This window comes from Dyella kyungheensis (assembly GCF_016905005.1).
In the GTDB taxonomy this organism is placed as follows: domain Bacteria; phylum Pseudomonadota; class Gammaproteobacteria; order Xanthomonadales; family Rhodanobacteraceae; genus Dyella; species Dyella kyungheensis.
The window spans coordinates 516,060-629,006 of sequence record NZ_JADIKC010000007.1 but is presented as its reverse complement, the minus strand read 5'-3'; the positions used below and the strand labels follow the sequence as shown (position 1 = coordinate 629,006).

Genomic DNA, 112,947 nt, shown 5'->3' with positions numbered 1-112,947 from the left:
CGGCAATTCCAGCGGCTTGAGCAACATCTTCACCGTCATCTCCGCGGGAATATTCCTCCGCAGCAGATCCTGCGCCCGCCCGGTGATGCGCTTGAACTCTGCCTGGTTGTCCTTGTGCTGCGGATAGCACTGGTCGAACACGTGGCGCAGTGCGATGTCGCTGTCTTCGCTGCGGATCTCGTTGACCCGGCGCAGGATCGCGCGGAACACCTTGTAGCGGCCGAAGCCTTCGCGTTCGCGATAGATCCTGTAGTGCTGGTAGAAGTGCTTGTAGTGGCGCACTTCGTCGCTCTTGATGTGGCCGGTGAGTTGCTTGAGCACGGGTTCATCGGTGATGTCGTTGAGTGCGCGGTAGAGGCTGGCGGTGCCTGTTTCCACCACGCAGCGCGCGGCCAGTTCCAGGCCGCGGCTGGTTTCCAGTTGTTCGGATGTGCACACCGCGCCGTACTCGGCCCAGAACGCTGCGAAGCCTTTGTCCCAGTCGAATTCCGGCCATACCGCTTTCACGTAGGCGGCGAGGGCGCGGCCATGCTGCAGTTCCTCGTGTTCCCAGTGCTGGCTCAACCAGGTCTGCAGGGCTTCGTCGCCGGCGAAGTGCTCGACCAGATTGTGCGTATACAGATCCGAGCCGCTCTCCACGAACGACGAACTGCATAGCAGAAAGAACAGGTCTTCGTTTTGGCGCACACGCGGAATGTCGATCCGACTGAAATCCAGGCTTTCCAGGGTCCAGGGCAACGATTGGGTATAGCTCACGCGGTCATTCCTGTACGGGGCAACGGGCTGGCTCGACGCGGGGCGGCGCCAGCCTGGCATGACGTTCGTGTGACAGCATACGACGAGACGACGACGTGGGATTAACGAGCGCCGACTCGCGAGCCGCTTGGCCGGCTCAACGCACCACGGTCACGGGCACATGGGCCCGTTCCAGCACGTCGCTGGAGACCGAGCCCAGCAGCCAACGCGCCAGCGCGCCGCGTTCGGTGTGGCCGATCACGACGTGATCGATGCCATGGCTGCGCACCTGTTCCAGCAGCACGTCGCCCGGGCTGCCGCGCACCACTTCGGCGTCGATCAACGAAGCCGAGCCCGGCACAAGTTCTTTCACTTCTTCGAGCAACTGGGAGCAACGCTTGCCGCCCTGGTCGGTCATCATCAAGGGGCAGGTGTCGGCACTGCCTTCGGTGACCTGCAGGACGGACACCACCCGCACCCGGCCGCCGGATGCCTGCGCGAGTTGCACGGCAAAACGAACGGCGCGCTGCGAGGTGGCGGAGCCGTCATAGCCGACCAGCGAATACTTGAGCATGCGCTTACCTCTTGCCGCGGCAGGTATGGGATGTCCGAGCCGTCTTTTCCGAGTCTCGCTGCCAGCCTAATCCTCGGCGCATGCGGGCGCTACGGGTGGCGCTCCACACACAAGCGGTGCCCGATGCACGGTTGTTGTTCGCCGCGCAAGCTGCGGGTGCGACAAGCTTTTTGCTGCCTTTCGAGCGCGTCCTGGATCAAGCCGTTAACGAAGCGTGCAGCGATTTGCACATTGCGTTCACGGGAACTGCCGACGATGGAGGGGCTACGGCGGACATGTGCAAGCACTTCGCTCACCCCGGTGGCAGGCGTTGTCCAACGTTCTCATTCACAGCAAGGAGATGAAGATGATCAAGCGTTCGATGGGTATGGCAGCTCTGGTTCTGGCTTGTGCTGGCGCGATGTCGGCGGCACCGGTTTCCACGGCCCGCGCGGCAGATGCCGAAGTGAAGTGCGATCTATCCTTCAGCCTTTCCGGTTGGTCGGCGATCTACAAGCACGCATCCGGCAGCGGCACCGTGGTGTGCAGCAACGGCGAGCGTGCCAAGGTGAAGATCTCGTTGAATGGCGGTGGCTTGACGGCAGGCAAATACCACATCGACAACGGCAAGGGTGACATCACCCACGTGCATGGCATCAAGGACGTGTTCGGCGACTACGCGCAGGCCGGTGCCGAGGCGGGCGTGGTGAAGACGGGCGAGGCCCAGGTGCTGACCAAGGGCACGGTGTCGCTGGCGCTGCACGGCAGCGGCGAGGGCATCAACCTCGGTGTCTCCGTGGGTCAGTTCACCATCACCAAGGCGGAGTAACCGCCTGCTGGTTCGAGTCTGCAGAGGGCGCCGCATGGCGCCCTTTGTTTTAGGGACCTGTTCCAACCGGGCGCGGTTTAAGCGGAGAGCTTGAACAGGTTCTTGCGCGTACACTCTGCTTTTCGATCCGGAGTGACCCATGCGCCGCCTCTCGCTGCTGTTGATGTTGAGTCTTCTGTTGGGGCTGCTGGCTCCCGCCTATGCCGACGAACCCGCATCCGCGCTGCCGCAGGTGGGGCAGGCGGCGCCCGCGTTCCGCCTGCAGGACCAGAACGGCAAGTGGCACACGCCCGCCGATCACCAGGGTCGCTGGGTGGTGCTGTATTTCTATCCCAAGGACTTCACCCCCGGTTGCACCGCGCAGGTCTGCGCGTTCCGCGACGACGTCGCCAAGCTGCGCCAGCAAGGTGCCGACGTGCTCGGCGTGAGCCTGGACGATGTGAAGTCGCATGCCGACTTTGCCGCCAAGTACCACGTGCCGTTCCCGCTGCTTTCCGATGCCGACAGCAGCACGGCGCAGACGTACGGCGTGCTCGCTTCCAAGGTGGGCTTCAAGTACGCCCGTCGCACCACCTTCCTGATCGATCCGCAGGGCAAGATCGCGAAGGTGTACCAGGACGTGGATCCGGAGAAGAACTCCGCCCAGGTGCTGGCGGATCTGGCCACGCTGAAGGCGTCGCACTGATGCCGCTGATGGCGCGTGTGGAAAGCGGCCGCCGCGACGGTTTTACCTTGTGGCGCATCGTGGTGTGGCTGATTCTGCTGCTGGCGGCGTATGGCTGTCTGCAATATCTGCTGCACGCTCAGCAGGTGTGGCGCACGCTGCACCCGCTGCCGGCGTCCAATGCTGAGGACATCACCCAGCTGCAAAAGATGCTCGCCTGGGACGTGGTGTATTTCGTCGCCTCGTTCGCCCTGGTGGTGATCTGCGCGGGCGCCATTCTTCGCCAGGCCTGGGCGCGTGTGTCGCTGCAGGCGGCCAGCGTGCTGCTGGCGGTGGGTTGGGGACTGGTGGGCGGCGTGCTGCTGTTTGCGCACTGGCGCGAATTCAGCCAGGCGGTGGCGCTGACCAACGCGCAGGATGCGTTGGACCCGGCATCGCAGATGGCGCTCGCGCATATGCGCCGCTCCTTCCTGATGGCCCTGGGCATCAAGATCGCCTGCATCCCGGTGTTGCTGTGGCTGGCCTGGTGGCTGGGACAGCCGCAGACGCGCGCGCAGTTCCGCAAGCTGCGCTGAGTTCGATTCAGGTGCGGTTGCCGCAGCGCGGGTTATCGCTGCGGCATCGTTTCCTCCGGTTCATTCCCATGCTCCTGCGCCGCCTGTCGATATCCGTTTCCCTCGCGCTGGCCTGCGCGGCCGCGCAAGCCCAGGATCTGGCGACCACCTGCCATGCCACCAGCAGCTACGACCTGACCATCGCGCCCAATCGCCTCCAGTTCGACCGGCCGCAACCGCTGCCGCGCCAGGTCGAGCTGCGTGACGGCAACCTGCGCACCGACGGCACCAGCGTGACCCTGCGCGCAGACGAGCAGGACCGCCTGGCGCTGTTCGAACGCGAATTGCGTGCCCTGGCGCCACGGGCGAAGGCGGTCGCATCCAACGGCGTGGATATGCTGGCAGCGGCCATGCACGACGAAGGCGGCCGCCTGTCGCTCGATCCCGCCACCCGGACGGAGCTGGACCGCCGCGTCGCGGCCCGTGCCACGGAACTCAAGCAGCGCCTCGCCGCCAGCAACAGTACCCGCGACTGGCAGGGCAATCTGGCCGACCAGTACGCCAATCAGCTGGCCTCGGACCTGATGCCCCTGCTGGCGAACGACCTCGGCCAGCAGGCCGTGAATGCCGCCATGACCGGCGATCTGCAGGCCGCGGCCAGCCTGCGGGACACCGCCTCGGACCTCACCACCCAGCTGCGGCCCCGCCTGGAGCAGCGCATGCAGGCCCTGGCGCCACAGATCCAGGCCTTGTGTCCCGCCGTCCAGCGGTTGGCCGAATTGCAGCAGGGCATTCGCGGGGCGGGCGGCCAACCGCTGAATTTGCTCGAGGTGGGCCAGTAAAACCGGGGCTGAGCAGGATTTCCCTGAGTACCCGCGATTAACCTCCCGCTAAGTGGCAAGGGCAGAGGATGGCACCCGCAGTCGTATTTGGCCGTCAGGAGGCGACTTCGTGTCGCGTACACCGCAATACAACGCTCTCATTCGACAGGGCATCGATGACCGGGACATGTACCGTCGGGCGCTGGCCCAGGTGCGTGAGCCCGGGCTGCAGGCGCTATTGGCAGAGAACCTGCACACCCTCGACACCCTGATCGGCGATCTGCAGGCCCAGGTGCATGCCACCGGCTCCACCCCGGCGCGCCATGGCACGCTGGCCGGCGCGGTGCGCAGCGCGCTGGCCGAAATGGTCACGGGCATGGCGTCCAACCGCGATTCGGCCTGGATCCACTATCTCGCACGCAACGAGTGCGCGCTGCTGAACAGCTTCGAGCAACAGATGGCGCAGGCCTCGGACGACTCGGCGCGTGTGCTGAGAGTCCAGTTGTCGCGGCTGCATGGCATCCATAAGGATATGCACTGCCTGGCCGGCACCACCCACGGTTGACCGGCGACCCATCGATGAGGATCGCGTGTGCCGTCGACTCCTGCGGACGTGCTGGATTTCTGGTTCGACAGCGACTCCGAAGCGCTCTGGTACGAGCGTAACGACGCCTTCGATGCCGCCATCGGCAAGCGCTTCGGCGACACGCTGGAAGCTGCCCTGCGCGGCGATCTCGATGGCTGGGCCGAAACCCCCGAAGGCTGGCTGGCGCTGCTGATCGTGCGCGACCAGTTCAGCCGCAATCTCTACCGCCACGATGCCCGTGCATGGGCCGGCGATCCCGACACCCAGGTGCTGGCGCTCGATGGCATCGCGCAGGGATACGACCAGCGCCTGGCGCCGATGCAGCGGGTGTTTGCCTATATGCCGCTCGAACACGCCGAGAGCCCGGTGCTGCAGCAGCACTGCGTGCGCCTGTTCGAACGGCTGCTGGCGTGTCAGCCGGAAGCGCAGCGTCCGCGTTTCCAGAACTACCTCGATTACGCCCGTCGACACCACGATGTGATCGCGCGGTTCGGCAGGTTTCCCCACCGCAACGCCGTCCTTGGCCGTACCGATACACCTGCGGAGCAGGCCTATCTCGCGACCCCGGGCGCGGGTTTCTAAGCGTCACCGACGACACGGAGTTCATCATGCGCCGCTATCTCCTGCTTGCCTTGCTCCTGCTGAGCGCTTCCGCCTATGCCTCCAACACCTATCGTGTCGGCAGCGAGGTACTGACCGTGGGCGACAGCGCCGTGCGTGCCATGCAGTTGATGGGCAAGCCGGACTTCAAGGAACCGGTGGAGAGCGATTTCGGCGGCTACCAGGGCGAGCGGTGGCAATACCTGCGCGACGACGGGCGGGTGGTCATCATCACCATCGTCAACGGCAGGGTGTCGGACATCGCCGATCGCTCGCGCTGATCGCTGCATCCGGATTCAAATGTCGCGACTCCCTTGTGGGAGCGCACTTGTGCGCGACTGGGGCCATACCCGTCGCGCACAAGTGCGCTCTCACATGGACTGAGGATGCTTGACGAACTTGCGCGAGTGCTGCCGACATGTCGGCGCGGCTGCGAACGCATCGCGGCTTGGACCATCGCATCACTAACCTGCTCCCACGCGTCAAACGGGTGGGGAAGAGGTGCTGGCGATGCGCAGTCTCGTTGTTCTGTTGCTTGGTCTGTCGATGACCTGCCTCGCCCACGCCGGCAGTGGAACGCTGCGCGTGGGCAGCCAGGTGCTGGTGGTGGGCGACAGCGCCGCGCGAGTCGTGGAGTTGCTGGGCAAGCCGGCGTACCGCTCGCACGCCAAGCCGGCCTCAGGCAGTCACGGCAGGAGGCGCAAGGGTGGCCACCGGTCGTCGTCAGCGGGTGGCGAGCAATGGCAGTACCGGCAGGGGCGCCGCATCGTGACCATCGTGGTGGCCGACGGCAAAGTGGCCTCCATCCGCGACGACGGCAGCTGATCGCCGTGGCGGCAGGGCTGCCCCCTGTGCGATAAGGAGCGCGACGCCACGGAGATCGCGCCATGCCCGAGACCACGGTCAGCGCAGCAAGCCACTCGAACAACCTGCTGCGTCCGCGCCAGCCCGGGATGCACGGCAAGGTCACCAATATCGAGCTGTTCTTCGACCTGGTGTTCGTCTACGCGGTGACGCAGCTCTCGCACACGTTGCTGGGCGATTTGAGCGTGCTGGGCGCGCTGCATGTGCTGCTGTTGTTCCTGGCCGTGTGGTGGGTGTGGATCTTCACCGGCTGGATCACCAACTGGCTCGATCCCGACCGCTTTGCCGTACGCCTGCTGGTGCTGGCGCTGATGTTTGGCGGCCTGCTGTTGTCGGTGGCGTTGCCGGAAGCGTTCGACGGCCATGCCCTGTTGTTCGCCGTCGCGTATGCGTCGATGCAGGTGGGACGCTCGCTGTTCATGGTATGGGCACTGCGTGATTCGCCACCGGCCGCGCGCCTCAACTTCTATCGCATCACGCTGTGGTTTGCGGTGGCGGGTGTGCTGTGGGTGGTGGGAGGCTTGGCGACGAGCGAAGCGCGCCTGGCCTGGTGGGCGCTGGCCCTTGGCATCGAATACCTCGGGCCGGCGGCGTTTTTCTATGTGCCGGGACTGGGGGGTTCCAACACGCGCGAATGGGATGTCGAAGGCGGGCATCTGGCGGAGCGCTGCAGCCTGTTCGTGATCATCGCGCTGGGCGAATCGGTGGTGGTGATGGGCAGTACCTTTGCCGAAAGCGCGCGCACGGCGGACGTGTGGCTGGCCTTTGTCTCGGCCTTCATCGGCTGCGTGGCGATGTGGTGGATCTATTTCGACATCGGGGTGGAACGGGGCAGTCGCTCGATCCGCGAATCGGATGATCCGGGCCGCACGGCGCGATTGGGCTACACCTATCTGCATCTGCTGATCGTCGCCGGCATCGTGGCTTGTGCCGTGGGCGACGAGCTGAGCCTGGGGCATCCGCACGCCATCGCGGAAACCGCGCAGATCGCCGTGTTGCTCGGCGGTCCGGCGCTCTATCTGCTGGGCAATGCGCTGTTCAAGCAGACGGTCAACCATACCAACCTGCCGCTCTCGCATCTGGCGGGGCTGGGCGCGCTGGTCGTGTTGATCTGGCCGGCACTGTCGATATCGGTGGCGACGCTGACCGCAGTCACCACCCTGATCCTGGTGGTGGTGGCGGCGTGGGAAACGGTGTCCTTACGTAAACTGCGGCGCGAGCTTTACAGCACCGCCGACGAGTGATCGGCGTCTCACGCGTGCGTTCCTATACGGCGCCTGGATGCAGTTGATCGAGCATTTCCCGGGCACTCCATGCGCGCCGCGTCTGTTCGGCCTCATGGATCAATTGCACGAGACGTTCGTTCACCGGTGCGGGTACGCGATGTTGCGCCGCCAGCCGTACGACCTCGCCGTTGATCGCATCGACCTCGGTGGGGCGGCCTCGTTCCAGGTCCTCCCACATCGAAGAACGCGCCACCGGATCGATCGCCAGCAGCCGCGACGCGAGCCGCTTGAACCACGCATCCGGCATATCCAGCACGCGCGGCAGCCACTGCGGCGGCAGCGGGGTGAGCTTGGCCGGATGAATGTCCGCTGCCGCGAATACGGCCAGCGCCTCGCGTTGCGCCAACGCCAGGCAGCGGCGCCAGTCGCGCTGCGAGAGTTCGTCCTTCAAGGGCAGGTCGGACAGCGCGTTCAGTGCGTTGTTGAGGTTGAGCAGCAGCTTGGCTGCCAGCACGGCCGGCATGTCGCTGCGCGCCGTCAGCGGCAGGCCCGAGGCTTCGAACACGGGCAGGAATGCCGCCAACGATTCGTGCGCCTCGACCATCAACTCGCCCGCGGAACCCTGGTGGAAGTCGCCGGGAATGCGTTGCAGCACGTTGAACGGCACCATCCCGGCGAGCACCGGATGACCGGGCAGCGCTTCGCGCAACGTCGCCGCGTTGTGCAGGCCGTTCTGGAAACTCACCACGGGTACGCCAGGCGCGATGACTTCCGCCAACTCGCGCGCCACCGTTTCGGTGGCCGACGACTTCACCGTCACCAGCACCAGATGCGCCTTGGCGGCCGCGAAGGGATCGACCTGCAGCTCCACGTCGCGCGTGGCCACGTGTTCATGGCCGCCTTGCAGGTCGCTCCAGTCCAGTCCGCCATGGATGCGCCACGCGTCGATCACGCGGCGTCGGCCTATGCAGGTGATGCGTGCGTTGTCGTGCAGCCGGGCGCCGAGATAGCCGCCCACGCTGCCGGCGCCATAGATGGCGATGCGAGGCAGGGCATGCACGCTCATGCGATCGCCTTGGCCGCAGCACGACCCGCGATACGACCGGAAAACAGGCAACCACCGAGGAAACTGCCTTCCAGTGCGCGATAGCCATGCAGGCCGCCGCCGCCGAAACCGGCCGCCTCGCCCACGGCATAGAGGCCGGGCATCGGTTGGCTATCGTGGCCGAGCACGCGTGCATCGAGATCGGTTTCCAGGCCGCCCAGCGTCTTGCGCGTGAGGATGTTCAGGCGCACCGCGATCAACGGGCCGTTCGCCGGATCGAGCAGGCGGTGCGGCTTGGCCACGCGCACCAGCTTGTCGCCGCGATAGCGACGCGCGTTGTGGATGGCCATCACCTGGCCGTCCTTCGTGTACGGGTTGTCGAACTGACGGTCGCGTGCTTCGATTTCCCGGCGAATATGCGCGACATCGAGCAGCGTGTTGCCGGCCAGCGCATTCATGCCGGCGACGAGTTCCTCCAGCGTATCGCGCACGATGAAGTCGCGGCCGTGTTGCTTGAACGCTTCCACGGGCGCGGGCGCGCCCTTGCCGATTGCGCGCTTGGCGACCTGGCGCCAGCTCTTGCCGGTGAGATCGGGATTCTGTTCCGAGCCCGACAAGGCGAATTCGCGGCGGATGATCTGCTGGTCGAGGATGAACCAGCTGTAGTCGTGACCGGTGCCGCGCAGATGCTCCAACGTGCCGAGCGTGTCGAAACCGGGCCACAGCGGACCGGGCAGCCGCTTGCCTGTCGCGTCGAACCAGAACGACGACGGACCCGGAAGAATGCGGATCGCATGCTTGGGCCAGATCGGATTCCAGTTCTCGATGCCTTCCACGTAATGCCACATGCGGTCGCGATTGATCAGCCGCGCGCCGGCGTTTTCGCTGATGCCCAGCATGCGGCCGTCCACATGCGCGGGCACGCCGCACAACATGTGCGTGGGCGCCGGACCCAGCCGCTCCGGCCAGTTCCTGCGCACCAGCGCGTGGTTGCCGCCGATGCCGCCCGAGGCCACGATCACCGCTTGCGCGCGTTGCTCGAAGCCGTGCAGCACATCGCGCGAACTCGGCTTGCCGCGTTCCATGCCGTCGGCGGCCAGCACGCTGCCGCGCACGCCGACCACGGCGCCGCCTTCCACGATCAGTTCATCCACGCGATGACGGAAGCCGAACTGCAGCAGGCCTTTCGCCTGCGCCTCGCGGGCGCGCCGCACGAACGGCTCGATCACGCCCGGACCGGTGCCCCAGGTCACGTGAAAGCGCGGCACCGAATTGCCGTGGCCGATGGAACCGTGGCCACCGCGTTCGGCCCAGCCCACCACCGGAAACCAGCGCATGCCCATCGCATGCAGCCAGGCGCGTTTCTCGCCCGCGGCGAAATCCACGTACGCCTCGGCCCAACGGCGCGGCCAATGATCTTCCGCGCGGTCGAACGCGGCGGTGCCCATCCAGTCCGCCAGCGCCAGTGCATGCGAATCGCGCACGCCCATGCGCCGTTGTTCCGGCGAGTCGACGAAGAACAATCCGCCGAACGACCAGAACGCTTGCCCCCCCAGGCTTTGTTCCGGTTCCTGTTCCAGCACCAGCACGCGCTTGCCGGCATCGGCCAGCTCCGTGGCGGCCACCAGCCCGGCGAGGCCGGCTCCCACCACGACCACATCGCACCCATCCCGCATTCCCCGCCTCCCCGTGGCGATTTGCGTTCCCGAACTTAGCGTGATGGCGAGAGCATTCCTATGCGCGCTGCGTCATAGCCCAGAAGTCTCGGGTGACTGGTGGCACGGCATGACCACAGGCCCATGCCGGAAAACCATGCTGTGCCGCATCGTGGCTTTCGAGGGCCACGGAGGTGGCGCACGGAGGGGCGGGGCATGCGTATCACCATGATGGCTTGCGCGATGGCGGCGGGACTGACGCTGGGCGGTTCGCTGCATGCGCACGATTTCCAGGTGCATGACGGGCATTGCGGCTATTCCACCGCCTACGACGTGCAGGTCATGCCCAGCGGCATCGGTTTCCATCGCGACGCGGGTCAGCCGGTCGACGTGTTCATGCATGACGGTCACCTGCGCGTGAATGACCGCGAGGTCGCGGTGAACAGCGAGGACGCGACCCGCCTGCGCGACTACGAGCAGCAGGTCCGCCAGCTGTTGCCGGAAGTGGCCGGCATTGCGCGCGAAGGCGTGAACATCGGTTTCGCCGCGATGCGCACCGTGCTGATGACCTTCGCCGAGAACGACGACGAGCGCCGCCGCATGGTGGGACGTCTCGATGAAAACCATCAGCAGGCGCTGGCACGCCTCGACGCAGGCCTGGGCCAGGGCGTGTGGAAATCGGACGACATGGAGGCGGTGGTGGAGAAGAGCGTCGAGGATTCCGTGTCCGACCTGGTTTCCAAGGTGGCGGGGCAGGCGGTATCCGCGGCGCTCTCGGGCGACCAGAGCAAGGTGGCCGCGCTGGAGGCCCGCGCCGATTCGCTCGACAAGAGCATCGACCGCGAAGTGAACAAGCGGGCGAACGAACTGGACAAGCGCGCGGAAGCCTTGTGCCCGCGGCTCAGCTCGCTCGACGCCCTGCAACGGCAGTTCCAATTTCGCCTGCAGGACGGCTCGCGCCTGCAACTGCTGGCGTACGACAACAAAACCAACAACAAGAAGCTGACACCAGCCACGGACAGTGCGCGCGCCGGCGGAGGCGAATCCGCGCACTGATCTTACGTCGGAGCTCCCCTGCTCGACCTTCGGCCGCGTCGGCTCCCCCGGCGCGGTCGCTTTATGCGTGCACGCAACGGAACCTTGATCCATGGGTTGCTAGGCTCGCGGGGTTTTTTCCTTGCGAGAACCGCCCTCCATGCACGATCTCCTGGCCCGTCTGCCGCTTTCCGAAGCCACCATCGCCACGCTGATCAATATCGGCCTGGCCCTCCTGATGCTGTTGATCGGCCTGTGGCTGGCGGCGCGCGTGGCCAATATCGCGCAGCGCGCCATGCAGCGGGCGAATGTCGACATGACGCTGAGCGGCTTCCTGCGCAATCTCATCTACGGCGTGCTGATCGCGATGCTGATCGTGATGGCGCTGCAGCAGGCCGGCGTGCCGTCGGCGCCGCTGGTGGCGGCGCTGGGCGCCGGCGGACTGGCCATCGGCCTGGCCTTGCAGGGTTCGCTGAGCAACCTGGCCTGGGGCGTGCTGTTGATCGTCTTTCGCCCGTTCCGCGTGGGCGACTACATCCAGGCGGGCGGCGTGGAAGGCACGGTGGAAGCGGTGAGCCTGATGCACACGATGCTGACCATGCCCGACAACCGCGAGGCGGTGGTGCCCAATGCCAAGATCGGTTCGGACGCGATCATCAATTTCAATCGCCGCGGCACGCGCCGCTTCGAGCTGAAGCTGCGCATCGGCTACAAGGACGACATTGGCAAGACGATGGACTTGATCCGCAGCCAGTTCGCCGCCGATCCGCGCATCCTGAAAGATCCTGCGCCCGGCGTATGGACGGAAGGCCTCAGCGACGCCGGCGTGATGCTGGTGCTGCGCGCCTATACCAACAGCGGCGACGGCTGGGGCGCGCAGACCGACCTGCTGCGTGCGCTGAAGGAGCGTTTCGAGGCCGAGGGCATCAGCCTCTCGCCGCCGCCCCCCTCCATGGTGCTGCAGCAGGGCCGGCTGCCGGAGCAGACCACCTGACGAAGTGGAATGCATCGGCGGGCGAGCCCGTTGCGATGGGTCGGAAGGCGGCTAGACCAAAGTAGTGCATACGTATGCGAATGGTGCCTTCAAACGATCCAAAAGCGTCCGGAACGGGGTCTCGTTCGCTATCATTGAATACCTTAAGCGGCCGTCATCCCCGCCGGCTCGCCATCGCCATCCGTAGGAGAAACCATGGCCGACCTTAAAGAAGCACGCGTTCCCGATATCGGCAGCGAAAACGTGCCGGTAATCGAAGTGCTGGTGAAGCCCGGCGACAAGGTGGCCAAGGAGCAAGGACTGGTCACGCTGGAGTCGGACAAGGCGACCATGGAAGTGCCGGCCCCGTTCGCGGGCACGGTCAAGGAAATCAAGCTGAAGGTGGGCGACGAGGTGTCCGAAGGCACGCTCATCGCCATCATCGAAGCCGAAGGCGAGGCCGCCGCACCCGCCGCCAAGCCCGCTGCCGCGCCAGCCAAGGCCGAAGCGCCCGCCAAGGCCGCGCCCGCTGCGCCGGCTCCCGCACCTGCTCCGGCCGCCGCGCCTGCTGCCGCTGGCGGCGGTGGCGTGCAGGAAGTGAAGGTGCCCGATATCGGCAGCGAAGACGTGCCGGTGATCGAGATCCTGGTGAAGGTGGGCGACACCGTCACCAAGGACCAGGGCCTGATCACGCTGGAATCGGACAAGGCCACCATGGAAGTGCCGGCCCCGTTCGCGGGCGTGGTGAAGGAAATCAAGGTCAAGATCGGCGATGAGCTGTCCGAAGGCAGCCTGATCGCCCTGGTGGAAGCCGCTGGCGGCGCACCTGCCGCCGCGCCGGCTCCCGCTGCCGCGCCGGCGGCTGCCAAGGTCGAAGCGCCGAAGGTCGAGGAGAAGCCGGAACCCGTCGGCGGTCGCAGCGTGCTGCCGGGCAATGCGCCCGAAGGCGACGTGGCACCCACCGCGCGTCCGCCGTTCGATGCCGGCATCGTGATGCCGGGCGATGCGCCGTACGCCAGCCCTGCCATCCGCGCTTTTGCGCGCGAGCTGGGCGTGGACGTGCGCCAGGTGAAGGGCACGGGCCGCAGCGGCCGCATCCAGCGCGAAGACGTCACCGGTTACGTGAAGCACGCGCTGGCCTCCGGCGCGCGTCCCAGCGGTGCGCCGGTCGCCGCGGGCGGCGGCCTCAACCTGCTGCCGTGGCCGAAGGTCGACTTCAGCAAGTTCGGCGAGATCGAAGAGAAGCCGCTGTCGCGCATCCAGAAGATTTCGGGTGCCAACCTGGCGCGCAACTGGGCGATGATCCCGCACGTCACCCAGCACGAAGACGCCGACATCACCGAACTGGAAGCGTTCCGCAAGAAGCTCGGCGAAGAGAACAAGGATCTGAAGGTCACCCCGCTGGTGTTCCAGATCAAGGCCGTGGTCGCCGCGCTGAAGAAATTCCCGCAGTTCAACTCCTCGCTGGATGTGACCGGCGAGAAGCTGACCCTGAAGAAGTACTTCCACATCGGCATCGCGGTGGACACGCCCGATGGCCTGGTGGTGCCGGTGATCCGCGACTGCGACAAGAAGGGCCTGCTGGACCTGGCCGCCGAACTGGGCGAGATCTCCAAGAAGGCGCGCGACAAGAAGCTCGGTCCGAACGACATGTCGGGCGGCTGCTTCTCCATTTCCTCGCTGGGCGGTATCGGCGGCACCTCGTTCACGCCGATCGTCAACGCACCGGAAGTGGCCATCCTCGGCGTGTCCAAGGCGGCCATGAAGCCGGTGTGGAACGGCAAGGAATTCGCGCCACGCCTGATCCTGCCGCTGTCGCTCAGCTACGACCACCGCGTGATCGACGGCGCGCTCGCCGCACGCTTCGCTTCCTTCCTCGCACAGCAGCTGGGCGACATCCGCCGACTGCTGCTCTGACGCCTGAGCGTTGCTCCCTCTCCCTCCGGGGAGAGGGCCGGGGTGAGGGGCCCATCTTGCGCCAGTCCTCACTGCGTAGCGAAAAGAACTAAGGATTCCCCATGGCAAGCACCATCGAAATCAAAGTCCCCGACATCGGCGGTCACGACAACGTGCCGGTGATCGAGGTGCTGGTGAAAGTCGGCGACACGGTCGCCAAGGAACAGAGCCTGGTCACGCTCGAATCGGACAAGGCCACGATGGAAATTCCGTCGAGCGCCGCCGGCGTGATCAAGGAACTGAAGGTCAAGGTGGGCGATGAAGTGTCCGAAGGCGCGGTGATCGCCGTGCTGGAAGCCGCCGATGGCGCGGCCAAGGCGGAAGCGCCGAAGGCCGAGGCACCCAAGGTTGCTGCACCGGCACCGGCCGCTGCTCCTGCGCCCGCGCCCGCCGCTGCGCCGGCGCCGAAGGCCGCTGGCGCCTCGGGCCGCACGCCCGACATCGAATGCAAGCTCGTCGTGCTCGGCTCCGGCCCTGGCGGCTACACCGCCGCCTTCCGCGCCGCTGACCTCGACGTCGATACGGTGCTGGTCGAACGCTATGCCTCGCTCGGCGGCGTCTGCCTCAACGTGGGCTGCATCCCGTCCAAGGCGCTGTTGCATGCGGCCGCGGTGATCGATGAAGCCGAGGCCATGGCCGCGCACGGCGTCACCTTCGGTGCGCCCAAGCTCGACCTCGACAAGCTGCGCGACTTCAAGACCAAGGTGGTCGGCAAGCTTACCGGCGGCCTGGCCGGCATGGCCAAGCAGCGCAAGGTGCGCACCGTGCAGGGCGTGGGCACCTTCGTTTCGCCGAACGAAATGGAAGTCCAGACGGCCGAAGGCACCAAGCTGATCCGCTTCGAGAACGCCATCATCGCGGCCGGCTCGCAGGCCGTGCGCCTGCCGGCGTTCCCGTGGGACGACGAGCGCATCATCGACTCCACCGGCGCGCTGGAACTGAAGGACGTACCGAAGAAACTGCTGGTGGTCGGCGGCGGCATCATCGGCCTGGAAATGGCCACGGTGTATTCCGCGCTGGGCAGCGAAGTGACCGTGGTCGAGTTCATGGACCAGCTCATTCCCGGCGCCGATGCCGATCTGATCAAGCCGCTGGCGCAGCGTCTGGCCAAGAAGCTCAAGGGCGTGCACCTGAAGACCAAGGTGGTGGAAGCGAAAGCCACCAAGAAGGGCATCGAGGTCAGCTACGAAGGCGAGAGCATTCCCGAGACCGCGCTGTTCGACCGCGTGCTGGTCGCCGTGGGCCGCTCGCCCAACGGCAACAAGATCGGCGCCGACAAGGCCGGCGTGGCCGTGACCGATCGCGGCTTCATCAACGTCGATACGCAGATGCGCACCAATGTGCCGCACATCTACGCCATCGGCGACCTGGTGGGCCAGCCGATGCTGGCGCACAAGGCCACCCACGAAGCGCGTGTGGCGGCGGAAGTCGTGTCCGGCATGAAGAGCCATTTCGACGCACGGGTGATTCCGTCGGTCGCTTTTACCGATCCGGAAATTGCCTGGGTCGGCGTGACCGAGCGCGAAGCGAAGGAAAAGGGCCTGAAGATCGGCGTGGGCAAGTTCCCCTGGGCAGCCAGCGGCCGCGCGATCGGCATCGATCGCACCGAGGGCTTCACCAAGCTGATCTTCGACGAGGAAACCCATCGCATCGTGGGTGCCGGCATCGTCGGTCCGCACGCGGGCGACCTGATCAGCGAGCTGTGCCTGGCGATCGAGATGGGTGCCGAGGCGGCCGATATCGGCCTCACCATCCATCCGCATCCCACGTTGGGTGAGTCGGTGGGCATGGCGGCCGAAGTCTACGAAGGCACCATCACTGATCTGTACCTGCCGAAGAAGAAAAAGTAATCGCGGCAGATGCGTTGTGCAGAAAGAGCCCGGGAACTCCCGGGCTCTTTTTTTATGCCGCGATCAGTTCGACTCAGTGAACTGGATGTACGGCGTGGAACCGCCCGCCTTGGTGCAGCTGCCGAGGTTGAGGTTGTTGCTCTCGCCGGTGGAACCGGAGTTGGCAACGCACGACGGCACGGCCGTCGAGCCGTCGGTCACCGCCAGCTTGACGGTGATGGACGAGCCGCTGTTGAACTTCGCTTCCGAACCGCCGGCATTGCCGACCACGTTGAACTCGCCGACCTTCCACACCTGGGCGAGCAGCAGCACGCTGTCCTTGCCGCTGGAGGTATAGGCCTTGGTGCCATTGGTGAATACCACCGTGTCGTTGCCGCCGGCGGTGACCGAGCCGGTGAGCTTCACGTTCGCCAGCTGCGTGGCCGGCACATCGGGTGCGGTGGCCGCTGCGCTGTTCTTGTAGCAGTCGCCTTCGCCGTCACTGCCGAAACCGCTCGGGCAGGTGGTGCCGCCGTAACCGATCAGCCAGTACTGCATGAACACCGCCGCCTGGCCCTGCACCTCGTAGTCGGGCGCATAGACGAACTGCTGCCACACCGTGCAACCGGAGTGGCTCTTGCACGCGGAGGTGGTGTCGTCGAAGCTTGAATTGATCTGCAGCGAGTATTCGTTCGCGCCCAGGATGCCGCCGCCGCCATACGCAGCCACGCCCACGCCGCTCTCCGAGGTCACGCCGGTGACGGACGGGAAGCTGCCCACGGCCTGCGTGATCAGGCTCGTGGTCTGGATCGTGTAGTCGTTGCCGTTGCCGGCGGTCTGCGCGGCGCCATTGTTGAACAGGCGGAAGCGCGGCACCGGTGCCACGCGCGGAGTGACTTCATGGCACGCGGCCTGGTGCCAGATGACGCTGGGGTAGGTGGCCTCGAAACAACCTTCCGACGGCGTGGCGATGTGCGCCATGCTTTCGCGCCAGCTCGCCTGCGCCTGTTCTTCCAGCGCGCCGAGGTGGTTGGATGCCGTCTGGGCGGAAACGACGGCGGGAATACAGGCGGCGGCGATCAAGCCGGCGAGTACAGCGATCTTGGTTTGTGCACGCATTGTTATTCTCCCTGGTACGCGAATAGCTATCGATTTCGGCTCCGGGGAATTCCGGTAGCCGATGACGGACAAAAACAAACCCTCACGCCGCAACGGAGCGTTGCAGCGAATCTCTTGCGCTTGCGTTGATCCTTCCAAGCGGAAGGAGTTGGAGCGATCACGTTTCGATCACGAACACCCGAAAATCCGCCAGGCGGCGAGTGCTCTACCCGGTTTGGTAACGCATAAAAATCGCGGTTGCAAATCGAAAAATAGTGCGTCGGCTGTTGTAAGCAATTCGACAGCGAGCGTTGCATTGCTTGAAACGATGCGAGCTGTTGAGGCACAACAGTTTCTTCTTTGCAGAAAGTGCGCGAACGTGTTGCGCGATTTCGAGGTCGACGTAAATTGTCACGAGCGTGAATTTCGTCATCACGACGATTTGAAGAAGCGGCTCATGTCATGTATCGCACATGCAGCAAAAATGCTTAAAACAAGCCATTTTTGTGCTGCACGAGATGTCTGTGACGTGCTGCGCATTTCGCGTGTGGCGTCGCGCCGAGTTGTGATTGATGCGTGAAGTCTTTCGATGACACGCGCAGTCTTGCGCGACGCTGTATCGGAGCTTGTCTGCTTCCCGTTGCAAACAGGCTGCGACAGGATGAAAAAAACCGCCATGCCGCACGGTGCGGCATGGCGTTTTTCCAAGTGGGGTTTACTGTCCCTGTTTCGCCAATGCAGCCTTGATCGGCAGCGAGGTCTGCTCGAGATAGCCGACGGTCTCGTTCGAGGTGTTGATCATCTGCTGCAGCACCGTGAGGAACTCGATCGGATCGACATCCTTGCCCAGGCCAATGCGTGTATGCAGGTCGACCATGCGCGGCGCATCGAGCGCCAGGGTCATGTTGTGCGCGGTCCAGCTGGCGGCGTCCCGCTGCGCGGCGTAGGCCGCCGCAAAGCGATGCAGGCGCTCGACGTCGATCCAGGAGGCGGACTGGTTGGCCACCGCCACATCCCATGCCTCCGTGCTGAAGGCGGGCCAGTTGATGCCGAGCTTGACCTGGTCGTTCAGTTGCCGGATGTGCTGGTTGATGTCGGCGTCGGACTTGCCGCTGCGGACGTCGTCGATGATCGCCTTGTCGACGGCGATCAGCGGCTTGAGATGCTCCTGATCGACGTCGATGGCTTTCTGGATGTCGCGCAGCGTGTCGCCCAGTTCGGCTTCGATCCGCGCACTGGCGTACTCGGCCGCGTGCCGGTGGTGCACGCTCTCGATCCACTGCTCCAGCCCCAGCGCGGTAAGGATGCTGAGCACGATCATCAGGTAATGCTGCGCGAATTCGCGAAGCGAATGCAGCTTCACTTTGGGGACTTCGAAATGCATGTTGAATTCTTCCATCACGGACCATCAAACGCGCGACGCGCCAGCGCCGCAGTAAAAGTCAGGCGTCGTAACCCAGGCGCTCCATCATGGGCTGCAGGATGGGCAGCACGGGTTCGAACATGTCGCGGTAAGCATGCCAGCGATTCACCGCCTTGCGGTGGATGCCCTCGGTGACCTGAGCGTAGCTGGGCGTACTGATGTATCCCTTGGCCCGCGCATGCTCGGCGAAGCGGGCCATGGGCGATGCATCGGCCAGCTCGAGGAACTGGCCGACGCGGCTCACCTGCTCGTCGAAGCGTTCGACCACCGATTCGTAGCGCCATTCCAGCACCCGTGGCGCCAACACCTCCACGTTGCCGAACCAGTGCTCGAAGGCCTGGACGTAGCCCTCGGCGAGGCGCTGCAGCGATGAGCACATCACCATGAAAGCGGGCGAGCGGAAGGGCTGCATGAAGCAGCTCAGCAGCACGTCGCACGGATGCCGCAGGCAGAGAATGATGCGAGCCTCGGGAAACAGGCGCGCGATCATCGGCAGGCACAGCATGTTCAGCGGATTCTTGTCGACCAGGCGATGGGCGCCGAGCCCGGGCACGACCTTGGCCGCCAGTTGACGATAGATCGCGCGCAACTGGTCGGCTTCGCCCTGGCTCAGGTTCGCCAGTCCCGCTGGATACGGTTGGCCGGCGAGATTCATCCGCTCGGTCAGCTCGTAGACGAAGGCGCGTTCGTCCATCGAGCGGAAGTCGGGGTGTGCGTCGAGCATCTGTTCCAGCAGCGTGGTGCCCGAACGCGGAAAGCCCACGACGAACACCGGACTGTCCTGCTTTCGCGGCCCATCGAGCGTGCGCCATCCATCATGTTCACGATGGCTGACGCCGTGGGCCGTCATCGCCAACGGCCGGCTTCCTTCGGCGAGCAGTTCGGGAACGATGTCGCGTGCAGTGGCGAGCTGGACCTCGTGCGCCATTTCCGCAGCCCGCCAGGCCTGCTGGTGCTGCCCCTGTTTGGCCAGCGCGGCAGCGAGGGCGAACGCGGCATTGGCGCGCACGTCGTGCTCCTGCGCGGTATCGAGGATGCGCTGGCTGAGCGTGGCCGCGCCGGTGCTGTCGCCGAGTCGAGCCGCTACAGCCGCGTGAGCGCTCAGTCCCTCGCTGCGCAGGGCTTGGTTGACGGCGGGGAGCGTCTCCAGCATTTCCAGCGGCAGTGCGGCCAGTTCCGCCTGGGCTTGTTCGATGCGGTTGTTGCGCTCGTGCAGGGCGGCGCGCCGGGCGGCGAGCCGCCAGCGAGCGACCTGGGCTTGCTCGCCCTCGGGCAGCACGGCTTTGTCGAGCGCCGCGAACGCGTCCGGCAGGCAGCCCTGGGTGGCGAGCATGGTGGCAAGGATCAGCGCCTGCTCCACCGGCTGAGGCGGCCACGCTTCGGCACCGTCCAGCATCGCCTGTTCGCCGCTGTTGTCGCCGCACACATGGCAGGCATAGGCGGCCTGCAGCCGTGCATCGATGAAGGCGGGCACCAACTGCACCGCTTCCAGCAGTGCCTCCCGTGCCTGCAACCATCGTTGCTGCTGCGCGTAGAGCAGGCCGAGGTTGTAGTGGATCTGGGCCTCCTGCGGCGCCAGCGAAAGCGCCTGCCGCAGCGCGTGTTCCGCCGTGGGCAGGTCGTCCAGCTGGCGCGCGACGACGGCCAGGTTGTTCCAGTATTCGGCGACGTCGGGACGGCGATCGACGAGGCGGCGGAAGCTGGCCAGCGCATCGTCGAGTTTGAATTGAGACTGCTGCGCCGCGCCCAGCAGGAGCAGCACGGTGTCGCCGGCATCGCCGGCCTGCGCCACGGATTCGCCCAGCGCCAGCACCGTCGCCATATCGCCGCCGTGATAGGCAGCGAGCATGCGCGTGGCAACCTCGGCGGTGGAAGGGGGCTTGGACATCGCCGCATGCTAACAGCGAAAAGGCCGCGGCTGGATCGCCGCGGCCTTTGGTTTTGCTGCTTCGAACGACCTCGCTTAGAACTTCACCGTCGCACGAGCCCAGTAGTAGCGGCCGATGGTGTCGTAAGTGGCGGTGTCGACGTTGTAGTTGACGCCGTTCTGGTAGATCAGCGGCGGCACGCGGCCGGTCAGGTTGTCGATGCCCAGGTCGAAACGCGTCTTGATGACCGGGACTTCGTAGCCTGCCGAGATCGAGTGATAGGTGATGCCACCCATCTGCGCGCTGGCTCCGGTCAGGAAGTCGGCGTTGAGGTTGGTGACGTGGTTGATGTAGCGGCTCTGCCACTGGGCGCTCCAGTTGCCCAGCGCCCAGTTGAGGGTGAACGTGCCGCGCAGACGCGAGATATTGCCGAACTGCTGCGAATAGGTGCCCGCGTAGTCGACGGTGCTTGCACCAGGCTGATTCGGCGTAGCGTCTACTTTGTAGGTGGAGGTATAGGTGGCGTTGAGTCCGGCCTTGAACCTACCCGGGTCTACGCTGCCCACGTCGAAATGCGGGATGGCATAGTTCAAGGTGAAGTCGACGCCGCTCGTGCTCAGGTTGCCCAGGTTCACCACCGGCGTATTGATGTAATTGACCGCACCCGCCAGCTTGCTGGTGTTGTCGTAGCGGTTGATGTACGAGCAATACGGACTGTTGTTGTTGGCGTAGCACGAGTTCAGCACGGTCTGCGCGGCAATCGGGGTGAGCGTGTCCGTCAGGTAGATGTGCCAGAAATCCAGCGAGCTCGATACGCCTTCCAGCCAGCTGGGCGAATAGACGAAGCCGATATCGATCGACTTGCCCTGCTCAGGCTTGAGCGAGGTGCCCACGGCGGCCGCGCCGGAGTAGTAGCCGGTGACCTGACCGAGCGGGTTGCCCGTCCAGTTGACGGGAACGTTCTGGCAGGCAGCGGTGTGCTGGTTGAGTTCGGCCTGGCTCAGACCCACGCATGGGTCCGAAACCGTGGGGCCGGCGACCGTGCGACCGTCGTACAACTCATCGAGGTTGGGCGCGCGGAAGACCTGCGAGACCGTGCCGCGCATGAGCAGGTCGGCGATCGGCCGATACTCGATCGCGAACTTGCCGTTGGTGGTGTTGCCCGAGGTGTTGTAGTCGGAATAGCGCACACCCAGGTCGACATTCAACGAGTACGCCCACGGCTGTTCCGAAAGCAGCGGAATCAGCGTTTCGGCATAGACTTCCTTGACGTCGATGCTGCCGCCGCCGGGCGAGCCGCAAGCTTCGGACAGCACCACACAGGTGTTGGTGGCCGGGTCGAGCAGGGCGTCGCTGGTGACGTTGTAGTCGAGCGTGGACTTGCGATACAGCGCGCCGACCGAGAGCTGCATGGAGCCGGCCGGGAGATCCCAGAGGCTGCCGGAAGCATTCGCCTGCGCCTGCTTCATGCTGCTGGTGAGCGTGTACTGCGGTGCATCCACGCCATTCTTCAGCAGCGCAGTGACGGCCGGATCGGCCTGGTTGAAGATGTTGGCGCCGCCGTCGATGGCCGCCTGGAAGGCCGGCACGTTCACTTCGTTGTAGTTGGTCTGCACACGGCGGGTGTGGCCGTAGTCGAAGCTGGCATCCCAGATCCACGTGCTCTGACCGAACGCACCGCGCAGGCCGGCATTGAGCTGATAGTTGTCGGTGGTGAAGGTATGCAGGCGCGTGCCCAGGCCGGTGAGGCGCGTGCTGAGCTGGTAGCCGCTCGTGTTCGGATCGCCGATGGTGCCCTGGCTGAAGGTCACGCCGAACGGATTGATCGGGTTGCTGGCCAGCACATTCCAGCCGTCGCCGACGCTGGTCGGCGCCGGTGCATCCTGACCACTGGAGCTGGTGTGGTTGTAGAACGCATCGCCGAAGAACGTCACGCTGTCGGCGATCTTGTAGTTGCCGGACACGAAGAAGTTGCTACGTTCCTGCTGGGTCTGGATGTAGTTGTAGGCGTTGTAATTGAAGGTATCGCCGGCGCCGCCGTAGCAGCGGTAGTTGCCCAGGCTGCTGCCGTTGCCGTTGCCCAGCGTGACGTACGTGTTGCCCTGCGAATTGAGTGCGCAGCCGGCCGCGGCGGGCGAGCTGCCCGGAATAAGAATGCGGCCAGAGGGAATGGTGCCCGAGCCCGCAGCGTTCACCACGCCGCTGGAAAGATACAGCTGGTGGGACGAGAAGCCGCGACGGGTGGCGAGCACCGGGCTGTACTTGTTGTAGTCGACGCCGGCGACGATGTTGCCTTCCTCGCCACTGGCGCCCACGGTGAACTGGCCGCCGTGGCGCTGCGCGTCGCCATGGCTGGAAATGCCATCGTTCACGCTGAGCTCGGCGCCCTTGAAGTCCTTGCGCAAGATGAAGTTAACCACGCCGCCGATGGCGTCGGAGCCGTACACCGTCGAGGCGCCTTCAGCCAGCACGTCCACGCGCTCGATCATGTTCTGCGGGATCATGTTGACGTCTTGGTTGGCCAAACGTTGGCCGTCGACCAGTACCAGCGTGCGGGTCACGCCCAGGCCGCGCAGCGATACGCGTGCCGCGCCATCGCCACCTTCCAGCGTGGGGCTCGCGCCGCCGCCGCCGTTGCTGTTGTTCTGCGTATTGGTGGCATTGCCCGAAATGCTGGGCAGGGCCTGCAACACGTTGCCCAGGGTCGGGCTGCCGTTGTTGGTGATGGCTGCGCGATCCAGCGTGACGACCGGGCTGGCCGTCTCCGCGTCCACGCGGCGAATCAGCGAGCCGGTGACCGAGACGGCAGTAAGCGTCTTGGCGCTGGCCTTGTTCGCGGGTTGTTGATCGTTGGTGCCCTGACTCTGTGCGTTCGATGCGTCCTTGTTCGTTGCGTCCTGTGCCTGGGCCATGGCGGCCGTGGAAGCGATACCAACAGAAAGGGCCAAACGCACCGCTATCGATAGACGATTGTAATTGGACTGCATGGTTGTCTCCCCGAATTCGTAGGCAAAAGAGTCCCCGCTATAGGCGCCTAGACGTCTATAGGTGTTGCACCGCTTGATGGGTTCCCCGAGGCCACTCTTTCAGGAAATGGGTGTCTAGACAAGGCCTCTTTAACAATTCTTTCGACCTAGGTTTACTTCCTACGTGGTTTCAACTGAAACCAATGTTGGCGAAGAGATCGCTTTGCGCCGCAAAACTGTCGACCTCGACGAAACCCGCCAGCCCAACACCGACCAGGCGATAGCGTGTTTCCGCCGGTTTTTCCACGCGGTCGCGCAGCGCGCAGGCGATCTCGGCGACGTCGCTGGCGGAGTCGGGGCGTGAAGAAGGAGTGAAGCTGCGGGTCAGCGTCTGGAAGTCCGACGTCTTGAGCTTGAGCACGACTGTCCGCGCTACCCGCGCGTGCTCTCCGGAAGCCTCACGCTCGTGCGCGGCCCAGGCCTTCTCTGCGAGTCGGCGGATATGAGGTGCGATTTCGTCCAGCGGCAGGTCGTGCTCGAACGTGTCTTCGGCCGATACCTGCAGGGTAGGACGATCCGGTTGCACGGCGTGGTCGTCGATGCCCAGCGAGAGTTCATGCAGGCGCCGTCCCCAGCGGCCGAAGCGCTGCTCCAGCTCCATCGCGCCGCGTTGCCGGAGATCGCCTACGGTGGCGATGCCCAGCTCCGTCAGCTTGGCCTCCATCACCTTGCCTACGCCGGGCAACCGTCCAACGGGCAGGGGCGCGAGGAATGCCTCCACCTGATGAGGGCGGATCACGAAAATCCCATCAGGCTTGCGCCAGTCTGACGCGATCTTGGCGAGAAACTTGTTGGGCGCCACGCCGGCCGAGGCGGTGAGCTGGGTCTCTTCGCGGATGGCGGCCCGGATCGCCTCCGCCGTTGCTGTTGCCGAGGGCAGCTGGGTGTGGGTGCTGGTGACGTCGAGGTAGGCCTCGTCGAGCGACAGCGGCTCGATCAGCTCGGTGTGCCGCGCGAAGATCTCGCGCACCTGCCGCGACACCGCCTTGTAGCGGCCGAAATCGGGCGGCACGAAGATCGCCTGGGGACACAGCCGTTCCGCACGCACGGCAGGCATCGCCGAGCGCACGCCGAACTTGCGCGCTTCATAGCTCGCGGCACAGACCACCGAGCGCGCACCGCGCCACGCCACCACCACCGGCTTGCCGCGCAACGAGGGATCGTCGCGCTGCTCCACCGACGCGTAGAACGCGTCCATGTCCACATGGATGATCTTGCGGGGTGGCGGCACAGCGACGAGAGCGGTGAGGGGAGGGCATAGTCAAGCACGAAACGGCGTCGCTGCGTGTGGCTTGTCGCGCACAGGGTGCGCTCCCGCAAAGGAGGATCGCATCATCTGTGGGAGCGCACCCTGTGCGCGACTGGTATACCTCACTGCCACAACGCCTGCAGGCTCTCCTCGATGCGCTCCTCCTCAAACTCGACGAAGCGATTGAGCTCGAAGGTGTCGAGACGGAAGCGCTGCGCCGCGGTGAAGAAGGCCATCAGCGAGAGGATGCGCTGCGGGTTGCGCGCCCACGGCGGCACATAGACGGCACGCGCGATCAGCCCGTCGTGCAGATACGGGCTCAGCGTGATGACGTCGGAAGTGGTGACGCGCCCGGCGAACAACATCGGCAGCATTTCCGCATGCCCCGCCTGCAGCACCTTGCGGATGAACACGTAGACGATCATCACGCCTTCCAGGTAAGCGCCGTCCTTGGTGAAGCAGATGCGGCCCTTCGGATCGCCGCCGCGGAAGATGCGTGCGGCGCTCTGGTAGCTCTCGGTGGGCGATTGTCCGGCGTCCAGGAAACCGCGGAACACCTCGATGAAGTCCGCGCCGTCCAGGGCGTTCTTCACCGCCACCACGCGCAAGGCGATGCGGCGCAGCCGGTTCAGGTCGATCGCGCCGGTGATGATCTCCGAGAACGTGGCCAGTCCTTCCTGCGTGCGCGTGGTGCGCGGCGAACCCAGGCCCAGCGATTTGAAGTACGGCTGATGCTTGCCGTTGAGTAGCGTGGCGGTATGCACGAACGCCTCGTGTTCGGTGAGCTGCTCCAGGTCGAGCGCGGAGAACAGCGCGGTCGAGCGCAGGTTGATGCTCTTGCTGCCCGCCGTTGCCTTCGACGGCAGCTCCGGGTCGAGCAGCACTTCGACCTTGTCCTTGTCGAAGAACGGGCCGAGCCGCTCGCGCAGGCGCTGGGCGAATTCCTCGGCGGGAATATCGGCGGCGACGCGCGGGATCTCCTCGCGGTTGATCAGGTCGTCGCTGATGGCGAGCAGGTCCCTGGCGGCATCGACGGCATTGGAGGTCTGGCTGCGATACGTCGTGTCGGGCCGGCCATACAACGCCGTGGAGCACTGCGTGAAGCGCTCGGTGCCGATGTTCATCAGCATCTGCGCGGCCGTGCGATAGCTCCACGCGGTCTTGAACAGCCAGTCGCCGATGGGGTGGCCGCGATCGACCTTGTCCATCAGGGTCTTCAGCGCAGCCGCTTCGCCGCTCAGGTCCGGATGGCGCAGCGGCGGCTGCGGCAACACCGGATTGCCCTTGGCCCAGGAGGCCATGAAGGTCGCCTCCATCGAGGCCGGCCAGTCGATGGCCTTCAGTACGCGGATCTTCTTGCCGATCGCGAGCAGCTGGCGATCGCATTCGAGCAAGGGGCCGAGGGTCTTGTCGTCCTCGGGGCGAAGGGCGCTTGCGACGGTGCTCATGACGCCTCCTCAGGGCTGGCCGGGGCGCATGGCCAGCGTTGCAGCGACGGGAACCGGCACTTTGCCCGCACCGCCGTGATGTAACGGCGAAGGTTCGCCCGCGCGCACGAAAAAAAGGGTCTCGCTCCAGCAGGTTGCAGCGGGATGTCGAAGAGTGGGGCGCAGTCCGCTATCGTCCGTGATTCGTATCCGTCGCGTAGGAAGCCGTGCCGCCCCATGACCGCTGAGACTTCTTCCGCGTATCTGCGCCGCCTGGGCACCTGGGACGCGGCGGCCATCGTCATCGGCGGCGTGATTGGCGCCGGCATTTTCCGCAGTGCGTCCACCGTGGCCGAGCGCACCTCCTCGGGCACGCAATTGCTCACGCTGTGGGCCATCGGTGGCCTGCTCACGCTGGCCGGCGTGCTCTGCTACGCGGAGCTGGGTGCGCGCAGGCCGCAGGCCGGTGGCGTCTACATCTATCTGCGCGAGGCCTATGGCCAGCTGCCGGCCTTCCTGTTCGGCTGGACCATGGCGCTGATCAATTACCCCGGCAGCGTGGCGGCGGTGGCCACCACCTTTGCCGATTACTTGTGCACCGCGATCGGGCTGTCGCCGCACCTGTGGGTGAAGCCGGTGGCGGCCGGTGCCATCGCGTTCATCGTGGGCGTCAATTTCTTCGGCATTCGCGCGGGCTCGCGCATGTTGAACGTGTTCACGCTGTTGAAGCTGTCGGCCATCGCCCTGGTGGTGATCGCGGGCGTGATCCTGGCGCATGGCCAGTTCGGCAACGTGCTCGCCACCGACACCAGCAAATCGCTGCCGCCCGGCGCCCTGCTCGGTGCCTTGCTGCCGGTGCTGTTCACCTATGGCGGCTTCCACTATCTCAACGATCTGGCGGGCGAGGTGCGCGAGCCGCAACGCACCTTGCCGCGCGCGCTGGGCCTCGGGCTGGGCGGCGTGGTGGTGTGCTACGTGCTGGTCAACTTCGCTTATCTCGCCGGGCTGGGCCATGCAGGCCTCGCCGCGAGCCAGGCGCCCGCGGCGGACCTGATGCGCCGTCTGTTCGGCGAAAGCGGCGCGACCCTCATCGCGGTGGGCATCGCCTGCTCCACCTTCGGTTACTGCAGCATTGCCATCGCGGGCGGTGCGCGCGTGCTGCAGACGATGGGTGCCGATGGCATGTTGTTTGGTCCGGTGGGCCGCATCCATGAGCGCTCGCATGCACCACGCGTGGCGTTGGCGGTGCTGGGCGGCTGGGCCATCGTGCTGGTGATCTCGGGCAGCTTCGGCCAACTGGTCGACTACACCACGGTGGGCGAGTGGTTGTCGCACGCGTTCGGCATCTCGACGCTGTTCTGGTATCGCCGTCGTTTTCGCAACGAGCCGTCGCCGTATCGGGTGCCGTTGTATCCGTTGCTGCCGCTGCTGTTCGTCTGCACGGTGTTGGGCGTGATCGTGGCGACGGCCATTCATTCGCCCGGAGATGCCGGCATGAGCCTGGTGCTGATCCTCGTCGGCGTGCCTGTCTACTACGCATGGCGCGCATGGCAGAGAAGGTCGGCATGATGACCTCAGTGCAAGAAAGTGCGCCGATCCAGCAAGGCGGCCTTCAGACGGCGCAGGCATACTGCCGCCATTTCCCTGCGCCGAGCCGCCGATGAACCGGATCGCTCCCCTTGCCGTCGCCTGCCTGCTGGCGCTTGCCGGTTGCCACAAGGCCAGCGACACCGACCGGGCCGATCTCAGCCATGCCGCCGCGAGTCAGGCTCCCGCTGCCAGCACGCCGGCCGCGCCTGCGCCGCAGAAGCCGGAAACCACGCTCGATCATGTGGTGCTCGATGGCAAGCCGGTGACCGTCGAAGGCATGTCGTTGCAGCGCTACGTGTTCCAGCCGTCGCCGCAGCCGCAGGTCACGGTGGTGCTGGACAAGGGCGACTGGTCGAAGGAAGGCGCGCTGCGCGTCGACATGCAGAACGCCATGCAGTGGGCGGTCACGCTGACCGTCGACATCGATGGCATGAAGCAGGGCGATCATCTGCACGCCACGGTCGGCATTCCGGCCGGGCCGCCGCAGACCCTGGTGATTCCGCTGCACGCCACCTCGCCGCGGGCGATGGGCATGCAGGCGGGGCCGCCGATGCCGTACATGTCCGGCGGCAAGCGCGTGTTCGTGGCGACCACGGTGGAAGGCACGCTGGATCTGGCGCATGTGAAAGCCGTGCGCCTGGGCATGCCGGCGCCCACGGCGGCGCAGACGCTGCTGTTCGGCAAGCTCGATACTTCGCGCGGCGATCATGATTTGCGCGATGCCTATACCGGCATCGTCGATGCGTGGGGCCAGTACACGCGCGGCCAGTGGCCCGGCAAGGTGGACACCGACGAGGTGTTGCGCGGCGGCCGTCCGAAGACCAAGCCGGGCGCAACGGCGGAGGCGCCGACCCAGCACAAGGGTTTCGATCGCTACGGCGGCCGCACCGACATGCCGGCATTCAAGGCTACTGGGTGGTTCCGCACCGAGCAGCGCAATGGTCGCTGGCAGTTGGTGACGCCGGAAGGGCACGCGTTCTTCTCGCTGGGCGTGAACGTGGTCGATGACGACGGCGGCCGCACCTACATCGAAGGCCGCGAGTTCATGTTCAAGGATCTGCCGCGCGACAGCGGTCGCTGGACGCCGTTCTACGGCAGCACCGGAAAATCGACGGGTGACCAGACCGCTTCGGCTGGCATCGCCTATCACCAGGGCAAGTGGTTCGATTACTACTCGGCCAACCTGTTCCTCGCCGATGGGCGTCACTGGCGGCAGGCCTGGCGCACGCGCACGATCGAGCGCCTGGACGACTGGGGCTTCAACACGCTGGGCAACTGGAGCGACGACGCGCTCAGCCAGATGCATCGCATGGCTTATACGCGCTCGGTGAATATCGCGGGCGTGTTCGGCAATGTCTCCAGCGGTTACGACTACTGGGGCCGCATGCCCGATCCGTTCGATCCGCGCTTTGCCCAGGCCGCGGATGTCGCGGCGGCGCAGGCGGCGAAGGAAGTGCGCGACGATCCGTGGATGCTCGGCTACTTCGCCGACAATGAACTGGCGTGGGCCGGCCAGGGTCCGCAAGGACGCTGGGGGCTCGCGCAAGGCACGTTGCGCGGCGAAGCGCGCAGTCCGGCCAAGCAGGCCTTCATCGCCGAGTTGAAGAAAAAGTACGGCACGCCCGCGAAGCTGGCGGCCGCCTGGGGCATTTCGCTGGATGCATGGGAAGCGCTGGACGCCACCAACTTCGCCGCACCGAATCCCGACGAGACGCATCCCGCCATCGCCGACGACTACAGCGCCTGGCTGCGCACGTACGCTGACCAGTATTTCCGCACGGTTGCGCAGGCCATCCACAAGCACGACCCGCATCACCTGTTCCTGGGCGGCCGCTTCGCGGTGCATACGCCGGAAGCCGTGGCGTCATGCGCGCAGTTCTGCGACGTGGTGAGCTTCAACGGGTATGCCGACGTGCCCGAGCATGCGTTCGATGCAGCCGCGTTCGCCAAGCTCGATAAGCCGGCCTTGATCACCGAGTTCCATTTCGGCTCGGACGATCGCGGCCCGTTTGGCAAGGGCGTGGTGCCAGTGTGGAACGAGCAGCAGCGCGGCGAAGCCTATGCGCACTACGTGGCCGATGCCGTGGCCAATCCGGCCATCGTGGGCGTGCACTGGTTCCAGTATGTGGATCAGCCGGTGACGGGTCGTCTGCTCGATGGCGAGAACGCGCACATCGGCCTGGTGGCGATCACCGACCGGCCGTTCACGCATTTCGTCGAAGCGGTGCGCGCTGCCAATCGCAAGACCGGTTACTGAAGCGCCAGGGTAATCCTGTGGAAGCGCACCCTGTGCGCGACTGCGGCGTTCCTCGCGATCGGGTGTCGCGCACAGGGTGCGCTCCTACAGAAAGCGGTTTAGGCGAGGCTGGTGGCCGCGCCGTACGCCACCGCCATCAGCACTGCTACCGCCATGCACGCGCTGGTGGGGCGGATGCGGTGCGCGTCGACGCGCGGGATAAGCCGCCACAGCACGAACACGCCCACGATCATGTCCACCACCAGCGCACCGCGCAGCAACGGCGAGGCGAGCAGCGGCGCATACGGCGGCTTCGTGTGGCCTTCGTGGATGGCGATGACGGCCACGATCAGCAGGCCGATCAGGTTCCACACCAGGCATGCCAGGTACGTGCGGTTGAACACCACCGCGCACCGCTCCACCCATCGCAGCACCGACCACGCGACAATCGCGAAGAACAACGCGCCGATGCTGCTGTAGAGCACCCACCAGAGCAGGGTGCTGATAACGGTGAGCAGGGTGGTCATGCGGCTTTCCTGTTTTCTCTATTTGTATTCGGCATGGATGGGAGATTGCGCGCTCTTCTTGCTCGTCATTCCGGCGCAGGCCGGAATCCAGTAGCGTCAGTGCAGGGTTTTCGCGATCAGAGCCATGCTTTGGCGTTGACGCAATAACCGACCACTACAGTCGCTGGATTCCGGCCTGCGCCGGAATGACGGATAGGTGGGTGATCTACACACCAAAGCGCCGCAACAACTTGTCCATCAACCACGCCGGCCCCACCAGCAAATACGCCAGATCGGTAAAGAAGCTCGGCCGGCGCCCTTCGATGGCATGGCCGATGAACTGCCCGATCCACGCCACCACGAACACGCCAATGCCGGTGAGCAGCAGGTTGTGGGCACCCAGCGTGCGATAGGCGAATTCGGTGAGCAGGCACAGCAGCACCAGCACCACCAGCAAGGCCGCCGCGAGGCGATGCGATTTCTTCCAGTACCAGGTAAACGCCAGCACCAGGGCGAGCACGGCCCAGAAACCGGGACGTCCGATCATCGGCGGCACCGGAATCGTCCACATCATGGCGATCGCGCACCACAGGATCAGCGGCACGCAGATCCAGTGCAGCAGGCGGTTGGTCGGATGCTGGTGATCGTTGCTATAGCTGTCGAGCCACGCCTGCATGCCTTGCGTCGAATCGGCCATCGATGCGCTCCGCTCAATCGACGGTGATGTCGGCCAGACGCTGCAGCGCTTCGGCGTACTTGGCCGCGGTGGCGGCGATCACGTCGGCGGGCACGTTCGGACCCGGCGCCTTCTTGTTCCAGTCCAGCGTTTCCAGGTAGTCGCGCACGAACTGCTTGTCGTAGCTGGGCGGGCTGATGCCGACCTGGTACGAATCGGCCGGCCAGAAACGCGAGGAGTCGGGCGTGAGCATCTCGTCCATCACGTAGAGCTTGCCGTTCTCGTCGGTGCCGAACTCGAACTTGGTGTCGGCGATGATGATGCCGCGCTCGGCCGCATATGCAGCAGCCCATTGGTAGATCGAGAGCGTCGCTTCGCGTACCTGCTCGGCAAGCGCCGGGCCCACTGCCGCGACCACCGCGTCGAAGCTCACGTTCTCGTCGTGGTCGCCCACGGCTGCCTTGGTCGACGGAGTGAAGATCGGTTCCGGCAACTGCTGCGCCTGCTTCAGCCCGGCCGGCAGCTTGATGCCGCACAGCGAGCCGCTGGCCTGGTAGTCCTTCCAGCCCGAGCCGATGATGTAGCCGCGCGCGATCGCTTCCACCGGCACCGGCTTCAGGCGGCGGGTGACCACGGCACGCTTCTCGTACAGCTTCAGGTCGGTGCCGGCGGGCAGCACCTCGGCCAGCGGCACGTCGAGCAGGTGGTTGGGCACCAGGTGCGCGGTCTTGGCGAACCAGAAGTTGGAGATCTGCGTAAGCATCTCGCCCTTGCCCGGAATCGGATCGGGCAGCACCACGTCGAACGCCGACAGGCGGTCGCTGGCCACGATCAGCAAGCGGTTTTCCGGCAGGGCATAAACGTCGCGCACCTTGCCGCGATGGATCAGCTCGAGGCCCGGAAGATTCGATTGCAGCAGGGTGGTGGGCACGGTCTTACGCTCCTGGAAGGCCCGGCCTGGCGGGGCAGGACGGAAAATCGGCGGTACGGCCCGGACGGGCCGCGATACAAGCCGTCCATTGTACCGGCTGGCGCCGGCGCGCGAGGCAGGGCGACCTCAAGCCGCGGCCGGCGACTATTGCGCTGGCTGCTAGACTTGGCGCTTTTTGAGCCCCGGTCTTTGCGATGGCCCAGCCGCCCCGCCGTCTAGCTTCGTTGTTCCGCTGCCTTGCCGGCGTTGCGCTGGCCTATGGCGCCGTGGCGTCGGCGCAGGCTGCCGGGCCCAAGCCCGCGCGCCTGGGCCTGTGCGCCGCCTGCCATGGCGAAACCGGCATGGCGCAGATTCCGGGCGCGCCCAACCTCGCCGGGCAGAAGCTCGACTATCTGCGCGAAGCACTCAAGCAGTACCGCGATGGACGTCGCAACGTGCCCTTGATGCGCGCGGCGATCGGGCCCATGAGCGACGCCGACCTCGATGAACTGGTGCGCTGGTACAGCGCGCAGACGCCGTCCGTGCCCACCCAAGGCAACCCATGAACTTCACCTGGACCCTCTGGCTTGCCCTCTTTGGTCTGATCTTCGGTCACGGGCTTCCCGGTGCCGTGGTGGGGGGCATCACCGGTTTCATCATCGATAGCCTGCGCCAGGGCCAGCGCCGTCGCGCTACGCCCCAGGCGGGCGGCTACATCAGCCCGCTGTTCGCCTTGTTGGGCGCGGTGGCCAAAGCCGATGGCCGCGTGTCCGAAGCCGAGATCGCCGTCGCCGAGCGCGTCATGCAGCGCATGGGCCTGGAGCACGAGCCGCGCAAGCAGGCCATCACGGCGTTCAACGCCGGCAAGCAGCCGGAGTTCGACGTCACCCCGGCCATCGAGCAATTGCGCCGCTGGGTCGGCCTGCGCCGCGACCATGCCTTTCCGGTGCTGGATGTGGTGATCGAAACGGTGATCGCCGAAGGCAACCCGCCGCCGGAGAAGATGGCCATCCTGCGCCAGCTCGCCTTTGCGCTGCGCGTGAGCGACATGGAACTGATGGCGCTGATGGCCATGAAGGGCTATGCCTGGAATGCCACCGGTGGTTCGCGCGGCTACAATCAACGCGGCAATGGCGGCTACGTGCCGCCGCAGCGCAATACCAACGGCCCTGATCCGTACACCGTGCTCGGCATCGCGCGCGATGTGGACGACCGCGCCGTGAAGCGCGCCTACCGCAAGCTGATTTCCGAACACCATCCGGATCGCCTGGGCGACCTGCCCGAGGCGATGCGCAAGCAGGCCGAATCGCGCGCCAGCGAAATCAATGCCGCGTATGAGCGGATCAAGGCCGAGCGCGGGTTCAAATAAACTTTGCCGTGACCTGTGGGAGCGCACCCTGTGCGCGACTGCAGGCACTGAATCACCTCAGGTCGCGCACATAGGTGCGCTCCTACAGGAAACCGGATCATGAGCAAGCAAGCCAACGTCATCGCCCCGTCCATTCTTTCCGCCGACTTCGCCCGGCTGGGCGAGGACACGGCCAAGGCGCTCGCCGCCGGCGCGGACTGGGTGCACTTCGACGTGATGGACAACCATTACGTGCCCAACCTCACCATGGGCCCGATGGTGCTCAAGGCTTTGCGCGACTACGGCATTACCGCGCCGATCGACGTGCATCTGATGGTCAAGCCGGTGGACCGCATCGTGCCGGACTTCGCCAAGGCGGGCGCCAGCGTGATCAGCTTCCATCCGGAAGCGAGCGAGCATGTGGATCGCACCCTCGGCCTGATCAAGGATTCCGGTTGCCAGGCCGGCCTGGTGTTCAACCCGGCGACCTCGCTGGACTGGCTCGACTACGTGATGGACAAGCTCGACCTGATCCTGCTGATGTCGGTGAACCCGGGCTTCGGCGGGCAGAAGTTCATCCCTTCGGCGCTGGACAAGCTGCGCGAAGTGCGTCGCCGCATCGATGAGAGCGGGCGGCCGATCCGCCTGGAGATCGATGGTGGCGTCACCGCTGCCAATATCGGCGAGATTTCGGCCGCGGGCGCGGACACCTTCGTGGCGGGATCGGCCATCTTCAACGCGCCGGACTACAAGGCGGTGATCGAGGCGATGCACCAGCAGCTGGCCGCTGTACGCGGTTGACGAGCCCGGAAAGAAAAATCCCGGCGCGTGAGCGCCGGGAGAAGTTTCGTCGGAACGACGTGTGAGGAGACCACACAACGGCCACCGATCCACGGCAAGAATCCGCGACCGTCAGAACTTGTGACCGGGTTTTTGCGCTTTGGTTCCCGTTTACGCGTCATCATCTTTCGATAGCGCTTTGTTAACGCACAAAAAAATCCCCGCCCGAGGGCGGGGAAGGAACGTGCCTAGGATGGGAACGGTCAGAAACAGTAGACAGGCTGCCAGTCCGGATCGGGCTCATCGGCCCCGGCGGCCGGCGCGCTTCCATGCGCACCAGCCGCGTCCATGGCTTCCACGGGTAAAGCGAAGAACGGGTCGGTCGGGTCGATATCGCCATTCATGGGTGGTCTCCTCAGTGCAGGCTCATGACCAGGCCCAGTAATAGCCCCCCGAGTGCCAAGACCACGCGAAGCGGCTCGAAGCCGCGCAGTTCGGCATTGGGATCGACGTTGGGCTGGCCGGTGGGACGCATGAATCGGGACTCCTGCAAGGACAAGCCCATTGGGCGACCGGTGCGGGCATGGGTCGGGCCCCGGATCTGGCAAAACGCGGGCAAGATCTGCCCGCCATCGGGCGCCACCTCCGAAGCGTGACCGGGTTCCACCCGACTATGGCGCGACGCCGGCCCAGCATGGCGAAACGCGGGCAGTGCGCGGGCATGGCTTGCGCGGCCTGAGCCTAGGCTTCACGCTTCCGGCGAGCATCCTAAGGAGTGAATCATGGGCCGCAGTATCGCCATCGTCGAAGACGAGCCGCTGATCCGCGCGAACTACGTCGAAGCGCTCAACCGCTTCGGCTACGAAACGCGCGGCTACGGCTCGCGGCAGGAAGCCTCCAGCGCGTTCGCGATGCGCCTGCCCGAGCTGGTCATCATCGACATCGGGTTGGGCGACGAGCCCGAGGGCGGCTTCGACCTCTGCCGCGAGCTGCGCGCCAAGTCGGCCACGCTGCCGATCATCTTCCTCACCGCGCGCGATTCGGATTTCGACGTGATCTCCGGCCTGCGCCTGGGCGCGGACGACTACCTCAGCAAGGACACCAGCCTGCACCAGCTGGCAGCGCGCATCGCGGCGCTGTTCCGCCGCATCGAATCGCTGAAGGTGCCGGCCAGCAGCGAGACGGTGATCGAGCACGGCCCGCTCAAGCTCGAATCCGAGCGCATGCGGATCACCTGGAACCACGAGGAAATCCCGCTCACCGTCACCGAGTTCTGGATGGTGCACACGCTGGTGCGCTTCCCGGGCCACGTGAAAAATCGCGACCAGCTGATGCGCGAAGCGGAACTGGTGGTGGACGACGCCACCATCACCTCGCACATCAAGCGCATCCGCAAGAAATTCATCGCCGTGGCGCCGGAGTTCGACGCCATCGAAACGGTGCATGGCGTGGGTTATCGATGGAAGCCGTGATGAGGCGTTGGTGGGTGTTGCTTGTGCTTGCGTTCGTATCGGTGGCCGGCCATGCAGGCGGCATGGAAAAAGACGCGGGCGTGCTGGTCTTTGGCAAGGCGGACGGCGAGGTTCCCGGATGGTCGATCCTGACCGATCGTCCCGATGGCTGGACCCAGGACTGCTGCATGTACGCCAAGGCCATCGGCGTGAACCTGGTCATGTATCAAGGGGATTGGACCGGCGATCCGGAGCGCGTGATGGTGCTCAATGTTTGGCCGTCCAAACTGTCCTCGCTCGAAGCCGAGCTGCAGGACGACAGGCACCATTACCTCGCGCGCGATCCCGCCGCGAAGGTCGATGCGCTGGCCATCGACAACAAGCTCATGGCATGCCGCGGCGTGCATTTCGAAGGCACCGACCACAAGGACGACCTGGTGGTGTTCTGCGATCCCGGCCTGGCCACCGGCATCCGCCTCAGCTGGTCGATGACCTTGGCGCATGACGACCCGAAGAAAGCGGAGCTCATGGCCGCGTTCCAGCGCGTGGTCGAGCACTCGAAGTACCTCAGGTACAAGGACGAAGCGGGCGCGAAGAACGGGAAGGCCAAGGCGACCCGCTGAATCGGCGCCACGACTTTTGCGCTCCCGCCCACTATCGTTCGCGCCATGAACCTTCGTCGCAAACTCCTGCTCGTCGCGCTCTGCACGCTGGCCCTGCCGGTGGCAGGCTGGCTGTACGTGCGGCAGATGGAAACCCTGTTGCGCGAAGGCCAGGCGCAGGCGCTCACCGCTTCGGCGCGCGCGATGGCGCGCAGTCTGGTGGTCACCGATGCGCCGCTGCCGCCGGCCGGCCCGGTGTGGTACGTGCAGGACGCGGCCAATCCCATCACCGTCGACGGTTACGGCGACGACTGGGCGCCGCTTACGCCATGGAGCCAGCCGCTGGACAAGCGCGGCAAGCTGCTGCTCGCCGAGGACGCCGACTGGCTGTATCTCTATGCCGAAGTGCGTGGCGCACAGCGCACGCGCGCCGACGCGGACGATCCGAACGCGTTGCGCGCCGACCATCTGGTGTTGAGCCTCGGCAAGGGCGAGCAGTCGCGGCGTTTCCTGCTGGCCAGTTCGGCGCCGGGAGTGGTCACGGCGCGCCCGCTCGATCCGCCGGTGGACGGCTTGCCCGCTCGCATCACCGCGCAATGGCAGGAAGACGGCAGTGGCTATCGGGTGGAATTGCGCGTGCCGCGCAGCTCCGGCCTGGATGCCTTGGGATTGGCGGTCTTCGATCCCGCCACGGGCGGAGACCCCGAAGCCGTGCAAAGCCGGCCATTGATCACCTACTCCAAGACGCTGTCGAAGGAATTGGGTTTGCTCGCGCTCGATGGCGTGCAGGCGCGCGTGCTGGCGCCGCAGGGCTGGCTGCTGGCGCAGACCGGCCGCCTCGCCACGCCGGGCACCGGGCCGGGCGATCAGCCCGGCTGGTTCGCCTCGCTGGTCTATCGCTCGCTGCTGGCCAACCGGGTCGACGAGGCGGAGCTGTGGACGGACGACGTGCCGCGCCTGGACGTGGGCGAAGTACGCGAAGCCAGCGCCGGCAAGCCCGCCACCTTGTGGCGGCAGGGCGAGGCCCGCGGCAGCGTGGTGCTGGCGGCCGCCGTGCCGATCGAACGCGATGGCCAGGTGCGCGGCGTGCTGCTGTTGGAGCAGGCCAGCCGCGCGGTGCCGCTGCTGGCCAATCGCGCGCTGCTCGGCCTGTTGCTGACCAGCTTTGGCGTGCTGCTGGTGGCGGGAGCGATTCTGTTGATCTTCGCCACCCGCTTGAGCATTCGCCTCGGCCGCCTGCGCGATGCGGCCGAACGCGCGCAGTTGAACGATGGACGTCTGGACGGCCCGTTCCCGATGACCTCGTCGGAGGACGAGATCGGCGACCTGGCGCGCAGCTTCGAGCGCCTGTTCGAAGTGGTGGGCGGCTATACGGATTACCTGCGCACGCTGGCGTCCAAGCTGTCGCACGAATTGAACACGCCGCTGGCGATCGTGAAATCCTCGCTCGACAACCTCGAGCATGCGCTGGAAGCCGAACACGCGATGCCGCCCGACGCGGCGCCGTACCTGCAGCGAGCCCGCGATGGCGTGGCGCGGCTGGGCATGCTGGTGCGCGCGATGAGCGAAGCCAGCCGGATGGAGCGCGCCATCGCCGCGGCCGAACCGGAAGACGTCGACCTGGTCGCGGTCGTGCGCGGCTGCAGCGAGGCATATCGCCCGCTGGCGGGCACCCGCCGCATGGAAACCGTGTTGCCGCACGCGCCGATGACCATGCATTGCGCACCCGAACTGATCGCGCAGGCGCTGGACAAGCTGTTCGACAACGCACTGTCGTTCACGCCCGAAGGCGGCTGGCTGCGGCTGACCTTGCGCGCCACCCATGAAGGCGCGGAGATCGAGCTGGCCAATCAGGGGCCGCCGCTGCCGGCGGCGATGCAAGGCCGCCTGTTCGACTCGCTGGTGAGCCTGCGCGACAAGGCCACACCCGGCGATGCGCCGCATCTGGGGCTGGGTCTCTACGTGGTGCGCCTGGTCGCCGAACGCCACGGCGGCGTGGCAATGGCGCGCAACCTGGAAGACGGCAGCGGCGTGGCGTTCACGCTGCAGCTGCACGGCATGCCGCGTCAGCGGCTCTGATTTCCTGCAAATACCCTTGTGGGAGCGCACCCTGTGCGCGACTGGCACACAACAGAGCAGTCGCGCACAGGGTGCGCTCCCACAGGGATGAAAACGATGTCGCTCTACTTCACCTCACCCAACGTCCAACCACCACCGCCCGGCAGCACCGCAAACTGACGCACCGTCGTTGCCGCGCAACTCGCCGGCTTGTCGCTGCATTGGGCCAGCGTCACGCGCAGGTGCTGGTCGTCCACCAGGTCGAAATCGGTCAGCTTGGCATCGGCCATGTGGGTGGCCGTATCCAGCACCGTGCCGATGAACACGCCGTTGTGGAACACATAGAGCTGCAGCGCAGCCGGCTGGCATTGCTCGTCGATCGAGACGGCCGCCTCGGCTACGTAGGTGTCGCCTTTGCGTTGGGCGCGACCGGTCAGCAGGCGCTCGCCGGTGAGCAGGAAGCGGTCTTCGTCGTTCTTCGGCGTGGCGGTCTTGGCCACGCACTGCGCATTGGCGACAGTCGGCGGCGCGCTTTGCGACAACGGCTTGAGCGGGCGTGGCACATACGGCTGCGCCACCGGCACGGCCACAGGTTTTTGCATCCACAGCACCAGTGCCGTCGCGCTGAGCACCACGGCAATCACCGCCACCGCCCGTCCACGCAGCAGCGGACGCGGGTACAGATAGACCAGCGCTGCGATCGCCACCAGCAACGCGACCGGCGAAAGCGGGTGCCACAGCAAGGCCAGCACGGCGAACAAGGCCGCGAACACCGCCGCGGTGGAATAGCGCCGCTTGGCCGGTGCCGCGGGAGCGGCGACGGGAAGCGGTGGTGGCTCGTGCGATGCGGGCACGCTGGCTTCCTGCAGGAAAGGCTCGGCAGGAGGGAAACCGGCATGTTCGGCAGCCAGCTCGTCCACGGGCAGTACGGGCGGCTCGGTGCCAACCGCCGCCGATTCCCAGGCGAACCAGCTTTGTCCGCCGTCGTGGCACCACTGGTCGCCGGCTTCGGCGTAACGATTCAGGGCGGCCTCGGGCAGCGGGCCGCGCACCTGGTTGTCGCGGCGCAGCCAGATCAGGCGATCGCCGTCGGGCCATACGTCGGCCTCCACGCCCATCCCGCGCAATTGCGCTGCCTGGGCTTCGGCGGCATCGGCCTCGAGGCCGCGGCGGATGATCAAGGGAGCCCGCGAGAAAACACGTTCGCGGAAACCTGCCATCTCCATGCCGAAGGCGGCGGCCAGGCGCTCGTGCACGGCGGCCGCATCCTGCCCATCAAGCAGGCGGCCGGAAAGTACCAGGCAACGGTGGTCCATACCCATCGATTTCCCCTGCGGATGCAGCGACCTGCACCGATAGCCCAAGGGTAGGCGTGCCAGCGCGGGCCGACAAGCCATGCGTGTGCCGTCCGGCCCTTCGGTTCGCCAGCCCGCTAGCCCTACAATGCTCGTTCAAGCTTGGCCATCCGGATCCCCCACGTGATTTCCCGAGACGATTTCGACGCGCTGGCAGCGCAGGGTCATACCCGCATCCCGCTGGTGCGCGAGGTGTTTTCCGACCTCGACACGCCTTTGTCGGTGTACCTGAAGCTGGCCGACGGCCCGTATACCTTCCTGTTCGAATCGGTCGAAGGCGGCGCCACCTGGGGTCGTTATTCCATCATCGGCCTGCCTGCCAAGCGCGTGTTTCGCTTTCGCGGCCACGAGCTGGAAGTGGAAGATGCCGGCGAAGTGACCGAGCGCCGCCACGTGGCCGATCCGCTGGGCGAAATCGAAGTACTGCGCCAGCAGTACGACGTGCCGCGTCTGCCGCAGCTGCCGGCCTTCAGCGGCGGCCTGGTGGGTTACTTCGGCTTCGAGACCATCGGCTATATCGAGCCGCGCCTGGCCCAGTGGGATCGCGCCGACGAGCTGGGCACGCCGGACGTGCTGCTGATGCTGGCCGAGGAAGTCGCTGTGTTCGACAACCTCAAGGGCCGCCTGTACCTGATCGTGCATGCCGATCCCTCGCAGCCGCACGCCTATACGGCGGCGCAGCGCCGGCTCGATGCGCTGGTCTATCGACTGCGCCAGAGCGGCGTGTCGTACCCGCAGATCAACCAGAGCACGGCGCTGGACGAAAGCGACTTCAAGTCCTCCTTCACCAAGGAGGAGTTCGAGGCGATGGTGGAGCGCGCCAAGGAATACATCCGCGCGGGCGACATCTTCCAGGTGGTGCCGTCGCAGCGCCTCAGTGTGGGTTTCAACGCGCGTCCGGTGGACGTGTACCGCGCGCTGCGCGCGCTCAATCCGTCGCCGTACATGTATTTCGTGGACCTGGGCACGACCCAGATCGTGGGCTCCTCGCCGGAAATCCTCGCCCGCCTGAAGGACGGCAAGGTCGTCGTGCGTCCGCTCGCCGGCACGCGCAAGCGCGGCGCGACCGAGGAAGAAGACCAGGCGCTGGAAGCCGAGCTGCTGGCCGATCCGAAGGAGCGCGCCGAGCACGTGATGCTGATCGACCTGGGCCGCAACGACATCGGCCGCATCAGCGACACCGGCAGCGTGGAAGTGAGCGAGTCGTTCGTGGTCGAGCGCTACTCGCACGTGATGCACATCGTCTCGCAGGTGCAGGGCAACGTTCGTCCCGAGGTGGGCTACATGGACGTGCTCAAGGCCACCTTCCCGGCAGGCACGCTCAGCGGTGCGCCGAAGATCCGCGCGCTGGAAATCATCCAGGAGCTGGAGCCGTACAAGCGCAACATCTACGCCGGAGCGATCGGCTGGATCGGCTGGTGGGGCGATGCGGACACCGCCATCGCCATCCGCACGGCGGTGATCCAGGATGGACGTCTGCACGTCCAGGCCGGCGCGGGCATCGTGTACGACTCCGATCCGGCGTCGGAGTGGGAAGAAACCATGAGCAAGGGCCGCGCGCTGTTCCGTGCGGTGGCCCAGGCCGCCAAGGGGTTGTGAGCATGCGCAGCGTCCGACGCGGAACGGCCTGGTCCTGTGTGCTCGGTTTGGGCAGCAGCCTGCTGTTTTCGTCGTTGCATGCGCGCGAGCCGGAACCATCGCCGGTCTGGCACGACGACGCCACCTCGCGGCTCGAAGCGCTGGCGCTGCTGCAGAGCCTGAATGCCGAGTTGCTCAGCCATCCGAGCGCCACGCTGACGCTGGAGCGTTGGTGCGGTGAGCATCACTTGGCACCCGAAGCAAAAATCATCGCCGAGCGCGTGCAGGGCGAAGACAAACCGTTGCCGCCGGAAGCGCGCAACCAGCTGCAGATCGGCGCGGACGAACCCGTGCGCTATCGCCGCGTGCAACTCGCCTGCGGCCAGCACGTATTGTCGGAAGCCGACAACTGGTACGTGCCCTCGCGCCTTACCGAGGCGATGAATCACCAGCTCGATACCAGCGACACCCCGTTCGGCAAAGTCGTGCAGCCGCTGCACTTCCGTCGGCAGACGCTATCGGCGGAACTGCTGTGGTCACCGTTGCCGCAAGGCTGGGAAAACGCAGCAGCGTTGAGCGGTTCCACCGACGCGACGCTGGCCATGCCGCAGCACGTGCTCGAGCATCGCGCCGTATTGTTCGACCAGTCGAACCGCCCCTTCAGCCTGGTGGTCGAAAGCTACACATCGCAAGTTCTTGCCTTCACTCCGGCGATGACTCGGCCATAAGTTAGATGCCGCGCCCCTCGTCTTCCGGGGGCGTCTTCGATGAAAATGCGACACCGCAGTCACTGGGGGGCTGACTGTCCTGCGTTCGTGCACGACGCATGCGATGCGCACTACCGCCGCCTGTTTCCGCTCCTGCAGTACGGACGTCCAGGGGGGATCATCCGGTGAACGCGCAGGACCACGTCAGGGGAATGACATGAAGCATTTATGGAAGAAGGGCGTCGTCGTCGCGTGCGCTCTGAGCGTTTCTGCGTGTGCGTCGATCGTGGGTGGTCGCTATCAGAAGGTGGAAGTGGATGCGCGCGCCTCGGGCGAGAGCGTTCGCGCCGATTGCACGCTGAGCAACGGTACCGGTGAAGTGCGTGTGCTCACGCCGGGCACGGCGGTGGTTCACCGTTCGTCGCACGATCTGTCGGTGGTCTGCCAGAAGGACGGCAAGCAGATCGCCCAGCAGTCGTACGACTCCAGCATTCGCGGGATGGTATGGGGCAACCTGATCATCGGTGGCCTGATCGGCATCGCGATCGATTTCTCCGACGGCGCCTCGCATCACTATCCCAACAAACTCACCGTGGTGCTGCCGTCGGCCTACGCGGCGATCGCCACCTATCCGGGCACGGGCGCCACGCCGGCCGGTGGCTATGCCACGCCGACGGTCGATGGACTGGCCAGTCTCGATGGCCGGGTCAGCAAGAGCATGTTCAATGCCGCGCAGAACGTGGCCGCCGCTCGCCAATGCGACCGCGCGATCCATGTGGTGATGGTCGACGGCACGCGGGCCATGTTCCGCTCGCAGTGTCCGGCGTCCAGCGACGTGCAGATCGAATGCGCGGGCGATGCCTGCGTGCCCTTGCAGGCGGCGGGCGTGGCCAGCAACTAAGCCGTCGGTTGTTTGTGTGGGAAGAGAGGGGCTGGCCTTTGCCAGCCTCTTTTCTTTTCAGACACGTCCCATATTGCGGACGGACGGCACGGATTAACGTGTGGATATTCCGAATCCATCGCTGGCACGAAGGCCGGCACGGAGTTTCCGCATGGTTGCTTCCCTCGTCGAATACGTCGTCGCCCGTCAATGCGAGGGCTGGAACGTGTTGCGCGACGGCGCGCCCATCGGCCGACGTGGCGTGCTCGTTCGTGCTGTGGATTTCGCCACGCACCTCGCCGAACGTGAAGCCATCCTGGGAGGCCGTGCCACTCGCGTGCTGATGGCGCGCGAGGACACGGATCGCTTGCCCGGCTGTCAGCCGTTGCGGCGCGCGGCCTGATTCAGGGCTGCAGGAAGCGCTGCCCAATGGCGAGCGCCGTGCGATAGGGCTCCGGATCGTTGCGGTTGCTGAGCAATACCACGGTCAGGCGCTGCCTGGGCCAGCGGATGATCACGTTGCGAAAACCCATGCTTTCGCCCGAGTGCCACAGCACGTCGCCGTGGATGCGCCAGCCAAAACCGTAGGCATCGACATCGGGCTCGTCATGCACCTGGTTCTGGGCGCTGAAGGCGAGTTTGCGCGAGTCGTCGGAGAGCAGGCGATGGTCGTACAGCGCAGCGTCCCATTTCGCCATGTCGTCGATGGACGAATAGATGCCGCCGTCACCCCGGGTTGCGCTGGTGGGGCTTTGGTCGGTACGCATCCAGCGACCGTTCTCTTCGCTGTAGCCGTAGGCGCGGTGGGTGACTTCGGGGCCGCCCAGCACATAGAGCAGGGTATGCGTCATGCCCAGTGGTTTGAAAATGTTCTTGGCCAGGAAATCGGGCAGCGACTGCTTCGAGGCCCGTTCCACGATCAGGCCAAGCAGCACGTAGCCGCCGTTGCTGTAGCGGTAGGAAGTACCCGGCGCGAAATAGCTGCGCGGTTCGGCGGCGAGCATGCGCAGCACATCGGCGTCGCTGATCTGCTCGGTGACATGGGCGGGCATCAGGTCTTCGTAGTCGATCAGGCCGCCGCCATGGCTGAGCAGCTGGCGGATGGTGATCGCTTCATGCGTGGCCGGCAGTTCCGGAATCCAGTGGCGAACGTGATCGTCGAGGCTCAGGCTGCCGCGCTCGGCCAGCAACAGGATGGCCGCCGCGGTGAACTGCTTGGTGACGGAGGCGAGCCGATAGTTGGTCGCCGGCGTGGCGGCTTCGTGCGTTTCCAGATTGGCCAGGCCATAGCCGCGCCGCAGCAGCGGCTTGCCGTCCTTGATCACCAGCAGTGAAGCACCGGGCACGTCGCCGTGGTAGCGGGACATCAGCCCGTCGACATCGGCGATGGCATCGCCTGCCTGTACCCGGCCAGCCAGAACCAGCAGTACGAGGAACAGCGGAACGAACTTGCGCATCGCGTCGAGCCTCATTCGAAGTGTGGCTTATTGCACGGGGACGTCGTAGATGGTGTCGGGCGTCGGCTCGGGATTGAGCGTGTAGTGCCACCATTCCATGGCGTAGTTGCGGAACCCCTCGCGTTCCATCGCCCGCTTCAGTACCTCGCGATGGGCGTGTTGCGCGGCGCTCGCTTCGGGCGAATCGGTGTTGGCGAGCGTGCCGAAGTAGTCGAAATCGGTGCCCATGGCCAACGGCGTGCAATGCGTATCGGCGGCATCGCATTGCATCAGGGTGAGATCCACCGTGGCGCCGCGGCTGTGCCCGGACACCGGTGCGATGTAGTCGCCGAGCAGGGCGCTCTTGTCCAGCTTCGGATAATGCTCGGGCTTCGTGCGCTGGTCCGAGAGATCGCCCGCCCAACGCACGAAATGCGCCACGGCTCGCGCGGGCCGGTAGCAGTCGAACAGCTTGAGGCGCTGATGCTGCGCGCGCAGGTCGCGCTCCACGCGTGCCAGCGCTTCGGCGGCAGGTTTGAGCAGCAGGCACTTGGGCGCGAGGTAGCCATCCACCGGCTTGCCGACGAAGTTGTCGCTGCCGGCGTACTTGATGTCCTCGGCGATATCGGGCGCGAGTTGCCGGATATCGACCAGGCCGGCCTGCTGCGCGGTCGTGGCCGGCGACAGCGCCGGGGTTCCGTCGGCATGGGCGAACGCAGTCAGCGCGCATAGCGTCACGCCCAGGACAAGGCGCCTAGCCACAGCCATGCTCCCGATGGAAGCTGAGGTCTTCGAAGTCCGAGCTGAAGTCGGCCTGGGGATCGATCTTGCTCATATGCAGCACACCCTTGGCATCGGTGGGGAAGCTCAGCCACGCATCGGTGTCGCCGTGATCCCAGTGCACCAGATAGCGTTGGCCGGCGCGCATCACGGTACCGGCCAGGCGCGGCGATTTGGCGGCCACGAAGCGCACGGCATCGCCTTGAGGACACAGGCTGATGGTGCCGAACCACGGGTCGCGCCAGCGCCCCAACTGGCTGCGCAGGTCGTCGACCTTCGCCGCTTGCGAGACGGGCGGCTTGGCTGCCTCGCGGGCGGTGGACGAGGCGCGATCGAGTTGATCCGCGAACCAGTTGGCGTCGTGCGCATCATTGGGCGAGGTGAATTGCTTGGTGAGCGCTTCGATCAGCACGGTGCGCGCATCCTCCGCCTCGCTGTTCATCAGGATGACGAAACCGGCCTTGCGCTCGGGCAACAGCATCATCGCCGAGTACATGCCCGACAGCGTGCCGGTATGCGAGACCGTGAACACGCCATCCATGTCGGCGATGCGCCAGCCGTAACCGTAGGCGTAGAAGCGGGTGCCGTTCCAGGCGCGTTTCTGCGCCGAGATCGGCATCGGCGTGTACGGCGTCCACACGATCTGCCGCTGCTCGGGCGTCAGCCACTGCAACTGTTGCGGGGTGGGTGCCAGCCAGTTGCGTGCCCAGCTGAGCATATCAGTGAGGCTGCAGCGCACGCCGCCCGCCGGAGCGGAGGTGATGTTGGGAATTTCGGCATCGTCGGCATTGATCACGACATTGCGATCGTGCTCGCGCTCATGCGGCTCGGCCACGTTGCCTACCGCGTCGCGATTCCAGGCCCCAATCTGGCAACGCGCGAGCCCGAGCGGCTCGAACACCTCGCGGCGCAACAGTGTCTCGTAGTGGTCATGTCCCGCTGCCGCGGCTACTTCGCCGGCCACTACGTAGAGCAGGTTGTCGTACGCATAGCCGGCGCGAAAACTGTAGGCAGGCTTGAGGTAGGCCAGCCCGTGCACGATGTCCTGCCGGGTGAAATCGTTTGGTTCGGGCCACAGCATCAGATCGCCTGCGCCTTCGCGCAGGCCGCTGCGATGGGTGAGCAGGTCGCCCACTTGCATATGCTCGGTGACCCAGGGATCGGCCATGCGGAAGTCGGGAAGGTAACGCCGCACGGGGTCGTCCCAACGCAGCTTTCCTTCCTGCACCAGACGGGCGAGCAGCGTCGAAGTCATCGCCTTGCTGTTGGAGGCGATCTTGAACAGCGTGTCGTTGGTGATCGCTTGTCCGGACCCGGCCACGCGCTCGCCCAGTGTGCGCGTGTAGACCACCTCGCCGTGGTCGATCACGCCCACCGCGAGACCGGCCAGGTGATAACGGGCCATCACCGCATCGACGACGGAGTCGAGTTGCGCTGAGGTGGGCGGGTCGGCCGCTGCTGCAACGCTGCTGGCGAGGGCAAGCCCGATCGCCAGCAGCGCCCGCTTAGCCGCCATGCACCGTGGCACGCTTGGTCACCTCGTCCCACACGCGCAGCAGGTTGCCGCCCCAGATCTTGGCGATGTCGACGTCGTTGAAGCCCGCCTTGCGCAGCGCCGCCGTGAGACTGCGTGTCTGGGTGGCATCGGACCAGCCGCCAAGGCCGCCGCCGCCGTCGAAGTCGGAGGCGATGCCGACGTGGTCGATACCCGCCACTTGCACCATATGCTTGATATGCGCCACGTACTCGTCCACCGAGGCCGGCGGGAACGCGGCATCGATGCGCTTCATGCCCTCGATATAAGCGGGCAGGTACTCGTGCTTCTCGCTGTCGAAGCTCTTGTCGCCGGCCTGCTTCGCCACCTGCGCCTGCAGCGCCTTGACCGCCAGGTCGCGCGCGGGATCGAGCTTGATGAATTCGCCCACGGCCACTCCCTGGATCACGCCACCCTTGGCGGCGATGGCGCGCAGCAGATCGTCCGAGAGGTTGCGCGGATGCGGATCGATGGCGCGCGATGACGAATGCGAGGCGATCACCGGCGAGGTGGACAAGGCCAGCACGTCGCGCACGCAAGCGTCCGACGAATGCGACACGTCGACCATGATTCCAAGTTCATTGTCGCGCTTGACCACGGCGCGGCCGAAATCGGTGAGGCCATATTCCGGCAGCGGCGTGTCGCCGAGGTCCGCCTCCGGCGTCGAACTGGTGCACAGGTCGTTGTTGCCCATATGCGCCAGGCCGACGTAGCGCGCGCCGCGCTTGTAGGCGATATCAAGGTTCTTGATGTCGTGGCCCAGCGAGTAGCCGTTCTCCACGCCGATCATCGCCGAGAGCTTGCCCGCTGCCTTGTTGGCGCGCACCTGCTCGGGCGTGGTGGCCAGGCGGATGTCGTTGGGATAGGTCTTCAGCATCAGGTCGATGGCGTCGTACTTGCGCTTGGCCTGCGACACGGCGTGCGCGTAGCCGGCGGGCGTCAGCGGTCCCTGGTCCACATAGACGATGAAGAACACGGCATCGAGACCGCCGCGGCGCATCTTGTCCAGGTCCACCTGCATCGGCGTCTGCTTGCCGAAATCGAAGCGCGCTTCGTGCATGTAGGCAAAGGGAATGTCCACATGCGTGTCGAGCGTGATCGGCGGATCCTTCTGCGCCGCCGCGGGCGTGCTGGCGAGTGCAAGTGCTAGCGCGATGGCGCCGCCGAGTAAGCCGAAAGTCTTCATGCCGTCTCCCAGTGATTGGCCGGCTGTTCGCCGGCGACCATGTCTTCGAAGGACTGCCGTTGCCGCACTACGGCATAGCGGCCCGCATCCACCAGCACTTCGGCGGCGAGCGGTCGCGAGTTATAGGTGGAGGCCATCGAGGCGCCGTAAGCACCTACGCTGCGGATCATCAGCAGCTCGCCTGGCGCGCACGCGGGCAGGGCGCGTGCCTTGGCGAAGGTATCGCCGGTTTCGCACACCGGCCCCACGATGTCGTAAGAAATCATCGAGCGTGCATCCCCGGCTACCGGCGCGATGTCGTGCCAGGCATCGTACAGGCTCGGCCGGGCCAAGTCGTTCATGGCGGCGTCGATCACCAGGAACGTGCGCTCGTTTCCCTGCTTGAGCCGGATCACGCGGGTCAGCAACACGCCCGCTTCGCCGACCAGATAGCGGCCGGGCTCGAACAGCAGGCGGCCTTCGAAACCGGCGAGCGCTTCGCGCACCAGGGCGACGTAGGCTGCCGCATCGATCGGTCGATCATGACCCTCGCGATAGCACACGCCCAGGCCGCCGCCCACGTCGATGCTGGCGATGGGGTGGCCTTGCCCAACCAGTTCGCGCCAGAGCGCGGCTACTCGCTGCAAGGCCTGCCGGAACGGCTCCAGGCTGAGGATCTGCGAACCGATGTGCACGTGCAGGCCGTCCAACTGGACATGGCTGAGCGCATCGCGCTGCGCAAACCAACGGCGCGCCTCCTCGATGCTCACGCCGAACTTGTTCTCGGCCTTGCCGGTGGAAATCTTGGCGTGGGTGAGGGCGTCCACGTCCGGATTGATGCGCACGGCTGCCCGCGCCACTACGCTCTGCGCTTGGGCGATGTGTTGCAACAGCAGCAGCTCGTCATGCGATTCCACGTTGAAGCGCAGCACGCCCTGGCGCAACGCCTCGGCGATCTCCGCTTCGCTCTTGCCCACGCCGGAAAACACGATGTGCTCCGCCGGGATGCCGGCCTGCCGCGCGCGCCAGAGTTCGCCCGCGGAGACGATATCGGCGCCCACGCCCTGGCTGTGCATGAAAGCCAGCACCCCCCGATTGGGATTCGCCTTCACCGCAAAGCAGATCAGGTGATCGGTGCCACGCAGCGCCGTCTGCAGCGACGAAACGCGATCCCGGATCGCGCTGGCCGAATACACATACAGCGGCGTGCCAAGGCGGTCGGCCAGGGTATGCAGATCGACACCGTCCCAGGTGTCATGGGTTGAGGCCGCGGTGTCGATCATGGATAAGCCTTTAAAAAAAGACGGCAGCCTGCATTCTGCAGGCTGCCGGTGGGGACGGACAAATCAGAAGTCCACGGAAACGGTCAACTGGGCAAAGCGAGGTGACTGGAAACGCAACGGTTGCTCGAAGGTGGAACTGGTGCTGTTGGAAATGGTGGTCTGCAGGTCCTGGTCCACCTGGATGGTGCGCTGCTCGTTGAGCAGGTTGTACACCGCGAACTTCACCCGCAGCTGGCCGATGTCGGCCAACTGGCGCAGGTAGGTGATGCTGGCGCCCAATGTGTACGTCCAGGGCATGCGGCCGTATTTGCCGCGCGGTGAGGATTCGTACACGCGATCTTCCGAACGCGGCGCGTCGCAGTTGGCCACGCAAATGTAGTAGCTGTGATAGACCGTGGCGTCATACGGATTACCCACGCCGAAACCGGTGATGGGACCGCCCGAAGCGATGTTGGCATCGCCGGCCACCTGCCAGTTCGGCGTGATGGCGTAGGTGCCGCGCAACTTCAACTGATGACGGCGGTCGTTGGGCAGATAGCCGTCGCCACCGAAATTCACCCATGGGTCGTCGAAGTTCTCCGTGCGGCCGGTATCGTCGAAGTTGGTATCGGAGTTCACCGGACCTTCCGCATTGCCGCGATTCCACGACAGCACATAGGACGCGTTGAACGACCACTTGTTGTCCCAGGCGCGATCCAGCTGAAATTCCAGCGCGGTGTAGGTGCGCTTGGGATTCACCCAGCCGCGCTGGCCCAGGTAGTTGCCATCCGCGTCGTACATCGCCCAGCCTTCCTTGGACGTGTCGACGGTGACCCAACCATCGGCCGTGCCGTCGCAGTTGGTGTCGCCCCACACGGTGTTCTTCTTGCCGGGGTTGCCCATCACCCAGCCGATGTAGCCGTCCGGACCGCATTTGCCGGTGGCGCTGATCTCCATGTCGTCGATGGCGTTGTGCAGCTTGCGGTAGGTGGCGTTGACGCCCCACGACCACTTGTCGTTGAGCATCTGCTGGAAACCGAGGATCAGCTCATCCTGGTAGACCTGCTGCATGTCCTTGTTCACTTCCGAACGCAGGTCGTGCACGGTGCCGTCGCCCTGCGACGTATCCACGCCGCCCAGCTGCGGGCCGAGGACCGGGATGGCGTACTGGTTGCCGTTGGCGTCGGTAAGCGTCTGCCAGCCGCCGAACGCGTAGAACGTGCGCTGATCGAGCAGGCCGCCCGCCTGCTTGATGTTGATCACGTTGGCCACCGGCAGGTAGTAGCGGCCGAGGTTGCCGTAGAGCTTGGTGGTGCCGTCGCCCTTCACGTCCCAGGAGAAGCCGAAGCGCGGCGCCCACATGTTGTCCATCTTGATATAGCTGCGGCCGGCAGCGTCCATGTTGTCGAAGCCGTCGCGGCGGATGCCGGCATTGAGCAACAGGTTGGGCGTCACCTGCCAGTTGTCTTCCAGGTAGAACGCGTCGTTGGTGGTGTCGAAGTTGCCCGCGATCTCGTAACGGCGGGCGCGCACATAGCCGTTGTAGCCCGGCGGAATCACGCCGCCGCCATTGGGATTGGGAATGGTCGAACCGGGCGTGGCGGCGTACACGTTGTAGTAGATCGCGCCGGGGCCGGGATAATGGCGGCTGTAGATCGAATCGTCGTCTTCGTGGTCGTAGCCGAAGCGAAGCAGATGATCCTCCAGCTTCCATTCGAAGTCGGCACGGCCTTCCTTGCGCTTGTCGTTGCGCTTCTCCACCGCGGTATTGGTGGTGCAGCCCAACGGCACGCCCGGCTTCGGCACCGCGTTTTCGGCGGCGACCGGGTTGCAGTCCAGGTCGGTCAGCGCCCGGTTGAACGACCCGCGCTTGTTCTCGCCGTACAACACCTTCATCGACAGGTTGTCGGTGAGGTAGTTGGTGTAGGTGAGCGACCAGTTCTTGCCGCCGGTGTCGGTGTAGATGGTGTTGGTCTTGGCACCGATGGTGTGCGTGTCGTAGTCGTAGTTGTAGACCGTGCCGACGTTCTTGCTCTTGTCCGAGAACGCCATCAGCGACAGCAGGTTGCTGTCGTTGATGTGCCAGTCGATGGTGGTGCCCCAGAAATCGGGGCTGGAACTGTTGCTGGTGAGCGTGGTGCCTTCGTCGTTGGTGTTGCGCGGGTTGTCGCCGCGCTGTTCGACCATGGCGAAGATGAACAGCTTGTCCTTCACGATCGGGCCGGACGCATAGATGTTGGTCTTCATCAGCGAGTCGCGGTCTTCGCTGGCGGTGAGGTAGCGGTTGCCGTTGGCGTCGTAACGATCCTCGGCCTGCGCATGCCACGCGCCCGGCTCCATGGTCATCTCCACGCCGGCGTGGAACTCGTTGGAACCCGAGCGCGCCACCGCGTTGATGACGCCGCCGGTGGTACGGCCGAACTCCACCGAATAGCCGCCCGTCTTCACCTGGAATTCCTGGTAGAAGTTGAACGGTGCTTCGGAATAGCCGTTGCGGTTGTAGAAGTCGGTGACGTTGAGGCCGTTGACGTAGATGGCGTTCTCCGCCACCGACGAACCGCCGAAACTCAATCCGCCGAACGCCGATGCGCCTTTCACCACGCCCGGGGCGAGCGAGGCCACCGCGGCGATGTTCTGGTCCACCGGCAGGCGGCGCAGTTCCTCCCGCGAGATATTGGTCGAGGATTCGGTCGAGGTGACGTCCACCGCCGTAATGATCGCCGTGCCGCTGACGTTGACCGCCGAAAGATTGGTGGCGTTGGAAGCACCCAGGTTCACCGTGGTCGCATTGCCCAGCGTCACGGTCACGGCGGTGGGTTCGGTCAGCGTCTTGCCGTCCTTGGCGACGGAAAGCGTGTATTGGCCCACGGCCAGATACGGGATGCGGTAGTTGCCTTTGTCATCGGCCGTCACCGAACGGGTGAAGCCCGTCGCCGCATTGCTGATCGTGATGACCGCGCCGGCCTCGGTGTGGCCGACCACGGTACCGTCGTTGTTGCCTGCGTGCGCAGACGGAGCGGCCATGGACGCCATGCCCATGCCCAACGCCATGCACAGCATGGTCCTGCGAAAAGTACGACTGACCATATCCCCGTCTCCCCCGGTTCTGTCGTCGTTGATGTAAAGACCGCTTATCTGTCCGTGCGCTCAGAGGCCGGCAGGAGCTGCCATGTGAAGTCGTAATCCCACTTATCGAAGTACACGTTGCCGCCGCGCCACTCGAGTTCGCCGCGCTGCGAATCCACCGTCTCCGAACGGAAGAATTGCTTGGCTGGCACGAGGGGTTGGCTGAAATCGCTGTTGAAGGCGATGCGGTAGGCATCGAGCCCACCGAGGTAGAACCATTGCAGGGCAGGGTCGTCGCCCTGCGCCGGATGCAGCTGCCCGAAGGTCACGTCCATCGGCACCCAGCCGTAGGGCGCCAGGTACAGCTGGCCCCAGTCGTGGATGTTGTTGTACTTGCCGTCGGAGAAAATGAAACCGGATTGCCAGCGCGCGGGAATGCCGTTCAGGCGCAGCAGCGTGATCAGCAGCATGGTCTGTTCGCCGCAATCGCCGTGGCCGGCATGCAGCGTGTAATCGCTGAGATTGCTGATGGTGGAGTATTCGCGCGCACCGGCCCAGGGAATCTGGTCGACCGCGGCAAACAGCTTCTGCGCGATGCGGTACGGATTGCTTTCGGTGCCCACCACCTTGCGCGAAAACGCGCGCAGGTCATCGGTGAACACGATGTGCGGCGCGCGTTCGGCCACGAACGGCGCGAGTTCGGGCGTGATCTTGGTGCGCGTGACTTTCGACGCGTCGAGATCGTGGTACTGCGCGTAGATGGTCAACTCATAGGTGACGGCAAAGGTCGTGGTCTTGCCGGCCTCGGCCTTCTTCTCCAGATAGGCCGTGCGTTGCATGGTCTCTGCGGGCGCGACCTTCGCACCGGAGGGCTGGCTGTCGACCAGGTGCACGCCCTCCTGCTGTCCCGGCAGTTCGCGCGGGAACGGCAGCCACGCACGTATCGTCTCGCCCGCGGGCACGGCATCGGCATTGACGGTGACGGTTTCGGTGACCCGCACGTGGTTGGGCGTGACGCTGCTGCGCTGTGTGGCGAGCGCTTCGCGGCGCGCGGCGCGGTGGTGATCGTTGAGCGTCTCCATCGGATCGTCGTTGGCCGGTGCCGGATGCGCGCGGCGTGCGGCGGCTTCCTTGCTGAGCAGGAACAGGTTGTTCGGCGCGCGCTTGAAGTAGAGCGTGCGGCCGTCGATGACCTGGCGCTCGATCAGCCCCTGGCTGTCCCAGCGGGCGAATTCGGCGTCGGTGAGGTCCGGGATCTGCTTGCGTACTTTCGCCTTGGCGGCGTCGGTGTCGAGCGTGAAATCGATCAGGATGCGGCGCATGCGCTCGCGCTGGAACAGCAGCGCGTCGCGGGCTTCCGCTGACAGCCCCGGCTGGGCGAGTGCCTTGGTGATATCCGCTTCGGCCGAGCTGAATTGCCCCGCGTCGATCAGCGCAGTGGCATGCTGCGCAGGGGAGGTGGCCGCTGCTGATGCGATACCGGCGACCAGCAGACAGGCAAGCGCTGTCGCCAGCGAAAGTCGCCGACGTCGCAAGGATGAGATGGGTCCGACCGTCTGCACCTGCCACTTCCCCGTAAGAAAAAGCGAAGTCGCTGTGTAGCACGCTTGCAATCGACGGTCAATAATTTATGCTTCAATCGAATTTCGCCCGAATCAGATATTCCTGGGCGGCTGCGATTGGGGAATCTGAGGGGACGCATGATCCATACGGCCTGGCCTTATCTCGCTGTGATGTTGCTTGCAGCGGGCCTGTTTCCCGCGCTGGAACGGCGCTTCCGCTGGCGTTTCTTCGAGGTCCTGCCGCCGATCGTGCTCACCTACCTGCTGGTGACGGCGCTGGCGGTCACCGGCTTGTGGCAGGTCAACGAAGAGATCCGCGCCACCCAGAGCATGCTGATCGAGCACCTGGTGCCCGCGCTGCTGTTCCTGCTGATGATCAATTGCGACCTGCGCGCGATCTACCGCCTGGGGCCGCGGGTCCTTGCGGTGTTCTTCGTCACCGTGGTCTGCCTGTTCATTGCTTTCGTAGGCACCTTCCTGATCTTCCGCGGCTGGCTGAAGGGAGATGCCTGGCAGCCACTGGCAGCGCTTTCCGGCAGCTGGATCGGCGGAACCGCCAACATGGTGGCGGTGAAGCAGGCCATCGGCATGCCCGATCGCCTGCTGGCGTTTTCGTTGCTCACTGACGCGCTGTGCTACTCGATGTGGGTGGTGGTGCTGTTCGGACTCGGCCGTGTCGCCACCCAATTCAATCGCTGGACGCGTGCCACCTCCAGTGCGGACATGGTGGTGGAGGAAACCCGCAGCCACGGCCCGACCACTTCGGACAACGTGCTGCTCTGGCTGGGCATGGCCCTGCTGGTGGGAGCGCTGTCGGCGTGGCTTGCCGGAAGGCTGCCGGTTTCGGACATGGTGTCGCCGACCACCTGGACGATCATGCTAGCCACGGCCTTCGGCCTGGTTGCCGCGCACACGCCGCTGGCGCGTTTCGCCGGAGCCAGCACGATCTCCAGCGCCATGCTGATCAGCGTGGTGGCGATCCTGGCCTCGCAAAGCAACTTCGAAGGCATCGGTTCGGCGCCGATCTACCTGGTCTGCGGCGTCTGCATCATCGCCATCCATGCGGCGCTGCTGGCGCTGGCGGCGCGCGTGTTCCATTTCGATCTGTATCTGTGCGGCATTTCCTCGCTGGCCTGCATCGGCGGCGTGGCCGCTACGCCCATACTCGCGGCCAGCTATTCGCGTTCGCTGGTGCCCGTGGGCATCCTGCTGGCCTTGCTCGGCTATATCCTCGGTACCGCGTTTGGTTTGCTGGTGGCGTCCGTCATGTCGTCACTGGCCATTGCATAGGAATCAGCATGCGACTCCTGCCTCGCCTGACCTTGTGTCTGCTCGCCGCGCTCACCACGGCCCCCGTGCTGGCCGACCAGGGACCCGACAGCGTTCCCGTGCCACCGTCGGGCGTGCTCGGCATCAGCAACAACGCGATGCTCGGGCCGGATTTCTGGATCAAGCTATCGGCTCAGCCCGATCGCGTCCTGATCGAAAGTAACGATATCGCCGCGCACAACGCCAACCTGCTCAAGGTCGATCCGTCCATGCACGATCTGCATGCGATCCCGGCCAATGTCGATCGCGCCACGGTGACCGGCTGGATCAACGAGCTCTCGCAATATCCCAAGCGCCCGCTGTTCGACGACAAGGGCCAGCCGGTACCCGACGGCCTGCGCGCGCAACTGACCGACGCGCTCGCGCTCGATGCCGTTCCCGCAAAGCAGACCAGCCGCTACGGCATGATCGTGCGGCGCGCTGCACTGCGTACCTATCCGACCGATACGCGCGTGTTCACCTCCAAGGACGACACCGACATCGATCGCTTCCAGGAAACCGCTGAATTTCCCGGCACACCCGTACTGATCGCGCACACCAGCCGCGATGGCCGCTGGCTGTTCGTGGTGAGCCCGCGCTATGCCGCCTGGACGCATCGCGAGAACGTCGCCGAGGGTTCGGCAGTCGAGGTGCTCGCCTATGACACGCGCCTGCCGCAACGCGTGGTCACCGGCGGCACCCTCCGCACCGTGTTCACGCCGGAGCAGCCGGCCGTATCGCAATTGCAGCTGGACATGGGCGTGGCCGTGCCGGTGTTGTCCGATCATCCCGCCGACCAGCCGGTGAACGGACAATCGCCGTATGCGTCGTACGTGGTCGATCTGCCGATCCGCCAGGCCGATGGCAAGCTCGCCTTTTCGCCGGCGCTGATCCAGCGCATTGCCGATACCCAGGACACCTATCTGCCGCTGACCGAGGCCAACATCATCCGCCAGGCCTTCAAGTTCCTGGGCGAGCGTTACGGCTGGGGTCACGACTACGACGGCCGCGACTGCAGCGGTTTCGTTTCCGACGTCTATCGCAGCATGGGCGTGCAGATGCCGCGCAACACCAGCAAGCAGGCGATCAGCCCTGGCTTCACCCATCAGGCCTTCGGCGACAAGGACAGCCACGACGCGCGTCTGAAAGCCGCGATGGCGCTGCAGGTGGGCGACCTGGTCTACATCCCCGGCCACGTGATGATGGTGATCGGCAAGCTCGACGGCAAGCCGTATGTGATCCACGACACCGGCGGCATGTCGTATCTCGACGGCAAGGGCGGCATGCGCCGCGTCAAGCTCAATGAAGTGTCGGTAACGCCGCTGCTGCCGATGATGTACGACGACAAGCACACCTATGTCGATCGCATGACCAGCATCGTGCACGTGCGTCCTTGATTGCCCCGCATCCCCTTTTTCCATCGAACACAGGAAGCCTGCCAGTCCCATGAAGATCACCGACATCCAGTTCGGCATGCTGCGGGTTCCCTTGAAGACGCCGTTCAAGACGGCGCTGCGCACCGTCAACCAGGTGGAAGACATCGTGGTGATGGTGCACACCGATAGCGGCCACATCGGTTATGGCGAAGCGCCGGCCACCGCGGTGATCACGGGCGATACGCACGGCTCGATCGTCGATGCGATCCGCCACTACATCGCGCCGCGCCTGGTCGGCCAGGAGATCGCCGACCTCAATCGCCTGACCCAGCTGATCCAGAGCTCGATGGAGAAGAACACCAGCGCCAAGGCGGCGGTGGAAATCGCCATCTACGACCTGTGGGGCCAGTTGTACAACGCGCCGCTGTACAAGCTGCTCGGTGGCGGCGATCCGGTGATCACCACCGACATCACCATCAGCGTCGACTACATCGACAAGATGGTGGCCGACTCCGTCAGCGCGGTGGATCGCGGCTTCGAGTCGCTCAAGATCAAGGTGGGCAAGGACATCGGGGTCGACATCGAGCGCGTCAAGGCCATCTACGCCGCGGTGGAAAATCGCGCCTTGCTGCGCCTCGACGCCAACCAGGGCTGGACGGCGAAACAGGCCGTCTACGCGCTGCAGACGCTGGAAGATGCCGGCGTACGCCTGGAACTGGTCGAGCAGCCGGTGAAGGCGCGTGACCTGGAAGGCATGCGGTACGTCACCGAACGCGTGCACACGCCGATCATGGCTGACGAAAGCGTATTCGGCCCGATGGAAGTGATCGACCTGATCCGCATGCGCGCCGCCGACATCATCAACATCAAGCTGATGAAGACGGGCGGCATTTCCAATGCCATCCGCATCGCGGACATCGCCGGCATGTACGGCGTGGAATGCATGATCGGCTGCATGCTGGAAACCAGCATCAGCGTGGCGGCGGCCGTGCATGTGGCGGTGGCGAAATCCGCCGTGATCACCAAGGTGGATCTGGACGGGCCTTCGCTGTGCCAGTACAACCCGGTGGACGGGGGCGTGGTCTTCAACGAATCGGAGATCTCGGTTTCCGATGCACCCGGATTGGGAATCCGGGAGATCCGTGGACTGGAAAAGCTGGAAGCCTGATATGTCCCCCTTGGTGAAAATCCGCTCGGAACGCGACCAGATGTCGGCGGTCGAGCGGCGCATCGCCGATTTCATCCTCGAGAACGCCCAGCTGCTGCGCGACTACTCTTCGCAGCAGTTGGCGAACGCCCTGGGCATCAGCCAGTCCAGCGTGGTGAAGTTCACCCAGAAGCTGGGCTTCAAGGGTTATCCGGATCTGAAGTACTCCGTGGGCGAAGCCATCGCACGCGCGGACAACGGCGATGCGACCCAGGTCGCCACGCAGGCCACGGCGGCGTTCGCCGAATCCGCATCGGCCAGTCTGTGGCACTGCAAATCCGAATCGGAAGAAGAAACCCGCCACATCAATACGACCGAGACCCTGCAGGCGGTGGCCGACGCGCTCGCCACGGCGGGCGCGAACGGCAAGGTGTTCATGATCGGCCTGGGTGATGACGACATCTATGCGCGCAGTTTCGCGCTGCGGCTGTCGCTGCTCGGCATTCCCTCCGTGCACAACTTCGATGCGCCGCGCATGGCTGCCAGCGTCTCCGCGGCGGGTGCGGGCGATGTGCTGCTGGTGTTTTCCGAGCACGGCAATCATCCGGCGCTGTGCAAGATCGGGCGTTTCTTCCGTGAGCGCCGCGGCCGCCTGATCACGGTGACGCGGCACACCTCCAATCCGTTGCGCGCGCTGGCCGATCTCGCCTTGCTGGTGTCGGCCCACGACGATCGTCCGTATATCCAGCCCGTGCTCTATCAATCGGCGCTGCAGCATCTGCTCGATGGCGTGTTCGTGCAGTTGTGCGAAGGCGACGAGCAGCGGCATGTGCAGTTGCTCGCCAACCTCGAACGCGTCCAGCACATGCTGGAGCCTTAGCCCTCCCAAGCCCGGTGCCGCATGACTTCCTCCGTCCGTCGTTTCGTGAGTCGTCGTTTCCTTGCTGCCGCGTTGGCCGTGGTAGCGGCTGCGCCGCTGGCCAGCGCCATGGCCGCCAGTGAAACCCTCGCCTGGCAGTCGTCGCGCCAGATGGTGCTGGTGATCACGCCCGACTGGAACGCCGACCACGGCGTGCTGCGCGCGTATGAACGCAGCGGCGACGGCTGGAAGCCGGCCATCAAGGCGCAGGCAGTCACGGTAGGCCGCTCGGGTTCGGCGTGGGGTATCGGTCTGAACGAGCCGCAGAGCGCGGGCCCCCAGAAGCGCGAAGGCGACGGCCGCGCCGCCGCCGGCGTCTATCGCGTGGGCGACGTATTCGGTTATGCCGACAAGATCGACACGCGCATGCCCTATGAAGCGATGCAGGACACCGACTGGTGCGTCGACGTGGATGGCTCGCCGTACTACAACCAGATCGTCGACTCGAAAAAGGTCGGCGAAAAAGCGGTGCAGGGTTCGAGCGAGCCGATGCGGCGCGATCTGCACGTGGACGGCGACCAGCGTTACAAGATCGGCTTCGTCATCGAGCAGAACGCCAAGGGCCAGCGGGGCAGCGGCAGCTGCATCTTCGCGCATCTGTGGGAATCGCCCACCGATGCTACCGCCGGCTGCACCGCCATGCCGGAGCCGGTGATGCAGCATCTGCTGGCCTGGATGAAGCCCGAGGATCAGCCGGTATTCGTACTGTTGCCGCAAAGCGAATATGCGCGACTGCAGGCAAGCTGGCATCTGCCCAAATTGGGTGCGCAGCCTTGAGCCCTACCTCGCGGGTACTCATCGGTCTGGTCCTGGGCGCCGCGGGCGGTCTGGCGCTGGCGGCGTGGTCGCCCACCAACGCCGTGCACGTGGCCGATGCCGTGCAGCCGTTTGGACGGCTGTGGCTCAACGCCCTGCAGATGACCGTGGTGCCGCTGGTGTTCGCACTGGTGGTGGTGGGCGTGAATACGGCGAGCGACGCGGCAGCCTCCGGACGCATCGCGCGGCGGGCGATCGTCGCCTTCATCCTGATCCTCACCGGCGGCGCCTTGTTTGCGGCGGCCGTGGCGCCGCGGCTGTTCGCGCTGTTCCCGCACAATCCGTCGCTCACCACGGCGCTCGAAAGCGCGGTGGCCACGCATGCAACGCCCGTCACGGGTGCCGTGGGCTGGGCGGAATGGTTCAACGGCATCATTCCGGCCAACGCCATCATGGCGGCGGCGCAGAGTGCGATGCTGCCGCTGGTGGTGTTCGCGCTGTTCTTCGGTTTCGGCCTGACTCGCATCGAGGCCGAACGCCGCGTGCTGGTCGTGTCGTTCTTCCAGGCCATCGCCGACACCATGATCGTGGTGGTGCGCTGGGTGTTGTGGGTGGCGCCGCTGGGCGTGTTCGCGCTGATCCTCGCCGTATGCGCCCGCGCCGGCCTGCACATGCTGAGTGCGCTGGGCATCTATGTGCTGGTGGAGTGCCTGATCTACCTCGCGGCGACGTTGCTGATGCTGCCCGTGGCGGTCCTCTGGGGCGGCGAAACGCTGCGCCGCTTCGTGCCGGCGCTGGTGCCGGCGCAGATCGTGGCGGCGAGCACGCAATCGTCGCTGGCCTCCCTGCCGGCGATGCTGGAAAGCGCGGAACGCCGCTTGGGCTATCCGCCGCAGGTGAATGCACTGGTGCTGCCGATGGCGGTGAGCCTGTTCCGCCTTACCAGTCCCATTCAATACGTGGTTTCTGCCTGCTTCATCGCCTGGGCCTACGGCATCGATGTCGGCCTTGCGCCGCTGTTTGCAGCGGCCTTGTTGGCGGTGGTGATCAGTCTCGGCTCGGTCGGCCTGCCTGGCGCGGTCAGCTTCATGGCGACCAATCTTCCGGTGGCGCAGGCCATGGGCGTACCAGTAGGGCCATTGGGCTTGATGCTTGCCGTCGATGCCTTGCCCGACGCCCTGGCCACGCTGGGCAACGTCACCGCCGATCTCACCGCCACCAGCGTGGTGGCCCGTCAATCCGCACGAGAAACATCCAAGTCATGAGCACGCTGCACGACGCCGACGTCATTGTGATTGGAGCCGGCATGGCTGGCGCTTCCGTGGCCTACTTCATGGCGCCGCATGCACGCGTGCTGGTGCTGGAACGCGAAGAGCACGCGGGTGTGCATTCCACCGGCCGCTCGGCCGCGTTGTTCTCCGAGACTTACGGTTCGGCGCAGGTGCGCGCACTGACACGCGCAGCCCGGCGCTTCTTCGATCATCCGCCGGAAGGTTTCGCGGGCCACCCGATCCTGTCGCCACGCGGTTCGGTGAGCATCGGCACCGTCGATCACATCGAAAAAGTACATGCACTGCATGCCGAGATGGCGCCGCGCACCCAGGGCCTGCGCGTGGTGGACGCCGCCTGGCTGCTGGAGACCGTGCCGGTACTGCGACCGGAGGCTGCCCAGATCGGGTTGTACGAACCCGGTGCCGCCGATATCGACGTCAACGAGTTGCATCAGGGCTTCCTGCGCGGCCTGCGTGCGCGTGGCGGCCAGCTGCGCGTGAACGTGGATATTCGTTCCATCGAACGCGGTCCCGGCCATTGGTTCGTCGACGCCGGCGGCGAACGCTTCCGTGCGCCGCTGCTGCTCAACGCAGCGGGTGCGTGGGTCGACCAGGTGGCGGCTCTGGCGGATATCGAACCCATCGGCATCCAGCCGCGTCGGCGTTCGGCCTTCCTGTTCGAGGCGCCGGCAGGCATCGACACCTCGCGCTGGCCGTTCGTCACGGACGTGGAAGAGGGCTTCTATTTCAAGCCGGACGCCGGCCTGCTGCTGGGCTGTCCCGCCAACGTGGACCCGGTCGCACCGCATGACGTGCAACCGGAGGAGCTCGATATTGCCATCGGCATCCATCGCATCGAAGAAGTGACCACGATGACCATCCGCCGTCCCACGCGCACCTGGGCCGGCCTGCGTTCGTTCGTGGCCGATGGCGATCTGGTGGGCGGCTTTGCGCCGGGCGCCAGCGATTTCTTCTGGGTGGCGGCGCAGGGCGGCTACGGCATCCAGACCTCGGCAGCCATGGGCGAGACCTGCGCCAACCTCGCGCTGGGGCGTCCCTTGCCGGGGCATCTGCAGGACGCCGGCATCACGGCCGAGATGCTCGATCCACGCCGCCTGCGGGCCTGAATCGGGCGCGCGGCGCTCCCCGGCAGCGCCGCACGTCCCTGCGGAACAACCCCTGCGCCGATTCTCGGCACTCATTCCATCGAGTGCTCGCTTGCCTGCGCCAGTTGCGCCAGTCGAACCGCCCCGATGCTGCATCGCCGCGACGGCCGCCGCTACAATCGGTGGGTCGGTGACATCCGCTCGTCCTTTTGGGGGTACCGTTGGGGGTATCCACCGCTGGCGGTGTTTGTCGGGTGTAACCAAATCAAAGAGTTGAGCCACGTATGCTGCTGATGATCGACAACTACGACAGCTTCACCTTCAACCTCGTGCAGTACCTGGGCGAGTTGGGGCAGGCGGTGAAGGTGGTGCGCAACGATGCGCTGGACGTGGCTGGCATCCGTGCGCTGCGGCCTTCGCACATCATGATTTCGCCAGGTCCCGGCACGCCGGACGACTCGGGCGTGTCGCTCGATGTGCTGCGCGAACTCGCGGGAGAGATTCCGGTGTTCGGCGTGTGCCTGGGTCATCAGGCGATCGGCCAGGTGTTCGGCGGCAAGGTGATCCGCGCCAAGCAGATCATGCACGGCAAGACTTCGCCGGTGCGCCATCGCGGGCAGGGCGTGTTCGCCGGTTTGCCCGATCCGTTCGAAGCCACGCGCTACCACTCGCTGGTGGTCGAGCAGGAGTCGCTGCCCGATTGCCTGGAAGTCACCGCCTGGACGGAAAACGCCGATGGCAGCATCGACGAGATCATGGGCCTGCGCCACAAGACCTTGAACGTCGAGGGCGTGCAGTTCCATCCCGAATCCATCCTCACGCAATACGGTCACGACCTGTTGCGCAACTTCCTCGGCCTGCCGCTGAAGCTCGCCGCATGAATGCCGCGGGCAATGTGGGCCGCCGCGTCAGCATCACGCCGCAGGAAGCGCTACAGCGCACCATCGAGCATCGCGAAATCTTCCACGACGAGATGATCGAGCTGATGCGGCAGATCATGCGCGGCGAAGTGAGCCCGCTGATGACCGCCGCGATCATTACCGGCCTGCGCGTGAAGAAGGAAACCGTGGGCGAGATCACCGGCGCGGCGCGCGTGATGCGCGAGCTGTCGGCCAAGGTGGCGCTGCCGGCGCATCCGCACTTCGTGGACATCGTGGGCACCGGTGGCGATGGCGCGTCGAGCTTCAATATTTCCACGGCGTCGATGTTCGTCGCCGCGGCAGGCGGTGCGCGCATCGCCAAGCATGGCGGGCGCAGCGTGTCGTCGAAATCGGGCAGTGCGGATGTGCTCGAGGCGCTGGGTGCGGTGATCGACCTGCCGCCGGCGCAGGTGGCCCAGTGCATGGAGGAGGTAGGCATCGGCTTCATGTTTGCGCCGAACCATCACCCCGCCATGAAAGTGGTGGCGCCGGTGCGCAAGGAAATGGGCGTGCGCACGCTGTTCAATATTCTCGGTCCGCTAACCAATCCCGCCGATGCGCCGAATATCCTGATGGGCGTGTTCCATCCCGATCTGGTCGGCATCCAGGTGCGCGTGCTGCAGGCATTGGGCGCGAAACACGCGCTGGTGGTGTGGGGGCGCGACGGCATGGACGAGATTTCGCTGGGCGCGGCCACCCTGGTCGGCGAGCTGCGCGATGGCGAAGTGCGCGAATACGAAGTGGAGCCGGAGGATTTCGGCCTGGCCATGGCGTCCAGCCGCAACCTGCGGGTGGAGAACGCGGAAGAGTCGCGCGCCATGCTGCTCGAGGCGCTGGAAGGCCGGCGCGGCGTGCCGCACGACATCGTCTGTCTCAATGCGGGTGCGGCGCTGTATGCGGCCAATGTGGTGGATTCCATCGCGGCGGGCATCGAGCTCGCGCGTGCGACCATCGCCAGTGGCGCGGCTCGTGCAAAAATGGACGCCTTCGTGGCTACTACGCGGCGTCTGGCCAATGCGGTCTGACGCTCACGCTATTTTCATCCCCTTTCCCCCCAAGCTTTTGCCATGACCGATATTCTCCAGCGCATCCTCACCCGCAAGACCGAAGAAGTGGCCGAGCGCAGCGCCAGGCTGCCGCTGGCGGAACTGTCCTCGCGCGTGGCGGACCTGCCGGAAACCCGCGGATTCGCTGCCGCCATCGAAGGCAAGATCGAAGCAGGCCTGCCCGCCGTGATCGCCGAGGTGAAGCGCGCGAGCCCCAGCAAGGGCGTGATCCGCCCCGACTTCCATCCCGCCGCGATCGCGCGCAGCTACGAGCAGGGCGGCGCAGCCTGCCTCTCGGTGCTGACCGACAAGGATTTCTTCCAGGGCAGCGAAGATTTCCTGCAACAGGCGCGCGATGCGTGCTCGCTGCCGGTGCTGCGCAAGGACTTCGTGATCGATCCGTACCAGGTGTACGAGGCGCGCGTGATCGGTGCCGACTGCATCCTGCTGATCGTCGCGGCGCTGGCCGATTCAGCCTTGCTCGAACTCTCGCTGCTGGCCGCCGAGCTCGACCTCGACGTGCTGTGCGAAGTGCATGACGCCGAGGAGCTGGAACGCGCGCTGGCGCTGCCGGTGCCGCTGATCGGCGTGAACAACCGCAATCTGCGCACCTTCCATACCTCGCTGGACACCTCGCTGGAGCTGCAGCAGTTGATGGAGTACGACCGCATCCTGGTCAGCGAATCGGGCATCCACACGCCCGACGACGTGGCCACCTTGCGCGATGCGGGCATCAACGCATTTCTCGTCGGCGAAGCGTTCATGCGCGCCGAGGATCCGGGCGCGGAACTGAAGCGCCTGTTCGCCGCGACCTGAGCGTTCCCATGAGCACAGCGGAAACCCCTCTCGAGCCGGCAGCCGAGGCGGCGGCCGTGCTTGCGCCGCGCACGGTGCTGTTCGATTTCGACGGCGTGCTGATTCACGGTGACGCGTTCTACCTGTTCATGCGCGACCGCTTCCAGCGCTCCTGGCTGCGCAAGCTGGGCGCCGTATTCGCGCTGCCCTGGATGATCCTGGTGGTGCCGTTCTCGCGCAGGCTGGCCGAGCGCGCGCTGGTGCACGTGGGTTTGCTCGGTCTCAACGAGCAGCGCTATCGGCTCGCGGCGGAAGCCTTCGGTGCCGGTCTGGTGCGCCGTCCCAAGCAGTTCTGCCGCGATGGCCTGAGCGCGCTGCGCCGGCACCAGGCGGCCGGCGACCGGGTCATCGTGGTTACCGGCTGCGAGCACGTGCTGGTCCGCCACATCCTTGACCAGCTGGGGCTGGGCGAGGTCGACGTGCTGGCCTCGCAGCTTCGGCCGGGGCTGTTGGGCATGCGCGTGAAGCTGCACAACGTGGGCCGCCGCAAACCGGCGCAGCTGGCGGCTTTCGGTGTTGGCGAGTGGCATGTGGCCTATAGCGACTCGGCGGTCGATGCCCCCATGCTCAAACCTGCGGCGGAGGCCGTGCTGGTCAATGGCACGCCCGCGCTTTGCAAGAAGCTGGAGCGGGCGCTGGGTCGTACCATCACCCGCGTCGACTGGTTCTGATCCGCCCACGCCCCCTGTAGGAGCGCACCCTGTGCGCGACCGGTTTTAGCGACAGCCTTCGATCAAAAGCGGTCGCGCACAGGGTGCGCTCCTACAGGGGCGGTGTGGCTACTCACATCATTGGTTCGAGGGTTGTCGGAATGTATCTCCCTTCGCTCGCCCAGCTGGCGCTCGGTAGCCGGCTCAAAGCACTCAGCGATCATTTCTATGCCGCCGTGGACGAGGTTTACCGCACCTGCGGGGCCGGGGTGGAATCGCGCTGGTTCCCGGTGCTGCGCTTCCTGTGGGAGAACGGCCAAACCACGGTGAGCGATGTGGCGCAGGCCATCGGACAAACCCATTCGGCGGTGAGCCAGCTGGCCGACAAGCTGGTCGACGCGGGCCTGGTCTGCCGCAAGAAGGACGCCCAGGACGGCCGCCGCAGCCTGCTCGCGCTGACCGACAAGGGGCGTGCCGACCTCTCGGCACTGGGGCCGATCTGGGTGGCCGTGCGGCGGGGCATCGTGAAGTCGCTGGGGGAGGAGGGGCTGGAAGCGTTGCTCAACGCGCTCGCCGCCACCGAAGCTGCCGTGCAGGAGCGTTCCGTGGTCGACGCCATGCTCGCCGAGCACGCTTTCGTGGCCAAGGCCGCGCTGGAGGTCGTGCCGTACGAGCCCGCGCTGAAGGAGCACTTCTACCGGCTCAACGCGCATTGGCTGGAGCGCTATTTCCGCATCGAGGACATCGACCGCGAGATCCTCGGCGACCCGGAGCGCCACGTGCTGGCGCCGGGCGGCGCGATCTTCTTTGCCCGGCTGGCGGGCGAGGTCATCGGCACCTGTGCGCTGTTGCACGAAGCCCCGGGCGTCTACGAGCTTTCCAAAATGGGCGTGGACGAGACCTTCCGGGGCATGGGCGCGGGCCGCGTCCTGCTGGCGGCGGCCATCGCCGAGTTCCACCGCCGCGACGGCAAGGAGCTGTTCCTGGAATCCAACAGCCGGCTCAAGACCGCATTGCGCATGTACGAGCAGGCCGGTTTCGTGCTGCAGCCCTCGGTGCGCGCGGGCTCGCACTATGAGCGGGCCGACGTCTACATGGTCTACCAGCCCGGCCGTCGCCAGGGCGCCAGCGGCAGCTGAGCGGCGGTGCCCTTGGCCTGAAAAAGAGAAACCCGGCCGAGGCCGGGCTTCTTCGTACGGGCAGGCCTGGTGGCGCTCAGCGGGTGCCGCGCACCACGATGGTCTTGCCGGCCACGTCGATCATGCCCTGTTCCTCGAGCTGCTTGAGCACGCGGCCCACCATCTCGCGCGAACAACCCACGATGCGGCTCACTTCCTGGCGGGAAATGCGGATCTGGGTGCCTTCCGGATGGGTCATCGCATCGGGCTCCTGGCACAGGTCCAGCAGCGTCTTGGAGATGCGGTTGGTCACGTCCATGAAGGCCATGCGGCTGACCTGGCGCGAGGTGCGCAGCAGGCGATGGGTCAGCTGGGAGCCGATGGCGAACAGGATCTTCGGGCATTCCTCGCGCAGCGGGCCTTCCATCAGCTGGAACAGGCGCTCATAGCTGATTTCGGCCATCTCGCAGGCGGTACGGGTGCGCACCATCGACTCGCGCTGCGCCTGCTCCACGAACAGGCCCATTTCGCCGATGAACTGGCCTCGGCTGATGTAGGCCAGGATCAGTTCGCGACCCTGCTCGTCCTCGGTGCACACGGCCAGCGAGCCGTCCACGATGTAATAGAGCGTGTTGGCGGGGTCTCCAGGACGGATGATGGCGGTCTTGCCCGGATAGCGCCGGCGATGGCAAAGCGCAAGAAAACGCTCCATCGACGCCGGATCAGGTGCGAAGTTCGCTGGTGCCTGGGACCGTTCAAAAGCCTGCTGTAGCTGATATTTGAGTTGCGCCACGTGAGATCCCGTTGATTCAAAACGGGGGCCGCTAGGCGTCCCCCGGTAGTCCAAACCTTACCCCTCCGGGCATTATGGCAAACTAACCGGCGCTGCCGGAGGTTCAGTTTTCCTTTTTTTTGCCGCATACTTCACGGTCTTTCGGACGCGATCCCTTTGTCGCGGTCCGGTCACAAGGGTCGTGGAAGCTTCATGCTTTCACGTCGAATTATCCAGCGGGGACCCTTGTAGCTAACCCGCCTCTACTGCTGGCCCCACCCCTGGCCATGGAGAGTCGCTGTGGTTAAACCGCTTCCCCGCCTGCGTCTGCAGGGCTTCAACAATCTGACGAAGGCCCTGAGCTTCAACATCTACGACATCTGCTATGCGGTGTCGGAAGAACAGCGCCAGCGTTACATCGAATACATCGACGAGCAGTACGACGCCGATCGCCTGACCCAGATCCTGACGGATGTGGCCGAAATCATCGGCGCCAACATCCTGAACATTGCACGCCAGGACTACGATCCGCAAGGCGCTTCCGTCACCATTCTCATTTCCGAGGAACCGGTGGTGGAGAAGCTGGGCCGCGACACCATCTCCGATGCGGTGGTCGCGCACCTGGACAAGAGCCATATCACCGTCCACACCTACCCGGAAACGCACCCGCACAACGGCATTGCGACCTTCCGCGCGGACATCGATGTGGCCACCTGCGGCGTGATCTCGCCGCTGAAGGCCCTGAACTACCTGATCGACAGCTTCGAATCGGACATCGTGATCGCCGACTACCGCGTGCGCGGCTTCACGCGCGACGTGAAGGGCAAGAAGCACTTCATCGATCACAAGATCAACTCGGTGCAGGATTACCTGGCCAAGCACATCCGCCAGAAGTACGAGATGTTCGACGTGAACGTGTACCAGGAAAACATGTTCCACACGAAGATGCATATCAAGGATTTCGACCTCGATACGTATCTGTTCGAGGCGCATGCTGACGACCTCTCGTTCAAGGAGCGCCAGCGGATAGAGTCGCTGCTGCGCCGCGAGATCGAGGAGTTGTTTCACGGCCGCAACCTGATGTAACGAAAAACCCGCCGAAAGGCGGGTTTTTTTTGCGCGGCGTTGCCGACTCCCCTGTGGGAGCGGCATTCAGACGCGGTACGCCACGGCCTTCATCACCATCGACGTCAAATGCATCACGCCGGGAATCGGAAACGGCAGATCGATGCCGCCGCGCTCGCGGGCGTTGTGGGCATGGCGAATCTCGTCGGCCTGCATCTGCGTGAGCACCGCGCGTGAGCGTTCGTCCTGGGCGGGTAACTGGTCGAGATGTTCTTCCAGATGCGCCTCCACCTGGCGCTCCGTTTCCACTACGAAGCCCAGGCTGACCGGATCGCCCGCCAGCGCCGCCAGCGCGCCGATGGCATAGCTGCCTGCATACCACAGGGGATTGAACAGGCTGGGGCGGCTGTCCAGTTCCTTCAGGCGATCGGCGCACCAGGCGAGATGGTCGGTTTCTTCGGCGGCGGCGTGCTGCAGGTGTTCGCGGATGTCCTCATTGCGGGCCAGCGCGGCCTGCCCGTCGTAAAGCGCCTGCGCGCAGACCTCGCCGGTGTGGTTGATGCGCATGAGGCCGGCGGCGTGGCGGCGTTCGGCATCGTCCATGTCGGCTTCGTCGACGGCATCGGCTGGCGAGGGGCGGGCGGCTTCCGGTGCGCCGGACACGGTTTCCAGGGCGCGTTCGATCCCGGACAGCAGGCGATCAAGCGGGGACAGCGTGCGTGCGTTCATGGCGATATCTCCAGTTGCTGTGCCAGCAGCGTCAGCGGATGCATGGCCGGCCACGGCGAGCCCTGCGCATCCATGCCCGCGGCGAGATGCAGGCGACAACCGATATTGGACGACAACACCTGCTCGGGTGCCAAGCGGGCGATCTGTCCAAGCACGCCGTCGCGAAGACGGGCCGCACGCTCGGGAAATTCCAGCATGTGCGTGCCGGCTGCGCCGCAACAGTGCGGCGGACGCGGCACTACCGCTATATCCAGTGACGGTACCTGCCGAAGGAGATCCTCCAGCGCCGATTCGCTGCGCGCGACATTGATCTGCGTGCAGGGAAAATGCACGGCTACGCGGCGCTCGAGCGGGCGGAACGTGAGCTGGTCCTTGCGTTGGGCCAGCAGGGTGACCGGATCGCTTACGGTGACTTCGGGCAGCGCGCGGCGCAACGTACCCAGGCAACCGGGCGTCACCGTGACGAGTTGCTTGGCACCCGACTGTCGCCAGCTGTCGCGCACCCGTTCGGCCAGGCGCTCGGCCGTGCCCATGTCGCCGCCATGCAGGTCCATCGCGCCACAACAGAAAGCCGGCAAGCGTTCGACACGGTAGCCCGCGGCCCGTAGCAGGGTGATCGCGGCGCGTTCCGCGGCTTCGTCCTCGACGCTGGCCACGCAGCCGGGGAAGAGGGCGACGCTGGGCTGGTCGGTGTGTTCGTGCAGGGGCGCCGTTGCCGCGGACGCGCGCTCCGGGGCTGGCCAGGTCTGCAAGGCGGCCCGCCAAGCCGAATGGACCGGCAGGCGATCGGCCAGACGCTGTTTCCATGACTGCAGCCCGGTGCTGTCCGCCAGGCGGTCGGCCCACCGCAGCAGCGTGGGCTGCTTCAGCATCGCCAGCAACGCCTTTGGGCGTCGCGGCGACGGGCCGATCAGGGCCCGGGTTTCCACCAGCAACTCGTCGTATTTGACGTTGGCGGGGCAAACGCGCTGGCAATTGAGGCAGCCCAGGCAGTGATCCAGATGGATGCGCAGGGCCTCCGTGGGCTCCGCATCGCCCCGGGCCAGCGCCGCGGCAATGGCGATGCGGCCGCGCGGAGACTCCGCTTCATTGCCGTCAAGAGCATAGGTGGGACAGGTGGGAAGGCACAGGCCGCATTGCACGCATTGGTCGGCAAGGGCGGCGATCTTCTGGTTTCGAGTATGTGGGGGCTTTTCAAGCGCCATGGTCGTCATGCTATCATTGCCAGCTCGCATCCCACCGGTCGGTGGGCTTGCGCGATTGATGAAAACTCCGTTATCATCTCGCGCCTTTGTTCCACCGATTATGTGAACCGCCCTCGAGGCGGCAGACCAGGTATTCTGAAATGAAAACGTTCAGCGCCAAGCCGGAAAGCGTCAAGCGCGATTGGTTCGTGATTGACGCCACGGACAAGACGCTCGGTCGTCTGTCGACCGAGATCGCCCGCCGCCTGCGTGGCAAGCACAAGCCGGAATTCACCCCGCACGTCGACACCGGCGATTACATCGTCGTGGTCAACGCCGAGAAGGTGGCCGTCACCGGTGCCAAGCTGGACGACAAGATGTACCACCGCTTCACCGGTTACGTCGGCAACCTCAAGACCATGAGTCTGAAGGACCTGCTCGCCACGCATCCGGAGCGCGTCATCGAAATCGCCGTCAAGGGCATGCTGCCGAAGAATCCGCTCGGCCGCGAGATGTACCGCAAGCTCAAGGTGTACGGCGGCGCCGAGCACCCGCATACCGCACAGCAGCCGCAGGCGCTGGAACTCTAAGGAATCAGTATGGCGATCCAGCAGAACTACGGCACCGGCCGCCGCAAGACCTCCGCCGCTCGCGTGTTCCTGCGCAAGGGCAGTGGCGCGATCACGGTCAACGGCAAGACCCTCGACCAGTTCTTCGGTCGTGAAACCTCGCGCATGATCGTGCGTCAGCCGCTCGAGCTGATCGAAGCGACCGACAAGTTCGACGTCAACGTGACCGTCGCCGGCGGCGGCATCACCGGCCAGGCCGGTGCGATCCGCCTCGGCATCGCTCGCGCCCTGATCGAGTACGACGAAAGCCTGAAGTCCCAGCTCCGCAAGGCTGGCTTCGTAACCCGCGACGCCCGCGAGGTCGAGCGCAAGAAGGTCGGTCTGCATAAGGCCCGCCGCGCTACCCAGTTCTCGAAGCGCTAATTCTCCTCGGAGAGTTGCTTCGACGGTCCGGTGCACCAAGTCAGAGCGCACCGCTCCGCAGGGTTTTGGGAGATCGTCTAACGGTAGGACAACGGACTCTGACTCCGTTTATCTAGGTTCGAATCCTAGTCTCCCAGCCAAAATAAAAGGCCCGCCTAAATGGCGGGCCTTTTATTTTGACTGGGAGTACGGGAGACGACCCAACGTTCGACAAATTTGTCCGGAACAAATTTGGACAGCGCGCAGCGCTGGCCCCGGAGCGCGCAGCGCGGAGGGGTGAGCCCCATGGATGGGGCGAACAATCCCCAGTCGTCACGCCAACGAAGCCCGCCTAACTGGCGGGCTTTTCATTTTGACTGGGAGAGTCAGGAGACGACCCAATGTTCGACAAATTTGTCTGAAGCAAACCTGGACAGCGCGCAGCGCTGGCGCTCGTAGCGCGAAGCGCGAAGCATGGATGGGGCGAACAATCCGCAGTCGTCACGCAAACAGAAGCTCGCCCTGAAGGGCGAGCTTTTTGTTTTTGCTATCGAGCGATAGAGCGCGACCCAATTCTCGACAAATCCCTACTCTAAATTGCCCCGCCTTCAACGCTCCATCAAAAACTCCAACACCGCCCCGTCAAACTCCCGCGGAAACTCGACATTCGACAGATGCACCGCCGGCAGCGTGAGCAGGCGCGCACCGGCAATCGCCCCGGCAATCAACTCGCTATGACTGGCGGCGGTAACCGTATCGAACTGACCCGCGATCACCAGCGTCGGTACTCGGATCGAACTCAGCGCACGTCGTAGATCCGTCTCCTGTACGGCGGCATAGGACCCCGCCAAGCCATGCCTGTTGCTCCCCAGCAGCGTGGCGCGGAACGGTTCCACCTCGGCACGCAACGGTTCCAGCCAGGACGCCGGAAACCAGTTGCCAAGAAACATCGCCGTGGTGCCCTGCATATCATCGGCCTCGAGCACGTCGGCGATGCGCGCGTCCCATTGATCCTGTGGCCCAAACCACGCCGACGTATTGGCGAGCACCAGACGCTCGATGCGCTCGGCGGCATTCACGGCCAGCCATTGCCCGACGATGCCGCCCAGGGAAAGGCCGACAAAATGCGCGCGCCGAACCTGCAGCGCGTCCAATAGCTCGAGCACGTCCTCGCCCAGCCGCTCCAACGTGTAAGGCCCAGGCGGCACACTGGATGCACCATGCCCACGTGCGTCGTAACGCAAGACGCGAAAGTGCTCGATCAGCGCGGCGATCTGCCCGTCCCACATGTGCAGATCGGTGCCGATGGAATTGGACAACACCACCAACGGCAATTCGGGCGCGCCATCGAGTCGATAGGCGATGCGCGCGTTATCGCGGGTGGTCAGGTAATGCAATCGGGTCATGCGGCGTCTCCTCAGTGAATGGAGGGCAGGCTAGTTGCTGCGACGCGCCTGATAAATTACAAAGACTGGATAAACACTGTCAGGGAAACTGACATGCCCGATTTCACCCTGCATGACCTGCAGTGCTTCGATGCGGTAGTCGCCGCCGGTGGCTTCCAGGCGGCGGCGCAGCGGTTGAATCGCTCGCATCCGGCGGTCTTCGCTGCCGTCGCCCGTCTGGAGCGACAGTTGGGTTTATCGCTGCTGGATCGCAGCGGATACCGCGTCGAGCTGACACCGGCAGGACAATCCTTCCATCGCCGCGCCCAAGGGCTACTGCGTGAGCTGGGCGGCCTGCGCGACCACGTCGCTCATCTGGCCGCTGGCGAGGAAAGCGAGCTGCGCGTGGTGATCGGCGATTTTTGCCCCCGTTCGACCGTGCTGGAAAGGCTTGCGCGCTTCTTCGCCGGCGAACCGCAGACGCGCCTGCAGCTTTATTTCGAGAGTGTCAGCGGGCCGCTGGAGCGGCTGCTGGATGACGAGGCGGAGCTGATCCTGCACCGGGTCGACAAGGCCGATCCTCGTCTGGAATGGATCGACTTGGGCGAAGTAGCCTTTGTCCCGGTGATCGCTCCCGCCTTGCTGCCGCCGGTACCGGCAGATGACATCGGCCCCGAACACCTGCGTCACCTGACCCAATGCGTGATGCGCGACAGCGCCCGGCATTCGCCGCCCGTGGCGTTCTTCACGCTTGAGGGTGTGCCGCAATGCACGGTGCCGGACCAGGCGATGAAGCAGGAACTGATCCTGCACGGTCTCGCCTGGGGCCATCTGCCGCGTCATCTGGTGGAGAAGGAATTGGCGGAGGGACGTCTGCTCGACCTCAGCAATGCGCACCTGCCGGGGCGACGCGACGATCTGGTCGCCGCGCGCCGCCGCGACCGCGAGCACGGACCGGTGGCGCAGCGGCTGTGGCGTTTCCTGGAGGAATTCGCCACCGATGCGCCGCTGCGTGCACATTGAGGACTCGCAAAAAAACGCCGGCTGCGGCGCCGGCGTTCGTATTTCTACATGGAGTCCGGCGAGGCGATCACATCACCCGATCACCCACCAGCACCACATCCGCCGGACGCCGCGCAAACAACCCCACGGCCACCACGCCCGGGATCTGGTTGAGATCCTTCTCCAGCGCCATCGGATCGGCAATCTGCCACCCGTGCACGTCGATCACCCAATTGCCGTTGTCCGTGACCACGCCATCGCGCCACACCGGGTTGCCGCCGCGCTTGACGATTTCCCGGCCGACCAGGCTGCGTGCCATCGGGATCACTTCGATCGGCAGCGGAAACTTGCCCAGCAGCTGTACCTGCTTGCTCGAATCGATGATGCAGACGAACTTGGCGCTGGCTTCCGCGATGATCTTCTCGCGCGTGAGCGCCGCACCGCCGCCCTTGATCAGGCGCTTGTGCGTATCGCATTCGTCGGCGCCGTCGACATACAGGTTCAGCGGGCCGGTGGCGTTGAGGTCGAGCACCGGGATGCCCAGACGCTTGAGCTGCGCGGTGGACTGCTCGGAACTGGATACCGCGCCCTCGATGCGATCCTTCAGATCGGCCAGCGCGTCGATGAAGAAGGCGACCGTGGAGCCGGTGCCGACGCCGACGATGGCACCGTTCTCGACGTAGCGGATGGCGGCTTCGCCGGCCTGGCGTTTTTCGTTGGCGCTCATGGGTGGTGTTCCAGTAAAGGGAAAAGCGTTATTCCATCGCCAGGATATGGCGCCATTCCTCGGCGCCTACCGGCATGACGGAGAGTCGGTTGCCTTTGCGCACCAGCGCCATGTCGGCGAGGGCGGGGTCGGCCTGCAGTTCCTTGAGCGTGATGGTGCGCTTGAGCTTCTTCACGAACTTGACGTCCACCAGCATCCAGCGCGGATTGTCGCGCGAGCTGGCGGCGTCGAAGTACTTGCTCTTGGGATCGAACTGGCTGGGATCGGGATAGGCATCCGTGGCGACCTCGGCTACGCCGACGACGCCCGGTTCGGCGCAATTGGAGTGGTAGAAGAAAACCTTGTCGCCAATGCGCATGCCGTCGCGCATGAAGTTGCGCGCCTGGTAGTTGCGCACGCCGTCCCAGTGTTCCTGGCCCTTGCGCTTGAGGTCGTCGATGGAAAAGGCATCCGGTTCCGACTTCATCAGCCAGTACTGAGTCGTCTTGCTCATGCGTGCGCTTCTCCGTCTTCACCGGTGGCGTGGCAGTCGATCAGTTCGCGATCGGTGGCGATGAAATCGAGCGGCACGTCCCATGCCTGCTCGTCGATCTCGGGCAGTTCCTGGAACGCATAAGCGATGCCAACCAGCAGCGGTTCGGTCGGCCGGACCTGCTCGTTGAGGAAGGCGAACGCGCGGTCATAGTAGCCGCCGCCGGTGCCCAGCCGGTTGCCGCGGCGGTCGAAGGCCGTCACGGGCACCAGCACCAGGTCGAGCTGGAAGGGTTCCAGCAATTCGCGCGGCGCGCTAGGTTCAGGAATGCCGTAGCGGTTGGGCGCAACGTCCTCGCCTGCCTGCCACGGCGCGAAGCGCAGCGCATGGCGGGGGCCGATCACCGGCAGCAGGAATTCCTGGCCGCGGGTGGCCAGCGGCGGAATGATCAGGTTCAGCGGCAGCTCGCCGTTGCAGGCCCAGTAGCCGGCCACGCGGGCGTCGGTGAGGTATTCCGGGAGTTGCTCCAGGCTGCGTCGCAGCCCCTGGGCGCCGGCAATGCGCTGCGCGGGCGTGAGGGCGCGGCGTTGTTCGGCCAGTTGCCGGCGTACTTCGCGCCGCTGGGCGTTGGCGTCCACGTTCGCGTCTCCTGCTGTGCGAGCGGCCCTTGGACTTGCGGCGCCTTTCGGCGCCGCAAGTTCGGGAATAGGTGGCGTTAACCGCGATGCCGCTGCCCACCGAACGACCTTGATCCACGATGGATCAGGTGGGAGGGCGACATGGTCTCGAGGCTTTCCGCACGCGGCGGACATGCACAACAACCGATGAAAAGCCGACCCGGGGCCGTATTTAGGAACAAGGCAAATGTAAGAGTGTGCTGGCGCACACCGCAGATAACGCCGTGACTATTTTATGTGGGCGTCGAGTGCCGCTTCAAGCTTGCGACGCAGTGCAGTAATACCGTCAGTCACGCTCTGATCAGAGCCGGTGTGCTGCTTGCGCAGCGCCAGGAACTCGTGCGTGACGCTGATCGCCGCCAATACGGCCAGCCGGTCGAAGCCCGGCGCCTTCGCGTTGGCACGCAATTCGCGCATCTTGCGGTCGAGGAAGGCGGCCGATTCGAGCAGGCCCTCGCGCTCTTCCGGCGCGCAGGCGATCAAGAACTCGCGATCGACCAGTCGCAGGGCGACCGGCACGTTGGCGTTGGTATCCACGCTGCTCTCAGCCATTGTTCTCGAGCGCCTTCAGTCGCTGGATCATTGCTTCGACACGGCTGCGCGCCTGTTCGTTGCGTGCCATCAGGCCGGCCCGTTCGCTCGCCAGTTGTTCCTGGCTGTGACGCAGGCTGCGGTTTTCTTCGCTGAGACGGCGCACCGCGTCCAGCAGTCGATCGACCTGCTCGCCGAGGGCTGCAAGTTCGTGCTTGACGGGATCGGGCTTGACGGAATCGGACGCGCTCATGGGCCAGAACTATAACAGGAGGTATGCCCAACGCAGCAGGCTCGCCTACGTTTCGCGAACCAGTGCATTAAACTGCCCGCTTGTCTTGAAAGGAGCCACGCCATGACTGCGAACGAGCTGATCGGCTACGACGAACTGGACGCCGCTGCCGCCCGTCTCCAGCTGGCCGAAGATGCCAGCGGCCTGCATGGCTCGCTATGCGGTTTCCTGGCCGGAGGCGGCCGCGTCGGTCGGCAGTCGCTGGTCGAAGCCCTGCATCTGGACGCCGAGGCCGCCACGCCCTCGGCCGGCGACCAGGCGGTACTGGACCGCTTGCTGAAACAAACCCAGGCCGAGCTGGCCGATCCGGAGCTGGGCTTCGAGCCGATGCTGCCGGCCGACGATCGCCCGCTGGCCGAACGCGCCGACGCCCTGGTCGACTGGTGTCGCGGTTTCCTCGGCGGCTTCGGCCTGGCCGGTGCCGAAACGCACGCCAAGTTGTCCGAAGAGGCGCAGGAAATTCTCAAGGACCTGGGCACCATCGCCGCCTCGTCGTTCGAGTTCGGCGACGAATCCGAAGACGAGGATTCGCTGATCGAAGTGCACGAATTCGTGCGTCTCGGCGCGATGCTGCTGTTCGCCGAATGCTCCAAGCGCGGCCCAAGCAGCGACACCGTGCATTGACCATGTCGGCCGAGGAATACGCCCGCCGTCGACGCCAGTTGATGCGCATGGCGGGCGAGGACGCGGTGCTGCTGATCGCCGCCGCGCCCGAGCGGGTACGCAATGCGGATGCCAACTGGCCTTACCGGCAGGACTCGGATCTGCACTACCTGTCGGGCTTTCCCGAGCCCGAGGCGGTGCTGGCGCTGCTGCCGGGCCGCAAGCACGGCGAGGCGGTGCTGTTCTGCCGTGAGCGCGACGCGGAACACGAGCGCTGGCATGGCGAGTCCATCGGCGCCGAACGCGCGGTGAGCGAGCACGGCATGGACGACGCGTTCCCGATCGACGATATCGACGACATCCTGCCCGGCATGATCGAGGGCAGGGCGCGGGTGTACTGCCACTTCGGCCGCGAGCCGGAATTCGACGCCCGCCTGCTGGGCTGGATGCGCCGCCTGCGCCAGTTGCGCGGTGGCGGCGTGGTGCCGAAGGAATTCGTGGCGCTGGGCCATCTGCTGCACGACCTGCGCCTGTACAAATCGCGCGGCGAGCTGAAGTTGATGCGCTCGTCGGCATCGATTGCCGCCGAGGCGCATCGCGCCGCCATGCAGGCGGCCATCGCCGGCCGGCATGAATACGAGGTCGAGGCGGAAATCCTGCGCGTGATGCGTCGGCACGGGGCCGTCCCCGCGTTTCCGCCGATCGTCGCCAGCGGCACCAACGCCTGCGTGATGCACTACACGGCGAACCGCGCGGTGTTGCGCGACGGCGATCTGTTGCTGGTGGATGCGGGTGCGGAAGTGGACTGCTATGCGTCCGACATCACGCGCACGTTTCCGGTGAGCGGGCGCTACAGCCGCGAACAGCGGGCGCTGTACGAAGTGGTGCTGGCGGCGCAACAGGCGGCGATCGACGAGGTGCTGCCGGGCCGCGCTTTCAACGCGGCCCACGAGGCGGCGGTGCACGTGATCACCGAAGGCCTCTGTGCGCTTGGCCTGATCAAGGGTTCGGCGGACGAGGCCATCGCCGAAGGCAGCTACAAGCGCTTTTTCCCGGTCAAGACCGGCCACTGGCTGGGCCTGGACGTGCACGACGTGGGCGACTACCGGGTCGACGGCGAACCCCGCCTGCTCGAGCCTGGCATGGTGGTGACGGTGGAGCCGGGCATCTATGTGCCGCCGGGAGACTTCACGGTGGCCGAGCGCTGGCGCGGCATCGGCATCCGCATCGAGGACGATGTGGCCGTGGTGAAGGATGGCCATGAAGTGCTGACCAGCGACGTGCCCAAGGATGCGGACGAGATTGAAGCGTTGCTCGCTTCGCGCTGACCAGCCCAACCCTGTGGGAGCGCACCCTGTGCGCGACTGCCGAAGCGCTGAGGCAGTCGCGCACAGGGTGCGCTCCCACACAAGAATCCAACGGCTTACTTCCCGGCCGGGCGCGGCTCCTTGCGCTCATGCGCTTCATCATCCGCGTGCACCTCGTACCACATCGCATTGAGGATGCCGAAGGCGCAGGCAAGGCCGAGGCCGAGCATCCAGGAGAAATACCACATGGTGTCGTCCTCTCTCGGTTAGTAGGTGTGGCCGGAGCCGCGCACGTGATCCAGCGTCACGCGTCCGCGCACCACCCGGTAGACCCAGCTGGTGTAGATGATGATGAGCGGCATGAAGATCAGCGTCATCGCCAGCATCAGGCCCAGCGTGCCCTTGCTGGAGGATGCGTCCCACACGGTGAGGCTGGAACGCGGATCCAGCCGCGAAGGCAGCAGGAACGGAAACAGCGCGAAACCGGCGGAAAGTATCGTGCCCGCCACCATCAGGCTGCTGCACAGGAAACCGCCGAGCCCCTTCTTGCCGACGGTGAGCTGCACGCCGATGGCACCGGCGAACGCGAGCACCGGCGCCAGCCAGAACGAAGGATGCTCCAGGTAGCTGGCGAACCAGCTGCTGCCGTGCGCGACCTGCTTGTACAGCGGATTGGACACGCCATCGGTGACCACCGGTCCCACGATCGCGTAGCCCGCCACGCCGTAGGCGAGCCAGATGCCGGCCGCGACGTAGACCACCACATAGGCCAGCGTGGTCCAGCGCGCCACGCGCACCGCACGATCGGCAACCACGTGGTCGGCCTTGTAGGCCGCCCAGCAGGCACCGTGCGCCAGCAGCATGGTCAGCGAGACGAGGCCGGCCACCAGCGCGAACGGATGCAGCAACTCGAAGAAGCTGCCGTGCCAGCTCATGCGCAGGTCGTTGTCGAACTGGAACGGCGCGCCGAGGAACAGGTTGCCGAAGGCCACCCCGGAAATCAGCATCACCACGATGCCCGACGCGGTGAGCACGCCGTCCCACAAGCTACGCCAGCGCGGATCGTGCACCTTGCCGCGAAAGTTGAAGCCGACCGGTCGCAGGATCAGGGCCAGCAGCACCAGGAAGATCGCCAGGTACATGCCCGAGAACGACACCGCATACAGCTGCGGCCATGCCGCGAAGGCCGCGCCGCCGCCCAGCACGAACCACACCTGGTTGCCTTCCCAGGTAGGCTCGATGGTTTCCAGCATCACCAGTCGCTCGTCCTCGGTCTTGCCGAGCACGCGCAGCAGCGCGGCGACGCCGAAGTCGAAGCCGTCCATGACGGCGAAGCCGATCAGCAGGACGCCGAGCAAGGCCCACCAGATCACGCGTAGCGTTTCATAGTCGAACATGACGTTCTCCTCAGGCGCCTGCGTGGGCGGCAACGTTGGTCAGGGGCGGCACGGGTTCGGACGGTGGCCACAGGCCCAGGCCGTCGGGCCCCTTCTTGGCGTACTTCACCATCAGCACGGCGTCGATGATCGCCAGCACGCTGTAGAACAGCACGAAGCCGCCCAGCGAGGTCCACACCTGTCCTGCCGTCACGCTGGAGACGCCCAGCGCGGTCGGCAGCACGCCTTCGATGGCCCACGGCTGGCGCCCGTACTCGGCCACGATCCAGCCCAGTTCGGTGGAGATCCACGGCAGCGGCAGGCTCCACAACGCCACCTTGAGCAGCCAGCGGCGCTTGTCGAGCTGGCGCTTGCTCGCCTGCCAGAACATCACGGAGAACAGCAGGATGAAGTAGAAGCCGCAGGCCACCATGATGCGGAACGACCAGAACAGCACCGGCACGTTCGGGATCGTGCTGTCCGCTGCCTTCTGGATATCCGCCGGCGTTGCCTTGCGCGGATCGTCCATGAAGCGCTTGAGCAGCAGGGCGTAACCCATGTCCTTGTCGTGCGCGGCGAGGATGGCCTTGGCCTGGGCGTTGTCCTTGTCCTCGCGCAATACCAGCATGGCGTCGTACGCCTGCAGGCCGGTATGGATGCGGCCCTTGGCGTCCTCCACCAGGTTGGAAATGCCCGGAATGGGTTGATCGATCGAGCGCGTGCCGATCAGGCCCATCACCCACGGAATGCGCAGGGCATAGTGGGTGGTGTGGTTCTCCACGTCCGGAAGGCCAAACAGCGTGAACGAGGCGGGTGCCGGTTCGGTTTCCCACATGGCCTCGATGGCGGCCATCTTCATCTTCTGGTTTTCGGAAACCGCGTAACCCGATTCGTCGCCCAGCACGACCACGGAAAGCGCAGCGGCCAGGCCGAAGCTCGCGGCCACCGTCATCGAACGCTTGGCGAAATCGGTGTTGCGGCCGCGCAGCAGATACCAGGCGCTGATCGACAGCACGAACATCGAACCGATCACGTAGCCGGCGCTCACCGTATGCACGAACTTCGCCTGTGCCACCGGATTGAACATCACCTCCGCGAACGAGGTGACTTCCATGCGCATGGTCTGCGCGTTGAAGGCCGAACCGACCGGATTCTGCATCCAGCCGTTGGCGATCAGAATCCACAGCGCGGAAAGATTGGTGCCCAACGCCAGGAACCAGGTCGTGAGCAGGTGCGCGATGCGCGACATGCGGTTCCAGCCCATGAAGAACAGGCCCACCAGTGTCGCTTCGAGGAAGAACGCCATCAGTCCTTCGATGGCCAGCGGCGTGCCGAACACATCGCCGACGTAATGCGCGTAATACGCCCAGTTCATGCCGAACTGGAATTCCATGGTGACGCCGGTGGCGACGCCCATGGCGAAATTGATGCCGAACAGCACGCCCCAGAACTGCACCATGCGCTTCCAGACTTCGCGTCCGGTCATCACGTAGACGGCCTCCATGATGGCCAGGATCCACACAATGCCGAGCGTGAGCGGTACGAACAGGAAGTGATAGAGCGCAGTCAGCGCGAACTGCAGGCGTGAGAGCGTGACGACCTCGGGATCGATGATCATGGGTTGCCTGCTTGCGGTGAGGAAGAGGAAGGCGCCGGCGCGAGCAGATGCTCGATCGCGGCGGGACGGGTATCGGGGCGCTCGTAATAGGCGGCGACCGCCCACCAGACCAGCGAGATGAAAACGATCTTGGCGAGCACCAACAGGATCAGCTTGCGCGCCAGGCGACGCAGCGGTGGTTTTGGCAGGTCAACGGGAGCCGACACCGGCATGACCGGTTCGGCGGACGGCATGGACATGCAGCAAGCCCCTAGCTGTACCTTGGGGCGAGCATACGCAACCGGCGTGAAGTTGTCGTGCGGAGGGTTGACGCAGCGGCGCGTGGCCGCGCGGGCTGAAATGCCGCAGCATTTCCCGGGCATTAGGGTGTAGGTGTTTTTACCTATGGCCCGCCCGCCATCGCGGGGCGGGCCATACGTGTTCAGCCGATCAGCGCAAAGGCATCGCGGGTGAGGTTCTCGGGCTCGCCGTCGGTGCACACCACATCGTCTTCGATGCGAATGCCGCCATAGGGGCGCAGACGTTCCACGCGTGCCCAGTCGATCTCGCTGGAAACCGGTTTGGCGCGCACTTCCTCCAGCAGCATGTCGATGAAGTACAGGCCCGGCTCGATCGTCACCACCATGCCCGGCTCCAGCACGCGCGTCATGCGCAGGTAGGGATGACCTTGCGGCCGCGCGATGGTGCCGCCGGTTTCGGATGCCTGGAAGCCGGCCACGTCGTGCACCTGCAGACCGATCGGATGGCCAAGGCCGTGCGGGAAGAACGCGGAAGTGACGCCGGAGCTCACCGCGCTTTCCGCACTCATGCGGATGATGCCGTGTTCGCGCAACACCTCGGCGAGCACGTGGTGGGCGTGGATGTGCAGTTCCGGATAGCTCTGGCCTGCACGCACTTTCGCGGCAAAGCCTCGCTGCGCGACGTCGACGCTGTCGATCAGCGCCTGGAATTCGGCGTGTCCCTGGGCGGCATACGTGCGGGTGATATCGCTCGCATAGCCGGCGGCGCTGCCGCCTGCATCGATCAGGAAGGAGCGGCTTTGCGCCGGCGCCTTGCGATCGAAGTGCGTGTAATGAAGCACGGCGCCGTGTTCGTTGAGCGCCACGATGCTGGCGTAGGGCAGTTCGGCGTCGATCTGGTCGGCGGCGGCGAGGTACGCCATGTGGATGCCGATTTCGCTTTCGCCGGCACGGAACGCCTGTTCCGCGGCCCGGTGGGCGCGCGTGCCGACGCGGCTGGCTTCGCGCATCAGTTCCAGTTCGTAGGGCGTCTTGTACGAGCGATGCCAATGCAGGTAATCGAGCACGGCCTGCGGGTTGTTCGCTTCGGCGCCCGGGACTGTGGGGCACTCGGGGCCGATGATGGCGCGGCGGGTGTTGGCGTTGGGCAGCAGCGCCACGGCATCGGTGGCGTCGCGCACGATCTCGATGTCGAAATGCTCGACCCAGTAACCGCTCGGCGCGGCGGGCACGACATGCCAGTAATCCTTGGGTTGCAGGAAGATCAGCTTTGGCTTGTGGCCCGGCGTGTAGACAATCCAGCTGCCTGGGATGTTGAGCGGCAGCCAGTGGCGGAAATGAGGGTTGGCGACGAAGGGATAGTCCTGGTCGTCGAGAAACTTGCGCAGCGGCGTGCCCGACGCGATCACCAGGTGATCGAAGTTGCCCAGGGCGAGTGCCTTGTCGGCGCGTTCGCGCAGTGTGGCCAGGTGTTGGGAGTAGAGCGGGGCGAGGCGGTCTTGCATGGCGACTCCGGGGCGGCTGCGCCGGGTGGGTGGCACCGGGCGAGAGGGGAAAGGGACATGATCGCGCGGTGGGGCGGGTATCGCTAGTTTTGGGTGGGGCTGGCCCACGTGCGCCCTAGCTCGTCATCCCGGCGCAGGCCGGGATCCAGTGACGTTGCGCTTGGTTGTCGCGATACGGCGACCTGGCTCGCCTGCCGCGGGCTTCCGTCCTCCTGCCGGAGGCCGGGTCACTTTTCTTTGCTTGCCCAAAGAAAAGTAACCGAAAGAAAGGGCCCCCCGGATGACGCGCCTTACGGGCCTAGCGGCCGTCCAGGTGCGGGGTGGGTTGCGGGGTTTTTCGACAGGGCATCCTGCCCTGGCGAAAAACTGGCCCGCATCCATGCGGGCCACCCTGCGGGCTGATCCTCCACCCACCCGCCGCGTCATACGGGGCCCCCTGAGAGCCGAGAGCCGAGAGCCGAGAGCCGAGAGCCGAGAGCCAAGAGCCAAGAGCCAAGAGCCAAGAGCCAAGAGCCGGAGCTAAGAGCGAGAGCTGCAGGGCTACTGTGGGAGCGCACTTGTGCGCGACAAGCCGACGGAGCGGTACATCCATGCGTGGCTGTCGCGCACAAGTGCGCTCCCACAGAAAGCACACAGGTTCCCGCGAGCACCCGCCCCTCACCCCGGCCCTCTCCCCGGCGGGGAGAAGTGATGTGCATCGCGAAGACAAGCCACGGGCGATGCGGAGCGAGCCTCCGCTTTGAGTCCTCAGCGATTCGGGCGCGTTGCGCCGCGCGTGGAAGTACCCCTGGGGTAGCCTCCCATGGAGATCCGGTGGGACGCGCCTCGAGCGTTCGCGCTTGGATTCAACACGATGCTGCCAGCTCTTGAGGCCATTCTCTTTGGGTTACTTTTCTCTTGGGCCAGCAAGAGAAAAGTGACTCGGCTGCCGGCAGGCAGTCGAAACGCCCGCTGCGTAAGCGGCCCGGTCGCGGTATCGCGGCAACAGAGCGATACGTCTACTGGATGACCAGCCATTCGGCTTTCGAAAAAAAGCGCGCCCTGCCCACGCCGGAACGACGCGCCAGAAGCAAAAGCAGCCACCAGCGAGAGAAAGCAACCAGCCTAAACCCTCTCCGGCTGCTCCAGCCACGCATCCAGCATCGCGGCATCCGCATCATCGATCGCCACGATGCGATAGCCCGACCACACCTGGCCGGGGCTGGCTGCCGCCTCGTGCCATTGCTCCTGGATGCCCACCTCGATGCTCTGCGGCGAGCTGCCCAGGCCGGGTAGCGACAGGCTTACCTGGTAGATCGCCTCGCTGCGTGGCGGGTGCGTGCTGATCAACAGCATGCCGTTGGCGGAGAGGTTGCCCAGGTGGCCGATGGGCTGGCGTGTGATCACGTCGGTGACCACGGCGGTGAAATTGGCGCGTTTGCGCAGGGCGCGGCGCTGGTCGATGGAGGCAATGTTCTCGCTCACATCGATGATCCCGGGCGTGGTGCAGAAGTGTGGTTGCTGGTGATCTGGCGCAGGTGGCTGGTGAGGGCATGCCAGGCGCGGTCGAGCAGGTTCTCTTTCACCGGGGGCATCTCGCGCACGCGGCCGCAGGCCATTTCGTGGGCGAGTTGTTCCAGGGTCATTTCCTGGCTGCGCAGGCCGCGGCGCGTCACGAACAGGCAGTTGCCGGTGACCGGCGAATACCATGCCAGCTTGCGCTGGGTGATGCCGCCGTTGTTCGGATCGATGAATTCGAACCAGCTGCCGAACGGCAATTGGCGCAGTCGCTGGCGGATGCGGCGCTCGGGCGATTCGGGTGACGGCGGCGGGGTCGGCGTGGCGGGAGCAGGTGCGGGTGCGGCGGTCTCCGCGCTGGCGTGTTCGCCCAGTCGCTGGCGCTGCTTGAGCTTGAGCGCGAGTTCGGTAGTGGTCGCCGCCTCGCTGGTGGTGGACGCGCCCGGTGAAATGCCGAGCAGGCGCTGCGCGACCTGTACCGCTTCATCGGCATGCATGCCGATCTGCTGCAGACCCGATTCCACCTCGGCCTGCAGCAGGTTGCGATCGGCCACGGGCTGCTGGCTCAGCAGCTGATCGGTGATGCGCAGACGATGCGAAAACGCTTCGCTGTCCTCACCGTGACGCAGCAAAGTAAGCGCGAGCACGTCGGACCAGGCGCGTTCCAGCAGTGTGCGCAGCAAGCCGCGCGGATTGCATTTCTCGAAGCGTTCCGTCATCAGCTCGGCGGCGCGATGGCGTGCCTGCTCGAGTCGTTCGCGGCCCTGCATCGCTTCCACCTGGCGACGCTCGGCGATCTGCGCCTTGCGGTTGAGCAGGCCCAGGTGATGTTCAATGTCGGCCAGCAGGCTGGTGTAGAGACCGGTGCTGGGCGGCTCGCGACGCGCGCGGTCCACCAGCTGGTTGATCTTCGCTTCCAGCGAGCGGTCGACGTCGCCTTCGGGGCCGTCCAGCCAGTCGTTGGCGGCTTCGGCGACCAGGCCGAGCAGCTTGCGTGCGGGGTGTTCGCGCTGATTGAAGAAGCCCTGGTCGGCCACCGCCATGCGCAGCAACGGCAGCTGCAGGTCGCCGAGCAGCGAGTGCGCGTTGCTCTCGTGGTGCACCTGTCGGTCCAACTGCTCGAACAGCATGGCGACCAGCTCCACCGTGTCGCCCTGCTCGTCGGTCAGGTGCATCGGCGCGCTGCCTTCCGGGCGGCCGGTGTTGAGCTGGGTCAGCAATTCGTCGCGCAGTGCCTGCGCGCTGAGCAGTTCGCGGCGGGCCTGGTCGGCGACGTCGCTCACATGCAGCTGCAGCGCGTCGAGCGCGAGCTGGAGTTCCTGCGGGGTGGCCGAACGTCCGCTGCCCTGGTAGTTCAGCGCGCCCTGGCCGGCACGATGCTGCGCAAGCATTTCGCGCAGGTTGTCGAGCACGGCGATGTTGTCGCTGCGCGGTGCGGCTGCATTGGCTGGCGTCGCGGCTGCTTCGGCCGGGCGATTGAACGGCGCCGGCGGGTTGTCGCTGGCACCCGGGCGCGGCAGTCGTTCCACCTGTGCGCGCGGCGTAGTGGGAAAGGCGCGCAGCTGCGGCAGGATGCCGTCGGCGCGCAGGTGTTCGTTGACCGTCTCGTACAAGGTCGACAGACCCTGCACCACGGTCATGTCGAAGCTCTGCAACAGCAGCAGGCGATGTTCGACCGGCAGGTCCGATCCGCTCAGCGCATCGCGGAACGCTCCGGCCAGCGCCTGCGGCCCCAGCGGCAGCTTGTCGCCTTCCAGCGGCGGCTGGCCGGCCAGCACGGCGTAGCGGTAGCCCAGCTCGAACAACGCGGTGCCGTGACGCGCTTCACCGCGTGCCACCACCTTGTCGAGCGCCACGGTCTGTTCGTGCTCGGTCGGATCGAGCAACTCAAGCGGGCGGCGGGGCAGGTCGGCGTGCGGCACTTCGACTTCGTGCACGGTGCCCACGCCACTGAAGTGCTGGCGCACGCCATCCAGGAAACGACGTTCCATCACGGCGCGCTGCTGCTGCAGCAGCTGGCGCGAATACAGGCATTGCTGCTGCTCGACCGGGTTGCGCGAACGCTCCGCCTGCGCGTACAGCCGCTGCTCCGCCTCGACGAAGCACTGGCGCAGCGGCGTCTCCAGCCAGCTGGCGCAGAGCGCATGCGTTTCTTCGATCAGTCGACGAGCGCGCGGCGCCCACACGGTATTGTCGGGACGCGAATCCCGATCAGATGCGTGCGGCGGCCGTCGACCCTGCTGTTCGACTTCCATGACAGACCTTGCTTCATTCCCCCCGGATGGCAGAGAGTCTAAAGCCGGCGCCCCGCAACTGCCATCGGCCGGACGGTGGATTCAGTCAAGGAATCCGGAAATGACGTCGTTGAGGAAGCGCTGGCCAAGCGCGGTGGTGTGCAACCGGACCGGCTCATCCGTCAGCCAGCCTTTCGCGCGTGCGCCGGTGAGTGCGTTCGCGATGCGCACAGCAGGCAGGCCGGTGCGTTCGGCGAAGTCGGCCATGGGCACGCCGTCGATCAGGCGCAGCGCATTGAGCATGTACTCGAACGGCAGTTCTTCCGCGGCCACCGGGCCGCTGCCGCCGATCCGCTCCGCGCTGCCGGGCGCCGACAGGTAGGCTTTCGGATGGCGGGTCTTCCAGCGGCGGATGATGTCGCCGGCGGCGATATCGGTGATCTTGCCGTGGGCGCCGGCACCGATGCCGAGGTAATCGCCGAAGCGCCAGTAATTGAGGTTGTGCGCGCAGCGGCGATCGGGCTGGGCGTAGGCGGATACCTCGTATTGCCTATAGCCTGCGTCGCCCAGCTGTTGTTCGCAGGCCTCCTGCATGGCCCAGGCGTGGTCGTCGTCGGGCAGCGGCGGCGGGTTGGCGGCGAAGGCGGTGTTCGGTTCCAGGGTGAGCTGGTAGTGCGAGATGTGCGTGGGCTGCAGCGCGATGGCGCGCGCCACGTCGGCCAGGGCACCGTCCTGGGTCTGCTCGGGCAGGGCGTACATCAGATCGAGATTGATGTTGGCATAACCCGCATCCTGGGCCGATTTCACCGCGGCCTCGGCCTCGCTGGCCGAATGGATGCGGCCGAGGCGGCGCAGCTTGGCATCGTCGAAGCTCTGGATGCCGAACGAGAGGCGGTTCACGCCGGCCGTCAGATAGCCGTCGAAACGTCCGTGTTCGACCGTGCCCGGATTGGTCTCGAGCGTGATCTCCGCGTCGCTTGCCAGCGGCAGGCGGGCGCGTACGCCATCGAGAAAGCGATCGATCAGCTCCGGCGCGAACAGGCTGGGCGTGCCGCCGCCGAAGAAAATGCTGTGCACGGTGCGCCCGTGCACGGCCGCGCCGAAGTCGCGCAAGTCGGCATCGAGATCGGCGAAAAGCGCGTCGATGTAGCCGTCGTACGGCGGCGGCTCATTGCGCAGGCCGTGGGAATTGAAGTCGCAATAGGGGCACTTCTTCACGCACCACGGCATGTGGACGTACAGCGACAGCGGTGGCGCGATCAACGACATGAGTTAGCGGTGAACCTCGCCGAGCTGGCTGCGCAACAACGCGAGCGCACGACCGCGATGGCTGATGCGGTTCTTCAGGCCCGGCGGCAGCTCGGCGGCGCTGACGGTTTCGTCTTCCGGCAGGAACAGCGGGTCGTAGCCGAAACCATGCGTGCCGCGCTGCTCGGTGAGCACGTGGCCGTGCCAGCGGCCTTCGGCGATCACCGGCGCGGGATCATCCGCATGCTGCAGCAGCACCAGCACGCAGATGAAGAACGCCCCGCGCTGCCCGGTCGGCACGCCGTCCAGTTCGCGCAGCAGGCGCGCGTTGTTCGATGCGTTGTCGCCATGCGTGCCGCTGTAGCGCGCGGAGTAGAGTCCCGGCGCGCCACGCAGATGGGCCACGCACAGGCCCGAATCGTCCGCCAGCGCCGGCAGTCCGCTGATGCGCGAGGCATGCCGGGCCTTGAGCAGCGCGTTCTCCACGAAGGTGAGGCCGGTTTCCTCGGCATCGGGCACGTTGAAGGCCGATTGCGGCTCGACCTGCAGGCCGCTGTCGACCTGCAGGCCGCTGTCGGCCAGCAGGTCGTTGAACTCCGCGAGCTTGCCGGGATTGCTGCTGGCCAGGACGATGCGTGTCATGCGCGGATCTCTTACGCCAGTTCGAGCGCAGCGCGCTGCGCGGCGACCAGCTCGGCGATGCCTTTCTCGGCCAGGCCGAGCAGGGCGTCCATTTCGTCGCGGCGGAAGGCGTGGCCTTCGGCCGTGCCCTGCACTTCGATGAAGCCGCCGCCGTCGTTCATCACCACGTTCATGTCGGTGTCGCAGTTGGAATCTTCGGCGTAATCCAGATCGAGCACTGGCACGCCCTGGTAGATGCCCACCGAGACAGCCGCAATGGCTCCCACCACCGGGTTGCGGCGCAGGTTCTCGCGCTTCATCAGCAGGTTCACCGCATCCACCAGCGCGACATAGGCGCCGGTGATGGCGGCGGTGCGGGTGCCCCCATCGGCCTGGATCACGTCGCAGTCGAGCGTGATCACGCGCTCGCCCAGGGCCTGGCGATCCACGCAGGCACGCAGGCTGCGGCCGATCAGGCGCTGGATTTCCATGGTGCGGCCACCCTGGCCGCCGCGGGCGGCTTCGCGCTGCATGCGGGTGTTGGTGGCGCGCGGCAGCATGCCGTATTCGGCGGTGATCCAGCCCTCGCCCTTGCCGCGCAGCCACGGTGGCACGCGGTCTTCGATGCTGGCCGTGCACAGCACGCGGGTGTCGCCAAAGCTCACCAGGACCGAACCTTCGGCGTGGCGGGTGTAGTGGCGTTCGATGGTTACGGTGCGCAGCTGGTCGCTGGCGCGGCCACTGGGGCGGCTGGGAGAGCTCATGAGAATGGGGGCCATTGGGCAAGGCAGGGCGGGAAAGTTTACCATTGCGCCCTTTACTGATATCCGCAGGCGCTCAAAATGACCCGCAGCATGACGGCTTACGCCTCCGCCGAGACGACCGGCCCCGCTGGCACGCTCAGCTGCGAACTGCGCACGGTCAACCACCGCTACCTGGAATTGAGCCCGCGCCTGCCCGACGAGCTACGCGTGTTCGAGTCGGCCCTGCGCGAGCGCATCGCGGCCAAGCTGTCTCGCGGCAAAGTGGACGTCACCGTGCGCCTGCGCGGCGAGGCCCGTGCCGAATCCATGCAGGTCAACGCCACCGCGCTGGCGCGCCTGTCCGAGCTGGCGCTGGACCTGGAATCGCGCTTTCCGCGCATGAATATCGAATTCACCGAACTGCTGCGCTTCCCGGGCGTGCTGCAGCAGTCCGAGGTGGACCCTGAGGTGCTGCAGGCCTCGCTGCTCGAGGTCCTGGACCGGGCGCTCGACGCGCTCACCGCCACCCGCGAGCGCGAAGGCGCCAAGCTGGCCGAACTGCTGGTGGAGCGCCTGGATGCGATCGAGCGCATCGTGGCCGATGTGCGCAGCTTCATGCCGCAGATCCGCGAAGGCCTGCGCGCACGCCTCGAATCGCGCCTGGCCGATCTCAAGCAGCCCGCCGATCCGGGCCGGCTGGAGCAGGAACTGGTGCTGCAGATCACCCGCAGCGACGTCGACGAAGAACTCGATCGCCTCACCACGCACATCGGCGAAACGCGCCGCGTGCTGGGTACGAAGGAACCGGTGGGCCGCCGCCTGGATTTCCTGATGCAGGAGTTCAACCGCGAAGCGAACACGCTGGGCTCCAAGGCCGTCGACGTGCGCAGCACCAATGCCGCGGTGGACCTGAAGGTGCTGATCGAGCAAATGCGCGAGCAGGTGCAGAACATCGAATGAACACCGATACGGTTCACGCGCAAGACACCCAGTGCACCCTGTTCGTGGTGGCGGCACCCTCGGGTGCGGGCAAGTCCACCCTGGTCAACGCGCTGCTGGAGCGCGAGCCTTCCATTTCGCTCTCGGTCTCGCACACCACGCGTCCGCCGCGTCCGGGTGAGCAGTACGGACGCCACTATTACTTCGTGGAGCGCGAGGTGTTCGAGCAGGAGGTCGCCGACGGCATCTTCCTCGAGCACGCCGAAGTGCATGGCAACCTCTATGGCACCTCGCGCACCACGGTGAACACGCTGCTGGCCCAGGGCAAGGACGTGCTGCTGGAAATCGACTGGCAGGGCGCCCGCCAGATCCGCCAGAGCAAGCCCGATTGCGTCAGCGTTTTCATTCTGCCGCCCTCGCGTCCCGAACTGGAGCGTCGCCTGCGCGGTCGCGGCTCGGACAGTGCAGAAGTGATCGCCCGCCGCCTGCACAATTCGCGCGAGGAAATCGCCCACGCTCACGAGTTCGATTTCATCATCGTCAACGACAACTTCGACACCGCGCTGGACGACCTCCAGGCGATCGTGCGGGCCACGCGCCAGCGTGCGGCGTTGCAGTTGCACCGCCACGAGACGCTGATCGAGGAACTGCTGGCCTGAGGGCCAGGCGTCCACTGTGGGAGCGCACCTTGTGCGCGACAGCGGAGTATCGGCGTTCCTCGCCCGTCGGTAGCGCCTGTCGCGCACAGGGTGCGTTCCCACAGGATCAGCAGGGAACTTGGAGGCAGCGCCAAGGTCTTGTTTCGCTGATCAATATCCCGCACTAGGACGTTTCGTACATGGCCTTCGCCCCCCGCTTCGGCTACTTTGGCGTCTTTCCCAACGACCTCTGCCGCCCATGACCGACTCCATTAGCGCCAAGCCCGAGGACAGCGCCCTGGTGCGCGTCCGTGGCCTGACCACGGTGCTCAATGGCAAGAAGGTTTTCGACGCGTTGGATATCGATATTCCGCGCGGCAAGATCACCGCCATCATGGGTCCCAGCGGCACCGGCAAGACCACCCTGCTCAAGCACATCACCGGCCAGATGCGCGGCGACGCGGGCGAGGTGTGGGTGGACGGCCATAACGTGGCGGAGCTGTCGCGCGACAAGCTGTTCGAGCTGCGCGAACGCATCGGTTACCTGTTCCAGAACTCGGCGCTGCTCACCGATTTCGACGTGTTCGAGAACGTGGCGTTTCCGCTGCGCCAGCACACCGAGCTGCCGGAAGTGCTGATCCGCAACATCGTGCTGACCAAGCTGCAGGCGGTGGGGCTGCGTGGCGCCGCCGGCTTGATGCCGACGGAACTGTCGGGTGGCATGGCGCGTCGCGTCGCGTTGGCGCGCGCGATCGTGTTCGATCCGATGCTGATCCTGTACGACGAACCCTTCGTCGGCCTCGATCCCATCGCCTTGAACCAGGTGCTCAAGCTGATCCGCACGCTCAACCAGACGCTCGGCATCACCAGCGTGCTGGTGGCGCACGAGCTGGAAGCGATCAAGCAGGTGGCCGATCACATCTACCTCATCGCCAACGGCAAGGTGGTGGCGCAGGGCGATCCGAAGACCATCGCCAACGACGGCTCGCCGTGGACGCGCCAGTTCTTCGGTGGCGAGGCCGACGGCCCAGTCCCGTTCCAGTATCCGGCCGGCGATCTCGGCGTATCGCTCGGTTTTCCAGGGAAGAACGCATGAGCGTCGCAAGCTCCGAAAACATCGTGGTGCGTTCGCTGTCGCAGATCGGCGACTGCGGACTGTTCCTGCTGCGCATGCTGGCGGCGATTCCGCGCAGCATGCGCCACTACCGCGAGACGATCCGCCAGCTGTGGTTCGTCGGCGCCATGAGCCTGATCATCATCATGGTCTGCGGCCTGTTCGTGGGCATGGTGTTGGGTTTGCAGCTGTACGACGTGCTGTCGATCTTCGGCGGCACCTCGGCCACCGGCACGGTGGTGGCCATCGCGATCTATCGCGAGCTGGGGCCGGTGGTGACGGCGCTGTTGTTCGCCGGTCGCGCGGGCACCTCGGTGACGGCCGAGATCGGTTTGATGCGCGCCACCGATCAAATTGCCGCGATGGAGATGATGGCGGTCGATCCGATTGCCTACGTGGCCGTGCCGCGCTTCCTCGCCGGCGTGATCGCCATGCCGTTGCTGACCTGCGTGTTCTGCGCGCTGGGTATCTTCGGCGGCCACCTGGTGGGCGTGACCTGGCTGGGCATCGATAACGGCACCTTCTGGTCGAACATGACCGCCACCGTCGAGGTGGTGAAGGATGTCGTCAACGGCGTGATCTGGAAAAGCGTCGTATTCGGCATCGTCGTCTCGCTGATCGCCGTGTTCCAGGGCTACACCACGCCGCCCACCAGCGAAGGCGTCGCCTATGCGACGACGCGCACGGTGGTCGCCTCGTCCATCGCCATCCTGGCGTTGGACTTCGTGCTCACCGCTTTCCTGATGTGATGGCCGGGGTGAGCGTCGCCATGAATCTTTCCAACCACTTCTCCATGAGGAACGTGCCGTGAGCCAGAGACAATCCTATGCCGTCGGCACCGGCCTGTTCATCGTGCTCGGCTTTGCCGCGCTCGGTTATCTCGCCACCCAGACCACCTCGGTGGCCAACTCCAGCCGCGGCCCCAGTTACACCGTCGAGGCGCACTTCGCCAACATCGGCCAGCTCAAGGAGCGTGCGCCAGTGAAGGTGGCGGGCGTGCGCATCGGCCAGGTGCAGTCGATCGTGCTCGATCCGGGCAAGGAAACGGCCGATGTGAAGCTGGCGATCGACAAGCGCTACGACCAGATTCCGGACGATTCGATCGCCACCATCTTCACCAGCGGCCTGCTGGGCGACCAGTACGTCGGTGTCCGCTACGGCACGTCGAAGAAGACCCTGGCCGACGGCGGCGAGCTGGCGCTCACCCGCCCGGCGCAGCAGCTGGAAGAAATGCTAGGCAAGTTCTTCGGCGCCGGCGGCGTGGCGGACAACCTGGGCGGCAGCTACGTGGTCAAGGCCCGGTTCACCAACGTGGGCGCGCTCTCCGTGGGCGCCCCGGTGAAGATGGCCGGCGTGGCCATCGGCAGCGTGCAGTCGATCAATGCCGACCCGGTCAAGCTCGATGCCCTGGTCACCCTGGCCATCGACAAGCGCTACAACCAGATTCCGGACGACTCGGCCGCCGCGGTGTTCACCAGTGGTTTGATCGGCACCCAGTACGTTGCCATCCAGCCCGGCGGCTCGCCGGACGCTCTGAAGAACGGCGATGAGATGGTGCTGACCCAGTCGGCCATGCAGATCGAGGACCTGATCGGCAAGTTCCTGGTCAGCGGTTCGTCCTCGGGCAAGCCGGCCGACGGCGGCAAGACCGACGGTGGAAAGCATTGAATCGGCCCATCGCGCACCGATATTCCAACGACATATCTCCCAGGAGTTTCCCCATGTTGCGCAGTCTGGCCATTGCCACCGCCATCGCTTTCGGCAGCGCGATCGCTGCCCCCGTGTTCGCGCAGGCCGCGGCCCAGGGCGCTGCCACCGAGCAGACGCCGGTGCAGGTCGTGCAGGCGGTGTCCGACGATCTCGCCAAGGCGATCGACGGCCACCAGCAGGAACTGAAGAACAACCGCGAAAAGCTGATCCACGTGATCGACGACGCGTTCCTGCCGCACTTCGACATCGATTACGCCTCGATCCTGGTGCTCGGCCAGCACGCCCGCGAGGCGACGCCTGAACAGCGTTCGCGCTTCGCCAAGGCGTTCTATGAATCGATCACCCATCGCTACGCCGAAGGCCTGCTCGACTACACCCGTGGCCGCGTGAAGGTGCTGCCGTTCACCGGCGACATGAGCGACAAGCGCACCATCGTGCGCAGCCAGGTGGTGCTGGACGACGGCAAGACCATCGCGGTCGACTACGCCTTCCGCAAGGACAAGAACGGTGCCTGGAAGGCCTACGACGTGATCATCGAAGGCATCTCGTACATCACCAACTATCGCAACCAGGTCGATGCCGAAATCCGCAAGGTGGGCATCGAAAAGCTGATCGCCAACCTGGAAACCCAGGGCGACCAGGCGCTGAAGGAAATGGAGCAGGACACCAAGGGCCAGCAGGGTTCCAAGCAGTGAACACAGCTGCCGCAGCCATTCGCATCGATGAAGGCTCGCCGGGCAGCGTACGCGTGTCCGGCGAGCTGACGTTCGGCACGGCGGCGGCGGCGCTCAAGGCGATCGATGCCGCGGTGGCACGCGATGGCCGTTCGGAGCTGGACCTGGCCGGCGTCAGCCGCAGCGACAGCGCCGGCCTCGCCTGCGTGCTGGCGGTGCTGGCGCAGTCGGCCGAGCGGGGGCGCAAGCTCAACGTGCGCAACATGCCCGAAGGCATGCACCTGCTGGCCAGCGTGTGCGAAGTCGAAGGCCTGATGGCCTGAACCTGGCGCCATCCATTGATAGATACGAAAAAGGGGCCTCGCGGCCCCTTTTTTTGTGCACAGGTCGAACGACCGGTCAGTCCTTCTTGGCCTGCGGCGAATCCTGCGATGCCTGCGGCTGCTTGGTCTCCCACTTCTGCTGCTCGTCGAGCAGTTCGTCGGGATCGAAGCTCTTGTCGTGCAGGCCCTGCAGCTGCTCGATCACTTCTTCCGGCGGATTGCCGTCGTAGATCTTGTAGATGCGCTGCTGGCGGTAGGCGTCGCGGATGAAGGCGTACGGGTCGTAGGCGGAATTGAGGAAGCTTTCCGCATCGATGGCGCTGGCGCGGATGGTCACCAGGTACATCAGCTCAGGCAGGTATTCCTGGCCGTACTTGTAGCTGTTGTTGCGCGAGAAATAGCTGATCGGATCGAAGAAATAGCCATCGACCGGCACCTGCCAGAAGTCGCGCCCGGTGGTCGGGCCAAACAACGGCACCATCAGGAACGGGCCATCGGGCACGCCCCAACGCGCCAAGGTTACGCCAAAGTCGGTGTCGCCCAGCGGAATGCCCAGCTGGCTGGCCGGGTCGAAGAAGCCGCCGATACCCAGGGTCAGGTTCACCAGGAAACGGCCGCTGCCTTGCAGCGCCTGCTTCGGGCGCGCCTGCAGCAGGTCGTTCGCCACCGTGATCGGCATGCGGATATTGGTGAAGAAGTCGGTCATGCAGCGCCGGATGGTCGGGTTGGTCACCTTGCGGTAACCCACGGCCACGGGGCGGATGATCGCCTGGTCCAGCGAGTTGTTGAACGCGTAAACCTTGCGGTTCATCTTCTCGTACGGGTCGTCGGTTCGCGGCTTGGCGATCGAGCAGCCGGCGAGCAGCGCAATGGCCAGCAAAGGCAGGCAGCGCATGACGAGGGAGCGAAGGGCGGACGGCATGGAGGCGACAGTCCTGGAGCGGGGTAGGGGGAGTACAATATTGTACTGTTGGGTTTTTTATTATGTACAGGCCCCCAAAGTCCTAGGGAGCCAGCCTGCAGGCGGCGCGGACCGTGCATCATAAGCCTTGCTGCATTGCCAGCAAAGCCGCCGCTGGCTACACTGACAGATGATAAGTCGTTTTATTTTCTGAGGATTTCAGATGGCCCGCATTACCGTCGAAGACTGCCTGCAGGTGGTCGACAACCGCTTCGAACTGGTGCTGATGGCGACCAAGCGCGCCCGCCAGCTCTCCAAGGGTGCCGAGCCGGCAGTTCATCCCGACCATGATAAGCCGACCGTGCTCGCCTTGCGCGAAATCGCCGACCGCCGCATCGACCAGGCCACCATCGACGAGATCGACAAGGCCGAGCGCGAGCGCGCCGAGCGCGAAGCGCTGGAGTGGGCCGCGGCGGAAGTGGACGACGATCTCTCCAAGGGCGGAGATGACTGATGGATGGCGGCGGCTGTAGCCACAAACGCCTGAGCGCCGGCTTGTCCGGCGTTTTGCGCTGTGTGCTGCCAGCCGCCAACCTCGCATCCATGCCGCGATGCGAGGCGGTCGCCTGAGCGGGGACCGCACATCCATGCCCGCCGTCACGGACTCCACCCCCCCGGATTCGTCGACGCTGCCGCCCTACGTGCTGGCGCTCAAGGAGCGCGTGGCCTATCTGCCCGAGCCGCAAGTGGCTCGCGTGGTCCGTGCCTACGAGGTGGGCGCGGTGGCGCACGAGGGGCAGGCCCGCAAGAGCGGTGAGCCCTATATCACGCACCCCGTGGCCGTGGCCGGCATCCTGGCCGAGCTGGGCATGGACGCCGAGACGATCATCGCGGCGATCCTGCACGACACGCTGGAAGACACCGCGCTGAGCCGCGCCGAGCTCGCCAGCGAGTTCGGCGAGACCGTGGCCGAGCTGGTCGATGGCGTCACCAAGCTGGACAAGATGAGCTTTTCCAGCCGCCAGGAAGCGGATGCGGAAAGCTTTCGCAAGATGCTTCTGGCGATGGCGCGCGACCTGCGCGTGATCCTGATCAAGCTGTCCGACCGCCTGCACAACATGCGCACGCTGGGCGCCAAAGACGCGCCGTCGCGCCGCCGCATCGCCCGCGAAACGCTGGAAATCTACGCGCCCATCGCGCAGCGCCTGGGCATGAACAAGTTCAAGGCGGAGCTGCAGGACCTGGGCTTCCGCGCGCTGTATCCCGATCGCTACCGCGTGATCAGCGAGCGCATCCGCGCGGCGCTGGGCAACCGCCGCGAAGCGATGGGCAAGATCGAAGCGGCACTGTCCACGCGCCTGATGGCCGACCACATCACCGCCAAGGTGGTGGGACGGATCAAGTCGCCGTGGAGCATCTATTCGAAGATGCGCAACGAGCACAAGAGCTTTGCGCAGCTGATGGATGTGTACGGCTTCCGCGTCGTGGTGGATTCGGCCATGAGTTGCTACATGGCGCTGGGTGCGGTGCACGGGTTGTACAAGCCGGTGGATCGCCGCTTCAAGGATTTCATCGCGATCCCCAAGGCCAACGGTTATCAATCGCTGCACACCGTGCTGCTGGGCCCGTTCGGCGCACCGATCGAAGTGCAGATCCGCACCGCGGAAATGGATTCGGTGGCCGAACGCGGCGTGGCCGCGCACTGGGCCTACAAGACCGATTCCGGTCCGGCCAACAGCGCGCAGGCACGTGCGCGCGAATGGCTGTCGTCGCTGGCGGACAGCCAGGCCAACACGGTGTCGTCGTCGGAGTTCATCGAGAACGTCAAGATCGACCTGTTCCCGGACGAGGTCTATCTGTTCACGCCGCGCGGCGACATCCTCGCCTTGCCGCGCAACGCCACCGCACTCGACTTTGCCTACGCCGTGCACACCGACGTGGGCGATCACGCCGTGGCCGCACGCGTGGACAAGAAGCTGGTGCCGCTGCGTACGCGCCTGGAATCGGGCCAGCTGGTGGAAATCATCACGGCGCCGTCGGCGTTGCCGAACCCGGCGTGGCTGGAGTCGGTGGTCACCGGCAAGGCGCGCACGGCGATTCGCCAGTACCTGAAACACCTGCAGCACGAAGATGCGGTGGATTTCGGCCATCGCATGCTCGACCGCGCGCTCGACGCGCTGGGCACCAGCCTCGACGCGATTCCGCCGGCCGTGCTGGACCGTTTCCTGGAAACCTCCAAGCTCAAGCGCCTGGAAGAACTGCTGTCGGATATCGCGCTGGGCAACCGCATTCCGCACCTCGTCGCCAGTCAGCTGGTGGCGGCGCGGGGCAAGAAGTCCAGCGACGTGCAGCAGTCGCCGCATGTGATGGAGAAGATCCGCATCACCGGTGCCGAGCGCGGCGTGCTCAGCTTCAGCAATTGCTGCCACCCGCTGCCGGGTGACGAGATCATCGGTTATCTCTCGTCGGGCAAGGGCATCGTGGTCCATCGCGTGGAATGCCCGAACGTGGTCGAGCTGCGCAAGTCGCCGGAACGCTGCGTGGCGATCGAATGGGATCGCGACGTGCAGGGCGATTACCGCGCCGAGCTCCGCATCGAAGTCATCAATCGCCCCGGCGTCCTGGCCACGGTGGCGGCGGCCATTGCCGCGGCGAACTCGAACATCGAGAACGTGGAATACGTCGAGCGCGATGCCGCGGCGGCCACGCTGTTGTTCGCGCTCGAAGTGAAGAACCGCAAGCACCTGGCCGAAGTCATTCGTCGCGTGCGGCGCACCGGCGTGGTCAGCGGCGCTTATCGTTATCCGCTGTAAGAGCGGTGCCTGGTAAATCCTGCATGGAGTGGCGCCCGGACGTGGCGCGGCTTTTTGCCGCCTCGATGACTGGCTATGATCCCCGTCTGGGAATCGGCGCGGTCCACTGCCTATTCTCTATCCCCCATCCCCTGCCCGGAGAACCCCATGTCCCGCGACATCATCAGCACCGATAAGGCGCCGGCCGCCATTGGCCCGTATTCGCAGGCGGTGCGCGCCGGCAACACCGTGTATTTCTCCGGCCAGATTCCGCTCGATCCGGCCACCGGCAACATGGTCGAAGGCGATATCGCGCTGCAGGCGCGGCAGGTGTTCGTGAACCTCAAGGCGGTCGCCGAAGCGGCCGGCGGTTCGCTGGAAAAGATCGTGCGCGTGGGCATCTACGTGACCCACCTGGGCCACTTCGCCACCGTCAACGAGATCATGTCCGAGTATTTCAAGGCGCCGTTCCCGGCCCGTTCCACCATCGAGGTGTCCGCGCTGCCGAAGCTGGCCGACATCGAAGTGGACGCCATCATGGTGCTCGACTGATCGAACCGCAGGCTCCACGCCGACAGGCCGCCGCTCGCTGCCAGCTGCGGAGCGAGGGCTTGCTCGGTTAGGCTTCATCGATGCCGCCCCGTCGCGCCAATGCCGCCACGATGCATTCCGATCCCGGCGCCACGCCGGTATCGGCGTTGCCCGGCGTCGGCCCGGCCCTGGCGGAGACCCTGGCGCGGCTCGGCCTGGAGCGTGTGCAGGATCTGTGGTTCCACCTGCCGCTGCGCTATGAAGACCGCACCCGTGTCACCGCCATCGCCGACTTGCGCCCCGGCGAGCGCGCGCAGGTCGAGGGTGTGGTCGAGGCCGTCGAGCGAGGCTTCCGCTACCGGCCGCAGCTGAAGGTGGCGATCACCGACGACTCGCGGCAGACGCTGGTGTTGCGCTTCTTCCATTTCAACCGCAGCCAGTCCGAGCAGCTCAAGCCCGGCACCCGGCTGCTTTGCTACGGCGAAGCACGCCAGGCGGCGCAAGGGCTGGAGATGGTGCATCCCCAGTATCAGCGGCTGAGTGGCGATGAGCCTGCCGCCGTCGATGAATTGCTGACGCCGGTGTATCCGACCACCGAGGGGCTGGGCCAGAAGCGCCTCGCTGGCGTGATCGCCAAGGCGCTGGCCTTGTTGCCGCAGGATGCGCAGCTGGAATTGATTCCCGCTGAACTGTGCACCGAGCACGGTTTGACCTCGCTGCGCGAGGCGCTGCTCTATGTGCATCGTCCGCCGCCGGATGCGAACCTCGGCCAGCTCACCACGGGCCGCCATCCGGCGCAGCAGCGATTGGCGTTCGAGGAACTGCTCACCCAGCATCTGAGCCTCAAGCGCATGCGCGCTGCCGTGCGCCGCCGGCATTCGCCCCGTCTGCAGGGCACCGGAGAATTGCGCGAGCGCCTGCTGGCCGGCCTGCCGTTCGGGCTTACCGGTGCGCAGCAGCGCGTGAGTGCGGAGATCGCCAAGGACATCGCCCAGGCCAACCCGATGTTGCGGCTGGTACAGGGCGATGTAGGCAGCGGTAAAACCATCGTGGCGGCGCTGGCGGCGTTGGCGGCGGTGGAGTCCGGCCAGCAGGTCGCCTTGATGGCGCCGACCGAGCTGCTGGCGGAACAACACCGGCATCATTTCACCCACTGGCTGACGCCGCTGGGCATCGAGGTGGCCTGGCTGGCCGGCAAGGTGACGGGCAAGGCGCGCCAACAAGCGCTGCAGCGCGTGGCATCGGGTGCACACGTAGTGATCGGCACGCATGCATTGATGCAGGAAGGCGTGTCGTTCGCGCAGCTGGGGCTGGTGATCGTGGACGAGCAGCATCGCTTCGGCGTGCAGCAGCGCCTGTCGCTGCGCGACAAGGGCGCCGATCACGAGGCCGGGTTGGTGCCGCACCAGCTGGTGCTCACGGCGACGCCTATTCCGCGCACGCTGGCCATGAGCGCGTATGCCGACCTCGACGTGTCTTCCATCGACGAGCTGCCGCCCGGCCGCACGCCGGTGCAGACGATCGCGATTTCCAACGCGCGCCGCTTCGATGTGATCGAGCGCATCCACGCGGCTTGCCTCGAGGGCAGGCAGGCGTACTGGGTATGTACGCTGATCGAGGAATCCGAGCAGTTGCGCGCGCAAGCGGCGGAAGTGGCGCACGCCGAGTTGTCGGCCGCGCTGTCCGACTGCCGCATCGGGCTGATCCATGGGCGCATGAAGCCCAAGGAGAAGCAGGTGGTGATGGATAGCTTCAAGGCAGGCGAACTCTCGGTGCTGGTCTCCACCACCGTGATTGAAGTGGGCGTGGACGTCCCCAATGCCAGCCTGATGGTGATCGAGAACAGCGAGCGGCTCGGCCTGGCCCAGCTGCATCAGTTGCGCGGACGCGTGGGGCGCGGCGCCATCGCGTCGAACTGCGTGCTGTTGTATCAGCCGCCCCTCGGGCAGCTGGCCCGCGAACGCTTGCAGGTGATGCGCGATACCAACGACGGCTTCCGCATCGCCGAGAAAGACCTTGAGTTGCGCGGACCCGGCGAAGTGCTGGGCACGCGGCAGACGGGCCAGTTGAGTTTCCGCATTGCCGACCTGTCGCGCGATGCGCATCTGCTGCCTGCCGTGCAGCAGGTCGGCGAGCAGTTGCTGGCGCATCATCCGCAGCAGGCGGAAGGGCTGATCGCGCGCTGGATCGGTGCTGCCGCACGTTATGCCCACGCCTAGGCGTGTTTTCACGATGATCGGCACACGATTTTGCGGTTGCGCGCCGGGTTCTTTGCGCCCGCGCCCGAACGTCATAAGCTAACCAATCCCCTCCGCGAAAGATCGCCATGAGCCAGTTGCAGTTGCTGATCGATACCGACCCCGGCGTAGACGATGCGCTCGCCATCCTGATGGCGCATGCGCATGCCGAGGTGCTCGGCCTGACCATTGCGGCCGGCAATGTCGGTCTCGCTCATACGGTGCGCAATGCACGCACGCTGGTCGATCTGGTGCGCAAGCCGACCCCTGTTTTTCCGGGCTGCCCCACGCCGCTCGTGCGCATGCCGGAAGAAGACGCCATGCATGTGCATGGTGCCGATGGTCTGGGCGACGTAGGCTTCCCCGAACCCAAGTGCCAGGCTGCCGACGAGCACGCCGCGCACGCGCTGATCCGCCTCACCCGCGAGCATCCCGATCTCACCCTGGTAGCGCTGGGTCCGCTGACCAATCTCGCCCTGGCCGTGCGCCTCGATCCCGGCTTGCCGCAGCGCGTGAAGCGCCTGGTGGTCATGGGCGGCGCGGTCACCGGGCTTGGCAACACGAGCAAGCTTCCAGCGGAATTCAATATCGGTTTCGACCCTGAGGCCGCACATGTGGTGTTCGAGGCCTTCCCGAAGTTCGACCTGGTCGATTGGGAAGTGGTGCTGCGCCACGCCTTCGACGACCAGGAATTCAACGGCTGGATCGCGGCCGGCGACCAGCGCGCCAGCTTCTTCGAGCAGGTGTTCGGCACCGCGCGTGCATTCAATGCCAAGCGCGGCCGCCGCGGCGTGATCGCGGCGGATGCATTGGCGATGGCGGTGGCGATCGATCCAGCCATGGTGACGCGTGCGGAAGAACGGCACGTCGCCGTCGAAATGGACGGCCGCCTGACCCGCGGCGCCACCGTGGTGGACTGGACCGACCGACTGGGCCAGCCGGCCAACGCGCGCATCGTGATGGAGGTCGATCAGGCCCGTTTCGGTGCCATGGTGCGCCGGGCGCTGGGCGCCTGAACGGCCGTGCGGCGCCGTTCGCCCGGTCCAAGTGACTGAGCGACTTGCCAATGGGGGCGACCCATGGTTAAAATGCCGCTCTTTTCACCCACCGCTTTGAGTCAGTCATGAAGCCCGATATCCATCCCAATTATCGCCAGGTGGTGTTTCAGGACCTGTCGTCCGATTTCGCGTTCCTGACGCGTTCGACGATTTCCTCGAAGGACACCGTCAAGTGGGAAGACGGCAACGAGTACCCGCTGGTCAAGGTGGATATCTCGAGCCATTCCCATCCGTTCTACACCGGTAAGCAGAAGTCGCTGGACACCGGTGGCCGCGTCGACAAGTTCCGTCGCCGCTACGCGCAGAAGTAATCGCGCGGAGGCACTGCGGTAACGCAGCGCCCAGCAAGTTCAAACACACGGGGCGAGCCCAGGCTCGCCCCGTGTGTTTTTGCGTCCGTCATCCGACCATCCGCTAGGGCATGTTGGCGGATCGATATGCGATAATGTGCGGCGAGGTGTCGCGTCATCCCCATACGCGGCATCAACCCTACCTCCTCGGCGCTCGCCTACAGGCGACAAGCCGGGGACGACATTTCGTGAAGGAGGTTTTCCGTGTCCGATTCCAAGATCGTCAAGTTGGTGGATGAGTCGACCAACCGCAGCAGTGAACTGCCCCTGCTCAGCGGCACGCTAGGTCCCGCATGCATCGACATCGGAACGCTGTACAAGGACACCGGCCATTTCACCTATGACCCGGGTTACGGCAGCACCGCCAGCACCAAGAGCGCCATTACCTATATCGACGGCGACGAAGGCGTGCTGCTGTACCGCGGTTACCCGATCGAGCAGCTGGCTGAAAAGTCGAACTTCCTGGAAACCTCCTACCTGCTGCTCAATGGCGAGCTGCCGACCAAGGACCAGTTCTCCAAGTTCGAGCACGACATCACGCATCACACGATGATGCACGAGTCGCTGAAGGACTTCTTCAAGGGCTTCCACCACGACGCGCACCCGATGGCCATGCTGGCCGCGTCGGTGGCTTCGCTGTCGGCCTTCTACCACGACGACATCGACGTCGATAACGCGGACGACCGCAAGCTGGCTGCGATCCGCCTGATCGCCAAGATGCCGACGATTGCCGCTGCCTGCTACCGCTATTCGATCGGCTGGCCGTTCCGTTATCCGCGCAACAACCTCGAGTACGTCGACCGCTACCTGCACATGATGTTCGAAGTGCCGAGCGAGCCGCTGGAGATGAGCCCGGTTGCCGCCAAGGCGCTGGACCTGTTGTTCATCCTGCACGCCGATCACGAGCAGAACGCCTCCACTTCGACCGTTCGCCTGGTCGGTTCGACCGGTGCCAACCCGTACGCTTCCATTGCCGCCGGCATCACCGCGCTGTGGGGTCCGGCCCATGGTGGCGCGAACGAAGCCGTGCTGAAGATGCTCGAAGAGATCGGCACGGCCGACAAGGTCGAAACGGCCGTCAAGCGCGCGAAGGACAAGAACGACAACTTCCGCCTGATGGGCTTCGGCCACCGCGTGTACAAGAACTTCGATCCGCGCGCGAAGATCATCCGCGAGATGTGCCACAAGGTGCTCAACGAGCTGGGCGTCAACGACCCGCTGCTCGACGTGGCCATGAAGCTGGAAGAAGCGGCGCTGAAGGACGACTACTTCGTCGAGCGCAAGCTGTACCCGAACGTCGACTTCTACTCGGGCATCATCTACAAGGCGCTGGGCATCCCGACCGAGATGTTCACCGTGATGTTCGCCATTGCGCGTACCTCCGGCTGGATCTCGCACTGGATCGAACAGCACGAAACCCCGGGAGCGCGCATCGGCCGTCCGCGCCAGATCTACACCGGCGCCGATGTGCGCAACTATGTGGCGAGCGACAAGCGTTGATCGGGTCGTTCATCGCATGAGAAAAAGCCCCGGGTTTCCGGGGCTTTTTTTGTGGGTCTTGGCAAGATCGTGTCGCGCACAGGGTGCGCTCCCACAACGGCCCTCACCCCTGTGCGCGACAGGCCTGTCAACGAAGCGCTGACGACAACATTCTCTCGAACTCGTCGTCGTTACCCGCCGTCGCCACCAATTCCTCAACCGCGGCCAGTGATGCACGCCGCATCGGCTTCTCATCGATGCGATCCAGCGGCGCCTGTTTCAGCGCGTCGCGGGGCAGCACGGTGATATCGAACGGCAGCCCGTCGGCGGCAAACAGCAGCACCGGATATTCCTCCTGCTCGTCGCGCGTGGTGCGCAGGCGGCGCGTCTGCTGGGTGATCGGCACGCCGCGTTCCTGCAGGAACAGCACCACGTTTTCGGCGGTGTCGCTGAAGACATGCAGGCAGACGGCGGAATGGGCATCGGCGGTGCCTTCGAGCACGGCGCCGACCAGTCGCGGATCGAAGCGGTCGAGGAAGCGCATGGCTTCCACCGCGGCCTCGCGCCGTTCCTGCAGCAGTTGGGGCTGGGATTCGGCGTGGAAGATGCGCTGGTGTTCCCTCAGCGCGTCTTCGATTTCGTTGTTGCGCGGCAATGCTTGCGCATCGAGGATGCCCAGCCGCTCGGCGGCTTTGATCTTGGCGTGGTGGAAATCGCGGATGCCATGCTCGCTCATCAGTCGCGCCGCTTCCTGGGCGACGCGAAGACGATTGCGCTGAAGGCGATCCTGCGCGTGGATGCGATGGTGCTGACCTCGTGCCATGCCTCATTCCTCCGGCAATCTGGCGCCCTTGTCGGCGGGCGCGAGCGGCAGTGCGGTAAGTGGAGCGAATCCGCGCTGCCGACGTTTAGAAGATGTCGTAGGCGTGCTGCTGATCCTGGTCCTCCTGCTGCTGGTTGGCCTGGTTACGCAACCGGTCCACGTCCTCCACCTTGAAGTACTCGGACATGACATTGGTGTCGTCCGCGCCGGCGGGCAATCCGCTGGAGCGGTCGATCTGTACCGTAGTGATACCGGGCGGCATCGGCAAGATGCCCGCGGCCTGATCCTTCAACACCGTGCCCATATAGGACATCCAGATGGGCAGGGCGGCCTTGGCGCCGAACTCGCCCTTGCCGAGCGAGCCGAAGTCGTCGAAGCCCACCCACACCGAGGTGACCAAGTTGCTGTTGAAGCCGACGAACCAGGCGTCGCGGTGGTCGTTGGTGGAGCCGGTCTTGCCGGCCAGGTCGGTGCGGCCCAGCTTTGCCGCCGCCGCGCCGGTGCCTCGCTTGACCACATCCTGCATCAGCGAGGTGACCAGATAGTCATTGCGGACCTCGATCACCTGCGGTGCCAGCACGGGCGGGTGAGCGCTGTCGCCGTGGGCGTCGGCCGGAAGCACGGCGTCGCCGACGCCAGCCAGGCTGCCCGAGGTGGCCGGGGCGCTGCCGGCGCTCCCCGCGGTGGCGACGGTATTGCCCGGGGCGGCGCTGGCGTTTGCCGGCGGTGGACCCGGCGGGCGCGTGTCCAGCAAACGCTCGGCACAGGTGCGGCAGGCGCGGGCCGGGTTGGCTTGATAGACGGGCTTGCCGTCGCGGTCGTCGATCTCGCTGATGAAATACGGCGTCACCAGGTAACCGCCATTGGCGAACACGCTGAAACCGCGGGCCATGCTCATCGGCGACACCGAGGCCGTGCCCAGCGCCATCGACAGGTTGCCGGGCAGGGAATCGAGGGAGAAGCCGAAGCGGGTCGCGTAATCGCGGGCGAAGCGCACGCCGATCGCGTCGAGCAGGCGCACAGACACGAGATTCTTCGACTGCACCAGGGCCTCGCGCAGGCGGATCGGGCCGTCGAACTTGTCGTCGTCGTTGGAGGGTGTCCACAGGCCGCCCGGACGCGACGGGTCGGGCAGGGCGAGCGGCGCGTCATTGACGATGGATGCCGGCGTGAAGCCGCGTTCGAACGCCGCCGAGTAAATGAAGGGCTTGAAGCTCGAACCCGGCTGGCGTGCCGCCATCACGGCGCGGTTGAACTTGCTGCGCAGGAAGTTGAAGCCGCCGACCAGTGCTTGCAGCGAGCCATCCTCGGGATCGAGCGAGACCAGCGCGCCCTGGACGCCCGGGATCTGGGTGAGCAGCCACTCGCCCTTTTCATCCCGGGTGACGCGGATGATGTCGCCGCGCTTGAGCACCGTGGCGACGCTCTTGGGGGTGGCGCCGACGCGGGTGTCGTCGATGCGCGGGCGCGCCCATTCCACCGATGCCAGGTCGAGCTTCACCTCGTCGCGGTTGGCCAGGTAGACGCTGGCCTCGGTGGGCGAGACCTGGGTGACGATGCCCGGCTGCATGCCGGAGATGTCGGTGTAACCGGCGAGCGCGCGTTCCAGCTCATCGGTACCGGCCTCGGCGGCCAGTTCCTGGTGTGCCTCGGGACCGCGCCAGCCATGGCGATGGTCGTACTCCACCAGGCCGGCCCGGACCGAGTCCACGGCCGCCTGCTGGCGCATGCTGTTGACCGTGGTCTTCACCACGTAGCCTTCGGTGAGGGCGTCGTTGCCCAGGCGGTCGAGCACCTGCAGGCGGACCATTTCCGCCAGGTAAGGGGCATCCACCTCGATCGCCGGCTCATGCGGCGACGCATCGAGCGGTTCCTCGATGGCCTGGTCGTACTCGGCCTTGGAGATGAAGCGGTTTTCCAGCATTTGGCCCAGCACCCAGTTGCGGCGGGCCGTCATGCGCTTGGGGCTGTTGAGCGGGTTCACCAGCGAGGGCAACTGGAAGGTGGAAGCCAGGGTGGCGCATTCGGCCACGGTGAGCTGGTCCAGCGTCTTGCCGTAGTAATAGGAGGCTGCGGCGGCCACGCCATAGGAGCGGTGGCCCAGGAACATCTTGTTGAGATAGAGCTCCAGGATCTGGTCCTTGCTCAGCTCGCTCTCCATGCGCAGGGCGATGAAGATCTCGGTCAGCTTGCGCGAATAGAGCTTTTCCGGGCTCAGGAAGAAGTTGCGCGCCACCTGCTGGGTGATGGTCGAGCCGCCCGAGCCCTTGTCGCCGCCCGAAGCCAGCACATGCCAGCTGGCGCGGGCGATGCCGTGCCAGTCCACGCCCGGATGCTGGTAGAAGCTGGCGTCCTCGGCCGCCAGCACGGCGTGCTTGAGCCGGTCGGGCACCTGGCCCATCGCCACGGGGATGCGGCGGGTCTCGCCGAAGCTCGCAATCAGCTTGCCATCTGCCGACAGCACTCTAAGCGGCACCTGCATGTGGTAGTCCTTGAGGACGGCCACCGAGGGGAGACGGGGGGAAATAAGCCAGTAGGCCACGCCGATCGCCGCAACGCCCAGCAGCAAACCCGTGAAAGCCAGGACCAGGATCCAGCGCAGCAACCGCTTAAGAATTTGCATGATTTGGGTGTTTGCGAGACGTGAGTCAAAACAACGCAGAGTATAGATGTAGCAGTATCCACGGCATGAACCGAGCGTGTCACAGCAAGAACTAGGCCAGCGGCTCATTCGCTCAAGCTGTGGATGCCGTCACGCGAATGAGTCGAGAAAAAGCTCGTAGGCCGTTGCCAATACGTTAATTTTTGGATTAAATGCCAGTGCGCATCAGACCAATCTGAGTCTGGGCGCTCAGGGGCAAGGGGGAAAATCGTGGGGCTCTTTACACCCAAGAAGCCGCCGCTTGTTGGCGTCGACATCAGTTCGACGGCCGTCAAGTTGCTGCAGCTCAGCCAGGCCGGCGGTCGCTATCGCGTGGAACATTACGCGGTTGAGCCACTGCCCCCCAACGCTGTAGTCGAAAAGAATATTGTCGAGGTCGAGGCCGTGGGTGAGGCGATTCGGCGCGCGTTGGCGCGTTCGGGTTCCAAGCTCAAGCACGCCTGTGCCGCCGTGGCCGGTTCGGCCGTGATCACGCGCGTGATCCCGATGCCGAGCGAGCTGTCCGAGGACGATTTGGAAGGCCAGATCCAGGTCGAGGCCAACCAGTACATCCCGTACCCGATCGAGGAAGTCAGCCTCGATTACGAGGTACTCGGTCCGGTACGCGACAACCCTGAAATGAACAACGTGCTGCTGGCCGCATCGCGCACGGAGAACGTGGACATGCGCGTGGCCGCGCTCGATCTGGGCGGTTTGTCCGCCAAGGTGATCGACGTCGAAGCGTTCGCCATGGAAAACGCGTTCGCGATGGTGGCCGACCAGTTGAACGTCGGCCGCGACGCGCTGGTGGCGGTGGTCGACATCGGCGCCACCATGACCACGCTGTCGGTGCTGCGCAACCAGCGCACCATCTATTCGCGTGAGCAGGTGTTCGGCGGCAAGCAGCTCACCGACGAAATCATGCGCCGCTACGGTCTCTCCTACGAGGAAGCGGGCCGTGCCAAGCGCAAGGGCGGCCTGCCCGACTCCTACGAGAGCGAGGCACTGGAGCCGTTCAAGGAATCGCTGGTGCAGCAGATCAGCCGCTTGCTCCAGTTCTTCTTCGCGGGCAGCGAATACAGCAAGGTCGACCAGGTCGTGCTGGCCGGCGGCTGCGCATCCATCGACGGCATCGGCCCGATGCTCGAAGAGCAGCTCGGGGTGCCGTGCGTGGTGGCCAATCCGCTGGCGCGCATGTCGCTCTCGCCTCGCGTGCAGGCCCAGTCGCTGGCACAGGACGCCCCCGCGTTGATGATCGCGGTCGGCCTCGCGCTGAGGAGCTTTGACTGATGGCACACATCAACCTACTTCCGTGGCGCGTCGAGCGCCGCAAGCAGCGCGAGCGCGAGTTCTTCATGCAGCTGGGCGCCGCCGCCGTGGTGGCGGTGCTCGGCGTGCTGGTGTGGTACGGCTGGATGGACGGTCGGATCAGCAGCCAGAACGATCGCAACGTCTACCTGCAAGGCGAGATCAAGCAGCTCGACGAACGCATCACCAAGATCAAGGACCTGGAAAAAGTCCGCGAAAGCCTGCTGGCGCGCAAGCAGATCATCGAGCAACTGCAGGCCAACCGCTCGCAGATGGTTCACTTGTTCGATGAGCTGGTAAAGACCATTCCCGCCAGCGCGCGTCTCAACGGCCTGAAGCAGACCGGCGAATCGATGACGCTCGACGGTGTGGCGCAGTCCAACGCCAGCGTGGCCGAGTACATGCGCAACATCGAGTCGTCGCAGTGGATGGGCCATGCCGATCTGCGCAAGACCGAGAACACGCATGGCGACAGCCGCCTGCCTTACGCGTTCGGACTGGATGTGGCGCTGAGCCGGCCCAAGTCCGACGAGAACGGCGAGGGCGCCGGCAGCGATCACGGCCCGGCAGCTGCCAGCTCGGCGGCGCCGCAGCCAGCCGCTGCCAATGTCACCCAGCCCGCCAAGGCAGCCACCGCGGCGGCAGTGCCGGCGCAACCGGCAAAGCCTGCCCCTGCTGCCAATGGAGGAGCGAGGTAATGAAATTCCTCCAGGAACTGCAGAGCCTCGATCGCAACAACATCGGTGGCTGGCCCAAATCGGTAAAGATGTTTTTCACCGGCTTGCTGATCGTCCTGATCGTGCTTGCCGGCTGGTACTTCCTCGTCAGCGACCAGCAGGACACGTTGCAGTCGGCGGTTTCCAAGGAAGAGCAGCTGAAGAAGGAGTTCTCCGAGAAGCAGGCCAAGTCGGTCAATCTCGAGGCGCTCCAGCAGCAGTTGGACGAAATGCAGGACATGCTGCGCCAGTTGCTGCGCCAGCTGCCCAGCAAGACCGAGATGCCCGAACTGCTGATCGACATTTCGCAGACCGCGCTTTCCGCGGGTCTGGAGACCGAACTGTTCCAGCCGGGTCCGGAGTCGCCGAAGGACTTCTACGCGGAGAAACCGATCCAGTTGCGCATGGTGGGCACGTACCACCAGTTCGGTACGTTCATCAGCGGCGTGGCTTCGTTGCCGCGCGTGGTGATCCTGACCATGCACGATGTGTCGTTGACGCCCAAGAACAAGGATCCCAAGGGTGGCGCTGCCGCCAACGGGTTGCTGGTACTGCAGGGTACGGTCAAGACGTATCGCTACCTGGATGAAGACGAAAGCGCGTCGGCCAAGGCGGCGAACGCCAAGTCCACGCACGGCAAGCCGGCCGCGAAGACGGGAGGGCAGAAATGAGCAAGTTCGCTGCCATCAGGCCTGCTTCCATGAGGAACGCCTTGCTGGTGATGTGCGCCGTCCTGACCCTCGCCGGTTGCAGCGGGCAGGACGACCTTCACCAGTGGGTCGCGCAGGAAAAGCAGAAGAAGGGCGCGCCGATCCCGCCGTTGCCCGTCATCAAGACGTTCGAGACCTTCCAGTACAACGACCAGGACAAGCGCGATCCGTTCAGCCCGAGCACGGCCGAACTCCAGACCAACACCAACTCGGGACCCCGGCCGGACGAAAACCGCGCCAAGGAACCGCTGGAGATGTTTGCGCTGGACAGCTTGAAGATGGTCGGCACCGTGGGGAGCGGTGCAGGCATGGAAGTGCTCGTGAAGGATCCCGGTGGCGTAATCCACCGTGTCCATCGCAACGAATACATGGGCCAGAACTATGGTCGGGTCACCGCGGTAGGCGAAGACCACATCGACCTGGTGGAACTGGTGTCCAACGGCAACGGTGGCTGGATGGAACGTTCCGCCAGCATCGCGCTCAGCGAGAAATAAGAAACAGGGGCTGATGCAATGACCAACCAATTCAAAACCGTTCGGGGCCGTGTCATGCGCCAGGCAAGCCGTTACATGGTCGTGGGTCTGCTGACGCTGGGCGCTGCCTGGTCGAACGCTGCTGCCGCCGCTACCAGTACCCTGAAGGACATCAGCTACGACGCGCTGCCCGGTGGCCGCGTCGAGCTGCATCTGAACTTCGCCCAGGGTCCGGTGCCGGAACCGAAGATATTCACCACCGGCAATCCACCGCGCATCGCGGTCGATTTTCCGGATACCGATAACGCGGCGGCACGCCATCTCGATATCGGCAAGGGCGCCACGACGGGCGTATCGGCGGTTTCCGCCGGTGGCCGCACCCGCGTGGTGATCGAACTGGTGCGCGACTCCACCTATCGCTCGCGGGTCGAAGGCAACAGCCTCGTACTCACGGTGAACAACGGCACGGATGCGCAGACCACCACGACGGCATCGAACATCGATCCGTCCAAGGCGCTGCCGTCGATGGCCAGCGGTCCGGCGGTGTCCAACATCGACTTCCGTCGCGGCCCCAACGGCGAAGGCCGCATCCTGATCGACTTTAGTGCTCCCGGCGCCAGTGCCGACATGAAGCGTCAGAACGACAAGGTCATCGTGGACATCAGCCACGCCAACCTGCCCGCCAACCTGGCACAGCGCCTGGACGTGCTCGATTTCGCCACGCCGGTGCAGTCGATCGTGACCAAGGCCGGCGGTGCCGGTGCCCACATGGAAATCAGCGTGAAGGGCCAGGTCGACACGTCGGCCTACCAGAGCGGCAACCAGTACGTAGTGGAAGTGGCACCGAAGAAGAAGGATCCGAAGGCCGAGGCCGCCGCGGCCAAGGGCCAGGAGCCGGTCTACACGGGCAACCGCGTGACCTTCAACTTCCAGGACATCCCGGTGCGTTCGGCGCTGCAGTTGCTGGCCGACATCTCCGGCCTGAACCTGGTGGCCTCCGATACCGTGGGCGGCAGCGTCACGTTGCGACTGGTCAATGTGCCGTGGGATCAGGCGCTCGACGTGGTGCTTCGCGCCAAGAGCCTGGACAAGCGCCGCAACGGCAACGTGATCTGGATTGCGCCGCAGGAAGAACTGGCCAAGTACGAGCAGAGCGTGGCCGATGCCCGCATGAAGGCCGAGGACAATTCCGAGCTCGTCACCGACTACGTGCCGATCAGTTACGGCAAGGCCAAGGACATCGCCAAGCTGCTGACCACCGGTGCCCAGCAGAGCCAGGGTGGCGGCGCTGGTGGCTCCAGCAACGCCTCTCGTGGATTCCTGTCCACCCGCGGCAGTGTGTCCTTCGACGAGCGTACGAACACCCTGCTGATCAACGACAACCCACAGAAGATCCGCGAGCTGCGTGCGCTGATCGCGGTGCTGGACAAGCCGGTGCAGCAGGTGTTGATCGAATCGCGCATCGTGATAGCGACCGACAACTTCACCCGTGAACTCGGTGCCAGGTTCGGTGCGCAGGGTGTACGCACCAACCCCAGCGGCCAGCAGATTTCCACCGGCGGCACGACCACCGCTGCCGGCACGGCCGGCGGCATCAACGTGAATCTGCCGACGGCCGACCAGGCGGCGGGCTCCATCGCTCTAGGCATCCTCGGCAAGAACTACGCGCTGGATCTCGAACTCCAGGCCGCACAGACCGAAGGCCGTGGCGAAGTGATCTCCAGCCCGCGCGTCATTACCGCCAACCAGCAGGAAGCGGTGATCCGCCAGGGCCAGGAAATCGGTTACGTGACCTACCAGAACAGCGCCACCGGCGCAGCGGGCAGCGGCACGGCCACGGTGCAGTTCAAGGACGCCGTGCTCGAGCTGAAGGTCACCCCGACGATCACCTCCGACAACCGCGTTTATCTGATGATCAACGTGAAGAAGGACGCCCTGGCGGACTTCATCACCGTGCCGGGCAGTGGCCAGGTGCCGCAGATCGACACGCGTGAGATCAACACCTCGGTGCTGGTCGACAACGGTCAGACGGTGGTGCTGGGCGGTATCTACGAGATCACCAAGCAGAACAACGCGACCAAGGTGCCGGGTCTGGGCGACATCCCGGGTCTGGGCATGCTGTTCCGCACCACCAAGCGCGAAAGCGACAAGGCGGAGCTGCTGATCTTCGTGACCCCGCGCATCCTGAGCGAAAGCCTGCAGTAAACGCGGTCTGGCACTCAATACGGCAAGGGGCGGCTTCGGCCGCCCCTTTGCTTTTCGGGCAGATGAGGCCGGCCGCCGATGGGGGCCGGAAGTCATGGGTATTAAACTTCCGGGGCCGGTTAAGGTCTGTGGTTACGTTCAACCCCTGGATTCCCCGATGGACATGCCCGAGGCTTCAACCTCTTCCCCCCTGCAGCAGGCGTTTTTGCGCGTGCGCGATGAATTGCAACGCAGCGTCATCGGTCAGCCGCACCTGATCGACTGCCTGCTGGTGGCCTTGCTGGCCGACGGCCATCTGCTGGTCGAGGGCGCGCCCGGCCTGGCCAAGACGACCGTGGTGAAGGCGTTGGCAGGCTGTATCGAAGCCGATTTCCACCGTGTGCAGTTCACGCCCGACCTGCTGCCCGCCGATCTCACCGGCACGGACATCTTCCGCCCGCAAGCGGGCAGCTTCGAGTTCGAACGCGGTCCGCTGTTCCACAACATCGTGCTGGCGGACGAGATCAACCGCGCGCCCGCCAAGGTGCAGTCGGCGCTGCTCGAGGCGATGGCCGAGC

At 65.3% G+C, this 112,947-nt stretch carries 108 protein-coding genes, 1 tRNA gene and 1 other RNA gene (2 of these 110 running past the window's edge); 65 read left to right on the top strand and 45 right to left on the bottom strand.

Features of this window, described 5'->3' with window-relative positions; genetic code table 11:
* A protein-coding gene (locus ISP20_RS17385; protein ID WP_204637354.1) for a ferritin family protein crosses the window boundary here: on the bottom strand, positions 1–756 show its 5' portion. It extends 66 nt beyond the left edge of the window; the window shows 756 of its 822 coding nt (coding positions 1–756); its start codon is at positions 754–756; its stop codon lies off the left edge, out of view.
* Between the two features lie 136 nt (positions 757–892).
* Positions 893–1,309, bottom strand: coding sequence for a universal stress protein (locus tag ISP20_RS17380; protein ID WP_204637353.1), 417 nt, complete (start codon positions 1,307–1,309; stop codon positions 893–895).
* A 346-nt stretch (positions 1,310–1,655) separates the two neighbouring features.
* On the opposite strand from ISP20_RS17380, the gene ISP20_RS17375 reads away from it, so the two are divergent.
* From ISP20_RS17375 to ISP20_RS17335, 9 genes are all read left to right on the top strand, one after another.
* Positions 1,656–2,117, top strand: a complete 462-nt coding sequence (locus ISP20_RS17375; protein ID WP_204637352.1) for a hypothetical protein — start codon at positions 1,656–1,658, stop codon at positions 2,115–2,117.
* Positions 2,118–2,256: 139 nt separating this feature from the next.
* Positions 2,257–2,802, top strand: coding sequence for a peroxiredoxin (locus ISP20_RS17370; protein WP_204637351.1), 546 nt, complete (start codon positions 2,257–2,259; stop codon positions 2,800–2,802).
* On the top strand, positions 2,802–3,356 hold the full coding sequence (locus tag ISP20_RS17365) for a hypothetical protein (protein ID WP_204637350.1): 555 nt from the start codon (positions 2,802–2,804) through the stop codon (positions 3,354–3,356). Before ISP20_RS17370 ends, ISP20_RS17365 begins: the two co-directional genes overlap by 1 nt.
* A 68-nt stretch (positions 3,357–3,424) precedes the next feature.
* Positions 3,425–4,177, top strand: a complete 753-nt coding sequence (locus ISP20_RS17360) for a DUF2884 family protein (protein ID WP_204637349.1) — start codon at positions 3,425–3,427, stop codon at positions 4,175–4,177.
* A gap of 109 nt (positions 4,178–4,286) precedes the next feature.
* The gene (locus ISP20_RS17355; RefSeq protein ID WP_338031027.1) at positions 4,287–4,721 is read left to right on the top strand and encodes a PA2169 family four-helix-bundle protein; all 435 of its coding nucleotides are present in this window, start codon (positions 4,287–4,289) and stop codon (positions 4,719–4,721) included.
* Positions 4,722–4,748: 27 nt separating this feature from the next.
* The gene (locus tag ISP20_RS17350) at positions 4,749–5,324 is read left to right on the top strand and encodes a DUF924 family protein (RefSeq protein ID WP_204637348.1); all 576 of its coding nucleotides are present in this window, start codon (positions 4,749–4,751) and stop codon (positions 5,322–5,324) included.
* Positions 5,325–5,350: 26 nt separating this feature from the next.
* Entirely contained in the window at positions 5,351–5,623 is a 273-nt protein-coding gene (locus ISP20_RS17345; RefSeq protein ID WP_204637347.1) for a DUF2845 domain-containing protein, read from the top strand.
* 229 nt (positions 5,624–5,852) lie between these two features.
* On the top strand, positions 5,853–6,167 hold the full coding sequence (locus ISP20_RS17340) for a DUF2845 domain-containing protein (RefSeq protein WP_239535996.1): 315 nt from the start codon (positions 5,853–5,855) through the stop codon (positions 6,165–6,167).
* Between the two features lie 62 nt (positions 6,168–6,229).
* The gene (locus ISP20_RS17335; protein WP_204637346.1) at positions 6,230–7,450 is read left to right on the top strand and encodes a low temperature requirement protein A; all 1,221 of its coding nucleotides are present in this window, start codon (positions 6,230–6,232) and stop codon (positions 7,448–7,450) included.
* A gap of 22 nt (positions 7,451–7,472) precedes the next feature.
* Here the strand turns inward: ISP20_RS17335 and ISP20_RS17330 are convergent, their stop codons facing one another.
* Together ISP20_RS17330 and ISP20_RS17325 are read right to left on the bottom strand one after the other, a co-directional pair.
* Positions 7,473–8,498, bottom strand: coding sequence for a 2-dehydropantoate 2-reductase (locus tag ISP20_RS17330; RefSeq protein ID WP_204637345.1), 1,026 nt, complete (start codon positions 8,496–8,498; stop codon positions 7,473–7,475).
* A complete protein-coding gene (locus ISP20_RS17325) occupies positions 8,495–10,153 on the bottom strand; it encodes an FAD-binding dehydrogenase (RefSeq protein WP_204637344.1) in 1,659 nt (552 codons plus the stop codon). The genes ISP20_RS17330 and ISP20_RS17325 overlap by 4 nt, the downstream gene beginning before the upstream one ends.
* A gap of 195 nt (positions 10,154–10,348) precedes the next feature.
* Between ISP20_RS17325 and ISP20_RS17320 the strand changes: the two genes are divergently transcribed.
* The 4 genes from ISP20_RS17320 (at position 10,349) to lpdA (ending at position 15,946) form a co-directional block, all read left to right on the top strand.
* Complete coding sequence (locus ISP20_RS17320) at positions 10,349–11,188, top strand: DUF2884 family protein (RefSeq protein WP_204637343.1); 840 nt, start codon at positions 10,349–10,351, stop codon at positions 11,186–11,188.
* Between the two features lie 139 nt (positions 11,189–11,327).
* A complete protein-coding gene (locus tag ISP20_RS17315) occupies positions 11,328–12,161 on the top strand; it encodes a mechanosensitive ion channel family protein (protein WP_204637342.1) in 834 nt (277 codons plus the stop codon).
* A gap of 195 nt (positions 12,162–12,356) precedes the next feature.
* Positions 12,357–14,057 carry a dihydrolipoyllysine-residue acetyltransferase gene (gene aceF, locus ISP20_RS17310; RefSeq protein WP_204637341.1) on the top strand — a complete coding sequence of 567 codons (1,701 nt, stop codon included), beginning with the start codon at positions 12,357–12,359 and terminating at the stop codon, positions 14,055–14,057.
* A 101-nt stretch (positions 14,058–14,158) separates the two neighbouring features.
* The gene (lpdA, locus tag ISP20_RS17305; RefSeq protein WP_204637340.1) at positions 14,159–15,946 is read left to right on the top strand and encodes a dihydrolipoyl dehydrogenase; all 1,788 of its coding nucleotides are present in this window, start codon (positions 14,159–14,161) and stop codon (positions 15,944–15,946) included.
* A gap of 63 nt (positions 15,947–16,009) precedes the next feature.
* On the opposite strand, the gene ISP20_RS17300 is transcribed toward lpdA, so the two are convergent.
* A complete protein-coding gene (locus ISP20_RS17300; RefSeq protein ID WP_204637339.1) occupies positions 16,010–17,044 on the bottom strand; it encodes a hypothetical protein in 1,035 nt (344 codons plus the stop codon).
* Positions 17,045–17,105: 61 nt separating this feature from the next.
* Here ISP20_RS17300 and ISP20_RS17295 point away from each other — a divergent pair, with 61 nt between their 5' ends.
* Positions 17,106–17,603 (top strand): hypothetical protein, encoded by a 498-nt coding sequence (locus ISP20_RS17295; RefSeq protein WP_204637338.1) that lies wholly within the window; start codon positions 17,106–17,108, stop codon positions 17,601–17,603.
* Positions 17,604–17,738: 135 nt separating this feature from the next.
* On the opposite strand, the gene ISP20_RS17290 is transcribed toward ISP20_RS17295, so the two are convergent.
* From ISP20_RS17290 to ISP20_RS17270, 5 genes are all read right to left on the bottom strand, one after another.
* On the bottom strand, positions 17,739–18,407 hold the full coding sequence (locus tag ISP20_RS17290; protein WP_204637337.1) for a hypothetical protein: 669 nt from the start codon (positions 18,405–18,407) through the stop codon (positions 17,739–17,741).
* A 58-nt stretch (positions 18,408–18,465) separates the two neighbouring features.
* Entirely contained in the window at positions 18,466–20,334 is a 1,869-nt protein-coding gene (locus tag ISP20_RS17285) for a tetratricopeptide repeat-containing sulfotransferase family protein (RefSeq protein ID WP_239535994.1), read from the bottom strand.
* A 75-nt stretch (positions 20,335–20,409) separates the two neighbouring features.
* Complete coding sequence (locus ISP20_RS17280; protein ID WP_204637336.1) at positions 20,410–23,301, bottom strand: TonB-dependent receptor domain-containing protein; 2,892 nt, start codon at positions 23,299–23,301, stop codon at positions 20,410–20,412.
* A gap of 169 nt (positions 23,302–23,470) precedes the next feature.
* Positions 23,471–24,571, bottom strand: coding sequence for a DNA polymerase IV (gene dinB, locus ISP20_RS17275; protein WP_204637335.1), 1,101 nt, complete (start codon positions 24,569–24,571; stop codon positions 23,471–23,473).
* 140 nt (positions 24,572–24,711) lie between these two features.
* On the bottom strand, positions 24,712–26,037 hold the full coding sequence (locus ISP20_RS17270; protein WP_204637334.1) for a peptidase MATCAP family protein: 1,326 nt from the start codon (positions 26,035–26,037) through the stop codon (positions 24,712–24,714).
* Between the two features lie 216 nt (positions 26,038–26,253).
* On the opposite strand from ISP20_RS17270, the gene ISP20_RS17265 reads away from it, so the two are divergent.
* Positions 26,254–27,585 (top strand): APC family permease, encoded by a 1,332-nt coding sequence (locus tag ISP20_RS17265; RefSeq protein ID WP_204637333.1) that lies wholly within the window; start codon positions 26,254–26,256, stop codon positions 27,583–27,585.
* A gap of 91 nt (positions 27,586–27,676) precedes the next feature.
* Positions 27,677–29,863 (top strand): beta-agarase, encoded by a 2,187-nt coding sequence (locus tag ISP20_RS17260; protein ID WP_204637332.1) that lies wholly within the window; start codon positions 27,677–27,679, stop codon positions 29,861–29,863.
* A 98-nt stretch (positions 29,864–29,961) separates the two neighbouring features.
* Here ISP20_RS17260 and ISP20_RS17255 read toward each other — a convergent pair whose 3' ends face one another.
* The 3 genes from ISP20_RS17255 to ISP20_RS17245 all read right to left on the bottom strand — a co-directional run bounded on the left by ISP20_RS17255 (position 29,962) and on the right by ISP20_RS17245 (position 31,955).
* A complete protein-coding gene (locus ISP20_RS17255) occupies positions 29,962–30,369 on the bottom strand; it encodes a hypothetical protein (RefSeq protein WP_204637331.1) in 408 nt (135 codons plus the stop codon).
* A 205-nt stretch (positions 30,370–30,574) separates the two neighbouring features.
* Complete coding sequence (locus ISP20_RS17250) at positions 30,575–31,045, bottom strand: Mpo1 family 2-hydroxy fatty acid dioxygenase (RefSeq protein WP_239535990.1); 471 nt, start codon at positions 31,043–31,045, stop codon at positions 30,575–30,577.
* Between the two features lie 13 nt (positions 31,046–31,058).
* Entirely contained in the window at positions 31,059–31,955 is an 897-nt protein-coding gene (locus ISP20_RS17245; protein ID WP_204637330.1) for a phosphoribosylaminoimidazolesuccinocarboxamide synthase, read from the bottom strand.
* A 194-nt stretch (positions 31,956–32,149) separates the two neighbouring features.
* On the opposite strand from ISP20_RS17245, the gene ISP20_RS17240 reads away from it, so the two are divergent.
* From ISP20_RS17240 to rpe, 3 genes are all read left to right on the top strand, one after another.
* Positions 32,150–32,500: a c-type cytochrome gene (locus ISP20_RS17240; protein WP_204637329.1), complete on the top strand. Its 351-nt coding sequence runs from the start codon at positions 32,150–32,152 to the stop codon at positions 32,498–32,500.
* Complete coding sequence (djlA, locus tag ISP20_RS17235) at positions 32,497–33,303, top strand: co-chaperone DjlA (RefSeq protein ID WP_204637328.1); 807 nt, start codon at positions 32,497–32,499, stop codon at positions 33,301–33,303. Before ISP20_RS17240 ends, djlA begins: the two co-directional genes overlap by 4 nt.
* Positions 33,304–33,402: 99 nt before the next feature.
* On the top strand, positions 33,403–34,083 hold the full coding sequence (gene rpe, locus ISP20_RS17230; protein WP_204637327.1) for a ribulose-phosphate 3-epimerase: 681 nt from the start codon (positions 33,403–33,405) through the stop codon (positions 34,081–34,083).
* 242 nt (positions 34,084–34,325) lie between these two features.
* On the opposite strand, the gene ISP20_RS17225 is transcribed toward rpe, so the two are convergent.
* Complete coding sequence (locus tag ISP20_RS17225; RefSeq protein ID WP_204637326.1) at positions 34,326–34,466, bottom strand: hypothetical protein; 141 nt, start codon at positions 34,464–34,466, stop codon at positions 34,326–34,328.
* A 378-nt stretch (positions 34,467–34,844) separates the two neighbouring features.
* Between ISP20_RS17225 and pdsR the strand changes: the two genes are divergently transcribed.
* Genes pdsR through ISP20_RS17210 form a run of 3 tightly spaced genes read left to right on the top strand, consistent with a single transcriptional unit; the run spans position 34,845 to position 38,194 of the window.
* Complete coding sequence (pdsR, locus tag ISP20_RS17220) at positions 34,845–35,534, top strand: proteobacterial dedicated sortase system response regulator (protein ID WP_046972653.1); 690 nt, start codon at positions 34,845–34,847, stop codon at positions 35,532–35,534.
* Positions 35,534–36,136 (top strand): hypothetical protein, encoded by a 603-nt coding sequence (locus ISP20_RS17215; RefSeq protein WP_204637325.1) that lies wholly within the window; start codon positions 35,534–35,536, stop codon positions 36,134–36,136. The genes pdsR and ISP20_RS17215 overlap by 1 nt, the downstream gene beginning before the upstream one ends.
* A 45-nt stretch (positions 36,137–36,181) precedes the next feature.
* Positions 36,182–38,194 (top strand): ATP-binding protein, encoded by a 2,013-nt coding sequence (locus tag ISP20_RS17210; RefSeq protein ID WP_204637324.1) that lies wholly within the window; start codon positions 36,182–36,184, stop codon positions 38,192–38,194.
* Positions 38,195–38,298: 104 nt separating this feature from the next.
* On the opposite strand, the gene ISP20_RS17205 is transcribed toward ISP20_RS17210, so the two are convergent.
* Positions 38,299–39,495: a hypothetical protein gene (locus ISP20_RS17205; RefSeq protein WP_204637323.1), complete on the bottom strand. Its 1,197-nt coding sequence runs from the start codon at positions 39,493–39,495 to the stop codon at positions 38,299–38,301.
* Positions 39,496–39,651: 156 nt separating this feature from the next.
* On the opposite strand from ISP20_RS17205, the gene trpE reads away from it, so the two are divergent.
* The 4 genes from trpE to ISP20_RS17185 all read left to right on the top strand — a co-directional run bounded on the left by trpE (position 39,652) and on the right by ISP20_RS17185 (position 43,096).
* Positions 39,652–41,127 carry an anthranilate synthase component I gene (trpE, locus tag ISP20_RS17200; protein ID WP_204637322.1) on the top strand — a complete coding sequence of 492 codons (1,476 nt, stop codon included), beginning with the start codon at positions 39,652–39,654 and terminating at the stop codon, positions 41,125–41,127.
* A 2-nt stretch (positions 41,128–41,129) separates the two neighbouring features.
* Positions 41,130–41,834 (top strand): GntR family transcriptional regulator, encoded by a 705-nt coding sequence (locus tag ISP20_RS17195; protein ID WP_204637321.1) that lies wholly within the window; start codon positions 41,130–41,132, stop codon positions 41,832–41,834.
* A 196-nt stretch (positions 41,835–42,030) separates the two neighbouring features.
* Positions 42,031–42,714, top strand: a complete 684-nt coding sequence (locus ISP20_RS17190) for a hypothetical protein (protein WP_204637320.1) — start codon at positions 42,031–42,033, stop codon at positions 42,712–42,714.
* Between the two features lie 151 nt (positions 42,715–42,865).
* A complete protein-coding gene (locus ISP20_RS17185; RefSeq protein ID WP_204637319.1) occupies positions 42,866–43,096 on the top strand; it encodes a hypothetical protein in 231 nt (76 codons plus the stop codon).
* A 1-nt stretch (position 43,097) separates the two neighbouring features.
* Here ISP20_RS17185 and ISP20_RS17180 read toward each other — a convergent pair whose 3' ends face one another.
* From ISP20_RS17180 to ISP20_RS17150, 7 genes are all read right to left on the bottom strand, one after another.
* Positions 43,098–44,150, bottom strand: coding sequence for a serine hydrolase domain-containing protein (locus ISP20_RS17180; protein ID WP_204637318.1), 1,053 nt, complete (start codon positions 44,148–44,150; stop codon positions 43,098–43,100).
* A gap of 27 nt (positions 44,151–44,177) precedes the next feature.
* The gene (locus tag ISP20_RS17175) at positions 44,178–44,897 is read right to left on the bottom strand and encodes a M15 family metallopeptidase (protein WP_204637317.1); all 720 of its coding nucleotides are present in this window, start codon (positions 44,895–44,897) and stop codon (positions 44,178–44,180) included.
* Positions 44,884–46,425 carry a serine hydrolase gene (locus tag ISP20_RS17170; protein ID WP_204637316.1) on the bottom strand — a complete coding sequence of 514 codons (1,542 nt, stop codon included), beginning with the start codon at positions 46,423–46,425 and terminating at the stop codon, positions 44,884–44,886. Before ISP20_RS17170 ends, ISP20_RS17175 begins: the two co-directional genes overlap by 14 nt.
* Positions 46,415–47,629, bottom strand: a complete 1,215-nt coding sequence (locus ISP20_RS17165; RefSeq protein WP_204637315.1) for a dipeptidase — start codon at positions 47,627–47,629, stop codon at positions 46,415–46,417. Before ISP20_RS17165 ends, ISP20_RS17170 begins: the two co-directional genes overlap by 11 nt.
* Positions 47,626–48,891 carry a diaminopimelate decarboxylase gene (gene lysA, locus ISP20_RS17160; RefSeq protein WP_204637314.1) on the bottom strand — a complete coding sequence of 422 codons (1,266 nt, stop codon included), beginning with the start codon at positions 48,889–48,891 and terminating at the stop codon, positions 47,626–47,628. Before lysA ends, ISP20_RS17165 begins: the two co-directional genes overlap by 4 nt.
* Before the next feature lie 63 nt (positions 48,892–48,954).
* The gene (locus tag ISP20_RS17155; RefSeq protein WP_204637313.1) at positions 48,955–51,957 is read right to left on the bottom strand and encodes a TonB-dependent receptor; all 3,003 of its coding nucleotides are present in this window, start codon (positions 51,955–51,957) and stop codon (positions 48,955–48,957) included.
* 44 nt (positions 51,958–52,001) lie between these two features.
* Positions 52,002–53,471: a transglutaminase-like domain-containing protein gene (locus ISP20_RS17150; RefSeq protein ID WP_425490850.1), complete on the bottom strand. Its 1,470-nt coding sequence runs from the start codon at positions 53,469–53,471 to the stop codon at positions 52,002–52,004.
* Positions 53,472–53,636: 165 nt separating this feature from the next.
* On the opposite strand from ISP20_RS17150, the gene ISP20_RS17145 reads away from it, so the two are divergent.
* The 12 genes from ISP20_RS17145 (at position 53,637) to ISP20_RS17090 (ending at position 65,991) form a co-directional block, all read left to right on the top strand.
* Complete coding sequence (locus ISP20_RS17145) at positions 53,637–54,788, top strand: DUF819 family protein (protein WP_204637312.1); 1,152 nt, start codon at positions 53,637–53,639, stop codon at positions 54,786–54,788.
* An 8-nt stretch (positions 54,789–54,796) separates the two neighbouring features.
* Positions 54,797–56,203 carry a C40 family peptidase gene (locus ISP20_RS17140; RefSeq protein ID WP_204637311.1) on the top strand — a complete coding sequence of 469 codons (1,407 nt, stop codon included), beginning with the start codon at positions 54,797–54,799 and terminating at the stop codon, positions 56,201–56,203.
* 49 nt (positions 56,204–56,252) lie between these two features.
* Positions 56,253–57,350: a dipeptide epimerase gene (locus ISP20_RS17135; protein ID WP_204637310.1), complete on the top strand. Its 1,098-nt coding sequence runs from the start codon at positions 56,253–56,255 to the stop codon at positions 57,348–57,350.
* 1 nt (position 57,351) lies between these two features.
* Positions 57,352–58,209 carry a MurR/RpiR family transcriptional regulator gene (locus ISP20_RS17130; RefSeq protein ID WP_204637309.1) on the top strand — a complete coding sequence of 286 codons (858 nt, stop codon included), beginning with the start codon at positions 57,352–57,354 and terminating at the stop codon, positions 58,207–58,209.
* A gap of 21 nt (positions 58,210–58,230) precedes the next feature.
* A complete protein-coding gene (locus ISP20_RS17125) occupies positions 58,231–59,025 on the top strand; it encodes a L,D-transpeptidase family protein (protein WP_425490849.1) in 795 nt (264 codons plus the stop codon).
* Positions 59,022–60,269 carry a dicarboxylate/amino acid:cation symporter gene (locus ISP20_RS17120; protein ID WP_204637308.1) on the top strand — a complete coding sequence of 416 codons (1,248 nt, stop codon included), beginning with the start codon at positions 59,022–59,024 and terminating at the stop codon, positions 60,267–60,269. The genes ISP20_RS17125 and ISP20_RS17120 overlap by 4 nt, the downstream gene beginning before the upstream one ends.
* Positions 60,266–61,402 carry an NAD(P)/FAD-dependent oxidoreductase gene (locus ISP20_RS17115; protein WP_239535986.1) on the top strand — a complete coding sequence of 379 codons (1,137 nt, stop codon included), beginning with the start codon at positions 60,266–60,268 and terminating at the stop codon, positions 61,400–61,402. Before ISP20_RS17120 ends, ISP20_RS17115 begins: the two co-directional genes overlap by 4 nt.
* Before the next feature lie 263 nt (positions 61,403–61,665).
* Positions 61,666–62,262: an anthranilate synthase component II gene (locus ISP20_RS17110; protein ID WP_204637307.1), complete on the top strand. Its 597-nt coding sequence runs from the start codon at positions 61,666–61,668 to the stop codon at positions 62,260–62,262.
* Positions 62,259–63,326 (top strand): anthranilate phosphoribosyltransferase, encoded by a 1,068-nt coding sequence (gene trpD, locus ISP20_RS17105; protein WP_204637306.1) that lies wholly within the window; start codon positions 62,259–62,261, stop codon positions 63,324–63,326. Before ISP20_RS17110 ends, trpD begins: the two co-directional genes overlap by 4 nt.
* A gap of 42 nt (positions 63,327–63,368) precedes the next feature.
* Entirely contained in the window at positions 63,369–64,163 is a 795-nt protein-coding gene (gene trpC / locus ISP20_RS17100; protein WP_204637305.1) for an indole-3-glycerol phosphate synthase TrpC, read from the top strand.
* 8 nt (positions 64,164–64,171) lie between these two features.
* Positions 64,172–64,873: an HAD family hydrolase gene (locus ISP20_RS17095; protein ID WP_204637304.1), complete on the top strand. Its 702-nt coding sequence runs from the start codon at positions 64,172–64,174 to the stop codon at positions 64,871–64,873.
* A gap of 140 nt (positions 64,874–65,013) precedes the next feature.
* A complete protein-coding gene (locus ISP20_RS17090; protein ID WP_204637303.1) occupies positions 65,014–65,991 on the top strand; it encodes a bifunctional helix-turn-helix transcriptional regulator/GNAT family N-acetyltransferase in 978 nt (325 codons plus the stop codon).
* Positions 65,992–66,067: 76 nt separating this feature from the next.
* On the opposite strand, the gene crp is transcribed toward ISP20_RS17090, so the two are convergent.
* Positions 66,068–66,763: a cAMP-activated global transcriptional regulator CRP gene (gene crp / locus ISP20_RS17085; RefSeq protein WP_204637302.1), complete on the bottom strand. Its 696-nt coding sequence runs from the start codon at positions 66,761–66,763 to the stop codon at positions 66,068–66,070.
* 279 nt (positions 66,764–67,042) lie between these two features.
* Between crp and speD the strand changes: the two genes are divergently transcribed.
* On the top strand, positions 67,043–67,828 hold the full coding sequence (gene speD, locus ISP20_RS17080; protein ID WP_019465856.1) for an adenosylmethionine decarboxylase: 786 nt from the start codon (positions 67,043–67,045) through the stop codon (positions 67,826–67,828).
* 66 nt (positions 67,829–67,894) lie between these two features.
* On the opposite strand, the gene coq7 is transcribed toward speD, so the two are convergent.
* Both coq7 and ISP20_RS17070 read right to left on the bottom strand, forming a co-directional pair.
* Positions 67,895–68,536, bottom strand: a complete 642-nt coding sequence (gene coq7 / locus ISP20_RS17075; RefSeq protein ID WP_204637301.1) for a 2-polyprenyl-3-methyl-6-methoxy-1,4-benzoquinone monooxygenase — start codon at positions 68,534–68,536, stop codon at positions 67,895–67,897.
* Positions 68,533–69,741, bottom strand: coding sequence for a (Fe-S)-binding protein (locus tag ISP20_RS17070; RefSeq protein ID WP_239535984.1), 1,209 nt, complete (start codon positions 69,739–69,741; stop codon positions 68,533–68,535). The genes coq7 and ISP20_RS17070 overlap by 4 nt, the downstream gene beginning before the upstream one ends.
* 140 nt (positions 69,742–69,881) lie before the next feature.
* Here ISP20_RS17070 and rplM point away from each other — a divergent pair, with 140 nt between their 5' ends.
* The 3 genes from rplM (at position 69,882) to ISP20_RS17055 (ending at position 70,852) form a co-directional block, all read left to right on the top strand.
* Positions 69,882–70,310, top strand: a complete 429-nt coding sequence (gene rplM, locus ISP20_RS17065) for a 50S ribosomal protein L13 (protein ID WP_204637299.1) — start codon at positions 69,882–69,884, stop codon at positions 70,308–70,310.
* Between the two features lie 9 nt (positions 70,311–70,319).
* A complete protein-coding gene (gene rpsI / locus ISP20_RS17060; protein WP_046972627.1) occupies positions 70,320–70,712 on the top strand; it encodes a 30S ribosomal protein S9 in 393 nt (130 codons plus the stop codon).
* 66 nt (positions 70,713–70,778) lie between these two features.
* Positions 70,779–70,852 (top strand) — tRNA-Gln (locus ISP20_RS17055).
* A gap of 447 nt (positions 70,853–71,299) precedes the next feature.
* On the opposite strand, the gene pcaD is transcribed toward ISP20_RS17055, so the two are convergent.
* Positions 71,300–72,097 (bottom strand): 3-oxoadipate enol-lactonase, encoded by a 798-nt coding sequence (gene pcaD, locus ISP20_RS17050; protein ID WP_204637298.1) that lies wholly within the window; start codon positions 72,095–72,097, stop codon positions 71,300–71,302.
* A gap of 93 nt (positions 72,098–72,190) precedes the next feature.
* Between pcaD and ISP20_RS17045 the strand changes: the two genes are divergently transcribed.
* On the top strand, positions 72,191–73,099 hold the full coding sequence (locus tag ISP20_RS17045; RefSeq protein WP_204637297.1) for a LysR family transcriptional regulator: 909 nt from the start codon (positions 72,191–72,193) through the stop codon (positions 73,097–73,099).
* A gap of 67 nt (positions 73,100–73,166) precedes the next feature.
* Here the strand turns inward: ISP20_RS17045 and rpiA are convergent, their stop codons facing one another.
* The 6 genes from rpiA to ISP20_RS17015 form a co-directional block, all read right to left on the bottom strand.
* Positions 73,167–73,805: a ribose-5-phosphate isomerase RpiA gene (gene rpiA, locus ISP20_RS17040; protein ID WP_204637296.1), complete on the bottom strand. Its 639-nt coding sequence runs from the start codon at positions 73,803–73,805 to the stop codon at positions 73,167–73,169.
* Between the two features lie 28 nt (positions 73,806–73,833).
* Complete coding sequence (locus tag ISP20_RS17035; RefSeq protein WP_204637295.1) at positions 73,834–74,298, bottom strand: EVE domain-containing protein; 465 nt, start codon at positions 74,296–74,298, stop codon at positions 73,834–73,836.
* On the bottom strand, positions 74,295–74,915 hold the full coding sequence (locus ISP20_RS17030; protein WP_204637294.1) for a 5-formyltetrahydrofolate cyclo-ligase: 621 nt from the start codon (positions 74,913–74,915) through the stop codon (positions 74,295–74,297). The genes ISP20_RS17035 and ISP20_RS17030 overlap by 4 nt, the downstream gene beginning before the upstream one ends.
* A gap of 74 nt (positions 74,916–74,989) precedes the next feature.
* A non-coding RNA gene (ssrS, locus tag ISP20_RS17025) (6S RNA) lies at positions 74,990–75,176 on the bottom strand.
* A gap of 6 nt (positions 75,177–75,182) precedes the next feature.
* On the bottom strand, positions 75,183–75,491 hold the full coding sequence (locus ISP20_RS17020) for a cell division protein ZapA (RefSeq protein ID WP_425490846.1): 309 nt from the start codon (positions 75,489–75,491) through the stop codon (positions 75,183–75,185).
* A gap of 7 nt (positions 75,492–75,498) precedes the next feature.
* Positions 75,499–75,738, bottom strand: coding sequence for a TIGR02449 family protein (locus tag ISP20_RS17015; RefSeq protein WP_204637292.1), 240 nt, complete (start codon positions 75,736–75,738; stop codon positions 75,499–75,501).
* 102 nt (positions 75,739–75,840) lie between these two features.
* Here ISP20_RS17015 and ISP20_RS17010 point away from each other — a divergent pair, with 102 nt between their 5' ends.
* Together ISP20_RS17010 and ISP20_RS17005 are read left to right on the top strand one after the other, a co-directional pair.
* Positions 75,841–76,401 carry a UPF0149 family protein gene (locus tag ISP20_RS17010; protein WP_204637291.1) on the top strand — a complete coding sequence of 187 codons (561 nt, stop codon included), beginning with the start codon at positions 75,841–75,843 and terminating at the stop codon, positions 76,399–76,401.
* Between the two features lie 2 nt (positions 76,402–76,403).
* Positions 76,404–77,708 carry an aminopeptidase P N-terminal domain-containing protein gene (locus ISP20_RS17005; RefSeq protein WP_239535983.1) on the top strand — a complete coding sequence of 435 codons (1,305 nt, stop codon included), beginning with the start codon at positions 76,404–76,406 and terminating at the stop codon, positions 77,706–77,708.
* Positions 77,709–77,803: 95 nt separating this feature from the next.
* On the opposite strand, the gene cydX is transcribed toward ISP20_RS17005, so the two are convergent.
* The 10 genes from cydX to rph form a co-directional block, all read right to left on the bottom strand.
* The gene (cydX, locus tag ISP20_RS17000) at positions 77,804–77,935 is read right to left on the bottom strand and encodes a cytochrome bd-I oxidase subunit CydX (RefSeq protein ID WP_204637289.1); all 132 of its coding nucleotides are present in this window, start codon (positions 77,933–77,935) and stop codon (positions 77,804–77,806) included.
* An 18-nt stretch (positions 77,936–77,953) separates the two neighbouring features.
* Positions 77,954–79,084, bottom strand: coding sequence for a cytochrome d ubiquinol oxidase subunit II (gene cydB, locus ISP20_RS16995; RefSeq protein WP_204637288.1), 1,131 nt, complete (start codon positions 79,082–79,084; stop codon positions 77,954–77,956).
* A 10-nt stretch (positions 79,085–79,094) separates the two neighbouring features.
* Complete coding sequence (locus tag ISP20_RS16990; RefSeq protein WP_338031029.1) at positions 79,095–80,678, bottom strand: cytochrome ubiquinol oxidase subunit I; 1,584 nt, start codon at positions 80,676–80,678, stop codon at positions 79,095–79,097.
* Complete coding sequence (locus ISP20_RS16985) at positions 80,678–80,920, bottom strand: hypothetical protein (protein ID WP_204637286.1); 243 nt, start codon at positions 80,918–80,920, stop codon at positions 80,678–80,680. The genes ISP20_RS16990 and ISP20_RS16985 overlap by 1 nt, the downstream gene beginning before the upstream one ends.
* Before the next feature lie 182 nt (positions 80,921–81,102).
* Positions 81,103–82,425, bottom strand: coding sequence for a Xaa-Pro dipeptidase (gene pepQ / locus ISP20_RS16980; RefSeq protein ID WP_204637285.1), 1,323 nt, complete (start codon positions 82,423–82,425; stop codon positions 81,103–81,105).
* 1,104 nt (positions 82,426–83,529) lie between these two features.
* Complete coding sequence (locus ISP20_RS16975; RefSeq protein ID WP_338031026.1) at positions 83,530–83,889, bottom strand: PilZ domain-containing protein; 360 nt, start codon at positions 83,887–83,889, stop codon at positions 83,530–83,532.
* Positions 83,886–86,177, bottom strand: a complete 2,292-nt coding sequence (locus ISP20_RS16970) for a DUF1631 family protein (protein WP_204637284.1) — start codon at positions 86,175–86,177, stop codon at positions 83,886–83,888. The genes ISP20_RS16975 and ISP20_RS16970 overlap by 4 nt, the downstream gene beginning before the upstream one ends.
* An 81-nt stretch (positions 86,178–86,258) precedes the next feature.
* Positions 86,259–87,425: a radical SAM family heme chaperone HemW gene (gene hemW, locus ISP20_RS16965; protein WP_204637283.1), complete on the bottom strand. Its 1,167-nt coding sequence runs from the start codon at positions 87,423–87,425 to the stop codon at positions 86,259–86,261.
* Between the two features lie 3 nt (positions 87,426–87,428).
* Positions 87,429–88,046, bottom strand: a complete 618-nt coding sequence (gene rdgB / locus ISP20_RS16960) for an RdgB/HAM1 family non-canonical purine NTP pyrophosphatase (RefSeq protein WP_204637282.1) — start codon at positions 88,044–88,046, stop codon at positions 87,429–87,431.
* An 11-nt stretch (positions 88,047–88,057) separates the two neighbouring features.
* Positions 88,058–88,789 carry a ribonuclease PH gene (rph, locus tag ISP20_RS16955; RefSeq protein WP_046972275.1) on the bottom strand — a complete coding sequence of 244 codons (732 nt, stop codon included), beginning with the start codon at positions 88,787–88,789 and terminating at the stop codon, positions 88,058–88,060.
* A 78-nt stretch (positions 88,790–88,867) separates the two neighbouring features.
* On the opposite strand from rph, the gene ISP20_RS16950 reads away from it, so the two are divergent.
* The 7 genes from ISP20_RS16950 to ISP20_RS16920 all read left to right on the top strand — a co-directional run bounded on the left by ISP20_RS16950 (position 88,868) and on the right by ISP20_RS16920 (position 94,166).
* Positions 88,868–89,728, top strand: coding sequence for a YicC/YloC family endoribonuclease (locus tag ISP20_RS16950; RefSeq protein WP_204637281.1), 861 nt, complete (start codon positions 88,868–88,870; stop codon positions 89,726–89,728).
* On the top strand, positions 89,725–90,366 hold the full coding sequence (gene gmk / locus ISP20_RS16945) for a guanylate kinase (protein WP_204637280.1): 642 nt from the start codon (positions 89,725–89,727) through the stop codon (positions 90,364–90,366). The genes ISP20_RS16950 and gmk overlap by 4 nt, the downstream gene beginning before the upstream one ends.
* A 238-nt stretch (positions 90,367–90,604) precedes the next feature.
* Complete coding sequence (locus ISP20_RS16940) at positions 90,605–91,441, top strand: ABC transporter ATP-binding protein (RefSeq protein WP_204637279.1); 837 nt, start codon at positions 90,605–90,607, stop codon at positions 91,439–91,441.
* Entirely contained in the window at positions 91,438–92,208 is a 771-nt protein-coding gene (mlaE, locus tag ISP20_RS16935; RefSeq protein ID WP_204637278.1) for a lipid asymmetry maintenance ABC transporter permease subunit MlaE, read from the top strand. The genes ISP20_RS16940 and mlaE overlap by 4 nt, the downstream gene beginning before the upstream one ends.
* Before the next feature lie 58 nt (positions 92,209–92,266).
* A complete protein-coding gene (gene mlaD, locus ISP20_RS16930) occupies positions 92,267–93,127 on the top strand; it encodes an outer membrane lipid asymmetry maintenance protein MlaD (protein WP_204637277.1) in 861 nt (286 codons plus the stop codon).
* A gap of 53 nt (positions 93,128–93,180) precedes the next feature.
* A complete protein-coding gene (locus ISP20_RS16925; RefSeq protein WP_204637276.1) occupies positions 93,181–93,864 on the top strand; it encodes an MlaC/ttg2D family ABC transporter substrate-binding protein in 684 nt (227 codons plus the stop codon).
* A complete protein-coding gene (locus ISP20_RS16920) occupies positions 93,861–94,166 on the top strand; it encodes an STAS domain-containing protein (RefSeq protein ID WP_204637275.1) in 306 nt (101 codons plus the stop codon). Before ISP20_RS16925 ends, ISP20_RS16920 begins: the two co-directional genes overlap by 4 nt.
* 76 nt (positions 94,167–94,242) lie before the next feature.
* Here ISP20_RS16920 and ISP20_RS16915 read toward each other — a convergent pair whose 3' ends face one another.
* Complete coding sequence (locus tag ISP20_RS16915; protein WP_204637274.1) at positions 94,243–95,088, bottom strand: MlaA family lipoprotein; 846 nt, start codon at positions 95,086–95,088, stop codon at positions 94,243–94,245.
* Between the two features lie 202 nt (positions 95,089–95,290).
* Between ISP20_RS16915 and rpoZ the strand changes: the two genes are divergently transcribed.
* From rpoZ to ISP20_RS16880, 7 genes are all read left to right on the top strand, one after another.
* Entirely contained in the window at positions 95,291–95,581 is a 291-nt protein-coding gene (gene rpoZ / locus ISP20_RS16910) for a DNA-directed RNA polymerase subunit omega (protein WP_204637273.1), read from the top strand.
* A 133-nt stretch (positions 95,582–95,714) separates the two neighbouring features.
* Positions 95,715–97,880: a RelA/SpoT family protein gene (locus tag ISP20_RS16905; RefSeq protein ID WP_204637272.1), complete on the top strand. Its 2,166-nt coding sequence runs from the start codon at positions 95,715–95,717 to the stop codon at positions 97,878–97,880.
* A gap of 147 nt (positions 97,881–98,027) precedes the next feature.
* Complete coding sequence (locus tag ISP20_RS16900; RefSeq protein WP_204637271.1) at positions 98,028–98,411, top strand: RidA family protein; 384 nt, start codon at positions 98,028–98,030, stop codon at positions 98,409–98,411.
* 80 nt (positions 98,412–98,491) lie between these two features.
* Positions 98,492–100,609 (top strand): ATP-dependent DNA helicase RecG, encoded by a 2,118-nt coding sequence (recG, locus tag ISP20_RS16895; RefSeq protein WP_204637270.1) that lies wholly within the window; start codon positions 98,492–98,494, stop codon positions 100,607–100,609.
* 107 nt (positions 100,610–100,716) lie between these two features.
* Complete coding sequence (locus ISP20_RS16890) at positions 100,717–101,643, top strand: nucleoside hydrolase (RefSeq protein WP_204637269.1); 927 nt, start codon at positions 100,717–100,719, stop codon at positions 101,641–101,643.
* Positions 101,644–101,750: 107 nt separating this feature from the next.
* Positions 101,751–101,996: a type B 50S ribosomal protein L31 gene (locus ISP20_RS16885; protein WP_046972144.1), complete on the top strand. Its 246-nt coding sequence runs from the start codon at positions 101,751–101,753 to the stop codon at positions 101,994–101,996.
* 243 nt (positions 101,997–102,239) lie between these two features.
* On the top strand, positions 102,240–103,535 hold the full coding sequence (locus tag ISP20_RS16880; protein ID WP_204637268.1) for a citrate synthase: 1,296 nt from the start codon (positions 102,240–102,242) through the stop codon (positions 103,533–103,535).
* A 127-nt stretch (positions 103,536–103,662) separates the two neighbouring features.
* Here the strand turns inward: ISP20_RS16880 and ISP20_RS16875 are convergent, their stop codons facing one another.
* Both ISP20_RS16875 and ISP20_RS16870 read right to left on the bottom strand, forming a co-directional pair.
* Complete coding sequence (locus ISP20_RS16875) at positions 103,663–104,337, bottom strand: hypothetical protein (protein WP_204637267.1); 675 nt, start codon at positions 104,335–104,337, stop codon at positions 103,663–103,665.
* 85 nt (positions 104,338–104,422) lie between these two features.
* Complete coding sequence (locus ISP20_RS16870; RefSeq protein WP_204637266.1) at positions 104,423–106,960, bottom strand: penicillin-binding protein 1A; 2,538 nt, start codon at positions 106,958–106,960, stop codon at positions 104,423–104,425.
* Between the two features lie 249 nt (positions 106,961–107,209).
* On the opposite strand from ISP20_RS16870, the gene ISP20_RS16865 reads away from it, so the two are divergent.
* The 6 genes from ISP20_RS16865 to ISP20_RS16840 all read left to right on the top strand — a co-directional run.
* Positions 107,210–108,268, top strand: a complete 1,059-nt coding sequence (locus ISP20_RS16865; RefSeq protein ID WP_204637265.1) for a type IV pilus assembly protein PilM — start codon at positions 107,210–107,212, stop codon at positions 108,266–108,268.
* Positions 108,268–108,984: a PilN domain-containing protein gene (locus tag ISP20_RS16860; protein WP_204637264.1), complete on the top strand. Its 717-nt coding sequence runs from the start codon at positions 108,268–108,270 to the stop codon at positions 108,982–108,984. The genes ISP20_RS16865 and ISP20_RS16860 overlap by 1 nt, the downstream gene beginning before the upstream one ends.
* A complete protein-coding gene (locus tag ISP20_RS16855; RefSeq protein ID WP_204637263.1) occupies positions 108,984–109,673 on the top strand; it encodes a type IV pilus inner membrane component PilO in 690 nt (229 codons plus the stop codon). Before ISP20_RS16860 ends, ISP20_RS16855 begins: the two co-directional genes overlap by 1 nt.
* Positions 109,670–110,206, top strand: a complete 537-nt coding sequence (locus tag ISP20_RS16850) for a pilus assembly protein PilP (RefSeq protein ID WP_204637262.1) — start codon at positions 109,670–109,672, stop codon at positions 110,204–110,206. The genes ISP20_RS16855 and ISP20_RS16850 overlap by 4 nt, the downstream gene beginning before the upstream one ends.
* Positions 110,207–110,260: 54 nt before the next feature.
* Positions 110,261–112,390 carry a type IV pilus secretin PilQ gene (locus ISP20_RS16845; RefSeq protein WP_204637261.1) on the top strand — a complete coding sequence of 710 codons (2,130 nt, stop codon included), beginning with the start codon at positions 110,261–110,263 and terminating at the stop codon, positions 112,388–112,390.
* 157 nt (positions 112,391–112,547) lie between these two features.
* Positions 112,548–112,947, top strand: partial view of an AAA family ATPase gene (locus tag ISP20_RS16840; RefSeq protein WP_204637260.1) — the 5' portion only. It continues 596 nt past the right edge of the window; 400 of the gene's 996 nt are visible here — the first part of the coding sequence; the start codon lies at positions 112,548–112,550; the stop codon falls past the right edge of the window.

Excerpts from the sequence above, each read along its gene's own strand:
- ISP20_RS17380 (WP_204637353.1), bottom strand. The coding sequence starts at position 1,309 with ATGCTCAAGTATTCGCTGGTCGGCTATGACGGCTCCGCCACCTCGCAG.
- ISP20_RS17375 (WP_204637352.1), top strand. The coding sequence starts at position 1,656 with ATGATCAAGCGTTCGATGGGTATGGCAGCTCTGGTTCTGGCTTGTGCT.
- ISP20_RS17370 (WP_204637351.1), top strand. The coding sequence starts at position 2,257 with ATGCGCCGCCTCTCGCTGCTGTTGATGTTGAGTCTTCTGTTGGGGCTG.
- ISP20_RS17365 (WP_204637350.1), top strand. The coding sequence starts at position 2,802 with ATGCCGCTGATGGCGCGTGTGGAAAGCGGCCGCCGCGACGGTTTTACC.
- ISP20_RS17360 (WP_204637349.1), top strand. The coding sequence starts at position 3,425 with ATGCTCCTGCGCCGCCTGTCGATATCCGTTTCCCTCGCGCTGGCCTGC.
- ISP20_RS17345 (WP_204637347.1), top strand. The coding sequence starts at position 5,351 with ATGCGCCGCTATCTCCTGCTTGCCTTGCTCCTGCTGAGCGCTTCCGCC.
- ISP20_RS17340 (WP_239535996.1), top strand. The coding sequence starts at position 5,853 with ATGCGCAGTCTCGTTGTTCTGTTGCTTGGTCTGTCGATGACCTGCCTC.
- ISP20_RS17335 (WP_204637346.1), top strand. The coding sequence starts at position 6,230 with ATGCCCGAGACCACGGTCAGCGCAGCAAGCCACTCGAACAACCTGCTG.
- ISP20_RS17330 (WP_204637345.1), bottom strand. The coding sequence starts at position 8,498 with ATGAGCGTGCATGCCCTGCCTCGCATCGCCATCTATGGCGCCGGCAGC.
- ISP20_RS17325 (WP_204637344.1), bottom strand. The coding sequence starts at position 10,153 with ATGCGGGATGGGTGCGATGTGGTCGTGGTGGGAGCCGGCCTCGCCGGG.
- ISP20_RS17320 (WP_204637343.1), top strand. The coding sequence starts at position 10,349 with ATGCGTATCACCATGATGGCTTGCGCGATGGCGGCGGGACTGACGCTG.
- ISP20_RS17315 (WP_204637342.1), top strand. The coding sequence starts at position 11,328 with ATGCACGATCTCCTGGCCCGTCTGCCGCTTTCCGAAGCCACCATCGCC.
- aceF (WP_204637341.1), top strand. The coding sequence starts at position 12,357 with ATGGCCGACCTTAAAGAAGCACGCGTTCCCGATATCGGCAGCGAAAAC.
- lpdA (WP_204637340.1), top strand. The coding sequence starts at position 14,159 with ATGGCAAGCACCATCGAAATCAAAGTCCCCGACATCGGCGGTCACGAC.
- ISP20_RS17300 (WP_204637339.1), bottom strand. The coding sequence starts at position 17,044 with ATGCGTGCACAAACCAAGATCGCTGTACTCGCCGGCTTGATCGCCGCC.
- ISP20_RS17295 (WP_204637338.1), top strand. The coding sequence starts at position 17,106 with ATGACGGACAAAAACAAACCCTCACGCCGCAACGGAGCGTTGCAGCGA.
- ISP20_RS17290 (WP_204637337.1), bottom strand. The coding sequence starts at position 18,407 with ATGCATTTCGAAGTCCCCAAAGTGAAGCTGCATTCGCTTCGCGAATTC.
- ISP20_RS17285 (WP_239535994.1), bottom strand. The coding sequence starts at position 20,334 with ATGTCCAAGCCCCCTTCCACCGCCGAGGTTGCCACGCGCATGCTCGCT.
- ISP20_RS17280 (WP_204637336.1), bottom strand. The coding sequence starts at position 23,301 with ATGCAGTCCAATTACAATCGTCTATCGATAGCGGTGCGTTTGGCCCTT.
- ISP20_RS17270 (WP_204637334.1), bottom strand. The coding sequence starts at position 26,037 with ATGAGCACCGTCGCAAGCGCCCTTCGCCCCGAGGACGACAAGACCCTC.
- ISP20_RS17265 (WP_204637333.1), top strand. The coding sequence starts at position 26,254 with ATGACCGCTGAGACTTCTTCCGCGTATCTGCGCCGCCTGGGCACCTGG.
- ISP20_RS17260 (WP_204637332.1), top strand. The coding sequence starts at position 27,677 with ATGAACCGGATCGCTCCCCTTGCCGTCGCCTGCCTGCTGGCGCTTGCC.
- ISP20_RS17255 (WP_204637331.1), bottom strand. The coding sequence starts at position 30,369 with ATGACCACCCTGCTCACCGTTATCAGCACCCTGCTCTGGTGGGTGCTC.
- ISP20_RS17250 (WP_239535990.1), bottom strand. The coding sequence starts at position 31,045 with ATGGCCGATTCGACGCAAGGCATGCAGGCGTGGCTCGACAGCTATAGC.
- ISP20_RS17240 (WP_204637329.1), top strand. The coding sequence starts at position 32,150 with ATGGCCCAGCCGCCCCGCCGTCTAGCTTCGTTGTTCCGCTGCCTTGCC.
- djlA (WP_204637328.1), top strand. The coding sequence starts at position 32,497 with ATGAACTTCACCTGGACCCTCTGGCTTGCCCTCTTTGGTCTGATCTTC.
- rpe (WP_204637327.1), top strand. The coding sequence starts at position 33,403 with ATGAGCAAGCAAGCCAACGTCATCGCCCCGTCCATTCTTTCCGCCGAC.
- ISP20_RS17225 (WP_204637326.1), bottom strand. The coding sequence starts at position 34,466 with ATGAATGGCGATATCGACCCGACCGACCCGTTCTTCGCTTTACCCGTG.
- pdsR (WP_046972653.1), top strand. The coding sequence starts at position 34,845 with ATGGGCCGCAGTATCGCCATCGTCGAAGACGAGCCGCTGATCCGCGCG.
- ISP20_RS17215 (WP_204637325.1), top strand. The coding sequence starts at position 35,534 with ATGAGGCGTTGGTGGGTGTTGCTTGTGCTTGCGTTCGTATCGGTGGCC.
- ISP20_RS17210 (WP_204637324.1), top strand. The coding sequence starts at position 36,182 with ATGAACCTTCGTCGCAAACTCCTGCTCGTCGCGCTCTGCACGCTGGCC.
- ISP20_RS17205 (WP_204637323.1), bottom strand. The coding sequence starts at position 39,495 with ATGGGTATGGACCACCGTTGCCTGGTACTTTCCGGCCGCCTGCTTGAT.
- ISP20_RS17195 (WP_204637321.1), top strand. The coding sequence starts at position 41,130 with ATGCGCAGCGTCCGACGCGGAACGGCCTGGTCCTGTGTGCTCGGTTTG.
- ISP20_RS17190 (WP_204637320.1), top strand. The coding sequence starts at position 42,031 with ATGAAGCATTTATGGAAGAAGGGCGTCGTCGTCGCGTGCGCTCTGAGC.
- ISP20_RS17185 (WP_204637319.1), top strand. The coding sequence starts at position 42,866 with ATGGTTGCTTCCCTCGTCGAATACGTCGTCGCCCGTCAATGCGAGGGC.
- ISP20_RS17180 (WP_204637318.1), bottom strand. The coding sequence starts at position 44,150 with ATGCGCAAGTTCGTTCCGCTGTTCCTCGTACTGCTGGTTCTGGCTGGC.
- ISP20_RS17175 (WP_204637317.1), bottom strand. The coding sequence starts at position 44,897 with ATGGCTGTGGCTAGGCGCCTTGTCCTGGGCGTGACGCTATGCGCGCTG.
- ISP20_RS17170 (WP_204637316.1), bottom strand. The coding sequence starts at position 46,425 with ATGGCGGCTAAGCGGGCGCTGCTGGCGATCGGGCTTGCCCTCGCCAGC.
- ISP20_RS17165 (WP_204637315.1), bottom strand. The coding sequence starts at position 47,629 with ATGAAGACTTTCGGCTTACTCGGCGGCGCCATCGCGCTAGCACTTGCA.
- lysA (WP_204637314.1), bottom strand. The coding sequence starts at position 48,891 with ATGATCGACACCGCGGCCTCAACCCATGACACCTGGGACGGTGTCGAT.
- ISP20_RS17155 (WP_204637313.1), bottom strand. The coding sequence starts at position 51,957 with ATGGTCAGTCGTACTTTTCGCAGGACCATGCTGTGCATGGCGTTGGGC.
- ISP20_RS17145 (WP_204637312.1), top strand. The coding sequence starts at position 53,637 with ATGATCCATACGGCCTGGCCTTATCTCGCTGTGATGTTGCTTGCAGCG.
- ISP20_RS17140 (WP_204637311.1), top strand. The coding sequence starts at position 54,797 with ATGCGACTCCTGCCTCGCCTGACCTTGTGTCTGCTCGCCGCGCTCACC.
- ISP20_RS17135 (WP_204637310.1), top strand. The coding sequence starts at position 56,253 with ATGAAGATCACCGACATCCAGTTCGGCATGCTGCGGGTTCCCTTGAAG.
- ISP20_RS17130 (WP_204637309.1), top strand. The coding sequence starts at position 57,352 with ATGTCCCCCTTGGTGAAAATCCGCTCGGAACGCGACCAGATGTCGGCG.
- ISP20_RS17125 (WP_425490849.1), top strand. The coding sequence starts at position 58,231 with ATGACTTCCTCCGTCCGTCGTTTCGTGAGTCGTCGTTTCCTTGCTGCC.
- ISP20_RS17115 (WP_239535986.1), top strand. The coding sequence starts at position 60,266 with ATGAGCACGCTGCACGACGCCGACGTCATTGTGATTGGAGCCGGCATG.
- ISP20_RS17110 (WP_204637307.1), top strand. The coding sequence starts at position 61,666 with ATGCTGCTGATGATCGACAACTACGACAGCTTCACCTTCAACCTCGTG.
- trpD (WP_204637306.1), top strand. The coding sequence starts at position 62,259 with ATGAATGCCGCGGGCAATGTGGGCCGCCGCGTCAGCATCACGCCGCAG.
- trpC (WP_204637305.1), top strand. The coding sequence starts at position 63,369 with ATGACCGATATTCTCCAGCGCATCCTCACCCGCAAGACCGAAGAAGTG.
- ISP20_RS17095 (WP_204637304.1), top strand. The coding sequence starts at position 64,172 with ATGAGCACAGCGGAAACCCCTCTCGAGCCGGCAGCCGAGGCGGCGGCC.
- ISP20_RS17090 (WP_204637303.1), top strand. The coding sequence starts at position 65,014 with ATGTATCTCCCTTCGCTCGCCCAGCTGGCGCTCGGTAGCCGGCTCAAA.
- coq7 (WP_204637301.1), bottom strand. The coding sequence starts at position 68,536 with ATGAACGCACGCACGCTGTCCCCGCTTGATCGCCTGCTGTCCGGGATC.
- ISP20_RS17070 (WP_239535984.1), bottom strand. The coding sequence starts at position 69,741 with ATGGCGCTTGAAAAGCCCCCACATACTCGAAACCAGAAGATCGCCGCC.
- rplM (WP_204637299.1), top strand. The coding sequence starts at position 69,882 with ATGAAAACGTTCAGCGCCAAGCCGGAAAGCGTCAAGCGCGATTGGTTC.
- rpsI (WP_046972627.1), top strand. The coding sequence starts at position 70,320 with ATGGCGATCCAGCAGAACTACGGCACCGGCCGCCGCAAGACCTCCGCC.
- pcaD (WP_204637298.1), bottom strand. The coding sequence starts at position 72,097 with ATGACCCGATTGCATTACCTGACCACCCGCGATAACGCGCGCATCGCC.
- ISP20_RS17045 (WP_204637297.1), top strand. The coding sequence starts at position 72,191 with ATGCCCGATTTCACCCTGCATGACCTGCAGTGCTTCGATGCGGTAGTC.
- rpiA (WP_204637296.1), bottom strand. The coding sequence starts at position 73,805 with ATGAGCGCCAACGAAAAACGCCAGGCCGGCGAAGCCGCCATCCGCTAC.
- ISP20_RS17035 (WP_204637295.1), bottom strand. The coding sequence starts at position 74,298 with ATGAGCAAGACGACTCAGTACTGGCTGATGAAGTCGGAACCGGATGCC.
- ISP20_RS17015 (WP_204637292.1), bottom strand. The coding sequence starts at position 75,738 with ATGAGCGCGTCCGATTCCGTCAAGCCCGATCCCGTCAAGCACGAACTT.
- ISP20_RS17010 (WP_204637291.1), top strand. The coding sequence starts at position 75,841 with ATGACTGCGAACGAGCTGATCGGCTACGACGAACTGGACGCCGCTGCC.
- ISP20_RS17005 (WP_239535983.1), top strand. The coding sequence starts at position 76,404 with ATGTCGGCCGAGGAATACGCCCGCCGTCGACGCCAGTTGATGCGCATG.
- cydX (WP_204637289.1), bottom strand. The coding sequence starts at position 77,935 with ATGTGGTATTTCTCCTGGATGCTCGGCCTCGGCCTTGCCTGCGCCTTC.
- cydB (WP_204637288.1), bottom strand. The coding sequence starts at position 79,084 with ATGTTCGACTATGAAACGCTACGCGTGATCTGGTGGGCCTTGCTCGGC.
- ISP20_RS16985 (WP_204637286.1), bottom strand. The coding sequence starts at position 80,920 with ATGTCCATGCCGTCCGCCGAACCGGTCATGCCGGTGTCGGCTCCCGTT.
- pepQ (WP_204637285.1), bottom strand. The coding sequence starts at position 82,425 with ATGCAAGACCGCCTCGCCCCGCTCTACTCCCAACACCTGGCCACACTG.
- ISP20_RS16970 (WP_204637284.1), bottom strand. The coding sequence starts at position 86,177 with ATGGAAGTCGAACAGCAGGGTCGACGGCCGCCGCACGCATCTGATCGG.
- hemW (WP_204637283.1), bottom strand. The coding sequence starts at position 87,425 with ATGTCGTTGATCGCGCCACCGCTGTCGCTGTACGTCCACATGCCGTGG.
- rdgB (WP_204637282.1), bottom strand. The coding sequence starts at position 88,046 with ATGACACGCATCGTCCTGGCCAGCAGCAATCCCGGCAAGCTCGCGGAG.
- rph (WP_046972275.1), bottom strand. The coding sequence starts at position 88,789 with ATGAGCTCTCCCAGCCGCCCCAGTGGCCGCGCCAGCGACCAGCTGCGC.
- ISP20_RS16950 (WP_204637281.1), top strand. The coding sequence starts at position 88,868 with ATGACCCGCAGCATGACGGCTTACGCCTCCGCCGAGACGACCGGCCCC.
- gmk (WP_204637280.1), top strand. The coding sequence starts at position 89,725 with ATGAACACCGATACGGTTCACGCGCAAGACACCCAGTGCACCCTGTTC.
- ISP20_RS16940 (WP_204637279.1), top strand. The coding sequence starts at position 90,605 with ATGACCGACTCCATTAGCGCCAAGCCCGAGGACAGCGCCCTGGTGCGC.
- mlaE (WP_204637278.1), top strand. The coding sequence starts at position 91,438 with ATGAGCGTCGCAAGCTCCGAAAACATCGTGGTGCGTTCGCTGTCGCAG.
- ISP20_RS16925 (WP_204637276.1), top strand. The coding sequence starts at position 93,181 with ATGTTGCGCAGTCTGGCCATTGCCACCGCCATCGCTTTCGGCAGCGCG.
- ISP20_RS16915 (WP_204637274.1), bottom strand. The coding sequence starts at position 95,088 with ATGCCGTCCGCCCTTCGCTCCCTCGTCATGCGCTGCCTGCCTTTGCTG.
- rpoZ (WP_204637273.1), top strand. The coding sequence starts at position 95,291 with ATGGCCCGCATTACCGTCGAAGACTGCCTGCAGGTGGTCGACAACCGC.
- ISP20_RS16905 (WP_204637272.1), top strand. The coding sequence starts at position 95,715 with ATGCCCGCCGTCACGGACTCCACCCCCCCGGATTCGTCGACGCTGCCG.
- ISP20_RS16900 (WP_204637271.1), top strand. The coding sequence starts at position 98,028 with ATGTCCCGCGACATCATCAGCACCGATAAGGCGCCGGCCGCCATTGGC.
- recG (WP_204637270.1), top strand. The coding sequence starts at position 98,492 with ATGCCGCCCCGTCGCGCCAATGCCGCCACGATGCATTCCGATCCCGGC.
- ISP20_RS16890 (WP_204637269.1), top strand. The coding sequence starts at position 100,717 with ATGAGCCAGTTGCAGTTGCTGATCGATACCGACCCCGGCGTAGACGAT.
- ISP20_RS16885 (WP_046972144.1), top strand. The coding sequence starts at position 101,751 with ATGAAGCCCGATATCCATCCCAATTATCGCCAGGTGGTGTTTCAGGAC.
- ISP20_RS16875 (WP_204637267.1), bottom strand. The coding sequence starts at position 104,337 with ATGGCACGAGGTCAGCACCATCGCATCCACGCGCAGGATCGCCTTCAG.
- ISP20_RS16870 (WP_204637266.1), bottom strand. The coding sequence starts at position 106,960 with ATGCAAATTCTTAAGCGGTTGCTGCGCTGGATCCTGGTCCTGGCTTTC.
- ISP20_RS16860 (WP_204637264.1), top strand. The coding sequence starts at position 108,268 with ATGGCACACATCAACCTACTTCCGTGGCGCGTCGAGCGCCGCAAGCAG.
- ISP20_RS16855 (WP_204637263.1), top strand. The coding sequence starts at position 108,984 with ATGAAATTCCTCCAGGAACTGCAGAGCCTCGATCGCAACAACATCGGT.
- ISP20_RS16850 (WP_204637262.1), top strand. The coding sequence starts at position 109,670 with ATGAGCAAGTTCGCTGCCATCAGGCCTGCTTCCATGAGGAACGCCTTG.
- ISP20_RS16845 (WP_204637261.1), top strand. The coding sequence starts at position 110,261 with ATGCGCCAGGCAAGCCGTTACATGGTCGTGGGTCTGCTGACGCTGGGC.